73 protein-coding genes, 1 tRNA gene and 1 riboswitch (1 of these 75 only partly in view) are annotated in these 81623 nt (G+C 57.7%); of the genes, 44 read left to right on the top strand and 30 right to left on the bottom strand.

All coding sequences use genetic code 11. The features are described 5' to 3' along the window. Positions 1–169 precede the first annotated feature (169 nt). Complete coding sequence (locus tag AC13DE_RS10990) at positions 170–1597, bottom strand: IS1182 family transposase (protein WP_483047839.1); 1428 nt, start codon at positions 1595–1597, stop codon at positions 170–172. Between the two features lie 743 nt (positions 1598–2340). Between AC13DE_RS10990 and htpX the strand changes: the two genes are divergently transcribed. Beyond that, entirely contained in the window at positions 2341–3264 is a 924-nt protein-coding gene (gene htpX, locus AC13DE_RS10985; RefSeq protein ID WP_483047838.1) for a zinc metalloprotease HtpX, read from the top strand. A 402-nt stretch (positions 3265–3666) separates the two neighbouring features. On the opposite strand, the gene AC13DE_RS10980 is transcribed toward htpX, so the two are convergent. Beyond that, positions 3667–4386: a YetF domain-containing protein gene (locus AC13DE_RS10980; RefSeq protein WP_483047837.1), complete on the bottom strand. Its 720-nt coding sequence runs from the start codon at positions 4384–4386 to the stop codon at positions 3667–3669. Positions 4387–5102: 716 nt separating this feature from the next. On the opposite strand from AC13DE_RS10980, the gene AC13DE_RS10975 reads away from it, so the two are divergent. Then, positions 5103–5951, top strand: coding sequence for an SDR family oxidoreductase (locus AC13DE_RS10975; protein ID WP_483047836.1), 849 nt, complete (start codon positions 5103–5105; stop codon positions 5949–5951). A 63-nt stretch (positions 5952–6014) separates the two neighbouring features. Next, entirely contained in the window at positions 6015–6524 is a 510-nt protein-coding gene (locus tag AC13DE_RS10970; RefSeq protein ID WP_483047835.1) for a CinA family protein, read from the top strand. Positions 6525–6748: 224 nt separating this feature from the next. Here the strand turns inward: AC13DE_RS10970 and AC13DE_RS10965 are convergent, their stop codons facing one another. The 8 genes from AC13DE_RS10965 to AC13DE_RS10930 form a co-directional block, all read right to left on the bottom strand. After that, positions 6749–8263, bottom strand: a complete 1515-nt coding sequence (locus AC13DE_RS10965) for an amidase (RefSeq protein ID WP_483047834.1) — start codon at positions 8261–8263, stop codon at positions 6749–6751. A 43-nt stretch (positions 8264–8306) separates the two neighbouring features. Continuing rightward, positions 8307–8606 (bottom strand): putative quinol monooxygenase, encoded by a 300-nt coding sequence (locus AC13DE_RS10960; protein ID WP_446297431.1) that lies wholly within the window; start codon positions 8604–8606, stop codon positions 8307–8309. A gap of 32 nt (positions 8607–8638) precedes the next feature. Continuing rightward, a complete protein-coding gene (locus tag AC13DE_RS10955; RefSeq protein ID WP_446297430.1) occupies positions 8639–9340 on the bottom strand; it encodes an ABC transporter ATP-binding protein in 702 nt (233 codons plus the stop codon). Then, on the bottom strand, positions 9340–10074 hold the full coding sequence (locus tag AC13DE_RS10950; RefSeq protein WP_446297429.1) for an ATP-binding cassette domain-containing protein: 735 nt from the start codon (positions 10072–10074) through the stop codon (positions 9340–9342). Before AC13DE_RS10950 ends, AC13DE_RS10955 begins: the two co-directional genes overlap by 1 nt. Then, positions 10071–11144 carry a branched-chain amino acid ABC transporter permease gene (locus AC13DE_RS10945; protein WP_446297428.1) on the bottom strand — a complete coding sequence of 358 codons (1074 nt, stop codon included), beginning with the start codon at positions 11142–11144 and terminating at the stop codon, positions 10071–10073. Before AC13DE_RS10945 ends, AC13DE_RS10950 begins: the two co-directional genes overlap by 4 nt. A gap of 5 nt (positions 11145–11149) precedes the next feature. Continuing rightward, positions 11150–12010 (bottom strand): branched-chain amino acid ABC transporter permease, encoded by an 861-nt coding sequence (locus tag AC13DE_RS10940; RefSeq protein WP_446297427.1) that lies wholly within the window; start codon positions 12008–12010, stop codon positions 11150–11152. A 118-nt stretch (positions 12011–12128) separates the two neighbouring features. After that, positions 12129–13370, bottom strand: coding sequence for an ABC transporter substrate-binding protein (locus AC13DE_RS10935; RefSeq protein ID WP_446297426.1), 1242 nt, complete (start codon positions 13368–13370; stop codon positions 12129–12131). Between the two features lie 99 nt (positions 13371–13469). After that, positions 13470–14987 (bottom strand): amidase, encoded by a 1518-nt coding sequence (locus AC13DE_RS10930; RefSeq protein ID WP_483047833.1) that lies wholly within the window; start codon positions 14985–14987, stop codon positions 13470–13472. 404 nt (positions 14988–15391) lie between these two features. Here AC13DE_RS10930 and AC13DE_RS10925 point away from each other — a divergent pair, with 404 nt between their 5' ends. From AC13DE_RS10925 to AC13DE_RS10895, 7 genes are all read left to right on the top strand, one after another. Then, positions 15392–16618, top strand: coding sequence for a transporter substrate-binding domain-containing protein (locus AC13DE_RS10925; protein WP_483047832.1), 1227 nt, complete (start codon positions 15392–15394; stop codon positions 16616–16618). Positions 16619–16620: 2 nt separating this feature from the next. Continuing rightward, complete coding sequence (locus AC13DE_RS10920) at positions 16621–17235, top strand: ANTAR domain-containing response regulator (protein WP_483047831.1); 615 nt, start codon at positions 16621–16623, stop codon at positions 17233–17235. Positions 17236–17374: 139 nt separating this feature from the next. Further along, a complete protein-coding gene (locus AC13DE_RS10915) occupies positions 17375–17944 on the top strand; it encodes a carboxymuconolactone decarboxylase family protein (RefSeq protein WP_446297422.1) in 570 nt (189 codons plus the stop codon). A 114-nt stretch (positions 17945–18058) separates the two neighbouring features. Further along, positions 18059–18232, top strand: a complete 174-nt coding sequence (locus tag AC13DE_RS10910; protein WP_483047830.1) for a hypothetical protein — start codon at positions 18059–18061, stop codon at positions 18230–18232. A gap of 1 nt (position 18233) precedes the next feature. Next, positions 18234–18878: a DsbA family oxidoreductase gene (locus AC13DE_RS10905; protein ID WP_483047829.1), complete on the top strand. Its 645-nt coding sequence runs from the start codon at positions 18234–18236 to the stop codon at positions 18876–18878. Between the two features lie 3 nt (positions 18879–18881). Continuing rightward, positions 18882–19496 carry a TetR/AcrR family transcriptional regulator gene (locus tag AC13DE_RS10900; RefSeq protein WP_483047828.1) on the top strand — a complete coding sequence of 205 codons (615 nt, stop codon included), beginning with the start codon at positions 18882–18884 and terminating at the stop codon, positions 19494–19496. 219 nt (positions 19497–19715) lie between these two features. Continuing rightward, positions 19716–20840 carry an aminotransferase gene (locus AC13DE_RS10895; protein ID WP_483047827.1) on the top strand — a complete coding sequence of 375 codons (1125 nt, stop codon included), beginning with the start codon at positions 19716–19718 and terminating at the stop codon, positions 20838–20840. Positions 20841–20861: 21 nt separating this feature from the next. On the opposite strand, the gene AC13DE_RS10890 is transcribed toward AC13DE_RS10895, so the two are convergent. After that, entirely contained in the window at positions 20862–21620 is a 759-nt protein-coding gene (locus AC13DE_RS10890; protein WP_483047826.1) for an enoyl-CoA hydratase, read from the bottom strand. 213 nt (positions 21621–21833) lie between these two features. Between AC13DE_RS10890 and AC13DE_RS10885 the strand changes: the two genes are divergently transcribed. After that, positions 21834–22148 (top strand): putative quinol monooxygenase, encoded by a 315-nt coding sequence (locus AC13DE_RS10885; protein ID WP_483047825.1) that lies wholly within the window; start codon positions 21834–21836, stop codon positions 22146–22148. Here the strand turns inward: AC13DE_RS10885 and arsJ are convergent. The 3 genes from arsJ to AC13DE_RS10870 are packed head-to-tail and all read right to left on the bottom strand — an operon-like array spanning position 22145 to position 25256. Then, the gene (gene arsJ / locus AC13DE_RS10880) at positions 22145–23353 is read right to left on the bottom strand and encodes an organoarsenical effux MFS transporter ArsJ (protein WP_483047849.1); all 1209 of its coding nucleotides are present in this window, start codon (positions 23351–23353) and stop codon (positions 22145–22147) included. The genes AC13DE_RS10885 and arsJ overlap by 4 nt on opposite strands. A 56-nt stretch (positions 23354–23409) precedes the next feature. Next, positions 23410–24408, bottom strand: coding sequence for an ArsJ-associated glyceraldehyde-3-phosphate dehydrogenase (locus tag AC13DE_RS10875; protein WP_483047824.1), 999 nt, complete (start codon positions 24406–24408; stop codon positions 23410–23412). 2 nt (positions 24409–24410) lie between these two features. Next, positions 24411–25256, bottom strand: a complete 846-nt coding sequence (locus AC13DE_RS10870; protein ID WP_483047823.1) for an arsenate reductase/protein-tyrosine-phosphatase family protein — start codon at positions 25254–25256, stop codon at positions 24411–24413. A gap of 230 nt (positions 25257–25486) precedes the next feature. Here AC13DE_RS10870 and AC13DE_RS10865 point away from each other — a divergent pair, with 230 nt between their 5' ends. From AC13DE_RS10865 to AC13DE_RS10810, 12 genes are all read left to right on the top strand, one after another. After that, positions 25487–26329 (top strand): hypothetical protein, encoded by an 843-nt coding sequence (locus tag AC13DE_RS10865; protein WP_483047822.1) that lies wholly within the window; start codon positions 25487–25489, stop codon positions 26327–26329. Next, positions 26329–27288 carry an adenosylcobinamide-phosphate synthase CbiB gene (gene cbiB / locus AC13DE_RS10860; protein WP_483047848.1) on the top strand — a complete coding sequence of 320 codons (960 nt, stop codon included), beginning with the start codon at positions 26329–26331 and terminating at the stop codon, positions 27286–27288. Before AC13DE_RS10865 ends, cbiB begins: the two co-directional genes overlap by 1 nt. Continuing rightward, positions 27281–28258, top strand: a complete 978-nt coding sequence (cobD, locus tag AC13DE_RS10855) for a threonine-phosphate decarboxylase CobD (RefSeq protein WP_483047821.1) — start codon at positions 27281–27283, stop codon at positions 28256–28258. The genes cbiB and cobD overlap by 8 nt, the downstream gene beginning before the upstream one ends. Before the next feature lie 72 nt (positions 28259–28330). Further along, a riboswitch (cobalamin riboswitch) is annotated at positions 28331–28540 on the top strand. A 133-nt stretch (positions 28541–28673) separates the two neighbouring features. Continuing rightward, entirely contained in the window at positions 28674–30473 is a 1800-nt protein-coding gene (locus tag AC13DE_RS10850; RefSeq protein ID WP_483047820.1) for a TonB-dependent receptor plug domain-containing protein, read from the top strand. 85 nt (positions 30474–30558) lie between these two features. Then, entirely contained in the window at positions 30559–31311 is a 753-nt protein-coding gene (locus AC13DE_RS10845; protein WP_483047819.1) for an ABC transporter substrate-binding protein, read from the top strand. Next, complete coding sequence (gene cobO / locus AC13DE_RS10840) at positions 31308–31931, top strand: cob(I)yrinic acid a,c-diamide adenosyltransferase (RefSeq protein ID WP_446297409.1); 624 nt, start codon at positions 31308–31310, stop codon at positions 31929–31931. Before AC13DE_RS10845 ends, cobO begins: the two co-directional genes overlap by 4 nt. A gap of 77 nt (positions 31932–32008) precedes the next feature. After that, a complete protein-coding gene (gene cobU / locus AC13DE_RS10835; protein ID WP_483047818.1) occupies positions 32009–32518 on the top strand; it encodes a bifunctional adenosylcobinamide kinase/adenosylcobinamide-phosphate guanylyltransferase in 510 nt (169 codons plus the stop codon). Positions 32519–32595: 77 nt separating this feature from the next. Then, entirely contained in the window at positions 32596–33621 is a 1026-nt protein-coding gene (cobT, locus tag AC13DE_RS10830; RefSeq protein WP_483047817.1) for a nicotinate-nucleotide--dimethylbenzimidazole phosphoribosyltransferase, read from the top strand. Continuing rightward, complete coding sequence (locus AC13DE_RS10825; protein ID WP_483047816.1) at positions 33570–34370, top strand: adenosylcobinamide-GDP ribazoletransferase; 801 nt, start codon at positions 33570–33572, stop codon at positions 34368–34370. The genes cobT and AC13DE_RS10825 overlap by 52 nt, the downstream gene beginning before the upstream one ends. Before the next feature lie 69 nt (positions 34371–34439). Further along, on the top strand, positions 34440–35867 hold the full coding sequence (locus tag AC13DE_RS10820; protein WP_483047815.1) for a DUF6880 family protein: 1428 nt from the start codon (positions 34440–34442) through the stop codon (positions 35865–35867). 111 nt (positions 35868–35978) lie between these two features. Continuing rightward, complete coding sequence (locus AC13DE_RS10815) at positions 35979–36455, top strand: CreA family protein (RefSeq protein WP_446297404.1); 477 nt, start codon at positions 35979–35981, stop codon at positions 36453–36455. 91 nt (positions 36456–36546) lie between these two features. Beyond that, entirely contained in the window at positions 36547–37707 is a 1161-nt protein-coding gene (locus AC13DE_RS10810) for a lytic murein transglycosylase (protein ID WP_483047814.1), read from the top strand. Positions 37708–37719: 12 nt separating this feature from the next. Here the strand turns inward: AC13DE_RS10810 and AC13DE_RS10805 are convergent, their stop codons facing one another. The 3 genes from AC13DE_RS10805 to AC13DE_RS10795 all read right to left on the bottom strand — a co-directional run bounded on the left by AC13DE_RS10805 (position 37720) and on the right by AC13DE_RS10795 (position 40670). Beyond that, on the bottom strand, positions 37720–39063 hold the full coding sequence (locus AC13DE_RS10805; RefSeq protein WP_446313870.1) for a sensor histidine kinase: 1344 nt from the start codon (positions 39061–39063) through the stop codon (positions 37720–37722). Continuing rightward, positions 39060–39719 (bottom strand): response regulator, encoded by a 660-nt coding sequence (locus AC13DE_RS10800; protein ID WP_483047813.1) that lies wholly within the window; start codon positions 39717–39719, stop codon positions 39060–39062. Before AC13DE_RS10800 ends, AC13DE_RS10805 begins: the two co-directional genes overlap by 4 nt. 69 nt (positions 39720–39788) lie before the next feature. Further along, complete coding sequence (locus tag AC13DE_RS10795) at positions 39789–40670, bottom strand: hydrogen peroxide-inducible genes activator (RefSeq protein WP_446297400.1); 882 nt, start codon at positions 40668–40670, stop codon at positions 39789–39791. A 216-nt stretch (positions 40671–40886) separates the two neighbouring features. On the opposite strand from AC13DE_RS10795, the gene katG reads away from it, so the two are divergent. Continuing rightward, positions 40887–43103 carry a catalase/peroxidase HPI gene (katG, locus tag AC13DE_RS10790; protein WP_483047812.1) on the top strand — a complete coding sequence of 739 codons (2217 nt, stop codon included), beginning with the start codon at positions 40887–40889 and terminating at the stop codon, positions 43101–43103. 74 nt (positions 43104–43177) lie between these two features. On the opposite strand, the gene AC13DE_RS10785 is transcribed toward katG, so the two are convergent. Further along, a complete protein-coding gene (locus AC13DE_RS10785; protein ID WP_483047811.1) occupies positions 43178–44194 on the bottom strand; it encodes a glycosyltransferase family 2 protein in 1017 nt (338 codons plus the stop codon). 200 nt (positions 44195–44394) lie between these two features. Between AC13DE_RS10785 and AC13DE_RS10780 the strand changes: the two genes are divergently transcribed. Together AC13DE_RS10780 and AC13DE_RS10775 are read left to right on the top strand one after the other, a co-directional pair. Continuing rightward, on the top strand, positions 44395–45201 hold the full coding sequence (locus tag AC13DE_RS10780; protein ID WP_446297397.1) for a glycosyltransferase family 32 protein: 807 nt from the start codon (positions 44395–44397) through the stop codon (positions 45199–45201). Positions 45202–45276: 75 nt separating this feature from the next. Then, a complete protein-coding gene (locus AC13DE_RS10775; protein ID WP_483047810.1) occupies positions 45277–47028 on the top strand; it encodes a glycosyltransferase family 2 protein in 1752 nt (583 codons plus the stop codon). Here the strand turns inward: AC13DE_RS10775 and AC13DE_RS10770 are convergent. Beyond that, positions 47019–48026 carry a glycosyltransferase family 2 protein gene (locus tag AC13DE_RS10770; RefSeq protein ID WP_483047809.1) on the bottom strand — a complete coding sequence of 336 codons (1008 nt, stop codon included), beginning with the start codon at positions 48024–48026 and terminating at the stop codon, positions 47019–47021. The genes AC13DE_RS10775 and AC13DE_RS10770 overlap by 10 nt on opposite strands. Before the next feature lie 226 nt (positions 48027–48252). Between AC13DE_RS10770 and AC13DE_RS10765 the strand changes: the two genes are divergently transcribed. The 7 genes from AC13DE_RS10765 (at position 48253) to AC13DE_RS10735 (ending at position 57071) form a co-directional block, all read left to right on the top strand. Beyond that, positions 48253–49494, top strand: a complete 1242-nt coding sequence (locus AC13DE_RS10765; protein ID WP_483047808.1) for a glycosyl transferase family 90 — start codon at positions 48253–48255, stop codon at positions 49492–49494. Between the two features lie 42 nt (positions 49495–49536). Further along, positions 49537–50424, top strand: a complete 888-nt coding sequence (locus tag AC13DE_RS10760) for a hypothetical protein (protein WP_483047807.1) — start codon at positions 49537–49539, stop codon at positions 50422–50424. After that, on the top strand, positions 50417–51286 hold the full coding sequence (locus AC13DE_RS10755) for a hypothetical protein (protein ID WP_483047806.1): 870 nt from the start codon (positions 50417–50419) through the stop codon (positions 51284–51286). Before AC13DE_RS10760 ends, AC13DE_RS10755 begins: the two co-directional genes overlap by 8 nt. 90 nt (positions 51287–51376) lie before the next feature. Continuing rightward, a complete protein-coding gene (locus tag AC13DE_RS10750) occupies positions 51377–52816 on the top strand; it encodes a hypothetical protein (RefSeq protein ID WP_483047805.1) in 1440 nt (479 codons plus the stop codon). Continuing rightward, a complete protein-coding gene (locus tag AC13DE_RS10745) occupies positions 52783–53628 on the top strand; it encodes a hypothetical protein (protein WP_483047804.1) in 846 nt (281 codons plus the stop codon). Before AC13DE_RS10750 ends, AC13DE_RS10745 begins: the two co-directional genes overlap by 34 nt. After that, complete coding sequence (locus AC13DE_RS10740; RefSeq protein ID WP_483047803.1) at positions 53625–55922, top strand: sulfatase-like hydrolase/transferase; 2298 nt, start codon at positions 53625–53627, stop codon at positions 55920–55922. The genes AC13DE_RS10745 and AC13DE_RS10740 overlap by 4 nt, the downstream gene beginning before the upstream one ends. A gap of 36 nt (positions 55923–55958) precedes the next feature. Then, on the top strand, positions 55959–57071 hold the full coding sequence (locus tag AC13DE_RS10735; RefSeq protein WP_483047802.1) for a glycosyltransferase family 61 protein: 1113 nt from the start codon (positions 55959–55961) through the stop codon (positions 57069–57071). Positions 57072–57176: 105 nt separating this feature from the next. Here the strand turns inward: AC13DE_RS10735 and AC13DE_RS10730 are convergent, their stop codons facing one another. Genes AC13DE_RS10730 through pcaC form a run of 4 tightly spaced genes read right to left on the bottom strand, consistent with a single transcriptional unit; the run spans position 57177 to position 59719 of the window. Further along, on the bottom strand, positions 57177–58013 hold the full coding sequence (locus AC13DE_RS10730) for a 3-oxoadipate:acetyl-CoA acetyltransferase (protein ID WP_446297387.1): 837 nt from the start codon (positions 58011–58013) through the stop codon (positions 57177–57179). Next, complete coding sequence (gene pcaG, locus AC13DE_RS10725; RefSeq protein ID WP_446313883.1) at positions 58006–58611, bottom strand: protocatechuate 3,4-dioxygenase subunit alpha; 606 nt, start codon at positions 58609–58611, stop codon at positions 58006–58008. The genes AC13DE_RS10730 and pcaG overlap by 8 nt, the downstream gene beginning before the upstream one ends. Then, positions 58611–59342: a protocatechuate 3,4-dioxygenase subunit beta gene (gene pcaH / locus AC13DE_RS10720; RefSeq protein ID WP_446313884.1), complete on the bottom strand. Its 732-nt coding sequence runs from the start codon at positions 59340–59342 to the stop codon at positions 58611–58613. The genes pcaG and pcaH overlap by 1 nt, the downstream gene beginning before the upstream one ends. Further along, positions 59339–59719: a 4-carboxymuconolactone decarboxylase gene (pcaC, locus tag AC13DE_RS10715; RefSeq protein ID WP_446297384.1), complete on the bottom strand. Its 381-nt coding sequence runs from the start codon at positions 59717–59719 to the stop codon at positions 59339–59341. The genes pcaH and pcaC overlap by 4 nt, the downstream gene beginning before the upstream one ends. A gap of 49 nt (positions 59720–59768) precedes the next feature. Here pcaC and AC13DE_RS10710 point away from each other — a divergent pair, with 49 nt between their 5' ends. The 7 genes from AC13DE_RS10710 (at position 59769) to AC13DE_RS10680 (ending at position 67895) form a co-directional block, all read left to right on the top strand. After that, positions 59769–60755: a LysR substrate-binding domain-containing protein gene (locus tag AC13DE_RS10710; RefSeq protein ID WP_483047801.1), complete on the top strand. Its 987-nt coding sequence runs from the start codon at positions 59769–59771 to the stop codon at positions 60753–60755. A 166-nt stretch (positions 60756–60921) separates the two neighbouring features. After that, positions 60922–62034 carry an S-(hydroxymethyl)glutathione dehydrogenase/class III alcohol dehydrogenase gene (locus tag AC13DE_RS10705; protein ID WP_446313896.1) on the top strand — a complete coding sequence of 371 codons (1113 nt, stop codon included), beginning with the start codon at positions 60922–60924 and terminating at the stop codon, positions 62032–62034. 182 nt (positions 62035–62216) lie between these two features. Beyond that, a complete protein-coding gene (locus AC13DE_RS10700) occupies positions 62217–62675 on the top strand; it encodes a (2Fe-2S)-binding protein (RefSeq protein ID WP_483047800.1) in 459 nt (152 codons plus the stop codon). Between the two features lies 1 nt (position 62676). After that, the gene (locus tag AC13DE_RS10695; RefSeq protein WP_483047799.1) at positions 62677–64917 is read left to right on the top strand and encodes a xanthine dehydrogenase family protein molybdopterin-binding subunit; all 2241 of its coding nucleotides are present in this window, start codon (positions 62677–62679) and stop codon (positions 64915–64917) included. A 67-nt stretch (positions 64918–64984) separates the two neighbouring features. Further along, a complete protein-coding gene (locus AC13DE_RS10690) occupies positions 64985–66025 on the top strand; it encodes a pyridoxal-phosphate dependent enzyme (protein ID WP_483047798.1) in 1041 nt (346 codons plus the stop codon). Next, on the top strand, positions 66025–67170 hold the full coding sequence (locus AC13DE_RS10685; RefSeq protein WP_483047847.1) for a M24 family metallopeptidase: 1146 nt from the start codon (positions 66025–66027) through the stop codon (positions 67168–67170). The genes AC13DE_RS10690 and AC13DE_RS10685 overlap by 1 nt, the downstream gene beginning before the upstream one ends. Then, positions 67167–67895: a maleate cis-trans isomerase family protein gene (locus tag AC13DE_RS10680; RefSeq protein ID WP_446313888.1), complete on the top strand. Its 729-nt coding sequence runs from the start codon at positions 67167–67169 to the stop codon at positions 67893–67895. Before AC13DE_RS10685 ends, AC13DE_RS10680 begins: the two co-directional genes overlap by 4 nt. On the opposite strand, the gene AC13DE_RS10675 is transcribed toward AC13DE_RS10680, so the two are convergent. Continuing rightward, complete coding sequence (locus AC13DE_RS10675; protein ID WP_483047797.1) at positions 67892–69406, bottom strand: malonate--CoA ligase; 1515 nt, start codon at positions 69404–69406, stop codon at positions 67892–67894. The genes AC13DE_RS10680 and AC13DE_RS10675 overlap by 4 nt on opposite strands. A gap of 168 nt (positions 69407–69574) precedes the next feature. Between AC13DE_RS10675 and AC13DE_RS10670 the strand changes: the two genes are divergently transcribed. The 4 genes from AC13DE_RS10670 (at position 69575) to AC13DE_RS10655 (ending at position 74770) form a co-directional block, all read left to right on the top strand. Next, positions 69575–69648 (top strand) — tRNA-Gly (locus AC13DE_RS10670). Positions 69649–69832: 184 nt separating this feature from the next. Continuing rightward, positions 69833–71632 (top strand): ABC transporter transmembrane domain-containing protein, encoded by a 1800-nt coding sequence (locus AC13DE_RS10665; protein WP_483047796.1) that lies wholly within the window; start codon positions 69833–69835, stop codon positions 71630–71632. Between the two features lie 319 nt (positions 71633–71951). Continuing rightward, positions 71952–73829 carry an acyl-CoA synthetase gene (locus tag AC13DE_RS10660; RefSeq protein ID WP_446313891.1) on the top strand — a complete coding sequence of 626 codons (1878 nt, stop codon included), beginning with the start codon at positions 71952–71954 and terminating at the stop codon, positions 73827–73829. Continuing rightward, positions 73826–74770 (top strand): alpha/beta hydrolase, encoded by a 945-nt coding sequence (locus tag AC13DE_RS10655; RefSeq protein WP_483047795.1) that lies wholly within the window; start codon positions 73826–73828, stop codon positions 74768–74770. Before AC13DE_RS10660 ends, AC13DE_RS10655 begins: the two co-directional genes overlap by 4 nt. Here the strand turns inward: AC13DE_RS10655 and AC13DE_RS10650 are convergent. The 6 genes from AC13DE_RS10650 to AC13DE_RS10625 all read right to left on the bottom strand — a co-directional run. Continuing rightward, positions 74763–75599: an alkaline phosphatase family protein gene (locus AC13DE_RS10650; protein WP_446297374.1), complete on the bottom strand. Its 837-nt coding sequence runs from the start codon at positions 75597–75599 to the stop codon at positions 74763–74765. The genes AC13DE_RS10655 and AC13DE_RS10650 overlap by 8 nt on opposite strands. Positions 75600–75664: 65 nt before the next feature. Continuing rightward, positions 75665–77302 carry an ABC transporter ATP-binding protein gene (locus tag AC13DE_RS10645; protein WP_483047794.1) on the bottom strand — a complete coding sequence of 546 codons (1638 nt, stop codon included), beginning with the start codon at positions 77300–77302 and terminating at the stop codon, positions 75665–75667. Further along, positions 77299–78114, bottom strand: a complete 816-nt coding sequence (locus AC13DE_RS10640) for an ABC transporter permease (protein WP_446297372.1) — start codon at positions 78112–78114, stop codon at positions 77299–77301. The genes AC13DE_RS10645 and AC13DE_RS10640 overlap by 4 nt, the downstream gene beginning before the upstream one ends. Continuing rightward, the gene (locus tag AC13DE_RS10635) at positions 78111–79067 is read right to left on the bottom strand and encodes an ABC transporter permease (protein WP_446297464.1); all 957 of its coding nucleotides are present in this window, start codon (positions 79065–79067) and stop codon (positions 78111–78113) included. The genes AC13DE_RS10640 and AC13DE_RS10635 overlap by 4 nt, the downstream gene beginning before the upstream one ends. A 14-nt stretch (positions 79068–79081) precedes the next feature. Next, positions 79082–80686: an ABC transporter substrate-binding protein gene (locus AC13DE_RS10630; protein WP_446297371.1), complete on the bottom strand. Its 1605-nt coding sequence runs from the start codon at positions 80684–80686 to the stop codon at positions 79082–79084. 119 nt (positions 80687–80805) lie between these two features. After that, positions 80806–81623 carry the end of a CocE/NonD family hydrolase gene (locus AC13DE_RS10625; protein ID WP_483047793.1) on the bottom strand. The gene runs 1177 nt beyond the window's last position, so only the last 818 of its 1995 coding nucleotides appear in the window; its start codon lies beyond the right edge, outside the window — the gene reads right to left on this strand; the stop codon is at positions 80806–80808.

Raw genomic sequence — 81623 nt, 5'->3', positions numbered from 1 at the left:
GGCCGAGGCTGTGTGGAAACGCATTTGATTGCGTGTTTTGGACCTCTGTTTTTCCGCCCATGGCGTTTTTCTATTCCAGGAGCGCCATTTGTCCCATATGGGGTCCTATTTCATCGGGTCGGGGCTTTGATCGCGGGATCTGCCCGACAATTAGCGCTGTTTGGCTCAATTACACCCTCAACGCGGCCATCAAAGGGGCAATCCCGATGATCTTGAGGACCCGCTTGAAGTTATACGCCAAGACATGGAGGCTCATCTCTGCGGCGACCTTTTCGCGTGTTCGGGTCAGGAAATGAGTGTATCCCATCCAAGCCTTCAACGTTCCAAAGGGATGCTCAACGGTTGATCTACGGACCTGCATCGCGTCAGGTTTTTCTTCCAACCTGCGCTCGATATCATCCAGCACGTCTTCTTGATCCCAGCGTCGGATGCGGCGCAGTTTCTCGGTCGTGCAGCGCGGCTTGAGATGGCAACTGAAACAGGCCGACAGATGCCGGTAGAAGTTGATGTCGCTTTGACGATCTGACCGATGGGCACCTTTGGTCAGGCTCTGACCTGCCGGGCAGATATAAACATCGTTTTGTGCGTCGTAGATAAAGTCCTGCTTGATGAAGAACCCTCGTTTGAGACCACTCGATGTAAGCGGCTTGGGCACATAGGTTGTGATGCCAGTGTTGGCGCACTCAAGCAGTTGTTCGCCGCCGTAATATCCTCGATCTGCGACAACCGTGATCTCTTCGCCGCCAATTGCCAAGCGCGCTTGGTTGGCCATCTTCACCAATTGCCCTCGATCACTGCCCGATGATGTCACTTCGTGTGCCACAATCAGATGATGCTCAACATCAACGGCTGTTTGTACGTTGTAGCCGACAATGCCGCCGCCCCGATGCCGCATGGAGCGTGCGTCAGGATCAGTCAAAGATACCTGGGCATCTGGTGCGTTTTGAACCTTGATCTCGATGGCTTTCAATTCCTCCAGTTGTTCTTTGAGTTTGATGATGCGTTCGTGCAAATGAGCAATCTTGCCTGGCGGCAAAGCGGGCTCATTGCGGTCAGCCGCGTCCAGCTTGGAAAGGTAGCGCTCGATACTGGTTTCAATGTCCGACAGTCGCCGCCTCACCTTGGCAGGCGTGAAGTTCTTATCCCGGTTGTTCACCGCTTTGAACTTGCTGCCATCAATCGCAACACCGTCACCGTTCAACAGACCGACGTGACGACATAACATCACAAACTGACTGCACACCTTGCGGATTGCTTTGCTGTTATCGCGCCTGAAATCCGCAATTGCTTTGAAGTCGGGTGCAAGACGACCGGTCAACCACATCATCTCGACGTTGCGACCTGTCTCCAGCTCCAGTCGGCGGCTCGATTGAATGCGGTTGAGATATCCGTAAACATAGATCTTCAGTAAAACCGCCGGATGATAACCGGGCCTTCCTGTCGCGGCAGCGTCACTGAAACCCATATCGACCAGATCAAGTGCATCAACAAACGCGTCCACAGCACGAACCGGATTACTGTCGCCCACGAAGTCCTCAAGATGGTCGGGGAATAGAACCCCTTGCTCTCGATTATCACCTTCAATGAAACGCTTCATCCGACATCTCCTGATTACTCATTCAGAATAGTAGAAATATACGTTTCCACACAGCCTCGGCCCCAAGCCGCCGATCTTATTCCCAAACTCCTCCGCAAGGCCGACGTGCAGATCCCGCCATTGAACCAGTGACGCACGCACTGCGTCGCCGATTTGCGGATTGGACCAGCCCACCGCAATAAGCTCCTGAACAACGCGCACGTACCCGTCATCAAAATCGGCATCAAGAAAATCGCACGACTTCGCCCATTTCCGTGAGAGGGGACGGTAGGATCAGTAAATAGACGTGTCTGCCGTGCGAGCAACTGTTCGGTCATGTGCTGGTAGAGCGCAAGGGTCATGCCGGTTTTCGATCCGAAGTGGTACCTTATCTGAGTTATGTGCGTGTCTTCCGCATCCGCTACGGCCCGGGGTGGAAACGCCCCCAAATCAATTCGAGACCCGAAGGGACGACCTGTGAGGGCGGAGATCACAATCCAGTGGTGCAGCGTCGCGTTTCAGCGCTGATGCCGACCTGAAAATGCCAGCCCTTGGCGCACCGGAAAAATCGGAGTTGCTGCACGAAAGTCCCCGTGCTCCGAAAAGCTAAACAAGATACGAATGGGAAAGCAGACCAGGCCGCGACCGAAGCGGCACGCTCGCGAAACTCACTGGTTCCGTGTGGCAATCGCCCGTACTTGCACAGGTCAAATCCCTACCCATATGTCTGTTACGTTCGTAATACAGAAGTTCGGGAGAACAGGATGGGCTATGTAAAGACAGCGATGCTGATGGCGGCAATGACTGCGCTTTTCATGGGCGTAGGCTATCTGATCGGCGGTTCCGGTGGTGCCCTGATCGCGCTGGTTGTTGCGGCGGCAATGAATGCGTTTACGTGGTGGAATTCGGACCGCATGGTCCTGCGCATGCACAACGCACAGCCTCTGGCTCCCGGCGACCGGTTCGGTTTGCACGCCTTGACGGTAGAGCTCGCGCGGAACGCGGGCCTGCCGGATCCCAAGGTCTACCTGATCGATACGCCGCAACCCAATGCCTTTGCCACCGGGCGGAACCCTGCAAATGCGGCGGTGGCGGTGACATCGGGCCTGATACGCAGCCTCACGCGGGAAGAGCTGGCGGGTGTCATCGCGCATGAGCTGGCGCATATCCGCAATCACGACACCGCAATCATGACCGTCACAGCGACCTTCGCCGGTGCGATCTCGATGCTGGCGAACTTCGCGATCTTCTTTGGCGGATCGCGGGAGCGGCTGGGGCTGATCGGCACGCTGTTGATGATGTTCCTTGCGCCGATGGCGGCAGCATTGGTGCAGATGGCGATCAGCCGGACGCGGGAATATGCCGCTGACAAAGCGGGGGCCGAAATCTGTGGTCAGCCGCTTTGGCTGGCATCGGCGCTGGAGAAGATCGCAATGGGCGCGCCCCGCATCGACAATCACGCGGCAGAGCGCAATCCGGCGACGGCGCATATGTTTATCATCAACCCGCTACACGCCCATAAACACGATAGCCTTTTTGCGACCCATCCCGCGACCGAAAACCGCATAGCCGCCTTGCGTGCGATGTCCGCGCCAAGCGGGCGCTCGTCGGGCACTGTCGTCCCACCTGTGTCCCGCAGCCGGGTTCCGAAGGTGCGCAATGGCAAAAATTCCGGCCCATGGACCTGACAACCCCGTCATAGGTATGGGGGAACGCCTCCGTCGAGATTAGGCCAAAGGCCGTCCTTTGCCCAGTCTCGCGGGACCCCGAATAACGACCATCCCAAAGAGAACAGAAGGCCCATCCAGGGCCGCGACCGGGGGCACGATCATCACTGTCATCGCCCGGAGCGCGCGGGTCACATTCCCAACCCGAGGTTGTGTCGCCGATCCTCCATCTTGAGTTCAGGCACGGGATCCGCGGCCCATCAGATTTTGCAGTTTGGCAAGGTGGGTCTTGGCATCCGTAGGAGGTCCTGGTAATACAGCCAATCCTGTGTGCAATGGCCGCTGCCTCGGTACTTAGTAAGCGATGACGCTCATGATCCTCGCGATAGATGCGGAGACACAACTAGAGGTGGAGCTCGACAGTTACTGCACGTCGCGTTCAGGCAATCTTCCGGCCGTCCAGACTGTGGCACTGCAATGTGGGCAAACGTCTGGCGTATTGGCAGCCGCTTCGACGAGCGTTCCGCAATTGCGGCAGGCCAGCAACGTATTTTTCCCGGCCTCCGAGGTCCGGTCGCATATCTCGGGGGTGAAAACATCCCATGCAGGTTCAATTGGCAGTCCGGGTCGCGATGGTCTCGCCCGAAAGAAGCTGAAGCGGCCTGAGGACTCGAGATAGGCTTTTCTTACCTGGCCCAGATTGACATAGCCATGTTCACGCAAGTTTTCGAAAAGTTCACTTTTGCCGATTTTGTTATCTCGTAGGGTTTGCAAATTGATTACCCCATCCCGAATAACCTCGGTGGTTACGCCATCTATAAGCTTTTCGACCGATCGATAACGGAAGATCAAAAGATCGAGGATCTTATTTATCCCGACAACGCCGGTGATGACCAGAAACGCATGAAGAAGAGGCACTTCGGGGTAAAACATTGCGTCGCCGACGGCGGAACCCAGCGCGATGACGAGCAAGAATTCCACCGTTGACATCTGAGCGATGCTTCGCCCGCCGATCCACCGTATCAGCAGCAGCGCATAGGCATAGACCGCGCAAATCCGAAAAACTATCTCAAGATAGAACAGCGTGGGGTCTGTTCCGAAAAACATCCGTGTCAGGTCAAATGGAACGACTGGATCATTCATAAAGCTCAACGCTCCAAAATATCAAGCAAACGCAACGCGAGACGGTGCGGCCTTGACACCCCTCTACGTGAAAAGCACCGACTACACTCTCTTATCTGGCAGTTTGACTGCACGACGCCTAGTGACTTCACGCAGATCATACGTCCTGAATGATAAATTAGAGCTCAGCGCCCGACTGGATGGCCGCAATGACAGAGCCCGCGACCGCGGATCTCTGCTCGCTATCTGGATCGTCCGCCAAGAGAAATCGCACGGTCAGCACGTTGGACCCGCCCCCTCTGATGGCAGGGCTAAGAACGTCCGACGATTTTGCGGAAGCTTCGACAAACCAAGCCGGTATAAACCGAAGACGTCCTGACAATGATAGGACCCGTCGCACGGGCGGGCCGCCGCCGTGGCGCGTTAAAGCCACCTCGCGTTCGAACGCGGCGGGGCGGTATCAGCCCATTCAAACGCCGGTAATGCGCTGTTGAAGGGTTTGTCCTACACCATCCTTTGATGACATTATCGCCGGCACATTCCCAATTTTCAGTTGGTGTGTGTGATACTTCAATCCGCTCGAATCCGTGACAGGTCCAGGTGCTCGTGTCCGCGCTCGAAACCTTCGCCGCGAGAGGGTCAGCGCAATAATCCGCTGGCGGCTCCTTGCTACGGGAACCTCAAACGGTCCGCGTTGTTTTTTTCAAAATATAGGCAAATTGAAAGGAACGATTAGAATGTCTGGACAAATTGACCATAACGCCACAACGCGTCAGCCTGGCATCGAGAATGAGATGACCCCAAAGCCGGAGTACCACCCTCGGTATAAAGGATCTGACCGATTAAAGGGCAAAGTAGCTTTGATAACGGGCGGCGATTCCGGGATCGGTCGCGCGACAGCCGTACTCTATGCGCAAGAAGGCGCAAAAATAGCGATTGTTTACCGTGACGAGGACACGGATGCCGAAAAGACCAAGGACCTCATTGAGGCCGAAGGAAGCGAAGCAATTCTGCTAAGGGGGGATATCGGTCAAAAAGCGTTCTGCAAAGATGCGGTTCAGCAGACAGTCGATCAATTTGGTACCATAGACATTCTGGTTAACAACGCAGGAGAGCAACACGCGCAGGAAGATCCCGAGGATATCGACGAAGATCAGATAGAACGTACGTTTCGAACCAACATATTTGGCACGATCTTTATGACGCAACTGTCTTTGCCGCATCTGAAGGAAGGGGGGCGTATCATTTGCGTCACATCCGTTACTGCGTTTAAAGGTCAGGATCTGCTTATTGACTATGCGTCAACCAAGGGGGCCATTCTTGCCTTTGTGCGTGCGATGTCCAGTAAGCTTGCGCCGAAGGGTATCTTGGTGAACGGTGTCGCACCGGGTCCGATTTGGACCCCGTTGATACCGGCTTCGTTTCCGCCCGACAAAGTCGAGAGTTTTGGCGAAAACACACCTCTCGGCAGACCGGGACAACCTAATGAGGTCGCACCGGCGCTTTTGTTTCTGGCCTGTGAGGATTCGTCTTACATGACCGGCCAGGTCCTGCATCCCAACGGCGGAACATTGGTCGGAGGTTAAAGGACATGTCAGGGGCCCAATGTTGTTTTCCAGCGCTCTCTTGCGAAGCATCAGGAAATGAAAATGTTGAAAGACCTCTCATCAACGACCGAAGTCGCGGCACGTGCTACTGCAGTGATGCGAAACCTTACCGACCGAAATTGGTGCATCTCAACGGCAGAAAGCTGCACTGGCGGACTTGTCGCTGCGCTTTTTACTGATATCGAAGGCTGCTCTCATGCCTTTGACCGGGGGTTCGTCGTATACTCGGAAGAAGCGAAAGTGGCACTTTTGGGCGTCGATCCGAAGCTGTTGGAAGAAAAAGGTGCCGTCAGCAAAGAAGTGGCGCTGGCGATGGCCGAAGGCGCGGTAATGCGGTCAAACGCCGATATTGCCGTCGCCGTCACTGGTTTTGCCGGAGAAGCCGATACGGAAGATAAGGCAGGTCTGGTTCACATGGCACTTTGCCGACGCGGCGGTTCCACGGTTCACCAAGCCAAAAATTGGGGTGCGCAAGAGCGCGACAAGGTGCGGCAATTGAGCCTGCTGGCGTTGCTTGAAATGCTGGAAGGGGCCTTGGGCAGAAAACCATAGTCTTGCGCCGACCCCATGCCGACCATGCGGTGTACGCATCATTTGGGTTGAGGTGCCGAAGTTAGCGAAGGGCCGTTTCGTGAAAAAACCGACAAGCAAAATGCCCGCCTGTTTATCAAGGCGGGCATTTGAAGATTGTGGCTTACGATCGGCAATCTAACATGACCAGTCCGTTTTGCCGCTGCACTGGTGACCGAAAGAGGCTTGCCTGCTCCTGAGGGCGCTTACATCTTTTTCCAGTCGCCGAAACCCTCGAATGCGGATGCGGCCCGGTATATCGTGGCCTCGTCAAAGAATTTGCCCACCAGCATCATGCTTGCGGGAAGACCGCCCGACATGCCGCAAGGGATCGCCATTGCCGGGTGTCCGGTCACGTTGAAGGGGGCGGTATTGGGCAACATCTCGAACGCCCGCGACAGGATATCCTTGCGCGGACCACCCGCTTCGGGCAGCTTTGTCGCCTTCATCGGCAAGGTTGGCATCAGCAGCAGATCATAGCTGTCCAAGGCTTCGTCATAGGCTTCCTTCAGCTTGCGCGCCAGATTCTGTGCCTTGGCATAAAAGTGACCGCGATGATGGCGGATGCCGTATTCACCCACAAGCATCGAGATCTTCAACGTATCCGAAAGCTCGTCGGCCCGGTTTTGCCAACCCGCAAGGTGATCCAGCAGAGAAGTCGTATACAGGCCTTTCCAGTTCATTCCCAGACCGTTGCCGTTCATCATCTGAAATTGCAGACCTTCCAGAGCGATAGGTGACCAGATTGCCGGACCAAGCTTGTGCATCTCGACCGATACTTCCTCGACGGTGGCACCGTTCTTGCGCAAAAGGTCAGCCGCAGCGCGGACCTTTTCATCGACGTCTTTCTCGGAACTGTCGTGGCCGAAGCCTTCCTGCAGAATACCTATTTTGAGCCCCTTGACGTCCTTGTCCAGCGCATCGGTATATTTGGCCGTCTGCACGTTACACTGTCGTGGATCAAGCCCGTCGGCACCGGCCAGCACTTCCAGCATCAACGCGTTGTCCGCGACGTTGGCCGTCATCGGGCCGGTATGGTCGATGGTGGATTCGATAGGCATGATACCACTGTATGGCACCAGTCCATGGGTGCCTTTCATACCGTAAAGGCCCGAATAGGCGGCAGGTATCCGAATGGAACCCCCTTGGTCCCCGCCGATGGCCATGTCGACCTCGCCCGACCCGACAAGCGCCGCGCTTCCCGAGGACGAACCGCCTGCCGAATACCCTTTCTTGATCGGATTATGCACCGGACCGGGTTGCGACGTGTGGCTCCCGCCTGACAGGCAGAAGTATTCGCAAACCGCCTTGCCCTTGATCGTGGCACCAGCATCAAGAAGCCGGGTCACGATGGTTGCATCGATGTTCGGCACGTAGCCTTCAAGCAGGTTGGAGCCGTTGCGCATCGGGACGCCCGCAAGGCAGACGTTGTCCTTGAGCGCCACTGTCTTGCCTTTAAGCGGACCATCCGCCGCACCCTCGACGTCGACCTTCCATGCCCAGGCGTTGTGCTCGTTTTCGGAGGCGTCGGGGTGATAGCCGGTGACGCGCGGATATTTCACCGCAGGAAGATAGTCAGGCAGCGCATCGACCGCGTCATAGGCGGCCATGGTTGCATCAAGCTCCTCATGGAAAAAGTCGAGATCTTCGGGCGAAAAGTTCATTCCCATGCTCTCGGCCAATTCGTTGAGCTGTCTTTTGTTCGGGCGGGTTACCGGCATGTTTTATACTCCTGAGCTGTTGGTTGGCTTGTTTTTGTTGAAGTTACTTTCGGGCGACCTGAAGGCTCACAAGAACCTCTGGCGGGGCCGTGAGCTTGGTTTCGGCCACCTCGAAAAACCGAGCGACGGCGTCGGATTCGTTGTGCCGCTTCATCGCGGCTTCGTCTGAAAAGCATTCGACAGTCGTGAACAGCACCATTTCGCCTTCGTCACAACGCAAAACCATATAATCCAGGGTGTCGGGTTCGTGTTCACGGGCGTCATCTACCACGTCGGCAAGCGCCCTCTGGACCGACTCCGCGTTGCCGGTCATGCAGGTGATTTGAACTGTCTGAACGATCATCACACTTTCCTTGTTTCAACTGTCCGCATGAGTCATCCCATGCCTACAAATTCATTGACCACCTCGGGGTCATTAAGGTCGTTGGCAGTGAGGGTGCGGGTCACGTTGCCCCGATGGATAATCAGCACCCGATCAGATAGCGCCTGAATGAAATCGAGGTTTTGCTCCACCAACACGATTGACATGTTTGACCGTTTGCGTATCGCCAGAAGCAGGTCGGCAATCTCGTCGATGATCGACGGTTGGATGCCTTCCGTAGGCTCATCCAGCAACATCACCCGGGGCCGTCCGCACAGGCAGCGCGCAATCGCCAGAAGCTGCTGTTCGCCACCGCTCAGCGCGCCGCCGTTGCGGTCGAGAAGACGTTCAAGACGGGGGAAATCAGCCAGGACCTCCTCTACGATACCGCCGCGCTTTTCAGCACCGGAGAGCGCACCCATCATCAGGTTTTCGCGCACCGTAAGAGAGGGGAATATCTCGCGCCCCTGCGGCACATATCCGATCCGCATGCGCGCACGCTTGTGCGCACCTGCGTCAGTGATCGGTTCGCCGTCAAGCGAGATGCTTCCCGACATGGGCTTGATGTGACCGATCAGCGTACGCATCAAGGTGGTCTTGCCCATTCCATTGTGACCCAGGATGCCAACATATTCATTGTCATCCACCCGCAACGACAGGCCGTGCAGGATAGGCAGGGCACCGTAACCGGAAATAAGATTTTTTGCTTCGAGCATCAGACAACCTCCGTCCGGCCAAGGTAGACATTCCGCACTTCGGGATCCCTGAGCACGACATCGACATGCGCTTCGCGTAGGATCTTGCCCCGGTGAAAGACCGTGACGACATCTGCGATCCGCTTGATGAACTGCATATCGTGTTCAACCACCACGATCGTGGTCGTGGTGTTGAGCGCCTTGAGAAGCTCGGCTGTCCGTACCCGTTCTTCCTGATCCATACCGGCCGAAGGTTCGTCAAGCAGGATAAGACGGGGGCTGCGAGCCATCACCATGCCGATCTCGACCCATTGTCGTTGGCCGTGCGCCAGCTCGCCTACCAGCTTGTGGACGAACGCCCCGAGCTTGAGTTCATCGACAACCCTTTCGACACGCCGGTCCGCGGTCTTTTTATCGGTGTCGAATTGCGCGGCCAGCCAAAGGTTTTCCCGCGCTGACAGACCATCGAAGACATCGGGCTTCTGGTTCTTGATGCCGATGCCCTGGCGGGCGATCTCGAAGCTGGAAAGCCCGGTCACGTCATCGCCGTCGAACAGGATCTTTCCCGACGTTGGTGCAATTTGCCCGGTCAAGAGCTTGAAGAAGGTACTTTTTCCAGCCCCGTTCGGCCCGATCAGGCATCGCAGCTCGCCTTCCTTGAGGATGAAATCCACAGTGTCGGTGGCCCGGACCCCGCCAAAGCTCTTTACCAGTTGCCGCGTTTCGATCAGCGTTGTTCCTGCAACATCTTTCATAGGTCTGATCCTTTCTCAAGGTCGGACCCTTTCTTGATCCGGCTTTCGGGGCCGGCACCGACCAGCCTCAACAGCAGGTTACCAAGTGTTGGGACCAACCCGTCCTTGAAGGCCAGCACGAATACGATCAGGATCACGCCGAGCACCAGGGTGACCTGGCCGACACCCTGCATGCCAAGCCATGACGTGAGGTACTGGATAATACCGACGCCCACGATGGGGCCAATCAGCGTGGCCTTGCCGCCAACGATGACCCAGATGATGACTTCTGCCGCGCGGTCCAAGCCAAACATTTCCGGTGCCACGAAGTTTCCCCAGATCGCGAACATGGTGCCCGAAAGCCCTGCAAGCGCGCCGGACAGGATGAACGCAAGCAGTTTGTAACGGCGTGCGTCATAGCCCAGCAGTTCAATGCGCTGTTCGTTTTCGCGAATGCCGATCATGACGCGGCCGAAAGACGTCGTGAGAAGCAACCTTAGACCGATGTAGACAAGGATCAGCAACGCCGCAGCAAGGTAATAAACGTGGTCGATAAACAGGGTGACTTCGGGGTTCCAGGGCACTTGAAGCGGCGGAACTCCGGGGATACCGTTCTGACCATTTAGCCGAACATCGCCCACGACATATTGCGACCCCGATGTGGCCCGCATGGCCTTGTTCATAATCAGCGTGATCACCAGCGTCATTACCGAAAAGTAAATGTCGCTCAGCTTGCCATAGACCATAAAATATCCCAGCACCGCCGCGAGAAGCATCGGCAGTACGATCCCCAGCAAAAAGGGCAGGGTGGTACTGTCGAAGTTCATTGCGGCGACCGCATATACATAGCCGCCGGTGCCGAAAAAGGCCGTCTGGCCAAAGCTGAGAATACCGATGTAGCCCCACAGGAAGCTCATGCTGAGCGCCAGCAACGCCAGCACCAGCACAACCGATAGGTCAAGAAGTTGCGCTAGGCCAAGGGTTTGGGGCAGAAGGGCTAATATGAGACTGGCGATCACGACAAACGCCCACCATGCAGCACCGGGGCGCTCGCCCGAGGGACTTTGCAATCTTTGAAGAAACTTTGCCATCGTTGTCAGATCCCTTTCCGCATGCGGCCGGTGATCCCCTGGGGCAGCAGACGCAGCATGACCACAGCGACAAAGAGCACACAGATTTCAGCAAGCACGGGTGAAAGTTCATAAGACACCACCCCGTCAATCACGCCGTACAGACCGGAGGCCGAAACCGTGCCGATCAACGGCCACGGGCCACCCGAGATGACGGTGATGAAAGCCTTGGAGATGTAAAACGACCCCATCGTCGGCGATGCGCCGAACAATGGTACCAGTAATGCACCGGCGAGCCCGGTGATCGCGGAGCCAAAGCCGAAGGTGAACATGTAGATCATCGAGGTATTGGTTCCCAGGGCCCTTGCCATTTCCGGGTTCTGCATGGTGCCGCGCACCAGCAGGCCGAGATTGGTGAAGCGCCAGATCGCGTAGGTACCCGCGAGCATCAGCAGCGCCGCCACGATCATCACCAGGCTGTAGCCGGGTACGTTCAGTCCGCCAAAGTTGACCGGGCCCATGTTGGAGGGCACGGATTGCGACTGCGGACCCGCGATGGTGGTGACAATACCCATGAGAAACAGGCTGATGCCCCAGGTGGCAAGTAATGTGTCAAGCACCCGACCATAAAGAAACCGGATCACTGTGCGTTCAACGATGACCCCGACCAGGCCAACGCCCAGGCCCGCGGCGAACATTGCCAGCCACAGCGGCAGCCCCAGATTGGACCCTAGCACGCAGAAATAGGCCCCCAGCATCAGGAATTCACCCTGAGCCAGGTTGATGACCTTCATCATCCCGAAAATAAGTGCCAGCCCAAGGCTGATCAGGATCAGAATGCTGAATGAGAACGCAATCTGATAGACGTATACCATCAATGAATCCATTGGCTTCTCCCATGGAAAGCCCTGCTTGATACAGCAGAGTGGAAATTTAGTGCGGCCCTGCCGACGCAGGGGGACGAACGGGTGGCCGCCCGACAAGGGCCGGGCGGCCTATACCGTCTCAGTCGAGCTGAACCTCATACTGAGTTGTGTCGTTGGGATTTTCATTGAGATTGCACACCAGCTGCGTATCAATCGGGGGCATCTGGTCGAAGGTCCGGATCGCCTCGAATTCCTGCTTGTCGTCCTGCACGGCCACGTGGATGTTCATGACCGTGTGATTGGTCTGGCCGTCAATGGTATAAAGACCGCCGGCACCTTCCACCGACGTACCCCCGAGCGCATCCATCACCGCGTCCGGTTCAGCTGAACCCGCGCGGCGTACGGCTTCGGCCCACAGCGCCATGCCGCGATAGCCGCCTTCGCCATATTCGCCGATATAGTCGTTCTCGCCGGTGTATTCCTTGAAACGACGCACGAAGTCATTGGCTGCAGGGGTGTCGAGACCATCGTAGAAGGAGGTGGCAAGGATGATGCCTTTCCCTTCTTCCGGTGCCAGTTCGACATGTTCGCGGCCGATGCTGTAGGTCGTCGACGCCAGCATCATCTCGTCGGTGCCAATCGTGGCATGGAACTGACGGTAAAAGCTCATGTGCGCAGCGCCTACCAGAGCGGACCAGACCACATCGGGCTTTGCGTCCTGAATGCGGGCAATCACGGATGAGAAGTTTGAAACATCAAGCGGTATGAACTCGACCGCAAGGTCTTCACCGCCCAAGTCGCGGATATACTTCTGCAACCACTTCGATGTGATGTGGCCATAGTTGTAGTCTGCCGCAAGGATGTACCCTTTCTTGCCGCCCAATTCCTTGACCACATAGGGGCAGAGCGCATCAAGCTGTTGGCCGGGGACCATGCCGGTCGAGACATGGCGGCGGTCACAGACCCCGCCCTCATAAAGCGAGTTATAGACATAAAGGCCCTTGAAGCGGCCTACGATCGGGCGGATCACCTCGCGGGACGAACTGGTCACGCCGCCGTGGATAACATCGACTTCATCACGCAGCAGCGCTTGTGTGGCGTATTGCGAGTAGAGCTGGTTGCTGGATTGCGCATCATAGAAAATCAGTTCGAGCGGGCGACCGAGCAGGCCACCGGCCTTGTTGATCTCGTCAGTCGCCATGGCGACCGCCTTCATCTGTTTGAGCGAATAAATATTCAGTCCGCCGGTCTGATCAAGAATGTTTGCGATCTTGATCGGTTTCTCCTGGGCAAGACCTGCCGTGGAAAGGGTGCCTTGCAGGCTTGCAAAGGCAAGGCCGCCGCTTGCGAGGCGGGTAAACTGTCTACGTGAAAGTTTCATAATGATACTCCATTTTCCCTGTTGTTGTTCTTGCGCGCATTACGAGGCGCATTGAGAGGCCACTTTTACCCGGCCGTCACACCGGGGTCCGTGGTCCGATTATCTGTCTTTCCAGTCGCCCATGCCTTCAAACACATGGGCGGCGCGGATCAGTGTGGATTCGTCAAAGTGCCGGCCCACCATCATCATGCCCACCGGAAGGCCATCGATCATGCCGACCGGAATGGTGAAGGCCGGGTGGCCGGTCACGTCGAACGGACAGGTATTGGCCTGCATGTTCAGGGCAGACGTGACATAGTCCTCGAGGCCGCAATCGTCGGCCGGGATCTCGGTGGCGGTGAACGGGATGGTTGGCATCACGATCATGTCGTGGTCTTTCAGCAGCGCATCATAAGCCGCGCGTAGCCCCCAACGAAGGTTCTGTGCTTTGGCGTGATATGTGCCATGCGTGGTCTGATGCATGTATTCGCCCAACAGCATGACCATTTTCACCGTCGCGGCCACATCATTGATGCGGGTGTCATAGCCTTTTCCCATGTGCGAGATAAAACTGGTGGGATAATAGCCATGCACGTTCGAGCCAAAGCCGTTCCCGCGGATCATCATCTCGGCAGCCCCTTCGAGGATGATACCGTTCCAGATATGCGGGCCGTCATAATGTTGCGGGATGGATACTTCGGTTACCTCCGCACCGGCAGAACGCAGCGCATCCACGGCGTCGCGCACAGTCTTGCTTACACCGGGGTCGCTTTCTTCGTGTTCGAACCCCTCTTTGAGCACGGCAATCCTGAGCCCTTTCACACTGCCTCCCAACGCGTCCATATAAGGCTGCGTCTTGGCCCCCACGGTGCGGGCATCCCAGCCGTCGTCCCCGGCGATGACGCTCAGAAGTCTGGCAGTGTCCTCGACCGTGGCGCACATCGGGCCAAGGTGGTCCATTGAATAGGATATCGGCATGGCCCCCGATGTCGGCACTAGCCCCCAGGTCGGTTTGAGCCCGTAGACGCCAGACCATGCGGACGGGGTGCGGATTGAGCCGCCTTGATCGCCGCCGATCGCCATCGGAACATCCCCGGCCGCGACAACCGCCGCGCTTCCGCCCGACGAACCACCAGCGCTGTGGGTCGGTTTGTGCGGGTTGCGGATGGGGCCATAGGCGTTGGTGTGGCTCGCACCCGAAAAGCAAAGATCCTCGCAGGCGGCCTTGCCCGCGATCGTGCCTCCGGCTTCCAGGATGCGGGTCACCAGCGTTGCGTCAACATCGGGCACAAAGCCTTCGAGCAGCGCCGATCCATTCATCAACGGCACGCCCGCCACACAGATGTTATCCTTGATCGCGACGGACTTTCCGGCCAACAGGCCGTCATCCTTCAGCTTGATATCGGTTTTCCAGTACCACGCATTAAACGGGTTTTCTTTGGCATCAGGGCGATAGCCCGGATCGCGCGGCGCGACCACGGGAAGCTTGGCTTCCGGCAACGTATCCAGTCGTTTGTATGATGCAATGGTGCCTGCCATCAGCCCGCGATAAGACGCCGCTTCCTCGCTGGACAGCTCAAGCCCCTTGTCCTTGGCGATGGAAAGAAGCTGGTTGATGGAGGGCATCGAAACGGACATCGGAGGAGCCTTTCTGCGGGATGGCAATGGGTCGAAACAACAGAATAGAAACAAAAAAAGCCCCTTGTCCCGGATCGGGAGAAGAGGCGCACATGCCTTCGGATTAAATATCCGGTGGTGTCAGAAGTTAAAACGTAACCCAGCAAGATTCCGTCTGATCCTGCCCGATCGGCACGTTACAAAACATGTCCGCACAGGCGGCAAGATCAAAAAAACCGGTCTAGAAAGCGGGCTTTACCACCCTCACGATAGGTCTTGCATGGCGTAGCATCGTTGCTACCACTTAACGCTGCCTCATAAATATTAACTTGTCAACTGGGTTGAGTTCCGTGACGCTGACGAGGGTCACTGGGGGTCGTGGAACGCAGTTATGACCAGGTATATTTGGATTAGGTGTAAAAGATATGTCACTGAATAATATACATAATGGCGTTGCGGAAATACCGGTTGGCATTCTTTATTCCATCACCGGGCCTTACGGTGATGTTAACGCCAGTATGGTCAATGCAGCGATTCTCGGGCTCGAGGAAGCCAACGCCGAGCTTGACGGTTCCTTTAAGCTGAAGCCCGTGTTCAAGGACTGCCACGGCAAACTTTCTACCTACAGTAAAAACTGTGAGCGGATGATCTATGAGGACGGCTGCCAGCACATCATCGGGTGCTACACGTCTGCGGCGCGCAAGCAGATTTTGCCCCTTTTGGAGCGTACAAACACGTTGCTATGGCATTCGGCACGGTACGAGGGCTTCGAGGCGAGCGAAAATGTGCTCTACCTCGGCGCGTCGCCCAACCAGCATCTGATCCCGTTGGTGCGCTATATTCTTGCCGCGATGGTACCTGAAATTTACTGCGTCGGGTCCAACTATATCTGGACATGGGAATCGAACCGCCTGCTGCGCGAGCAGATAATTGAAGGGGGCGGCCGAATTATTGCCCAAAGATTGGTCACAATGGGGGATCTCCATATCGACCACATCGTTTCCGAGATCATTTCATTGAAGCCGCCGGTGGTGTTCAATACTCTCGTAGGAGAGGCGAGCTATCGTTTCTATCGTGCGCTCTGGCGGGCTGTGTCGGCGCACCCGGATCTGGAACCAGGGGATATTACCGTCGTAAGTTGCAGCTTGTGCGAGGAAGAGCTCCCCTTCATCGGTGAACCGGCTTCTATCGGTCATCTGACATCTGCAACCTATTTCCGCAGCCTGGAGCGACTCGAGAACGTCGATTTCCTGACACGCTATCGCGAAAGGTTCGGCGATGATACCGCGCCGTCGGTGGACGCGGAATCGGCATATGTCTGTGCGCGGATACTGGGACGCTCAATCGCTGCGTCCGGTACCGATGCGGTCAGCGCGGTCCGCGATGCTGCCAAGACGTTTTCGTTTGAAGCGCCAGAAGGCACGGTGCGCATCGACCGCACGACCAATCACAGTTTTCTTACGCCGCGACTGGCGGTTTCAAGGCGCGGGTTTTCGTTTCAGATCATTTGGGAGGCCGCCGAGCCAGTTGACCCCGACCCGTTCCTGGTATGGCAGGGCGAGGCCCAGGCGCGCCCCGAGACCGAATGGAAGGCGAAGGGGGCGTCTGCACAGGCGCGTCATGTGGTCGACACCGAGGCGAAGGAGTCTTGAGCATGACGCGAAAGAAGCCTCGCATGTTGTTTCGCGGACTGCGTGCAATGATTTGGCATGACTGTGATCCCAACCGGCAATTTCTTGAGCTGTATTTGCAGCGTTTGGGGCTTCGGGTGTCTTGCTGCGGCGTCGGCGGCAAGCTTTGCGAGCGCGGTGAGTTCGACCTGCTGTTTTTCGACAGCGATCAGGATTTGCCTATCGGGGAACTGGACCTTGAGGTGCCGATGATTGCGCTGGTGGGGTCCGAAGCACCGTCGCGATTGCAATGGGTGTTGGGTCACAACGCGGCTTCGCTGATTTTCAAGCCGGTGCGCTCGGCGGGCATCTATGGCTCAATCGTGTTCGCGATGAACCAATACGAAGAAAGGCTGTCCATCGCTGCGCAGCAGGAGCGGCTCAACTCCAAGATCCGTTACCGCAAGTTGGTGATCTTCGCGGTCCTGAAAACCATGCGGGAACAAGGGTGTGACGAGGAGCAGGCATTTTCAGGACTGCGTCGGCAAGCAATGGAGCGCCGGATCACCATAGAGATGCTTTGCGCCGATGTTCTTGCCAAAAATCTGCCTGCCGGACACCTGCGCGACACTTGGCCGCTGGCGCACGACCGCCCCTGAAATTTTCATATGACACGATGCTTGCGTAGAGGTGCTCAACTTTTTTGAGTGATCGCTCAAATTGTATGTTGAGTGATCACTCAAGATGCGCTATTCCAGAAACATCGAACATGAAAACCTCTCCTTGAAAGGAAACACCATGGCAACCTTCCAGATACACACAATCGAATCCGCCCCAGAGGACGCAAAGCCGCTTTTGGAAACCTCGTTCAAGAATAATGGCCGCATTCCGGGATTGCACGGCACGATGGCCGCCGCCCCGCCGTTGCTTGCCGCATATAACTTTGCCCACCAACAGTTCATGGCGACCACGTTGACCAATGAGGAAAAAACCGTTGTCTGGCAGACTGTTAATGTCGAAAATAACTGTCACTATTGTGTGCCGGCTCACACCGGTATTGCGAAGATGATGAAGGTGGATGACGCGATCACCGAAGCGCTGCGTAATGAAACGCCGCTCCCGACGCCCAAACTTGAAGCGCTGCGCACCTTCACATTGGCAATGGTTCGGGACCGCGGCTTTGTATCCGATACCGACACACAGGCTTTCTTGGACGCGGGTTTCACGCAGACCAATATTCTGGAAGTCATCCTGGGTGCAGCGCAAAAGCTAATGTCCAACTACACCAACCATTTCGCAAATACCCCGGTGGACAAAGTATTCGAAAAGTTTGCGTGGGAAAAGAAAACCGCCGTCGCCGCCGAGTGATAAGCTGGACGGTGAAGTGCCGGAGTGGGGGACCGCTCCGGCATTTTCCCGTCTGGTCAGGGATGGGTATCATGCGCAAGAACGGTGAACTCGCAAAAGTGGCGGCATCGTTCAGTGGCATCATTTTTCGCGCGGATCCTTACCGGCACGATGGCAAACGCGGGTCGCAGTACCTATATTGTTGTCCGGCTGATGGCAACCGCCGTGGCTGTCGCGTTCGGCGGCAAAGATTTACGTCTGTGGCTTGGGGATAATCGTCAGGTCATCGGCCATGACCGGAGAGTTTGAAATGACTGAACCTTTACGTATCGACATTGTATCTGATGTCATGTGCCCGTGGTGTGTTATCGGCTATCGCCAACTGTCAACGGCACTGGACGCAACCGGAACGCCTCATGAAATTCACTGGCATCCGTTTGAACTGAACCCGCAGATGCCCCCCGAGGGTCAGAACACCCGCGAGCACATCATGGAAAAGTACGGCAGCACGCCGGAACAGTCCGAGCAATCGCGCCAACAGATGAAAGCGCTCGGAGACAGTCTGGGATTTGAATTTGCCTGGGCCGAAGATTCGCGCATGCACAACACGTTCAACACCCATCAATTGTTGCATTGGGCGGGTACGCAAGGCCGGATGCACGACCTGAAGCAGGCGCTTTTCACCGCCCATTTCACAGAACGTCGCAACCTGTCCGACAATGATGTTCTTGCAGATATCGCGGCTGAAATCGGGTTGGACCGCACCGAGGCCGAAGCCGTGCTTGCAGATCAACGCTTTGCCAATGAGGTGCGCGGGGCGGAACAGTTCTGGCAGCAACAAGGTATTTCCGGCGTGCCGGCCATTGTTTTCGACCGCAAGCACCTTGTCACCGGGGCGCAGGGGGTCGAGAATTACACCAGCATTCTGAACCAACTTGCCGAGATGAGAGGCTGACCCATGCCCCGTACTGCCAATTACGATCGTGATGCCGCACTTGATGCGGCCATGGCTGTGTTTTGGCGTAAAGGGTACCATGCGACATCCTTGAAAGACTTGGAGTCCGCGTTGGAGATGAAACCGGGAAGCATTTATGCGGCCTTCGAAAGCAAGCAGAACCTCTATCTCTTGGCCCTCGAACGCTATTTCGAAACGTCCCGAAGGGCTTTTCGCGCACAAATGGCCAAGGCTGCAACGCCGCTTGCAGGCTTGGCCGCACAGTTCCGGAACTATGCGGAATTGGCGCAGGAAGATCCTTCGCGCCGGGCCTGCATGCTGATGAAAACAGTTATTGATACGGCATCCACCGATCCGAAAATTACCGAGGTATCGCAACGCTATCTTGATCGGATGTGCGCTGAATTCGCAGAAGGTTTCGAAGCCGCCCGTATCGCAGGCGAGCTGCCGGATGATGCGGACCCCATGCGGCTTGCGCGACGCTATCAAGCCAATGTCTCTGCATTGCGCGTTGAATTGCTGCGCGGCATTTCTCGGGAAGATGTCTCAAACCTTGCCGCTGATATGGCACAAGAGACTTTGGAACTGCGACGCCCGACCGATCACGCGCCCTATTGATCAAGCTGATGTAGCTGTCCGGACGCCATGAAGCGTGATGTGCGGCGCGCGCACAAGATTGTCGATCGGGCCCTTTGTTGATGCTTTCGGACGTTCACCCTGAAATATCGGCATAGATATCGACAAGCCAACGAATGTTTGGTCAAACTGCGCTGAAAACGTGGCACTGTTCGATGGCTTTCGACGACGACCACGCCTCTTACTCACAAGGACCCATTTATGTACATTGAACCCTTCGGCGTAGAAATCTGGATGAACGAATGGGAGACAAAATGTGCATTGAACCTGGCCGAAACCTGCGTGGAAAGCCTGACCATAAAAGAGCTTTTGCAGCTTACAGGTAAAAACGATACCGATCTGTCTGGCTTGCTGACGATGAGGATGACGTATGGTGCGATCGAAGGATCGGACAGGCTCAGGGATGCTATTGCGGGGATCTATGACACCCAGGCACGGCAAAACATTATCGTCACACACGGGACGATCGGGGCCAATATGTTGGTGCACAAGGCGCTGGTGGGGGCGGGTGACAGGGTTGTCGCAATCGTACCAACCTATCAGCAGCACTATTCCATTCCCGCAAGTATCGGGGCGGATGTGCAGCAGCTACAACTGCGCGAACACGACGGGTTTCTGCCCGATCTCGATGCGCTGCGCGACCTGGTTGTGCCCGGTACAAAGCTCATCGCGCTAACCAACCCGAACAATCCGACCGGAGCATTGATCGAACGGCCGATGCTTGAAGAGATCGTGCAGATCGCCCGCGCCGCAGGTGCCTGGATCTTGTGCGACGAAGTCTATCGTGGCACCGACCAGCATGGGGCAGGGATGACAACGTCTATCGCGGATCTTTACGAAAAGGGTATCAGCACAGCGGGCATGTCCAAGGCGTATTCGCTGGCCGGATTACGGCTGGGCTGGATCGCTGCCCCGCAAGAGGTAATCGAAGCGGTGTCGATCCATCGCGACTACGACACGATTTCGGTCGGGGTGATTGATGACTATTTCGCCGCATTGGCGCTAGAGCACCGGGAAAAGGTTTTGGCGCGCAGTCAAACCATCACCCGCGGCAATCTATCCCTGCTTGAGGATTGGGTGGAAAAGGAGCCTCGCATCAGCTGGGTCAAGCCACGCTCTGGCACCACGGCCTTGTTGAAATACGACCTGCCAGTATCATCAAAGGAATTCTGCGTCACGCTATTGAACGAAACCGGCGTGATGTTCACACCCGGGTCGGCGATGAACATGGAAGGCTATGTGCGCATCGGCTATGCCAACAATCCCGATATCTTGAAAAAAGGGTTGGCCTTGGTGTCTGACTTTCTTGCGCGACAGCCGGAATAGGGAGGGGCAAAGTCTGGCCGATCAATCAAACACCGGTACCCGCTTGAGCATCTTGGCCTGGACCACCTCGGCAAATTCCGACGATTTCAGTTGCGCCGCGAACAGGACGGATTCCTTGCGCATCTGCTCGAGCATCTGATCGCGACCCTGCCGGATAAGGCCCTTGGTTTGTTTCATTGAATTGGGCGCGGATGCCGCCACCTGGATGGCTGTGGCGTTGACCTCGCTCAAAAGCTCAGTGCCCGGAAATACACGTGATACCAAGCCAAAATTCCGTGCTTCGGTTGCATCGAGCACCCGGCCCGCAAGCAGCATGTCGTTAGCGACTGCCATACCGACAGCGGCGGGCAGCAGCATGGATGAACCGGCTTCCGGGACCAGCCCAAGCTGGACGAACGGTGTGCTGAAAGTTGCAGTTGTGGCGGCCATGACCAGATCACAATGCAGCAACATCGTTACCCCCACCCCGATGGCAGGGCCGTTCACAGCGGCAATTACCGGTTTGGGGCAGTGCGAAATTGCGGTCAGAAAGCGTAATACCGCTGGGGTTTCGTCACCCTGGTGGCCCATGGAGAAATCGCGGATATCATTGCCAGAGGTAAAATATTCGTCTGCTCCGGTAATGACAAAGGCCCGGGCATCGTCGCTGTTGGCGTAGTGTTCCAGCGCATCGGCCATAGCCCCATACATCGCCTGCGTGATCGCGTTTCGCTTTTCCGGTCTTGCAATCGTGAGCGTCGTCACGCGGTCGGCAGTGGTGATCTGGATATTTTCGGTCATGGGCTATCCCGTGGTTTCAAGGCTGCATCTGTCGGTGTCCCGGTCTCGTGTTCCGTAACCGGCGTGTCGTCCCATTTCATAAGCGAACCAGACCGGTGCGCAAACCGGTTTTACCAATTCCGTTGGGTCATCAAGGTGTAATGCGTCGTTGCCGCCTGCTGTCAGAGCCGCTAGCGTGACGCGAACCAGTTCAACGCAGATAGGATGCATTTTATGTCTAACGTTCATGTGGTCGCTGTGATTACCACCAAGCCCGGCCAACGCGACGCGGTACTGTCATTGTTCAATGCAAATGTTCCTGCGGTGTTGGCAGAAGACGGCTGCATCGCCTATGAAGCCACGATCGACACCCCGGATGCCGGTCCGATGCAGGCGTCGTTTGGTCCGGACACCTTTGTTGTCATCGAAAAATGGGCCAGCCTCGAGGCGCTAGGCGCACATGCGCGGTCTGACCATATGAAAGCCTATGCCAACAGCACAAAAGACATGCTGGCGGATCGCAAGATCCATATCCTGTCCCCGGCCTAAACGACATCCCTTGCTTGTACCGGTGCTTGCAGTTGCGTGGTTGCCCACCAGCTTAACCCGATCATGACAGCGGCGGTCGCAAGACACAGGGCCAGCCCGCCCAATTGATACATTGCGCCGGATAAAACTGTACCGGCCAACCGACCCGCCGCGTTTGCCATATAGTAAAATCCCACATCCATCGTCACTCTGGTGGCATCGGTGAAGCTGAGGATAAGATACGAGTGCAGCGATGACGTGACCGCGAAGATCGCCCCGAAGGTCAAAAGTCCGAACACAATAGCGCCGGTCAAGGTGACGGACGGGTGCGATGTGGCCCATACCAGCGCCGCCAATATCGTCGGAATCAGCATCAACGCGGCGGTCCATTGGCGCACCTGACTGTTCAGGCCAGTGTTCGACAGTGATTTTGCGTTGCCCAGAATACGCGGTGCCATGCTTTGGACAATGCCATACAAGATTGTCCAGATCGCCATGAACGTGCCGATCAGGAAAAACGCCTGCCGGTCTGCGGCGTCGCTGCCATCCGACAATACCGCATAGAAATAAATCGGGATCCCGACCACGAACCACACGTCGCGCGCGCCGAATAGAAACAACCGCGCCAGGCTCAGCCAGTTGATGTTGCGGTTGCCGGAGAGGACCTCTCGAAACTTCGCATCCTTGCGTCCGACAGGCAGGCCCCTGGGCATCCCGACAACCACCCCGATCAATATGATGAACAAGATCGCCGCCATCGTCAGGATCGACGGGACAAAGCCAAACAGCCCCAGAACCGCCGCCCCGATCAGGAAGCCGAATCCTTTGACGGCGTTCTTGGAACCCGTCAGGGCCGCGACCCAGCGAAACAACCCGGAGCCGTCGGCAGGAGCGAGCACCTTGACGGCGCTCTTTGCGCTCATCTTGGCAAGATCCTTGGCCACTCCGGATGCGCCCTGTACCAGCATCACAAACACCACAGATGCGGTAACACCCCACGCCGGATCCAGCTGTGCCAACGCCAACAACGCCGCGACTTGCAGCGCCAAGCCTGCGTAAAGCGTCGCCGTCAGCCCGTACCGCGCCGCGATCCAGCCTGCGGACAGGTTGGTCACAACGCCGGCAACTTCATAGAGAACAAACAGATAGGCAAGCTGGACCGGGGAAAAACCAATCGTATGAAAGTGCAGCAGCACCAACATGCGCAGTGCACCGTCCGTCAACATGAACGCCCAGTACGCCGCCGTGACCGTGATATAGGCGGCAAGCCCTGGCCGAGATGTCACAGCCCGTTACCTACCATCTGCGCCACATCAGCCAAACGATGTGCATAGCCGTATTCGTTGTCGTACCAGGCATAGACTTTGACCTGGGTGCCATTGACGACCATCGTCGACGGCGCATCAATGATGCTGCTGCGGGGATCATTGGTATAATCGCTCGACACCAGCGGCCGTGTTTCGTAGCCCAAGATACCCTTGAGCGGGCCTTCGGCCGCCGCCTGGAAAAGACTGTTGACCTCGTCCACTGTTGTGTCGCGTGACATCTCAAAAACACAATCGGTGATGGAAGCGTTCAACAAGGGTACACGGACAGCATGACCGTTCAACTTACCCTTGAGCTGCGGATAGATCAGCGTGATCGCGGTGGCCGAGCCCGTGGTCGTGGGTATAAGATTGGTCAGTGCTGAACGTGCGCGGCGCATGTCTTTTGCCGGACGGTCAACGATGGTCTGGGTATTGGTGACGTCGTGTATGGTCGTGATCGAACCGTGCCTGATCCCTATGCCGTCAAGCAAAACCTTGACAACCGGGGCCAGACAGTTGGTCGTGCAGCTTGCTGCCGTGACGATATGATGCGCGTGAGGGTCGTAGATTCCTTCGTTGACCCCATACACGATATTCGCCGTCGGCCCGTCCTTCACAGGGGCCGATACCACCACCTTTCTGACACCTGCACCAAAATAGGGGGCCAGCTTGGCCTCGGTCTTGAATGCGCCGGTGCAGTCAATCACCACGTCCACGCCCGCAAGCGGCAGATCCGCCAGACCGGGGTTGCTGGTGACGGGAATTCGGGTTCCGTCAATGGTGATCGATGTATTGTCCGCCGAAAAAACTGCCGGCCAACGACCGTGGACTGAATCAAATTCCAGCAGATGAGCGTGCATCGCGGGGTCGCCCGTCGTATCGTTGACGAAGGCTATCTTCTCATTGCGTTCCAGCAATGCGCGCAGCACAAGTTTGCCGATGCGGCCCAAGCCGTTGATTGCATATGTCGTCATTTTCAGTGATCCTGTCCTGAGGTTTTGCGGCCTATCTCATCCACGCTTTTTTGCAGAGAAACCCGGTCGAGCGCATGGAACGGCAATGAGGCGAAAGCGCTGATCCTGTTGTGGACTGCGCCGTACACCTGCTGAAACGCAAGCTGACGCTCCGCAACGTTTCCTTGAAACTTGGCCGGGTCCGGCAGGCCCCAATGCGCTGAAACCGGTTGCCCGGGCCAGGTCGGACATTCTTCGTTGGCTGCGCGATCACAGACGGTAAAGATAAAATCCATGCGGGGGGCCTGTGGGCTTTGAAATTCCCCGAGGGTCTTGGGGCGTAAAGTCGACACATCGTGCCCCTTGGCCACGAGCATTTCCAAAGCGAACGGGTGTAGGCCGGGCTGGGGCGACGTGCCAGCCGAATACACATCGAACCTGTCTGGCGCGAGGTCCCTCAGGATGGCTTCGGCAAAGATCGAACGGGCCGAATTGCCAGTGCAGATGAACAATGCATTGAATTTTCGGTCGACGGCCGGGCTGATGCCGCCGATAAGATCATAAAAGGACGGCGGGCAGAGATCGGCACGACCCTGGCAGCAGTCCTGAAAGAGCCCTCCAACGATCTCCCGGGCCGCATCCAGATTAACTGTATATCGCAACCACGTTGCCTCGCGACGTTGCGAAATCAGCCCGACCTGGGTGAGCGTCGCAAGATATGCCGAAGCGGTGCTGGGTTTCAGCGCGAGTACATCAGCGATTTCTCCGGCAGGCAACGCATCGGGAAAGCGCCGCATCAGCAGCCTGAAAACAGCCATGCGCTGAGTGTGGCTTAAGGCAGAAAGGCGCGTGATCAACATTGATTCCATATTTCACGAATTATGGAAATACAAAATCAGAGTCAATCCGGTTTTTGACCCGGCGAGCGAAACGCAGGTGTCGGGAACCGCGATGCTGGTATAGCCCCGGCCAAGAGAAGGCCTTGCCGAAAGCCAAAGATGTGGCCGAGGTAAAGAAACTTGGCCGCGATGTTGTAGATTGAAGTGCGATGGTGAATATGCGCAAAGATCCCCGCAGGCGCTTTTCAACAACGGTCCAGATGTACAAACAAGACGAAATCCTGCGTACCCTGCCGCCAGCGGGTAAGGCATACGGACATTTCGGCGAATGGCTTCAGGGGCGCTTGGGGGCTGAGGGTCCAGTGGTTCTTGTGACGCTGCGGTGCGACACGCTGTTTGCGCAAGCCTGGTATGAATCCGGCCCGAATTTGGAATTGAGCGTTTCTGGTCCGGCGGCGGTGTCCCGCCAGCATCTAAGCCGTTTGCTTTGCTGTCTTCAGCGCCCGCAGACAGGTCGGTTCGTGGTGTCCGCAAATGTGCCGCAAGGCGTGGGGGCGGGGGCGTCGACGGCGGCTTTGGTGGCTCTGGGTCGCGCGGTGGGTGCTGATGACGGACAGTTGGCAGCAGCCTGCCTGCATGTCGAAAAAGCCACCGACCCTTTGATGTTGGCACGCCCCGACGGCGTTGTTTGGGCATCGCGAAAGGCACGGATTTATCGCCACCTCAAAACGCCTCCGAAGGCTGAAATCCTCGGGGGCTATTTCGGGCCACCTATATGGACAGATGCCCAAGATGACCGGTTTGCCGATATATCAGACCTATTGGCAGCTTGGGGCGATGCCACGGACGCCGCCGACCTAGCCAAAATTGCGCAGCTCGCGACCGAAGCGGCGGACCGCACAACACAGTTGCGTGGACCATTGAATGATCCGTCGGCGGCACTTGCCCATAAGCTCGGGGCGCTAGGATACGTACGCGCGCACACGGGATCGGCGCGGGGCTTCATCTTCGCGCCGGGTTGCATACCTGTGAATGCGCAAAACGCCCTTCGGGATGCCGGGATGCAAGGGATCACAAGCTTTACCACGGGATCCGCGATATGATGTCCTTCGCAGCCGCGTTGTTGGCGGGCTTTCTGGTTGAAGCGACCGTAAGCTGGCCCATGGCGGTATTTCGCAAGATCGGCCACCCCGTGAGCTGGATCGGTCATCTGATCAGCAAGCTTGAAGCCTTCCTGAACCGACCGTCACATTCGCCCGTCAGACTGACGGCCTACGGGGCGATCACAGTGTTTCTAGTGCTTGTTGCCTGTGTGTATCCGGCTGTGGCAGTAAGCTCCGTCCTGCCAAACGGTTGGTCCGGTGTGTTGATTGGCGGGCTGCTGTCGTGGCCTTTTCTTGCCACCCGGAGCCTGTATGATCACGTGCAGGCGATAGCGCTGCCCTTGGCCCGGGGTCAAACCGATCAGGCCCGCGGGGCCGTGTCGTTGATCATTGGCCGAAACCCGGAAACCTTGGATGATAAGGCCATTGCGCGGGCTTCTCTGGAAAGCCTGGCCGAAAACAGTTCTGACGCGGTGATTGCGCCATTGTTCTGGGGGCTGGTGTTCGGGCTGCCCGGCTTGGTCGGATACAAGGTGATCAATACCTTCGATTCCATGATCGGCCACCGGTCGGCGCGCTACGTCCATTTCGGAATGGCGGCTGCCCGGCTCGACGATCTTGCCAATCTGATCCCGTCGCGGATCACAGGGGGGCTGTTCACAGTGGTTTCGGGTCGACTGCGACACGCTGGAAAAGTGATGTTCCGCGATGCAAACCAGCACCGGTCACCGAATGCCGGATGGCCCGAAGCGGCGATGGCCGCAGCGCTTGATATTCGCCTGTCAGGCCCCCGGGTATACGGGAACATGGTCGCGAACGAACCATGGCTGAACGGTGAGGCCGCTGATCCCGACGCTGGATCGGTGCGCCGGGGACTGGGGCTTTACCAACGCGTCATGCTGGTTGTCGCTTTGGGGTTGGGATTGATTGCGCTGCTCGAGAGGATGACGAATGCGTGACCACGGAGGAAATCTTGCTCGGGCGATTGCACGTTATGGTGGCCAACCGGACAGTTGGATCGACCTGTCGACTGGTATAAACACTGTGCCGTATCCGGTCGGCCAGATAACCGCCAGCGCCTGGCACCGTCTGCCCGAAACCGCAAGCCTGAAGCAGTTGGAACGCGCAGCGCAGCACGCGTACGGGACCACCGGCGAAGTCATTCCCGTTGCCGGCGCACAGGCGGCGATACAGATGATTCCGCATGTGCAAGGGGTCGGTACGGCTAGCGTCCTGTCCCCGACCTATAATGAACACGCAGCCGCGTTGCGTGCCGGTGGTTGGCAGGTGGAAGAAGTGGGTCTCTTTCAAGCACTGGAAGGCAGCGACCTTGCCGTTGTGGTGAACCCGAACAACCCTGACGGGCGCGTCTATGCACCGCACACCCTGATGGCGCTGGCGCAAACCGTCGGATTGCTGGTCGTCGACGAAAGCTTTGCCGACGCAGACCCGGATGCGTCGCTGGTGGGGCAGGGCGATGCTCTGGTCCTGCCCGACAACGTGGTGGTCTTGCGATCTTTCGGAAAATTCTACGGGCTTGCAGGCGTCCGGTTGGGGTTTGTGCTGTGTCGGCCTGAACTGGCGCAGAAATTCCGCGAAATGACCGGGCCTTGGCCCGTGTCGGGCATGGCAATAGAAATCGCGCAGCGGGCGCTACACGACGATACTTGGGCACAGGCCACGCGGGCGCGGCTTTGCGACGATGCGCAGCGACTGGATGCACTGGCTGTCGCCGCCGGTTGGACGGTGGTTGGCGGTACGTCACTGTTTCGTACCTACGCCACGAATGACGCCCTTCTGGCGCAGAAAATGCTCGCCAAGCGTCACATCTGGACACGGGTCTTCCCCTATTCCCCCAGTTGGATACGCATGGGTCTTCCCGGTACGGCGGCCGATTGGGAGCGACTGAAGATCGCGATGGAAACTTGACGAAATCGACGTTGTACCGTTTTCGTCTGAATTTCGCCGCTTTCCGCACTTGACAGAAATCTGGTCCAGTGATTTTTAGGGCAGGCTTTTGGTCTGGGCGCTCGGTGTTTTACGGGTGTCTGGTTAAAAGGGAATGTGGTGACCTGTCAAAAGGGAATCCATAACTGCCCCCGCAACTGTGAGCGACGTAACAGGTTGAAAATGCCCCCCGCATACCGGGTGGTTCCAGTCAGTCAAGGTACGATCCGCAAGTCAGGAACCTGCCAAAAGAGAACACCCGGTTTGGGCGCGGGGCGCGTTGAAACGGCGGATATTTCCGCAGTGGTGTCAGTCACCATCTGCGGGCGGATAATCCCTCCCCAGGTAAAATTGTTATGTACCGGTCACTGACCGGAATTTTGGCTTGGAAGTCGTTATGAAATACACCTTGAAACAGACCTTGTTGTGCACAGTCGCACTTGTCCCGACGCTGGCGTTCGCGCAGGCCGATGACACTATAGCCCTAAGCCCGATCATGGTCTACGGCGGGCTTTTGCCCACCACGCTGGCTGCAACCGGCGCGACGATCGAAGTGGTGGACGCAGAGGATCTGAAAAAATCCGGGCCCGGCGTCGCTGATGCGCTGGCGCGTCTGCCTGGCGTGTCGCTTAGCGCGAATGGTGGACTGGGAACGCGGTCGACCTTGCGGGTGCGCGGCTTGGGCAGCACATATATCGGCGTCCGTGTCGACGGGATCGAAGTCACTGATCCATCAAGTACGCAATCAAGCTTTAACTTCGGCACCCTGACTGCCGGTGCGGTGAACCGGGTTACGCTGATCAAGGGGACGCAAACCGCGATTTACGGATCGGATGCGATTGCCGGGGTCGTTGATGTCGAAACATGGCGCCCGGTTGTCGAAGGCGCATCAGGCCGCACCACACTGGAGTATGGCAGTTTCAACACCCGCACGGCAACCAGCAGCGTTGGTTTCATGGACGATCGGGTTGAACTGGCATTCACCCTGAGCCGTGTTCAAACCGACGGTTTTTCTGCCCGCAGCTCGGACACGGAAAAGGATGGTTTCAAGCAAAGCTCTGCCAACCTGTATGCCGCATACCAGGTCAGCGATGCATTGAAGGTGGGCGTTGCGGGGCTATGGTCTGACAGTACCGTCGAATTTGACCGCTCTACAACCGACAGTTCCGGTGTGTCAGACGAAACCCGTGCGGGCCTGCGCGCCTTTGCCGAATACACCCAAGGCGCTTGGGTGCACGAATTGTCGGTCTCGCAATTCCGCAATAATCGCTATGACGCGAAAGGCTTCACCAAAAGCTTTATCGGTGAACGTCTGAAAGCCGCCTATCTCGGACGGGTCGAGCTTTCGCCCGCGACAAACTTGGCATTTGGTCTGGACTGGACGAAAGAGCGCGCATCGCTTGACGGTACCGAATACGAAGCATCCAACAAGGCCGCTTTTGCAGAGGCACAGTTCACGCTTCGCGAGGATCTGGAGCTTTCCACCACGCTTCGTTACGACGACTATACCGATTTCAAAGGTCAGTTTTCCGGTCGTGCCGCATTGGCGTGGCACACGACGCAAGCAACAACAGTACGGGCATCAATCGGAACCGGCTACCGGGCGCCATCTCTCTATGAACGGTTCGGTCCCTTTGCGGGCGGAAATCTCGCACCGGAAACCAGCACCAGCCTTGATCTCGGTGTCGAACACCGAATTGGCGAAATGGCGACCTTGCGAGCCACCGCCTTTTACACGGAAATCACCGACCTGATCGACTTTGATTTTGCCACATTTGCCTATGCACAAGTTCCCGGTAAAACCGTCACCAAAGGTGTGGAGCTGTCGGGTGACTACCGCGTTACCGACCGTATATCGGTCAACGGCAATTACACATACACCTTTGGAGAAAGCGCCAATGCGCGTTTGACACGGGTCCCTACCCACGAACTGATCGTCGGGGCAGATTTCGACGTGACGGACCGGTTTACCACCGGCCTACAGATCACGCGGGTCGCTGGTGTCGTGGACGGGTTTGGCACAGCGACGCCGCTTGATGACTATACGGTCGTTGATCTTACGGCGCGCTATGACATCACGGACCGCGCGAACGCATATTTTACCGTGCGCAACCTTACGAACGAGAAATATGAAACGGTCCGGGGCTATAACACCTCGGAGAGGGCATTCTATGTCGGGGTTCAGGCTGATTTCTAATCTGCTTTGCCGCACTGCTTTGGCGGGGTGTCTGATGGGGGGTGCACTGTCGGCCCACGCTTCTGACGCTCCGCGAGTGGTATCGATGAATTTGTGTACGGATCAGCTTGTCATGCTGCTGGCTGATCCGGCTCAGATCGTGTCACTGAGCCGACTGGCAACAGACGCACGGTCTTCTTCACTGGCTGATCAGGCCAAAGGCTATCCACAAAACGCGGGCCATGCCGAAGAGATTTTTCTGTCGGCCCCTGATGTTGTGGTTGCCGGACAATACAGTGACAAGGCCACGCTCGATATGCTTCGGGTAATGGGCGTGCGGATTGAACAGTTCCCGCTGACCTCGAGACTGGATCAAATCCCTGATCAAATCAGGGAAATGGGCGATCTGCTGCATCAAACCGCCAAGGCGGAACGTCTTGCCGGGACCGTCGAAAGCTTTCTTGCAGCCGCACCGGTCGCGGACAGTGATGCGCCGGTCGCGGCCTTCTACTATCCCAACGGGTACTCGTTGGGGGTTAACACGCTTGGCCATGACATCGTTACCACCGGGGGGTTGCAGAATTTGTCCGAAAAGCTCGGGATGCTCACCAGTGGCCGGTTGGATCTTGAGCTTTTGGTGCTTGAAGATCCCGATGTGCTGATCACCGCGGAACCGTACACGGGTGGGTCGCGATCTGAGGAAATCGTTTTCCACCCAGCCCTGGCGCATTATGCAAAAATGGACCGTCTGCTTTACAGTTCGTCTGATTGGGTCTGCGGCACACCGATCACCCTGAGAGCCGTACAGCAGATTTCACGTGCCCGTGACACGCTTTTACAGCAGGAGACTACCAAATGACCGATGCCACGCCAGACGACAAGAAGCTCTATGCCGAAAAAATGGCCAAGGTCCAGACGGCGCGCAGCAAGATGATGGCCAAGAAGACGGTCAAGAAAGGGCTGATCATCGTGCATACCGGCAATGGCAAGGGCAAAAGCAGCTCTGGCTTCGGGATGATCCTGCGCGCGATCGGCCACGGGTTCCCTTGCGCCGTCGTTCAATTCATCAAAGGGTCGATGTTTTCGGCGGACAGGCAGGTCTTGCAAGACCGTTTCAGCGATATCTGTCAGGTTCATGTAATGGGCGAAGGCTTCACGTGGGACACCCAGGATCGCGACCGTGACATCGCCGCGGCGTCGCGCGCGTGGGAAAAGGCCAAGGAGCTAATTCGCGATCCGAACAACCGGATGGTTTTGCTGGATGAACTGAACATTGCGCTGCGCTATGATTACCTGAACGCCGATGACGTGGCCGAGTTTCTCTTGGCCGAGAAGCCTGAGATGACCCACGTCGTTATCACCGGCCGCAACGCACCAGAACGGTTGATTGAAATCGCTGATCTGGTGTCAGAGATGAAAGAGATCAAGCATCCGTTTCGCAAGCAGGGCATATCTGCGCAGGCCGGGGTTGAATATTAACGCAAATCACTTTGCGCCTGTCCCAAGGTGTACAGGATCAAACCGCCTTGGGACGACCGCAAGAAAAGGTGACCGTTATGCACAAAAGAGTTTTGGTTACCGGCGGGGCGAAATCCGGTAAAAGCCGATACGCGGAAATGATGGCCCGGGCGTTCGACCTACCGCTGATCTATATTGCGACCGCGCAACCACTGGACGACGAAATGCAAGACCGCATCCGTGCCCACCAAGAGCAACGCGGCCCCGACTGGCAAACCGAGCAAGAGCCATTGGACCTTGGCGGTGTCTTGCGCCGTACGGACGGTCAGGGTGTTCGGCTGGTCGATTGTCTGACCCTGTGGCTGTCGAACCTGATGATGGATGGCCGGGATTGGAACCAGGAAACGGACGCGCTTTGCCGCGTGTTGCTTGACCAGCAATCACCGGTGGTTCTGGTCACCAACGAAGTCGGCGGCGGCATCGTGCCCGTGTCGGCCCTGAGCCGACGATACCGCGACGCTTCAGGTGTGATGAACCAGAGGATCGCGGCACTTGCCGATAAGGTCGTTTTGGTAAGCTGCGGTCTGCCTCTGACCCTCAAGGAATAGCAGCAGGATTTTCGGCTATAACAATGCCCGAACGTGTCGGTTTCGGTCACCACTCACAGCGCATAAAGGTTTTTACCATGTCCCACGTCAACTTTCCCCTTAGCAGTCTGGATGACATCGCAACTTTGGTTAAGCACCTGCCCGAAACCGACGCCAAGAGCCAAGCGGCCGCGCGGGCGCGACAGGACTGTTTGACCAAGCCGGCGGGTTCTTTGGGCGGCCTCGAAGATCTCGCGGTGTTTTTTGCGGGGTGGCAGGCGGTAGAATTGCCTCGGATCGCACACGCGCAGGCAGTCGTATTCGCCGGAAACCACGGAGTCTGTGCGCAAAACGTCAACCCGTTTCCCCAAGAGGTAACCGCCCAGATGGTTTTGAACTTCAGGGCCGGTGGCGCGGCGATCAACCAGTTATGCCAGGTGAACGGAGCGGATTTGTCGGTGGTTGATCTGGACCTGGACAAACCGACGGCGGATTTCACCGCTGCTCCTGCGATGACCGCGGCAGAGTCTCTGGCAGCGTTGAATGCCGGTGCCGCCGCGGTGTCGCCGGATGCGAGCGTATTGATACTGGGCGAAATGGGCATCGGCAATTCGACCGTGGGGGCCGCCCTGGCAACTGCATCCTTCGGGGGCGAAGCGGCGGATTGGGTCGGGCGGGGAACCGGGTCGGACGACGCCGGCGTGCAGCGAAAAGTCGACGCGATCAACCGTGCGGTATCGCGCCATAGCGCCACGATCGGCGACGGGTGCGCGGTGTTGAAGGCCTTGGGTGGGCGCGAGCAGGCAGCGATTTGCGGGGCGGTGCTGGCAGCGCGACTGTGGCGTATTCCGGTGATCCTGGACGGGTTCATCTGCACGGCTTCCGTCGCACCTTTGTATACACTGGATCCTGCCTGCCTTGACCACTGCCTTGTCGGCCATCTGAGCGCGGAACCCGGTCACAAGCGATTGCTTGACGCAATGGGCAAGACAGCCGTTCTTGATTTCGACATGCGATTGGGCGAAGGGTCAGGGGCAGCGCTTGCCTTGGGTATCGTCCGTTCGGCGTTGGCGTGCCACGCGGGAATGGCAACCTTCGCGCAAGCTGGCGTGGCAGACGGGTGATGCTGCTCAGGCGGCTCGCCGAAGCCCGTCTGGCGATGTTGTTGCTGAGCCGAATACCTGCTGGGCGCATTGGTGACCCGATCCCTGCCATAGGGGCATCTGCCTGGGCTTGGCCCCTGGTCGGAGCAGTAATCGCAGCCCCTTCCGCACTGGTTTATCTGCTTTTTCACATGATTGGACTGGGTGCTCAGGCGGCGGCATTGGGCATGGTCGCCGCGATGGCTTTGCTGTCAGGGGCGATGCACGAAGACGGGTTGGCCGATATGGCTGACGGGTTTGGTGGCGGGCGTGATAAACTGCGAAAGCTGGAAATCATGCGCGATAGCCGGATCGGCAGCTATGGTGTTTTGGCGCTGATTTTTGCCGTGGCGTTTCAGATGTCGCTCATTGCAGAGCTTGCGGACCCGTCAAGGGTCATCCCGGTTGCTATCGGCATTGCCATGGCCAGCCGCAGCTTTTTGCCTCTCTGGCTGTGGGTATTGCCACCGGCCCGACCTGACGGGTTAGGTCAGTCTGCGGCGCAGGTATCACCCACGGCGGTCGTCATGGCACTGCTTTTTGGTCTGCTGGGGTTGCTTTCGCTGGGCCTCATGACCGCCCTGTGGGTGGGGGGCGCGATGCTACTGTGTACGACCTTGGTTGCCATGCTGGCTAAATCCCAAATAGGTGGCCAGACCGGCGACGTCATCGGCGCAATGCAGAAGATTGCCGAACTGACCGGCTGGGCAGTGGTAATCGCCTTGCAATAGCGTGCCTGTGTCAGGGCGAGGGCGATCTAGCATCTTTTCAACCGGCGCCGCCAATGCGACAAGGGAGTTATGTCGAAAAAGACCCTGAACAAAGCGAACCTTGCGAACCTTGGTGCGGACCGGCTGGCCGATCTGCTGATAGAGGTCAGCGCGGGCAGCGCCGACATGAAGCGACGGCTGAGGCTGGAGCTTAGTCACAATCTGGGTCCATCGGAACTGTCCGCGGACGTACGCAAACGGCTGGTGTCGATCCGGCGCGCAAAGACCTATGTGGGCTGGCGAAGGCGCAAGGCGCTGATTAAGGATCTGAACACGCAAGCCGACATGATCATTCTCAAGATCGCGCCGGCGGCACCGACCGAGGCATTCGAGTTGCTTTGGCAGTTTCTGGAACTTGCTCCTTCTGTGTACGATCGTGTGGATGACACCAAGGGCGACGTGGCCCAGGTTTTTGGCTATGCTATTTCCCACATCGACGAGATCGCAACGCGTGCAGGGCTGGATCCGACGGCCCTGGCTGAGCGGGTATGGGAGGCGGTCCAAGGCAATGAATGTGGCGAGTTTGACGGCATTATCGGGCATCTTGGTCCCGCTTTGGGGGACGCGGGCATGGAACACCTCAAGCGATTGATCCTGACCTTTGAAAAAGCGCCGCTTGAAGCCGACGGCGATCATGCGGCGCTCCGGTTTTTACGTGATCTGCGCAGTCGCAAAGGGAATTACGCTGCTGAACAGAAAAGCAGGATGATCAAGATGTGGCGGCAGGAACTGGCTGTCGCGCAGGGCGACACCTCTGCCTATATCGCGCAGTATTCAGCCGCGGATTTGAAGCGCCCGCCTATCGCCGTCGAAGTGGCCGCGCTGCGGTTGGAGCAGGGACAACCCGACCAGGCACTCGCTGTATTAACTGATGCGAGACCCGAACAAAACGCCCCGGATCGTGAGGGTTGGGACCTTATCTATATCGAAGCTTTGATAGCGTCAGAGCGTTTTGAAGATGCGCAAAAGCATCGCTGGGATGGTTTTCTAGCGACATTGAACCCGGTTTTGTTGCGCGCATATCTTCGGGTGTTGCCCGATTTTGAAGATATCGAGTTTGAAGAGGCGGCCAAGGCCCATGCGGCACGCTTTGGTGATGTAACCACGGCGCTTGGGTTTTTCCTTGCGTGGCCGGACCTGGGGCATGCCGCACGTCTGGTCGAGCAGCGGGCGACGGAGATTGACGGAAACCTTCATCACGTGCTTGGGCCCGCGGCCGAGGCGTTGCGCACCCGGTACCCGCTAGCAGCGGCGTTGCTTTGGCGTGCGATGGTAAATGAAACGCTCCGCAAGAACCGCAAGGATCAGTATGGTCCGGCCGCGGACTACCTGATGGATTGCGCCGCTGCTGACCTTGAGATCAACGATTATGGTACGTTTCAATCGCATGGCAGCTTTGTCGATGCGCTGCGCAAGCGGCACGGCCAAAAGGCAGCGTTCTGGACGCGGGTATCTTAGCGACACTGGCCTTGGGGTAGTTCCATACTGTCACGGAAAGCAACGTTCTTGTAAAAATGACGTTTTCGTCAAATCGGCAGGAACCAAAGCACGGGCAAAGCGTATGGTTGGATGAACACATTCAAACGAGCCGCCTCCGTATCAGTCACAGCCCTTGGGCTGATGGCAGTCTTGTCGTCAGCCAAAGCCGAGATCATCGGCAATGTCGATGTCGATTGGCTGGGCAATGACATCGTCGTCGAGGCGCTTTCAGACCCGAAAGTCAAAGGTGTGACCTGCCATCTGGCATATTTTGATCGCGGATTGATTGATCGGTTGCAGAAAGGAAACTGGTTCGAAGACCCTTCAAATTCTTCGATCTCCTGCCGTCAGACCGGCCCGATTGAAATTGGTGATATCGCCCGCGATGACGAAGGTGAAACGGTGTTCAGCGAACGTCGTTCGATCATTTTCAAGACGCTGAAGGTGAAACGCATCTTTGACCAGGAGAACAACACTCTGGTCTATATCAGTCACGCGCGTGACGTACAAAACGGGTCTGCAAAGATGTCGATGTCCACCGTCCCTCTCTATCGCGCGGACAAATAGGCGAAGCTTTGCCGTAGCGTAGGTGCCCCTTTGCCCGTGCCACGGCATCAGGTAATCTGCATCAAAGCGGCAGCAACAAGGGCGCGGGCAGATGAATATTACACGTAGAAACTTTACCATTGGGACGGCAGCCTTGGCGTTGTCGGCCTGTTCCGGTGCCGATAATTCGGCGTCATTCGCGGCGCGCGGCGACGGCGATCTGCCGTCCGACCTTCTGCCGCAGCCTAACGCTGGATACGATGCCTGGGTCGCTTCATTCAAATCGCGTGCGGGTGGTCAGGGGATTTCTCCGGGCATTCTGAACCAGGCATTTGCCACCACGGGATATTTGCCCGGGGTCGTAAAGCGTGACCGCAACCAAACCGAATTCAGCCGTTCTCTTGAGGATTATCTGGCGATCGCCGCATCGGACGAACGGGTCACCAAGGGTCGCGCGGCCTTTGCGCGCCACCGAAACACGCTGGCCCAGATCGAAGGGCGTTATGGTGTGCCCGCCGAAGTTGTCACGGCAGTTTGGGGATTGGAAAGCTTCTACGGCGAAAGGCGGGGAAATGTGCCGGTCATATCCGCCACCTCGACCCTCGCCTACGACGGTCGACGCGGTGAGTTCTTTGAAAAGCAACTTGTCGCTGCGCTCAAGATTCTGGAACGTGGCGATGTGTCGGTTTCCGGGCTGACCGGAAGCTGGGCCGGGGCCATGGGGCACACCCAGTTCATCCCCACATCATACCAAGCTTTCGCAGTCGATTTCAACGGAGACGGCAAGCGCGATATCTGGTCCGAGGACCCTACGGATTCTCTTGCCTCTACTGCTGCATACCTTGCGAAGTCGGGATGGAAGTCGGGCCAGAAATGGGGCGGCGAGGTCGGGACTGCCGCAGCCGGATCAGCGGCACCGGTTTCGATCTTGCAACCCGATGCCGGCGGGCCACGTTTTGCGGTGTTCAACAACTTCAGCGCGATCAAGCGATACAACAATTCCGATAACTACGCGATCGGGGTGGGGCACCTGTCGGACCGCATTGCAGGCGGTGGTCCGATCCAGGCACAGTTCGGCCCGGACAAGTACGGGATGACCATCGACGATCGCAAGGCGTTGCAGCAACGGTTGACAGCCAGAGGCTTTGACACGGATGGTACCGACGGTGTGATAGGACCAAATAGCCGCAAGGCAATCAGCGCCTATCAGCAAAGCAGGGGCATGACCGTGACAGGTGACCCATCGATAGAGTTGCTCGCGAGTTTGGGTTGATATCCAGACGGATCAGCGCATTGGGGCCGCAAAACGTGCCTCGAACCCGGCGGGCCGCCCTTGGGCGGGCGAATACAGTTCAAGCGAACTGCCGACCTGCCGGGAGATCGTGTCAATGATGTATAGCCCCAGTCCAAACCCGTCTGTCGCCACGGGCCCCTGATGCAGACGTTTGGTTAACTGTTTAAGCTCCTCTGGCGGGACAACGGCACCTTCGTTGACGACGCGCAATACGCCGTCTGGCGATAATGTGACCTCTATCTTCTGCCCCGGTGCCCCGTGTTGAAGGGCATTGTCGATCAGGTTTCCAGCGATGATGCCAAATGCGTCGGCGTCCATTCGCGCCACGACTGGTGCATCGGGAATGTCCAGTGTCATGCGTCCCGAGTTATCGGAACGTTTTTCGCTTTCGTTGACCACATAGCGCAGAATGCGACCTATGTCCGTCTGCTCGCTGGACATGCCGACCCCTGCGTCCGCCCGCGCCATCTGCAACAACCTTGCCACCCGCCGGGCCATCCGCTGCAATGCGTCTTCGACTTTGGTGATGGCCACAAGCGCCCCGGAACCGGACATTTCCACCTTGAGTCGCTGCACTTGCGCCAACGCGACCGCAATCGGTGTCCGAAGCTCGTGAGCGGCCACACTGGCAAACGCGCGTTCGGTCTCGAGCGATTTTGACAGGCGGATGATGAATCCGTTCAAGGATGTCGTAATGGCTGCTAGCTCGGGGGGCTGGCTACTGGCATCAATCGGATCAAGCCGCGCTTCGCCGCGGTTGGAGATTTCGCGGTGCAGCGCCTCCAAGGGGCGCAGCGCGGTATGCGCTATCCAATGGACCAATACGTACGCCAGCGGAATCATCGCGAGCATGGGAAGCAAGAACGCTATGAGGCTTGAATAAAATGCTTCCCTGCGCTCTTCCAAGGGGTCACCGACGCGTACCGCATAGCCTGCGTCGTTAAAATCGGTGGTATAGAAAGTGTGTGTCCCGGTTACTGAAAATCCTTCGGCTATCGCTCCCGTCGGCACATCAGCAAAACGGTAGAGGCGCGATTCGATGATCGGTCCTTCCGAGATGTGCAGGATCTGATACACCAAGGCTTCGTGGACATCGCTAAGTTCGTGCGACTGCAACGCGGCGTTGATGGTTGCGGCATCCAGGAAACCGCTGTTCAGCGCCTGGGTGACGATAGGGCGGAAGAGATGCGCAATCTGATCGATCTCTTCGTCGAACAGCTCTGTTTGTTCGCTGCGAAGTGCCAGCCCCGTGACGAACATTGACAGCAGCCAGATCGCCGCGAAACCCAGGCTGACCAGGAAAGCCAGCCGCCCGATAAGGCTGCGGCGTTTCATCCCTTGCCCATCCGGTACCCGAAGCCCCGTACGGTTTCTATGGCACCACGCCCAAGCTTCGATCGCAAACGGCTGACGTGGGCTTCTATGGTGTTGCTTTCGACCTCTTCGCCATACCCATATAGCGCGTCTTCCAGTTCTGCCTTGGGCACGGTAATCTCGGGGCGTCGGCTAAGCCGGTCGAGAATTGCCCATTCCTTGGGGGTGAGGGTCTTGGATTGACCATCCGCAAGCACGGTCTTTGTCGCAAGCTGAATGCACAGCGATCCGATCCGCCGTTCGGCTTGCCGGTCATTGTCAGTGCGACGCAAGATCGCGGCGATGCGGGCAACCATTTCATCCAGATGGAAGGGTTTGACCAGGTAGTCATCGGCCCCGGCATCCAGCCCTGCTATACGTTCCGTTATCCGGTCGCGGGCGGTCGCGATAAGCACGGGTACGTTGCTGCGCCGGCTCCGCAAGTTGCGCAGAACGTTCAAGCCGTCGCCGTCAGGAAGCGCCAGGTCCAGCAATACCAACGCATAGTCGGTCCCGCTCAGCGCGGCCTCTGCATCTTCGGCGCGGGCGGCAAGGTCAACCACATAGCCTGCTGACCGCAGGTGATCACACATTGCCTGCGCCAGGTCGGCTTCATCTTCAACAATTAGCAGACGCATGGATCCTCCGGTTATTGGATATTTCTACCACCACCGCGGTCGAAGCAGCAATCTATTAGGTCGTTTGTATCAGGCAGCCCGGATAAGATCGGCAATTCCCAGAAGCTTGGCGGACAGCGGATTGGTTTTGCGCCAGATCATACCTACGGTACGCGTCGGTTGGGGTTCGGGAAACGAACAGACCGCGACCCGCGCAGATTGAGTTTCGACAGCGACGGCGATTTCAGGGATCAAGGTCACGCCGATACCGGCACCCACCATTTGCACCAATGTCGATAGCGAACTGGCATCCAGCGCCTCGCGGGCCTTGTCCGACTGAATATCGCAAAATGACAGGGCCTGGTCACGAAAGCAGTGGCCTTCTTCCAGAAGCAGCAACTTCATTTCGGTCAGCCGAGCCCGGTCGGGCGTCGGTTTATCGCGATCCGCCTCTGGCCTTACCAGAACGAATTTCTCTTCGAACAAAGCCACTTCTGTGAAGGCGGGTTCAGACACGGGGAGCGCTACGATTGCGGCGTCAATGCGCCCGTCAGCCAGTTCATTGATCAAATGCGATGTCAACGTTTCCCGAACCTGGATGTCTATATCGGGGTTTGTCCGCATCAGCTTGGTGATGATATCGGGCAGAAGGTATGGGGCGATCGTGGGTATGATCCCGATACGCAACCTGCCCACGATGCCTTGCTTGGCAGCGCGCGCCATATCCTGAAGTTCGTCCACCCCCTGCAAGATCGCACGTGCGCGCGGCGCGAATTCGGCACCGAACGAGGTTAACGACGTGTTTCGCGTCCCGCGCTCAAACAGCGTCGTTTGCAGTATCTGCTCCAGCTCCTTGATCTGGACGGACAGGGCAGGTTGCGAGATTGCACAAGCTTCGGCGGCGTGACCGAAGTGCCGGTGCAAGGCGACCGCTTCAAAATAGCGCAGATGTTTGAGTGTGATCTTGGTCATAGGTTCATGTTATTGATCTGATAGGAAATGCTAACTTAAACTAATCAACCGGACCTGATAAGTCAGCCCCACAATGTACGGTGGGCCGAGAACCGCGCGGATGATAGATTGACACGTAGTCGCAATCGTTTCCGTTTCAGGCTGGACCCGCTGCATCAACGACTGGACGATACCCGTGGGGGCATCGGCCCAAACCCTAATTTTACGGAGACCACCATGGACGGAAACGACGTTGAAAACATCAGCAAATGCCCAGTTGTCGGCAGCCACGGCCGCATCTCGAAGCGCGGCGCGCGGTCTTTGAACGAATGGTGGCCAAACCAACTGAACCTCAAACTGCTGCATCAAAATTCAATCGACTCTAACCCGCTGGGCGCTGATTTTGACTATGCCGAAGAATTCAAAAAGCTTGATATTGATGCGGTAAAGCAAGACCTGCACGCACTGATGACGGATTCGCAAGATTGGTGGCCCGCAGATTACGGTCATTACGGCCCGTTCTTCATTCGCATGGCATGGCACGCAGCCGGCACATATCGCACCGCTGACGGGCGCGGTGGCTCGAGCACGGGGACGCAACGTTTCGCACCGCTCAACAGCTGGCCAGACAACGCCAACCTTGACAAGGCCCGCCGCCTGCTGTGGCCGGTCAAGCAGAAATATGGCAACCAGATTTCCTGGGGTGATTTGATTATCCTGTGCGGCAATATCGCACTGGAGTCGATGGGGCTGAAAACCTTTGGCTATGCCGGGGGGCGCGTCGATAACTGGGAACCAGAAGAAGACGTATACTGGGGGCCGGAAGACGAATGGCTGGGCAGTACACGCTACAGCGAAGAGCGTGCTTTGGAAAACCCGCTTGCCGCCGTGCAAATGGGCCTGATCTACGTCAATCCCGAAGGACCCGACGGCAACCCTGATCCATTGCAATCCGCGCGTGATATCCGCGAGACATTCGGTCGGATGGCGATGAACGATTACGAAACCGTCGCGCTGATTGCCGGGGGGCACACCTTTGGCAAGGCGCACGGTGCCGTGGGCGGCGAGAATGCCGGCCCCGATCCCGAAGCCTCGCCGCTGGAAGCACAGGGTTTTGGCTGGACCAACAAGCACGAAACCGGCCACGGCGTTCATGCGCTGACCAGCGGCCTCGAAGGCGCTTGGTCGCAGAACCCGATCAGCTGGGACATGACCTATTTCGACAACCTGCTGGGGCTCGACTGGGAAATGACCAAAAGCCCTGCCGGTGCCGTGCAGTGGACCCCAAAGAACGGCGACGCCGCAGGGACCGTGCCAGATGCACACGATCCGTCAAGGCGTCACGCGCCGATGATGTTCACATCCGATCTCGCGCTGCGCGAAGACCCCGAGTATTTCAAGATCGCCACGCGCTTTCATGAAAACCCCGAGGAATTCGCCGATGCATTCGCCCGCGCATGGTTCAAGCTGACCCACCGCGATATGGGGCCGATCACGCGCTATCTGGGCAAGGACGTCCCCGGCGAAGAGCTGATCTGGCAGGACCCGATCCCCGCCGTATCACACCCGTTGGTTGACGACGCTGATATCGCTTCTCTTAAGGAAAAGGTGCTTGCGTCAGGCCTGAGCACTCGCGAACTTATCGCGGTTGCTTGGGGGTCGGCTGCGACTTTCCGCGGGTCGGACAAGCGCGGCGGTGCCAATGGCGCGCGGATCCGGCTTGCTCCGCAGAAGGATTGGCCGGTAAACGAGCCTGCTCAGTTGGCCAAGGTTCTGGACGTTCTTGAGGGAATCCGCGCCGAATTCAACGGTGCGCAATCTGGTGGCAAGCAAATTTCGATCGCTGACATGATCGTGCTGGCGGGCGCTGCGGCAGTCGAAGAAGCCGCCAAAGACGCGGGGCATGATGTTACAGTACCGTTTACCCCGGGGCGCGGCGATGCAACGCTCGAACAGACCGAAGTCGATTCCGTTGCGTTCCTTGAACCGGTGACGGACGGGTTCCGCAACTTTGCCAAGAACAGGTTTTCGGTTTCCGCAGCTGAACTGTTGGTCGATCGTGCGCAGCTTCTGACGTTGACCGCGCCGGAAATGACTGTTCTGCTCGGTGGAATGCGCGCATTGGATGTAAATGTCGGCGGTGCCAAGCATGGTGTTTTCACGGATGCGCCTGGTACGTTGAACAACGATTTTTTCACCTCGCTTCTGGATATGGGGACAGTTTGGACGAAAGCCGAAGAAGGCGAAGTCGATGATATTTACGAAGGTCATGATCGCGCCACGGGCGATCTGAAGTGGACAGGTACGTCGGTTGACCTGCTGTTCGGATCAAATTCGCAGCTGCGCGCCATCGCCGAAGTTTATTCGGGCGATGTGGCTAAGGCGAAGTTTGTGAAAGACTTTGTTGCGGCATGGACCAAGGTTATGAACCTGGACCGGTTCGACCTGGCCTAAGCTCCGTCAACGACCCATGAAAAGGCGCGACCGCACTCCGGTCGCGCCTTTTCTACTTCAAACGGTCCAATGGGCTATCGTTTGGCGTGTCGTGCCAAATGGGCCTGGGCCTGTTCCGGTGTCGGGGGTGTACTGCCGCCCAGCAGGATCAGGTGCCAATAGAACTGGATCTGGTCTGGGTCGCTCATAAGCGCCGCAAAAGCATCCTGATGTTTCTGCACCGCGTTTTGGTGGGCCGTGTCGACACCCTGCAAGGCGCGAAGCCGGTTCATCTCGGCAATCGTATTACCCACCATCGGGTCGATTGTACGATCTTCGACCACATTGAAATTTCGCTCGGCCCAATAATGCAGGTCCAGTGTTTTGGTCGTCCGGTTGGGTAATCCGCGCCCGCGTTTGACCATGAACTCTGCCGCCGACCGCAACGAATAATGGTTCAGCCGCGCCAGCGGCGGGGACTGCACCAAACCGAACAGGTTTATGCGGTTATCATTTTCAGCAAAATCATCGGGGGCAGGGTGGATGCCAGCAAAGTTCCAGACAGCCTGGTGGCTGCCTTTGCCTTTCGGGCGATGCACGCCGATCTTCTGAAATGCCTTAGGGCGAAACAAGGTCTTAAAGAAGTGGCCCGCTGGCAAAAAGAACGGCTCGGGGGCCGCGCTGGTAAATCGCTTGACCGTGAGCTGGTCATCGAACACGTCGCGCCGGTTTGCCCCGAACAACCGCCAGGGAAGGGCAATGGCGTCGGTGGAGAGAGGGACCGAGGCCAGAAGATCGTCGAACGTGCGCAGGGGCGCTTGCAGGCAAAGGAATTCGTCGCAGTCGAAAAACAGCACCCAATCCGCTGCTTTCACCAGATCGTGTTGGTCCGCCAACCTCATCGCCTGCCACTGCACGGACTTATCCGCATTGGGGCGGAACGGCACATGGGTTACATCGGGTAACAGGTCCAGCAGCGCCGGCGTGCCATCGTCACAATCATGGGTATAGATCAAAAAGTCGCTGACCCCTGCGGCACGGTGATGTGCTATCCATTCCAGGCAATACGGCGCTTCGTTTCGCATGCAGGTTACGGCGAGAATGCGGGTCACGGTTTCAGGGTTACCTTGGGATCAGGGCGATTGCGTTACCTGAATGACTCTCATGGGGGCAGTATCAAGTCAATCTCGTGCGGTGAAGGGCACCCGGTATCACAACGACACTTTGCAATCGGGACCTTCCTAAGCTATCTTTTTTCAGAGCAGTAGAAATCGACACAGTCAAATTTGTGTCCTCGGAGAGATCAGATATCATGAATGACCGCCGCCCTGTTGCGTCACTGTGGATAGGTGAAAAGCTTCACTATCTAAACCAGCTTTGCCTGAAATCTCATGTTGTCGCCGGTCACAAGACGATCCTTTACTGCGCGGACAAGGTTGATAACGCGCCCGATGGCGTCGAGGTGCGGCCGGCGTCTGACGTTATGGAGATCGACCGCGCTTTGGTAGAAGCCACCAGTGCGTCTTTCCTGTCGAACGTGTTTCGCTATAAGATGATCCAGAAGACCGGAGCGATCTGGATCGACTGCGATGCTTTCTGCCACCAGCCGTTCCCCGAGGACCAAGAGTACATCTTTGGCCGCCACGGCATGTCCGGTGCCTTGAATTGCGGCGTTGTCGGTCTCCCGCAGGAATGCGAGCTGATGGACCAACTGCTTGATTACTACGACAATCTGCCGGACTACCCGGCTTGGTGGAACAAGAACCAGCGCAAGAAATACGACCGCCAAGACCCCAAACTGTCCCACGCGCACCGCATCTATAACGCCGAGCGTACGGCCTTTGGCCCGCAGGCGTTTACCTATTTCGCCAAGCAGACCGGCCAGTATGACAAGGCAAGCGAACGCGAGGTTCTTTATCCGGTCCCGTTCCAGTTGAATGACATCTTTTATGACCCCTACGGGCGCGTCGAAGGGCATTTCACCGACAAAACCCTGTCTGTGCACCTTTATACAAATGGCACGAAACCGTGGTGGGAAAAGAACGAACCTCTGCCCGGTTCCTATGCCGCGCGGATGTGCGAAAAGATCGGGATCGACCCGTCCAAAGCGCTGCGCTAAGCCGCGTTACGAAGGGCCTTTGCCATCAATCTGAAACCGCACACCAGCCCGCACGGCAAATTGCTGGCCATCTCGATGATGAAGGATGAGGCACCATTCCTGCTGGAATGGTACGCCCATCACCTCGCCGTGGGGTTCACCAAGATACTCGTTTACACAAACGATTGTTCCGATGGCACCGACGACATGCTGATCCGGCTTGAAGAGCTGGGTCTGGGCTACCACCGGCGCAACGACATCCCCGAAGGGGTGAAGCCGCAGCCATCTGCGATGAAATATGCGCAGGCCGAACCCAAAGTCGCCGAGGCCGACTGGATCTTGATGTTCGATGCCGATGAATTCCTGTGCATCAACTATGGCGACGGCACGCTGGACCCGATGCTGGACGCGGCAGGGGATGCCAATGGCATCGTGGTTACCTGGCGGATTTTCGGCTCTGGCAATGTGGTCGACTGGTCGCGCGATCCGGTGACCGAACAATACCTCTATGCGGCACCGCCAACGTGGAACAAGGGCTGGGGCGTCAAGACGCTGTTCAAGTTTGACCCTGACAAATGGAAAATCGGCATCCATCGCCCGTCGATCAAGAACAAGCATCTGGAAACCGGCTTTCCCGACACTGTGAAATGGCTCAACGGATCCGGCCAGCCGGTGGAGGATTACTTCAAGTTTCGCGGCTGGCGGTCAATCCGGCGCACTGTGGGCTATCAATGGGCGCAGATGAACCACTATGCGGTCAAATCGGTCGACAGCTATGCTATCCGCAAGTTCCGCGGCAACGTGAATAACAAGAAAGACAAGTATAACTCCGACTACTGGTCATTGCAGGACCGCAACGAGGTCTATGACGACAAGATCCTGCGCTATACCGAACGGCGCAAGCAGATCATGGACGAATTGCTGACCGATCCGGTTCTGTCGCGTCTCCACTATGCCGCCATCGAAAAGGTCGAGGCACGGCTCGAGGAATACCGCACGACCGACGCCTATGCAGAGCTGAAACAATCGCTGCTTGAGGCGTCTGAGGTGCCGATCACGCAGATCGTGGCCAAGCCGCCCAAGGCCCGCGACCCGGCCGAAATCGCCAAGCTGATGTCGCAAGTCGAAAAGAACAACGCCGACCGCCCCATCGAAGAACGTCGCAAAGCTCCGGAACCCGAATTTGCCGATGTGTCTGAGGGCGGTGATGGCTTTGTGCCCGGCGACATCGACGTATCGGCACAAACAGCGGTGGAGTGGGTGGTTAACCATGACATCGCATTGCCTGCGGATGTGCGTATCTTTGCGCAAAATACGCTGGAATTCGTGATGCGTGGAAAATACCAGCGCAAGTTGGCCAGGATGACGGGCCGAATGGTTGAGGATGGTCAAAGGGTGCTCGACCTCGGGGCTGGAATTGGCTTTCTGTCGATCCACGCCGCGAAACTGGTGCCGCAGGTTCGCGTTGTCGCACAGGAAGACAACGCCTCGCGGATGGCGATCATGCGCAAGGTGCTGGATCGCAACGAAATCAACCTTGGCGACCGACTACAGATGACCGGCAGGCAGGTGGTTTTTGAAGACGCGGCTGAAACGGTCAGGCGGATCAATCAATTGATCGCCGATGAAAAGCCTGATGTGCTGCGTATCAGCTATGCAGAGTTGGGGTCCAACCTGCTTGGGCAGATAAATCTTGGCTCGGTGCGTCGCACCGTCCTGTTTGGCCCCGCTGTTACCGCTTTTCACCAAGATGCGCGAAACAGCGGCGGCCCGTCGCTAACCGCCTCGGAAGAGCTTAGCGTGCCCGAGTTCGTGATTATCGAGCCGAAACGAGAAGTTCAGTCGTAATACCCGGTAATGCGCCCCAGTTCCTGACCGCTTTCTGTGGCCATGATCTCGGTAAAGCGGGCATGCCTTAGCTCAAGGCATTCATCATAGAGAGCCTTCAGCTTGGCATCAGCCATCAGGAAATCATATATCTCGCGCGCTGCCGCTGATAGTCCGACGCCGCGCGTATCCATGTTTCCCTGACGGTTGGCCGTGTTCCAATAGCGGGCGGATTCGCCGACGCGATCATTTTGCCCGCCATCTCCACGGTCGACCTTGAGAATGAATTCTTCGGCGCTTTTAATTGAATAGTGATTGATCTGCGCATAGTCGCGCGTGCCATTTGAAGCGATAGCCTTGTACGCGCTATCAGTGAATTCCGGTGGCATTGTCTGGCCCGAACCGTTGATCCATTTGAAACCTTGCTGTGAAAAGTCATGCGTGACCGGACGATGCGGGCGGCGTGCACCCTGAACCTTGTTACGATAGAGCGTTTTGACGGCGGTCAAGACTTCGCGGTTCTCGGCTGCGGCTGTCGCAAGATCTGCCGCCGTTTGGGTGTACATCTTGGTGACAAGCTCGTCTTTCGCATGCTTGTGGCCACCGCTGTTGAAAGCGATCGATGTAAATGACACCACATCGGCATCGCCGGTTTTGGCAAAAAAGTCGTCGAAGGTTTCAATGTCACCCGTGAAATTCAGAAACTCGTCCGGGTCGGTGGTGTACACCCAAGGCGCTGATTGATAGCGGCCGAAATGGCCGGCAAAGCGCAGTGCCATGATCAGCCATTTTCCCTGCTTGGGGAACATCACCTTGGGGTTGGGCTGGTGCTTTACCCGGTGGGGCCAGATCTCCTCGATCCGGTCCAGGATTTTGTCGGTGTTATCGGTGCAAAAGTTGGTAAAGACCAACAGATCGTCGATACCCAAGGCAAAGTGATGTGCCATCCATTCAATGATGTAGGGGCCTTCGTTGCGCATCACCGCAAGAAGCAAAGCTTTTTCGCCACCGATCGACATATATATTCGTCCCAATCTCTTGCGTGGCCCGAAGCGCCGGGCCGTTATTGACGCCAAGCCCTGATTGGGCCGACAGCTTGCTGGAGAAGGGACCGCATCATAAGGCAAGGCTGCCTGAGAGATTAAGAAGGTTGCCTCACCACGCGCGCCCAGCTTATAGTTTGAGCAATAATAGACAAGCCACATTCCCGATCACCAGCCTGTCTTCCCGAGCATCGAGAGTTTCATGGCCGTATCGCAGGAATTTGTCGAAAAATCCATTGCGCATCAACTGGGTACCCAAGGTGACGGGGTCTTTTCCTGCGACACTACTGCCAGACAGCTTGCCGAACAGGTATCAAGTGGCATGGCAGTGTCTTGGGACCATGCCGCGCAGGCACCAAAGCGGTACAATCGGTGGACGGCATCGGCTGATCGGGCGTGTCCTTGGCAGATCGAACATCCCAAGCACACCAATGCTGTGAAATCGACCCATGCCTTGCGCGATATTCTACAAGCTGGTGCCGATTATGATTTCATGATCGATATGCAGGACCACCGGGTGCGCAACATCGTCGCCGAAAACGGTCACATGATGCCGATGTTCTGTTTCAACCGATTGGTCGGGCGCGGGCAGGGCCGCGTCTTGTGGCCATTGCCGGGCTACCACGATATCGACAGCCCCGACTTTTTGGGCAATCTTGATCCTGCTCGCATTCCTTGGAACGATAAATCCGACCGCGTCGTATGGCGGGGGGGTGCCGGAAACCGGGGCCGCAAGGGCAAGAACGGGCGTGGCAATATGGTGCGCATGCACGCCCTGCTACGCAAGTACAAAAGCGGCGAATTCGACTATGACCAGACGCTGACCGTCCTTAAGACGATGCAGCGCTTTGGGTTTTTGCACCGTTACATAAATGACCCGCGATTTGATCTGGGATATACCAATTCAGACGGGTTCATCCTTGAAAATGAACCGTTTCTCGCCGAATACGAGCGTCCGCGCATTCAGCGTGAGGATTTTCAGACCTATAAATATATCGTCGTCCTTCCGGGAAATGACGTAGGGTCCAGTCTGTTCTGGACCCTGAATTCAGGCAGCGTCGCGCTGGTTATCGATTGTGCATTTGAAACCTTCGCGACACATCATTTCAAACCTTGGGAACATTTCGTGCCAATTCGCAAAGGCCACGGCGATGTCAAAAAACAACTGAAATGGTGCGACGATCACCAGGATGAATGCCAAGCCATGACCGCCCGTGCTGCCGAAACCTGCAAGTTGCTTGCTGATCCCGACCTGCGCAAAACCATCCTCACGGGGGTGGTTGACGGGCTTCGTCGGCGGCTTGATCGGACCGCCGCGCACTCCGCTCGGGCGGTCAGGGTCACCGCGTCGCCGGCCCCTTCAAATCGTAATACCACGCTGAAAAAAATGCCGTCCGATTCCGATGCCAAGGTGCCCAATCCGCGTGAAATATCCAATGGCTGATATTTTCGTCACGCCCGCGCCGAATATCGAAAGGCCCACCTCATGAGCACCCCTGACTTGTCGATGTTTTTTGTCGTGGACCCGCCACGGTATCAGGACATGGGATGCTATCTGGCGGCCTCGATCCGGACCCACCTTGACGAAGGCGTTGATTTAATTGGCTATTGCCCTGCCGACACCATCAAAGACATGGACCCTTACGCCTTGGCGATATTCAAAAAGCTGAAGGTCGATATTCGCCCGATGGACACTCAGGGGGCGTTCGACCCGCCTTACCCGCATGGAAACAAGATGATTGCCGCAGCGCAGCCGCGAAGGACTCCGTATTCCGCCTTTCTGGACAGCGACATCCTTTTCATCGGGGCGACCAGGGTGGCCGATCTTATCAAGCCGGGACATGTTTCGCTGACGCCCGCGGCATCGATGTACTGGTCGGGTCAGAAGATATGGAAAGACATATACGCCGCCTGTGAAATGCCGATGCCCGCTGACCGAATTTGGCTTGCCCGGCAACGCCGCCGCAAGCTCATGCCGTATTTCAGTGCCGGTTTCTTTGTGTTTCCAGAAGGCCCGGCAAATGACGCCAACGAAAGCTTTGTCGACGTTTGGATGCGGCTGGCGCGGATGATTGATAAGGTGGATATCATCAAGAAACGCCCCTATCTTGACCAGATGAGCCTGCCGCTGGCGATCCGTGCCGCAGGGTTGGACTGGAACATCCTGCCCGAAGAGCAACACTATATTCTGGGCGGTCAGATGCGTGGTGAACCGCTCCCTTCTGATATGAAAATCAAGGCGATCCACTATCGCAACATGAAAGTTCTGAAGGAAGTGTATATGCTACGCAAGGCCAAGGGGATGCTGGAACAACACGTAGGAGTGCGGCGGTTCGACCGGGTAGACCCCGCCAAATTGCTGGCAGATGACTGAAAACGCCGCGACATCGGTGGAAATCCCGCAAGGGTGGACCGCGCGTCAGGTGATCCACGAAAGTTCACGGTTGCGACTGGAATATACCGGCCCGGTCCTTGGGGCGACATCAAATGCTGTCGTGGCGTTTGCCCCGTTCGACTTTCCATTTCAATCTGACCGGGGCGGGTGGGGTAGTGCGTCGTTTTGCAAACGTCTTATGCCTCATGTCTGCGTTTTCCACCGCGACGAGGACTGGCACCAGCACGATGAGTTTTCGCAAGCCATGCGGACCTGCCGGAGCTTTTTCGGGCCGGTGCCGCGACTGACCTCTTACGGGTTCAGCATGGGGGGCTACGGGGCAATGCTCGGCGCGCAGGGTCTGAACGCCGCCCGTGCGGTCGCAGTATCCCCGCAAAGTTCGATCGACCCGACGGCAGTAAAATTTGAGCGTAGATACCATGCGCAATGGGCGGCCATGAACGGGTGGGTGCATGATTTGCACACCCATGTGGACGACCGGCGGGAATATGTCGTGCTTTACGACCCCTTGCACAGGCAGGACAGCCAGCACGAGCTGCGTCTACCCAAGCCCGCCGGATATCGGCGGGTCCTGTTGCACGGGGCAGGGCATGCCGGTATCCAGACCCTTGTCGAGATGGGACAGGCAGAGGCGTTATTTGCCCTGTTGCGCGGCGACACTACCCCCGCCCAACTGCGGCAGGCCTACAGGAAAAACCGTGCTGGTGCCTTTCGTTATCAGCGCAAGCTAGGCACCGTTCTGCACGACCGTCACAAACCGGCGGCTCGCATGTTTTTCGATATGGCCCAGCATAATGGCTTTCACCGCTTGATCAAGAAATGGACGCCCTACTACAAATGATGCAGGTTGACGACGATCACCTTTAGCACGACGGCGGTTCATGCCATAGCTTGGCGAATAAGCAACCCGGACCCACTGAGGACTGACCCTATGCAAGACAAAGAACCCCAGACACACGGTGTTCTTTTAAGAGCAAGAAACGGCGACGTAATCGGCTTTGACGAAACCGGGCTGCGGATAAATTTATCCGATAGCGTTATCGCCGATATACACCGTCGCTTGCCCGAAGCGGGTGACGTCACGCTTGACCCCGCCGTATTGGGGGATGTCGATGCATGGAATTTACGCCAGCACGGTGAATGGTACGTATTCAGTGCCAATCTGCCCGGCGCACAGGGCCCCCGCCAGTTTCGGCGCCGGGTGCAGGCCGATGCCGACGCAAGTGCGCCGGACATCATCGCTGATACCCCCGGTGCGGTCTATGCGCTGCTAGCACTTGGCGGGGCGCGCCGCGCGGTAACGGCCAATGAAAGGTTGTCGTTTCCTTATCATGTCGTGACGACCGGAGATGATCTGGGACCGGCCGGGGCGGCGGGTACCGAACGCAACGCGGCAACCGGCTTGATGCAGCGATTGACCGAACAAACCCGCGACAGCTTGATCGCGGATGAGATATTGCGCCGCAGACAGGCTCAGCATCGGGCGTTGCCGCTGATCTATGCCCGGTCCGAGACCGACGCCGCAGCCAGTGTCGCCGCACTTGCGGAGGGGGCGGCATTCACCAACTTCTCGCAAACGGTCGCCAACCTGTCCGCGGCCGGGCGATCTGTGGGGAAACCGGTCAAGGTGCTGGCGGTGAGCTTGGATTTCACCTTGGAGGACGTCATCAGCACCGGGCCGGAGTGGATGGTGGGAATGTACCGCCTGATGACGCGTATTACCGATCTATTTGCCGAGTACAGTATAAGAAAACCGCTTTTCACCGCTGTTTTTGACGCAGGTAGCTGCGATATCTCTGATACCGCGGTGTTGCGGGCCCAGTGGGAATTGGCCTGGAATAAAGGCGGGCATGATCATGTCTATACCGCGCCGGGCTATATGTTTGCACAAAACGAATTTGGCCGCCCGACCCCCGACGCCCGTATCGAGATGGCTGAAATGGACGCGCACGCTATCGAGGCATACAATAGCGACGCGCCGTGGTCCTGCCCTGTCTTGCTGCTGGCTGAACGTGAGGCGGATGGCAAGGTCATCCGGTGCCGTGGTCAGGCCATGGGCGCTTTGACAATTGATGCGGATGATCCTTTGAACGCCGGTGAAAGCTGTGGTTTCCGGTTCGCAGGCGATACGAGCGCCGCCCGGATATTGGATGTGCGGGTGGATACCAAAGACCGCAACGATCTGCTGATAACCTGCGACAAGCCTCCTCAAGGCAAAGACCTGACCTTATGCTACGCCCTCGGGCATCCGGCCTCGGATGACGGAATGCCGGCCAATCGCGGGGCGTTGCGGGACAGCTTCGGCTATGTCAGCGCCACCGGACGTATGTTGCACCGATGGGCGCTTCCAGCGGCATTGCCGGTGCATTGATGGAGATTTTCGAACCCGTCTTCATCGACGTCACGGTCCCCGATCAAGTGCTTTTGCGCACGGACCCGTTGTTGCCATCCGCGTCAAAGCCGTACTTGCCGGCCTGCCACCCCAACGACACCGACGCGATATGGTACTGCGGTCATGCGCCAGCGATGACGTTTGACAACCACGGGGCAATCCTGATTTGGCAGCCGGAAAACAATCTTGGCGGTCCCGCCCGCCAGGCCGACCCAAATACCGGTCACGCACGCCTCGGCGAAACCGGAGGTGTGGTTTATCACCGCGAGATCAACGGAGGTTTCGTAATCGATAGCGCGATCGTCGACGCCGAAAAATTCTGTTGTGCGTTGCGGGTGAAATCCGATCAGGGGCAGGCCCGGACATTGCTGACTGTGAACCCTGACCAGCACGGTAATTACCTGTTCGCCAGCGAAAAGGACGGCGTTCTGGAATGGCGCGACGATGGTGGCACGGTCAGTGTCTCGGTGCCGTCACCAGGGGGCGAGTTCTGGGTCGTTCTCGGCTATGACTGCGGCAGACTGCGGATAAGTACCGCCAAGAGTGGGGACGTTTTTCCGCCCCCTCGCTCCAGTACGGACCAAGCGGATGATCTGGCGCTGGCGCTTGGCGGGGCGAATGATCTGTTCATCGGTTGCCGGTCCCATCGCAAAGGTATCCTCAAGACATTGGGCGCGTCGACGATCCGTGATGTATTGATCTGGTTAGACCACGATGGCGGTGGTGCGGTTGACCAAAGCAAGATCATCCAGGCGTGCAGATTTGTCGAAAGCGGGGGGGACCGCGCATGAGCTTTACGAAATCAACAAGCAGCCAAGGCAACATATGTGTCATCTGGATCGATGACATGATCGACGTCTTTACGTGGCGCAATGCCTTTGGGCTGACGATAAGCACCCCCAATATCGACCGCTTCATGAGCGAGGGCTTTCGGTTCGCGAATGCCTACGCCACCGTGCCGCTATGCGCGCCGTGCCGTGCTGAACTGGCAACGGGGCTGTCGCCGTTTCGGACCGGACTGGTCGATCTCAATCGGTTCTGGCGCGATGTCCTGCCGCCGACCACCGGCTGGCAGTTTGATCTGCGCCGCGCCGGTTTTCGCACCTTTACCACGGGCAAGGTGGACAGCAACTACAAGCCCATGCCCTATGAATACGCACGCATTCTGTTTCACGAACAGCCAGAGGCAAAGGATGCTGGCAAGCGTTCCAAGGTGCGGAAATACCTGGATAAAGGGCCGGGGATCGCGGGCGTCAATCACCCCGATGATGACGGCAGTCAGGATGCGAAGTTCTATGATAACATGGTTGCGCAGAACGCCATCGACTATCTGGAGCGCGCGGACCCTGACCGTCGCCACCTGATTCAACTGGGTTTCAAGCACCCGCACTATAACCTGCAATGTCCTGATCGGTTTTATCAGCAATACGATGCCGACCAGATCACATGGCCGCAATCTGCGGCCCCCGAAGATTACTTTGGCCCGCAAGACGGTATGGCGGTGTATGAAGCCGCCTATATCACCAACGGCCCCTGGACGCCGGAAAAGGCTGGCGACCACGCATGGCGGCAGGTAGTCCGCGCCTATTTTGCGGCCATCAGCCATGTGGATAGCGAAATCGGGCGCTTCATGGATGCGCTGCGCGCATCGGATCTGGCGCAAAACACCACTGTGGTTCTGTTGTCCGACAACGGCTTTAACCTTGGCACCCACGACAGTTTCCACAAGATGAGCCAGTGGGACAGCGCCGCGCATGTTCCGCTTGGCATCTGGAATGCGGGGATGGAACAGGGGCGCGTGGTCGAGATGCCGGTGTCGCTGCACAACGTGCCCAAGACGATCATGGATCTGGCCGGGCTGCCCTATCGCCCGGATTGGACGTCGGGGCAAAGCCTGCTGCCTCTGGTGGATGACAGCTTTGGTCGGTATGACGCCACCAAATCCCCTGTGACCAGCGTGTTTGGTACGTTGTCGGTTCGATCGTCCGAACCTGACCTGAGCCGCTATCGGTATTTCCGCTATCCCAACGGCGAAGAACATATCTATGATCTGGTCGCAGACCCCGGCGAAACAAAAAATATCATAGCCGAAGGCCCCCTGGATGCCTTGCGGGCCGCAATGGTGGATAATGCGCTGGAACTCGGCCTTGACCTGCGCGGCTTTGAAAACCCTGAACGGGGCGTAAACGCTATGATGGCGCTTGATGGCTCCGTTGTTCTGGCCGGCGGCAATGCCGACAATGATTATTGGGCCTACGGGGCGAATGCCGAAAAGATCACCGAAGAGCCCGATGGCGGCAAGGACACCTTGTGGTACATGGCCGGACCGGATGACTACGTGCTGCACATGCCCGCCTATATTGAAAATATCCGCATCGCGACGGTGGTTTCGCGCAAGGAACAGGACGCGTCCCAAGGCAAGGAAATCGCCGTCGTCGCACACCCTGATACCCCGATGAACTTCGAGACATCCGAACGTGTCGCCGTCAATGTACACGGCAGCCGAGGCGAGGATGTGATGATCGGTGCTAAATACGCAGGGGCGACGTTCTATGGCGGCGCGGGCAATGATATGCTGATTGCCAAATCCGGACGCGGCAAGGACGTCCACCTGTTTTACGGCGGTGCGGGCAACGACACGCTGATCGGCGGGAACGGGCGCGACGTCTTGGATGGCGGCGCAGGTGATGACGTGATCCGCGGGGGCGAAGGGCGCAGCAAGATTTACGGCGGTCCGGGCAACGACGATATCTCGGACGGGACCGGAGGGTCGGAGATTCATACCGGGCCGGGGCGCAATGTCGTACGCTCTGCCGGGGGCAATGATCATATCTACGTGGGGAGCGGCCAGAACCTGATTGAGCCGGGCGAGGGGTGCGTGGTGTTTCACGTCGCCTATGGCGGCGTCACGCATATCAAAGGCTGGCATGATGATTACCGGCTGGATCTATCGGAATGGCCATTGGCTCCGGAAATCAACGTAACGCGGAAAGATCGTGCCGATATCCGCCTTGGCGTGTCGTTCATCCGTATTGACGGCCCCGTGTCTGACACGCAGTTGCGTGCGCAGATCAGTCAGGCGTAAAACCCTGAACCGGCAAATACCAGGAAAGATAACCACATGGCGCTGACCCTTGACCCTGAACGGCCCCTGTCACCGCAGATGCGGGTCATTGAAAACGCCATTCTCGTCCCGTGGGGGGACGGCGATTGGCAGGGTATGGCGCGTCCGGCGGGGGTGTTCACGGCCGACGGTGAATACTGCCATGATGCGCAGACCTTTCGGTCAGGTGGTAAGCCCACCACGGTGGAACCTCTGCCACCGGCCCCAGCCGAGATCGACAGCACAGTGAACGGCACGATGCTTTATGGTGGCATGGCATATGGGCACTTTGGTCACGCCTTATGCGAAAGCCTGTCGCGTCTATGGGCGCTGGATAGTTTCGATGAAACAATCGACGCGGTAGCGTACATTCCCAAACAAAAGCTGACCTGGCCTGAACGCAGCCTGAGCATGGTTCGAAACATTGCGGCCAGTCTAGGGGAAATACCCCGCCTTACCGCGTTCAACGAACCGACCCGTGTGGAACGTCTGATCGTGGCACCGCAAGGTTTCGGTACCGGCAACCTGATGGCCGGGTGCCCCGAGATGCGTGATTTCACCGACCGTCGCCTGCGCCAGCGGGTCGAACCCGCAGGGCCGGACAAGATATATATTTCGCGCAGCGGTCTGTTTCGCAAGCGCGGGCGGTTCTTGATGGAAGACTATATCGAGGCGAAGATGAAAGCCGAGGGCTATACCGTTTTTCACCCTCAAGACCACGATCTGGAAACCCAGCTGGCGTGGTACAAAGGCGCTTCCGCGATCGTTTCGACCGATAATTCGGCGCTGCATCTCGCGGCTTTTGTGATTAACCCTGACTGCAAAATCGGTATTTTGTTGCGCCGTCCCGGTGCCATCTTTGCTGATTTTGAAATGCAGCTGAGGTGGTTCGCGGGGGTCCGGCCCGATATCATAGACGCCTGTACGCGGTACTGGTTTCGTGCCGGCGAGAAGGTGCAATATAACGAGGTGTACGCCTTGATCGATTTTGAAAAAACCGCTCGGGCGCTCAAGTCGGCGGGCATCATAGAAAACGCGAACTGGGTGAACCCGTCCAATGCCGACGTGGACCGCGCGGTTCAGAAGCTTGAAGCGGATACCGAAACCCGTTTCGACGAGATATTCCTCTAGCATAACCGGACTTTCGCGCGCCGCGCCGGCGTTGGCGCAGCCCGTGGCCGAAACGTCACCCAGCCCGGATGACAAAATAGCCAGCCGGGCAAGGCAGGGTGGGGCCTAGAATGTGACGCTGCGCAGACCCAGAATTTCGCGTGCCTGCTGCCACGTCGCGACCGGGCGTTCATATTTCTCACACAGCTTGGCCGCCCGCGCGATCAGCGCAGCATTGGACGGGGCAAGCGTGTCACGATCCAGACGCACGTTATCCTCAAGCCCGGCGCGGGTGTGCCCGCCTGCCGCGATCGCCCATTCATTCACGACGATCTGATTGGGGCCGATACCTGCCGCGCACCACGCAGCGTCGGGCGCACGCGCCTTGACCTGTTCGACGTAAAAGTCGAACACCGCCTTGTCCGCGGGCATTGCATTCTTCACACCCATCACGAATTGCACATACAGTCTGCCATAAAGCTTGCCGTCTTGATGATGCTTTATCGCTTGCAAGATGTGGCTCAGGTCGAAGGCCTCTATTTCTGGAACAACTTCATGCTGGCGCATCTCGGACGCCAACCATTCCACCAAATCCGGCGGATTTTCATAGACTCGGGTCGGAAAATTGTTCGATCCAACTGATAACGAAGCCATATCGGGACGAAGCGACAACATCCCGCCTCGGGCCTTTCCCGCTCCTGACCGGCCTCCGGTTGAAAACTGGATAATCATACCGGGGCAATGCTTCTCCAACCCCTCCTTGAGAGCGGCGAATTTGTCTGGGTCGGACGACGGCGTTTCATCGTCGTTGCGTACATGCGCATGGCAGATGCTGGCCCCAGCCTCGAATGCCTCCTGGGTGCTCTCGATCTGCTCGGCGATCGAGATAGGGACATTTGGGTTCGCGGATTTGGTAGGGACGCTGCCGGTGATGGCAACACACAAGATACAAGGGTCAGACATCTAGGAATACCGTTTCTTTCTCGCCCTGAAGATATACGTCGAACCGATAAACGCCATCGGCCTCTTTTTCCGCGATCAGGGTCGGCACGCGGTTTTGATGTTCAATACGTGTCAACAGCGGGTCAGTACTGTTATCGGCATCGGGAAAATACATGCGGGTGTTAAGCCCGATATTGATACCACGCGCCACGATCCACAAGCTGATATGCGGTGCCATCATTCGCCCGTCGGGAAACGGCACCGAACCGGGGCGGATGGTCTCGAATACCCATTCGCCAGTGTCGTAATCTCCAGCCTTGCGGCCCCATCCGGTAAAGTTCGGATCCGCCGGGCCGCGTGGATCATTGTTTGGATAGATCCCATTCGCGTCGGCTTGCCAAATCTCGACCATTGCATCCCTAAGCGGGGTGCCGGTTCCGTCATACACCGTTCCCCTGACCGTGATACGGGCACCTTGGGTATCGGCATTGACCATGGTGTCACCCAGATCGTGCGGGTAAACGCCCGTGATGCCGCAGAAATTTGGCACACATCCGATATGCACGTAAGGCCCGGCGGTCTGCGACGGGCTTTCTTTGAGAATGTCCAGCGTTTGCATCAATTACCTTCCTTGCGGTTTTCAAACAGTGTCGACCGCCGCCCGCGCAACACTATATCAAACTTATAGGCGCGCGCATCCATTGGCACCGCGTTATCCATATCAAGCAAAGCGATTAACTGTTCGATCGCGTCGTGCGACGGGATGGTTTCGACGATAGGGCATTTCCAGATCATCGGGTCGCCTTCGAAATACATCTGCGTGATCAACCGTTGCGCAAAGCCGCTGCCGAATAACGAAAAGTGGATATGTGCCGGACGCCAGTCATTGGTCCGGTTGGGCCATGGATAGGCCCCGGGTTTGATCGTACGAAAGCTGTACCCACCGTTTTCGTCCGTTACCGTGCGACCGCAACCGCCAAAGTTCGGGTCCAGCGGCGCAAGATATCCCTCTTTCTTGTGGCGATAACGCCCGCCCGCATTGGCCTGCCAAAATTCCAGCAGAACGCCGGGTACGCCCTTGCCGTTCTGGTCCAGCACACGCCCGTGAACAATGATCCGCTGACCAATCGCCATTTCGCCGCTGGCCGCGTAGTTAAGGATCAGATCATTATCCAGATCACCCAAGACGCCGTGCCCGAATACCGGCCCGGTCTGTTCGCTCAGGGTCGTATTCATGGAAATCAACGCCTTTTGCGGGGATCTCGCGACAGAGGTTTTGTAACCGGGGGTCAGTCCGGGCGGATGCCAGCTCCGGTCGCGATGCAAAAATGCGCCCTTGCGGTCGGTCATAGGTCCACTCCCATCTCCTTATAGGTCTGCTTGGCAAGCTTGATTGCATGGTTCGCCTTCGGCACCCCCGCATAGATCGCCACATGTTGAAACACCTCGATCACATCGGATTGACTTGCCCCGGTGTTGGCGGTCGCTCTGATATGCATGGGAATTTCTTCGAAATTTCCTGTCGCGGCCAGCAGCGCCAAGGTCAGCATCGACCGTTCCCGCTTGCTGATCTTGTCGCTGGACCACACGGTACCCCAGGCAGCCTCGGTAATAAGTGCTTGAAACGGTTCGTCGAAACGCGTTTTGGATGTTTCGGCCTTGTCGACATGCGCATCTCCCAAAACCGCGCGACGGGTCGCCATGCCATTGGTGTAACTCTCAGACATCTGTAGGTTCCTGCTGTTTTCGGAGCATTATTCGCATAACTGATACTTCATGTATATTGAGATGTCGCGGATATCATATAACTTGATGGTTATGTTTATTGATCCAAGACTGCGTTTGCGGCATGTTTTGACCTTTTTGGAAATCGCACAGGCGGGGTCGATAGTCGCGGCCGCCGACCACCTGGGCGTGACCCAGCCGGCAGTTTCCAAAACCCTGCGCGAGCTCGAGGATATCCTCGGCCTACGTTTGTTCGACCGCACGGGCCGTCAATTGCGCTTGAACGCCGTCGGGCGGAGTTTCCAGAAATCGGCCGGGTCCGCGGTGACAACTCTGGCGCGCGCCCAAGCCAGCATCCAAGCGACAGGGCAGGTCGATACACGGTTGAGGATCGGTGCATTGCCCACGGCCGCAACGCGCCTGATGCCACGCGCGGCCATTCGGTTCCGCCAAACCAACCCCCACTGCCTGGTCCGCGTTTCCACAGGGCCGAACTGGTTGCTGTTATCGCAGCTGCGCGAAGGCCGATTGGATATGGTGGTGGGGCGCATGGCGGATGCCGACACGATGGACGGGCTGAACTTCACCCAGCTTTACACCGAAGATGTCGTGGCGGTGGTGCGGGCGGACCATCCGTTGAAAAATCGTTTCAACGCGACGGACGCGCAGCGGTTTCCGCTGATGCTTCCACCGCCAGGTGCCGTGATCGGCGCGCTGGTTCGATCCTATCTGCGCAGCATCGCGATGGATCACGTCACCCCGGCCTATGAAACGGTGTCCTTGGCCTTTGGCAGACGCATTCTGCTGGATAGTGATGCCATCTGGTTCATCTCCCGTGGTGTCATCGCCAGGGAACTTGCCGAAGGCAGCCTCAAAGCCTTGTCACTGAACGCGCCGATGATGGCAGGGCCGGTAGGGATCAGCCTGCGCGAAACCACCCACAGAAATTCAGAGCTCACCGCGATGGTAACCGCCCTGCAACAGGCCGCGTTGAACGAGGTTTATCACGAACTGCCCGGTGCCGCGCCGCGCCCCTGATCCAAATGGTAAAAATCCCGGGGGAGGGGCCGCAAAGCGGCACCGGGGGCAGCGCCCCCAAACCGCCGTCGCCGCCCGTGATCCGTCCGCCGCGGCATACCCGAAGCTTGACAATGCGCGCCGATTTCGGCCTTTTGCCTCAAATAGCAAAAGGATGCGTCCAATGATGAGAACCCGTGCTGCTGTCGCCGTCGCCGCAGGCAAACCGCTAGAAATCATGGAGGTCAATCTCGAAGGCCCACGCAAGGGTGAAGTGCTCGTCGAGATCAAGGCCACGGGCCTTTGCCATACCGACGAATTCACCCGCTCCGGTGACGACCCCGAAGGCATCTTTCCCGCGATCCTGGGGCATGAAGGCGCGGGAGTGGTCGTCGAGATCGGCGAAGGCGTCACGACGCTGGAAGTCGGTGATCATGTTATCCCGCTCTACACACCCGAATGCCGCGAATGCGAATATTGCCTCTCGGGCAAGACCAACCTGTGCCAAGCGATCCGTGTAACGCAGGGCCAGGGGTTGCTGCCCGACGGCACCACCCGTTTCTCGATGCTCGACGGGACACCGATCCATCACTACATGGGGTGTTCTACCTTTGCCAACCACACGGTAATCCCCGAGATCGCGCTGGCCAAGGTGCGCAAGGATGCGCCGTTCGACAAGATATGCTACATCGGATGCGGTGTCACAACCGGCATCGGCGCGGTGATTAACACCGCCAAGGTCGAGATCGGCGCGCGTTGCGTGGTATTCGGCCTCGGCGGTATCGGCCTCAACGTCATCCAGGGTTTGCGTCTTGCCGGGGCCGACCAGATCGTCGGTGTCGACCTCAATGACGACAAGGAAGAAACCGGCCGCTATTTTGGCATGACCGATTTCGTCAATCCCACCCAGGTCGAGGGGGACATGGTCGCGCATCTGGTCGAACTGACCAAGGGCGGGGCCGACTATACCTTCGATGCGACGGGCAATACCAAGGTCATGCGGACAGCTCTCGAGGCTGCGCATAAGGGGTGGGGCGAAAGCATCATCATCGGCGTTGCCCCCGCGGGCGCGGAAATTTCGACCCGTCCATTCCAGTTGGTCACTGGCCGTGTCTGGAAAGGCACCGCCTTCGGGGGGGCGAAGGGCCGTACAGACGTGCCCAGGATCGTCGACTGGTACATGGATGGCAAGATCGAGATCGATCCGATGATCACCCATAAGCTGACCCTTGACCAGATCAACGAAGGTTTTGAACTGATGCATCAGGGCAAATCGATCCGGGCGGTTGTCGAATACTAAGCCGGGGCCCCTGTGTTACCGATATGACAATCGCCGTCCCGAAGGGCGGCGTTTTTGCTTGATTGCGGGGCGCATATCTCAATAGCGTGACCCAAGGATATGGGTGTTATTGCCAACGTCGAGGTTTACTCTGCACGTATGAGTGGTACTTTAACCGGAGGCTGGAAACGGGGACGCGGCACATGAAACTGACGGTAGACGGCACCAAGCACGAGGTTGATGTCGAAGAGGACATGCCGCTGTTGTGGGTCCTGCGCGACGAGCTGGGCATCACCGGGCCGAAATACGGCTGTGGGATCGCACAATGCGGTGCCTGCACCGTACATGTTGACGGCGTAGCAGTGCGGTCATGTCAGTTGGCCGCCGGTGACGTCGATGGCGCGGTTACCACGATCAACGGGTTGGGTACACCGGCTGTGCGCCATGCGGTGCAGGACGCGTGGATTGAAATGCAGGTGGCGCAATGCGGTTATTGCCAGTCGGGGCAGATCATGCAGGCAGCCGCCTTTCTCGACGTAAATCCTTCTCCGACGGATGCAGAAATCGACGCGGCGATGAGCGGGAACCTCTGCCGCTGCGGAACATATCCGCGTATCCGCGAAGCCGTAAAATCGGCGGCGCTCAAATTAAAGGCAACGTGAAATGGGACGCGTGAAAACCATCGCCCGGCGCCGTTTTCTGATCGGCTCCGCCGCTGTTGCCGGGGGCGTGATTTTTGGCGTTTACCAATATAGGCGCGAAGGCGAAAACCCTTTGCTGGCGGCTTTGAAACCCGGCGAAACGGCGATCACCCCCTATGTCAAGATCGACGCCCAGGGTATCACTCTGATCACGCCGCGTGCCGATGTCGGCCAGGGGGCTTGGTCAATGCAGGCGCATCTGATCGCCGAAGAGCTGGATATCGACCCTGCCACAGCCACGCTGTCGCCTGGCCCCGCCGACCCGATATATTACAACGGAGTCGTCGGTGCCGAAGCGATGCCGATCGCGGCCACATCAGAGACCATACTGGCGCGAACCGGTCGCGGTGCCGCCGACGTCATGGGAAAGTTCCTGGGTCTGCACATCACCGGCGGGTCCTCGACCGTGCCGGATATGTATGATCGGTTGCGCATGGCCGGGGCGGTGGCCCGTGAGACCCTGATCAAGGCCGCGATGAAACAGACCGGCTTGCCCCGCGACCAGCTGTCTACAGAAAACGGCTGTGTCGTTTTGCCTGACGGGCTCAAGATCGAATACATAGATCTTGCAACCATTGCTGCCGAAATCCCGCCTGTGCAGACTGCCACCCTGCGCGATCCGTCACAATGGCGTTATCTCACCAAGCCGCAGCAGCGCACCGATATGGTCGCTAAGTCGACCGGTACCCAGGATTATGGCATCGATATGCAGATGCCCGGCATGGTGATTGCCACGACCCGTACCAATCCCGCCATCGGCGGCGGACTGATCGGGTTTGACGCTGAAATCGCCCGCAAGATGCGCGGCGTTCAAGCGATCTTGCCAATTACCGGCGGAATTGCAGTAGTTGCCGACAACACCTGGAGAGCCTTTCAGGCTGCTCAGGCAGTCGAATGTGATTGGGGACCGGCACCTTACCCCGCAAACAGCGCCGACCAGTTCGAAACCGTAGCAAATTCGTTTACCGACGGCCACCAGGACAGTCGGCTTAAAGATCAAGGTAACGTGGCCGATGCATTGCTCCACGGCCCCCTGATCAAAGCGGAATACCGTATTCCCTATCTTGCTCACGCGCCTCTCGAACCGATGAGCGTGGTGGTCCATCTGTCCAGGCAACGGCTCGACATCTGGACCGGTACGCAGATCCCCCGGTTTGTCCAGGCAAACATGGCCCGGTTGACCGAACTGGATACCGAAAATGTACATGTGCATGTCTTGATGTCCGGCGGCAGCTTCGGTCGCCGTCTGGAAGACGACTACATTGCGCAAGCGGTAGAAATCGCCATGCAGCTTCCCGACACGCCGATCAAGATGATCTGGCAGCGAGAAGAAGATTTCACCCATGATTTCCCCCGGCCGCTAGCGATAGCGCACGCGCGCGGCACAGTGAAAAGCGGCGCGGTTGATGCGTTCGACCTCTCTATCGCGGCCCCGTCCGTCGCGGAATCTTCGCTGGCCCGGTTGCGGCAGCCTGCGATAGGCCCCGACGTGGCGATCGTTGCCGGTGCCTGGGACCAGCCGTATTCGATCCCCCACTATCGGGTGACGGGTTACCGTGTGCCTGCGATGGTTCCGATAAGCTCTTGGCGGTCGGTCGGGGCCTCTGGAAACAGCTTTATGCATGAAAGCTTTTTCGACGAACTCTGCCACGCCGCCGGTACGGACCCGTTGGCCGAACGACTGCGCGTGTGTTGGCACATGCCATCGCAAAAGGTGCTCGAGGCCGTTGCCGAGATGTCGAACTGGGGCAGCGATCCGGGGCCGGGGCGCGGTCGAGGCGTCGCTTTCACGCTGTCGTTCGGCGTCCCGGTCGCTGAGGTGATCGAGGTGACGCAAACCGATCAGGGTATTCGCATAGACCGCGCGTTTGTCGCCGCAGACGTCGGCCGGGTTCTGGACCCGAAGAATTTCGAGGCACAGGTGCAAGGCGGGGTGATCTTTGGTCTGGGGCACGCGATGAATTGCGAGCTTACCTATGAAAACGGAGTCCCCCAGCAGGACAATTATCACGTCTATGAGGGCATGCGCATGCACCAAACCCCAGAGATAATCGTCCGGGGTTTGGAAAACGGTGCCAAGATCAGGGGGATCGGCGAACCGGCGGTGCCACCCGCGGCCCCGGCACTGGCCAACGCGATCTTTGCCGCGACGGGCAAGCGTATCCGCGAATTGCCCTTATCGAAATCAATCGACTTTGTGTAAATGCGCCGCTGACCACAGCGGCAATTTAAATCCTTGACCCGTGGCCGTGTGTCTTGTTCGGTAAATCATGGATATTTTGCACAGCAACCGCCCCGCAGACGTGTCAGGCCTGGATGCAGTTCCGCTGCCCTCGACAAATGCGCAGGCGGCGCAGACGCTGGTGGCCCGGTGCCCCGTTGCCGCGCAAACACCGTTGCTTCAGGCCGAAGCGATTGCAGTCGAGGCGGGGGTGGCCGAGGTCTGGGTCAAGGATGAACGTGGGCGCATGGGTTTGGGCAGCTTCAAGGCCCTGGGTGCTGCGTATGTCATCGCGTGCGACAAGGAACGCGGCGACCACCGCGGCCGCACCTATGTTACGGCGAGCGCGGGCAACCACGGCATGTCGGTCGCAGCGGGTGCACAGGCGTTTGGTGCGGCGTCCGTGGTCTATATCGCGCAGTCCGTTCCCGAAAGCTTTGCCGCCCGGTTGGCAGAGCAGGGGGCGGAAGTCATTCGCGAAGGCGCGACCTACGAAGACAGCATGGCCGCCGCTCAGGCCGCTGCCGACCTTAACGGGTGGGCGCTGCTATCAGACAGTTCCTGGCCCGGTTACGTTGAACGCCCCCACCGGTTGATGGAAGGCTATCTGGTGCTGATGGCCGAAGCGATTGCCCAGATGCCAAGCCCGCCCACCCATATCTTTTTGCAGGCGGGGGTCGGTGGATTGGCTGGGGCCTGTGCGGCATTGGCGCGGCAGGCTTGGGGCGATGCGCCAACCATTATCGTCGTCGAACCAACGGTTGCCGCGGCACTGCATGGATCGGTTAAAGCGGGCGAACCCATCGAAAGCCAGGGGCCGGTCAGTGAGATGGGAAGGCTTGATTGCAAGATGCCATCGCTTATCGCACTGAAAGGTCTGGCGCGTGACGCCGATGCCTTTGCCCTGATTTCCGAAGCTGAGGGGCAAGCGGGCGCAGGGGCCGCCATGGTGGCCGGGCTTGGATCAAGCACCTCCGGAGCAGCAGGCATCGCAGCGCTGTTGGCCTTGTCGGATGCACAAAAGGAAACACTGGACATATCGGCGCGATCAGTCGTGCTGACAGTGCTGAGCGAAGGGCCCGCCGCGTGATGCGGGGCTTTGCGGTATCAGAGTACGAGACCCGGCTGGCACGGGCACAAAGCATGATGGCCGCGCAGGACCTGGCGGCGCTGTTGCTAACAACCGAGGCCGAGATACGCTATTTCACCGGATTTCTGACACGTTTCTGGGAAAGCCCTTCACGTCCGTGGTTTCTGGTGGTGCCGGCAGCAGGAAAGCCGGTGGCCGTGATACCACGGATCGGGGCGGCGCTTATGGCGCAAACCTGGGTGAGCGATATCCGGACCTGGTCTTCGCCGGACCCCGTTGATGACGGGGTTACACTGCTTTCGGACACCTTGAACGAAGCCGCGCCCCATGGCCGTATTGGCATTCCGGCGGGGCCGGAAACCTATCTGCGGATCCCGCAAGCCGATTGGGAGCGGGTCAAGGCGTCAGTGACCGGAACGTTCGTTGCAGACGGTGCGATCACGGCACGCTTGCGGGCGATCAAATCCGAGACCGAGGTAGAAAAGATCGAGATGGCCTGCGCGATCGCAGGCCGGGCCTTTGCCCGAGTGCCCGAAATCGCGACGGAGCAAAGGCCGTTGTCATCGGTTTTCCGCGATTTCCAACGGCTGCTGCTGGAGGAGGGGGCCGATTGGGTACCTTATCTGGCCGGCGGGGCGGGCCCCAATGGATACGGCGATGTAATTTCCCCGGCGACCGACGCGCCCTTGCAGCGAGGAGACATCCTGATGTTGGATACAGGTGCGGTATACGACGGATATTTCTGCGATTTCGACCGTAACTTCGCGATAACAAACGCGACAACGACCGCCATGGAGTCGCACCAATGCTTGATCGATGCCGTGGATGCTGCGGCTGAGCGCGCGCAGCCGGGGACAACCGCCGCTGAACTGTTCCATGTCATGGACACGATCGTGACCGGGGGTGTCGGCGGCCCCGATACCGGGCGGCTGGGGCACGGTCTTGGCATGCAGTTAACCGAAGGTCTGTCGTTGATCCCCCAGGACCACACAGCGCTGGTGCCCGGTATGGTCATCACACTTGAACCGGGAATTGAAACCGTCGGGGGCAGGATCATGGTTCACGAAGAGAACATCGTGATAACCGAGACAGGAAACCGGTTTCTCTCGCCCCGTGCAGACCGTGACCTGACCGTGCTTCAATGACCTATCGTTACACATCGGTGCCCGATCTGGATGCCGCGCTTGGCATGATCGTCTTGCAGGCGGACGAAACGCTGGAAGGCGATATGAGGGCGATCTTGCCTACGGATGTGATGCTTTACGTGAGCCGCATCCAAAGCGGTGACAACGTGACGCCGGACTCCTTGGCCGCGATGGAAAATCATCTGGCGACGTCGGCCGGATTATTGCCGAAAGCCGCCAGCTTTGCCAGTATCGGGTATGGGTGCACGTCGGGTGCCGCTGAAATAGGCTCTGACAGGGTGGCGGACTGTATTCGTCACGCTGCCTCAAGCCCGCATGTCACCAACCCGCTGGCTGCCCTGATCAAAGCCTGCGACGCTTTGGGGGCGACGCGGTTGGCGCTTCTGTCGCCATACGTCGCTGAAGTATCCGCCAAGCTGCGCACGGCCCTAGACGACGTCGGCATCGCCACCCCGGTTTTCGGCAGCTTCGACGAAGCCGAAGAAGCAAAGGTCGTGCGGATCGACGCCCAGTCAATCACCGACGCGGCCCTCGACCTTGCCCGGCAGGGCAAAGTCGACGCCGTGTTTTTGAGTTGTACGAACCTGCGCACGCTCGACGTGATCGATAAGATAGAGACGGCCGCGGGCATCCCATGCCTTTCAAGCAACCAGGTCTTGGGGTGGGACATGGCGCGGGCGGCGGGCACTAAGGCGAACGTACCTGGAAGGCTCGGCAAGATCTAGAGAGCGAAAACATCCGCATACTGCGCGCGCAGCAGGTTTTTCTGGACTTTTCCCATCGCGTTGCGCGGCAGTTCGTCGATGACAACAAGAGCGCGCGGGCACTTGAACCTTGCGAGCTTGCCAGCAAGGGCGGTATTTATCGCTTCGATATCCAACGCTGCATCGGGCTGCGCCACCAGTACACCGACAGGTGCTTCGCCTAAATCGGCATGCGGCGCGCCAATCACGGCACTTTCCATGACGCCGGGTTGATCGTCCAGCAACAGCTCTATTTCCTTGGGATAGATATTGTAACCACCAGAAATGATAAGGTCCTTGCTGCGACCGACGATGCTCAGATACCCCTGATCATCCATCACTCCCAGATCGCCAGTAATAAAGAAACCATCGGCGCGCAGTTCGGCCGCCGTCTTTTCTGGCATACGCCAATAGCCTTGGAAGACATTCGGCCCCCGGACTTCGACAACACCGATATCCCCATCCGGCAATGTTTCCCCGGTCTCTGGGTCGCAAACCTTGACCTCTATCCCTGGCAGGGGCAATCCCACAGTGCCGGCGCGACGCGGTCCGTCATAGGGGTTGGAGGTGTTCATGTTGGTTTCTGTCATGCCATAGCGTTCCAGGATGCGGTGACCCGTCCGCTCTTCGAACTCGGTATGGGTATCGGCCAGCAAGGGGGCGGAACCCGAGATGAACAGGCGCATGTGGGCGGTTAAACATGCGGTGAAATCATCATGTGCCAACAGACGGGTGTAAAACGTCGGTACTCCCATCAATGTCGTCGCCCTTGGCATGAAACGGATCAACTGATCCGCATCCAGCTTGGGCAGAAACACCATCGCACCGCCCGACAACAGCATGACGTTTGTCGCAACGAAAAGACCATGGGTGTGAAAGATCGGCAAGGCATGCAACAGCACATCGGTTTTGGAGAATTGCCAGGCCTTGGTTAATGCTTCGGCATTGCTCAGCAGGTTCTTCTGGCTCAGCATCGCACCTTTTGATCGGCCCGTGGTGCCGGATGTATACAGAAGTGCAGCCAGATCATTTTCGGTGCGTTCGGCTGTGGCAAACCGATGCCCATGCTCGGCCGCAAGGTCGCGCAATGTGCCGCGACCCGTGATATCCATTGTCTCAAGCTCGGCTTGGTTATTGGCGGCGACGTCGACCAGATCCCCGATACTCCCAGGATCACAGATCAGGAGGCTGGCACTGGCGTCGAAAACAAAATATTCAACCTCTGCGGGTGTATACGCCGGGTTCAGCGGCAAGAACACCAGCCCGGCCTGCACGCACGCCGCATAAAGCGCCAGCGCATCAGGGGACTTGCCAACCTGCACCGCGACCCGGTCGCCGGGGGCCAACCCCTTGGAGGTAAGGGCATTGGCATAGCGCGAAGCCGTGTCTATGAACTGACCGTGGGTCATTGTGCTCCCGTCGGGAAGGTGCAGGAACGGGGTGTCCTGGTCCGCATGGCGGGCGAACAGAGCATCATAAAGCGGGTTGGGCATATCGCGGTCTCTTTGCATCGGTTTCGCAACGGCTTCGCACAGGAACTTGCGTCATCGCGCGACACAGGTAAAGAGCCGCGATTTCTGTTTGTTTTGATTTCCCCGACCGATTACCCGCGATCAACCACTTGACGCCCCCCAGCGTATGTCATACCTGAACAGCGTAGCGCGGGCGTTGTGTAATGGTAAGACCTCTGCCTTCCACGCAGAAGACGCGGGTTCGATTCCCGCCGCCCGCTCCATACCCATCCCGCAAACCGTTCACCTGTTGAAACCGCCGACGTGGAGCGGCCCGAGTTCTCCTTTCGGACCGGCTCAGCTATGATTTTTTGAATATGACGTGTTCTCGTGCGGCATGGGCACCTGTGCAGGTCTTGACGCCGTGGGGTGTGCGGGCGATGACACGGTAGCTGAAGAGGATCTGAAATGGCACGCACCCCCACGCCCGGCCCGACACAAGAAGAACGCAAGAAATCGCGCAAACTGGGGGCGCTGCGGGCACTGGTGCCGTTCGTCCACCCTTATCGTCCACTGATGATTGCCGCCATCTTGGCGTTGATGATCACCGCGATGATATCGCTGACGCTTCCTTTGGCGGTTCGCAGGGTCATTGATAACTTTGGCAGCGGCGAAACCGAATTGCTTGACCAGTATTTCGTCGCAGCGTTGGTAATCGCCGCGCTCCTGGCCCTGGGCACCGGGCTTAGGTATGCATTGGTGACGCGTTTCGGCGAACGGGTGGTGGCAGATATCCGCAAGGCGGTATTCGACCGGGTGATCGGGATGAGCCCCGAATTTTACGAAAAGATCATGACGGGGGAAGTCCTGAGCCGTATCACCACGGACACGACCGTGATCCTGTCGGTTATCGGGTCTTCGGTGTCCATCGCCTTGCGAAATCTCCTGATCGTTACAGGGGGGCTGGCCTTCATGCTGCTGACCTCGGCCAAGCTGGCCGCGATGGTGCTGTTGATCGTTCCTGTGGTGATCGTACCCATTCTGGTACTTGGGCACCGGTTGCGGGTGATGAGCCGGGAAAACCAGGATTGGATCGCGGCAAGTTCCGGCAATGCGTCGGAAAGCCTTGGTGCGGTGCAAACCGTACAGGCATTCACCAACGAGACCGCCAGCCGCGCCCAGTTCGCCCGCTTGACTGAATCGTCGTATGACGCGGCTCAAAGACGGATCAAGACACGGGCCGTCATGACTGTCATCGTGATCTTTCTGGTCTTTGCAGGTGTGGTGGGTGTGCTTTGGATGGGTGCACGCGATGTCCGCGCCGGGGACATGACCCCGGGTGCGTTGGTGCAGTTTGTGATCTATGCAGTAATGGTCGCAGGCGGCGTCGCTGCCTTGTCCGAAATCTGGGGCGAATTACAACGCGCCGCCGGTGCAACCGAACGTCTGGTCGAACTGCTGAACACCACGGATTCGGTCAAGGATCCCGTCGATTCCGCGGCCTTGCCTGCACCGGTCGCGGGACGGATCGCATTCGAAAATGTGCAGTTTGCCTACCCGGCACGCCCTGCGGCCCCTGCGCTGAACGGGATCAACCTGGTGATCAACCCTGGCGAAACCATTGCATTTGTCGGCCCGTCGGGGGCGGGGAAAACGACGATCATTCAGCTTATCTTGCGCTTTTATGACCCCAGTTCGGGTCGCATCACACTGGACGGCGTGGATCTGCGCGAGGTCGCACGCGATGTTTTCCGCCGATCAGTTGCTCTTGTGCCGCAAGATCCGGTGATATTTGCAACATCGGCACGTGAAAACATCCGGTTCGGGCGACCAGATGCAACCGACGCGGAAATCGTCATTGCCGCCAAGGCTGCTGCTGCGGATACTTTTATCAGCGAGCTTCCCGACGGGTACGACAGCTATCTGGGCGAGCGCGGCGTGATGCTATCGGGTGGTCAGAAACAGCGTATCGCTATCGCGCGGGCGATCTTGCGCGACGCGCCGGTGCTGCTGTTGGACGAAGCGACAAGTGCGCTGGATGCCGAAAGCGAACGCGCGGTGCAGGCTGCTGTCGACAAGTTAAGCGCCGACCGGACAACCCTGATTGTGGCACATCGCTTGGCCACGGTGAAGAAAGCGGACCGCATCGTTGTAATGGAAGCAGGCCAGATCATCGACACCGGCACCCATGACGAACTGGTATCCAAGGGTGGGCTTTATGCACGATTGGCGCGTTTGCAGTTCACGGACGGAATGGCCGCCGAATGACGCCAAGATAGTCCGAAGGATCAAAGCGCACCAAAACAGTGTTGGTTCGCATGGGGTCTGGTTATCGGTGACGGCGTCAGCGGCCGGGCCAGGGACGGGTGAACCGGCTCACCTCGTTGAGAAAGCACTATATATTACATTCCCGCAAAAAGGGTGCTGTGAACATCGCCGTCGTGATGTTTTCCTCCATTCCGTTGGGTCAAATGGCCGCCTAGACGCTTGTTTGACGACGCAAATGCTTGCGCAAGGTTCCATTTGCCATCATCTTTGATCGTAGGGAATGAGGATGCAGGCAAACTGCACCGACAGGGAGGAATATATGACATTTGCCGGGATTGAAGACCGTAATGCTATCGAGGCTGAGATGCCGTGGGAAGATCGCGACGTCCCCAAGACGCTATGGAGCCTGCTGAGCGGAACGGCAGGAAAGTTTCCCAGCCATGATGCCATCAGCTTTCAACTGTTATCGGGCCCGAAAGACCATGCCGAAACCTTGAGTTGGGCGCAGCTTCGGGGGCAGGTGGGGCGCGCGGCCAACCTGTTCCGCTCGCTTGGGGTAGGGCCGTCGGATGTGGTCGCATACGTGCTGCCCAACTGCAACGAGACAGTGATAACCTTGCTGGGCGGCGCCGTCGCGGGTATCGCCAACCCGATCAACCCGCTGCTGGATGCCGAACAGATCGGGTCGATCCTTCGCGAAACAAACGCCAAGGTGGTTGTCACCCTGCGGCCTTTCCCCAAAACAGATGTCGCCGAAAAAACCGCCGAAGCCGTCAAACTGGCCCCCAACGTGACCACCGTGCTCGAGGTGGATCTTTGCCGTTATCTGACCGCACCGAAATCATGGATCGTGCCCTTGATCCGGCCAAAGCTGGGCGTGACAAATCAGGCCAACTACAAGAATTTCAATGCCGAAATCGCGAAACAGCCGACGGATCTGACCTTTGACGATCCTCAGCAGGATCGGGTGGCGTTTTACTTCCATACCGGCGGAACGACCGGTATGCCAAAGGTGGCGCAGCACAAGTATTCCGGCATGGTCTATAATGGATGGCTGGGCCACACCCTGCTGTATACGGAAGAGGACAACATCATGTGTCCGCTGCCGTTGTTCCATGTTTTCGCGTGTCACGTGATCTTGATGGCGGCTGTCACTTCGGGCGCGCATGTGGTGTTCCCCACCCCGCAGGGCTATCGCGGTGACGGGGTTTTCGACAATTTCTGGAAGTTGGTGGAGCGTTGGAAAATCACCTTCATCATCACTGTCCCGACTGCGATCTCGGCCACGATGCAGCGGCCGATCAATGCTGATATTTCCACCGTCAAGACTGCGTTTTCGGGGTCTGCACCGCTCCCTCTTGAGCTGTTTCGCCGCTTTGAGAAAGCGACCGGCATAACGCTGGTCGAAGGTTACGGGCTGACCGAAGCGACCTGCCTTGTGTCGTGTAACCCGACCGATGGGGTAAAGAAGGTCGGGAGTATCGGGATTACGTTTCCTTATACAGACGTCAAGATCATCAAGAGCACCGAGGCAGGCTTGGTCGAGGCTGGCGTGGACGAGATCGGAGAGATATGCATCTCGAACCCCGGTGTCTTTGTCGGTAATACCTATACCGAAGCCGACAAGAATAAAGACCTGTATTACAAGGACGAATATCTGCGCACTGGCGATCTGGGACGCATTGATGCGGATCAATACCTGTGGATCACTGGCCGCGCCAAAGATTTGATCATCCGGGGGGGGCACAACATCGACCCTGCCGAGATCGAAGAGGCGCTGTTGGGCCATGAGGCTGTCGCTTTCGCCGGTGCGATAGGCCAGCCCGACGCACATGCAGGAGAGGTCCCCTGTGCTTTCGTGGAATTGGTGGGCGGGGCTTCGGTGTCCGAACAGGAGCTGATGGATTTCTGCAAGGAAAAGGTACACGAACGTGCCGCTCAGCCCAAGCATCTGGTCATCATGGACGAATTGCCAAAGACCGCTGTAGGTAAGATATTCAAGCCCGACCTGCGTAAAAGCGCCATCACGCGGGTGTATAATGAAACCCTTGAAAGCGCCGGTTCGTCTGCGCGTGTGGTGTCAGTGATCGATGACAAGAAGCGTGGGTTGGTCGCCCAGGTCAAGATGAACGGAGCATCCGAAACCGAGGTCGGCGCGGCGTTGGATGTGTTCATTTGCAAATGGGAGCCTGCATGACACGACCCGACTACCGCGTTTTGCTGGATGAAGAAGTCTGGGCTTATATGGATAGGTCAAACGAATTTTATCCGCCCGACGCAACCGGATTGACGATCGAACAGCAGCGCGCGGTCTATGACGATATGTGCGCTGCCTTTCATCAGCCTCATCCTGACGGCGTGGTGACGTCCGATGTGCAGTTCGGCGGAGTTCCCTGTCGGGTTTACGAAATCGGCGCGATGGCTGCCACGGTGGTGTACTATCACGGCGGCGGCTTTGTCGTGGGCGGGCTGGAAAGTCACGACGACATCTGTGCCGAGATTTGCGCCACCACGGGGTACCGGGTCGTTTCGGTCGATTACGGACTGGCACCCGAAGTGGTTTTCCCAGGCTGTTTCAATGATGCGTGGACGGCTTTTGGTGCCATAGCGGCTGCCTTCCCGGGGCGCATCGTTCTGGCCGGAGACAGCGCCGGTGGGAACCTGGCCGCGGCCGTGGCACATTACGCCCGAGGGCGGATAGACGGGCGTATAACCGGGCAGGTGCTGATATATCCCGGCCTGGGCGGCGATCGCGGGCAGGGCAGCTACGTGACCCACGCCACCGCGCCGCAGCTGACGGTCGCCGATATGGAATTCTATCAGCAAGTCAGGTCCGGAGGCACGCCCCCCGAGAGAGACCCGCGCTATGCTCCGCTGCACGACACCGACTTCTCTGGCTTGCCGCCTACTGCGATCCTGACTGTGGAATGTGACCCGTTGTCAAGCGACGGAGAAGCGTACCGGGACGCCATACAGGCCGCGGGCGGCCAAGCGGTATGGATCGAGACCAAGGGGTTGGTACACGGTTGTTTGCGAGCCAGAACCATGTCGCGTCGCGCGGCTGCGTTCTTTGATACGGTCACATCCGCGATCAAGGACATGGGTGCCGGCGACCAGGCGACCAAAGCCGCTACTTGAGAAACGACTTGGCCTTCATCGTATCAGCGACAGGTGCACCCAGACGCTTCAGGATCGTCGGGGCCAGTTGCAACTGGTCTATCACCGTATCCTCGGACGGCCCCTCGGCATCGCCGAAATAATACAGCGCCGTTTCTTGCTGCAATGCACCGCGCCCGCCATGATGGCCGCGCTCGTCTTGGCCGTGGTCAGCCGTGACAATCACCTCGTACCCCATGGCGCGCCATTTCGGGATAAAGGGGGCCAGCATCTCGTCCATGACCGCACAGGCGTGGTCCATTTCCTGACAGTCGTGGAAAAAGCGATGGCCCATGCTGTCGAGCGTACAGGTGTGCAGAATCCCGTAATTCAGCCCAAACCGCGCCGCCAGATTGGTGAGCGTACCGAAAAGATCGACATCAGAGGGCGTCATCTGGTTGATCAGCCCATAACCCGTCATGGTGTGAAACCGCCCATGGTTGATCGTGTCGCTTTCAGGTTCGTCGTATTCGATATCGCGCACATAGTCGAACGGGTGGCGGTTAAAGAACTCTGACCAAAACGAATGGGTCACGGCACCGGTGACGCCACCCGCTGCACGCACCTGGGCAAATACATCCTTGTGCTTTAATCGAAAGACGTTCCCATTGCCCGTGCACCCATGTTCTGCGGGCGCAACGCCCGTATGGATTGATGCATAGCAGGACGCCGAAATGGACGGCAGGACCGCGCGCTGCGTCCACACGCGGGCATCGCCGCTGTCGACCCAGCCTTCCAGATTGCCAAACAGGCGACGAAAGTTTCGATGGGGCACACCATCGAGAATGATCAGCAGGAGTTTATTCTTCATCACTTACCTCGGCGATGCTTGGTTAAACTGTCAGTCTTGTGTGTACGATGCCAAACCGGATGTCGCTAGTTGCCTGCACTTTCCATGCGCCGATGTTCAATGGTTTCTTCCAGCCAACCGATTTTCATCTCCGGCACAGAGCTGAGAAGCAGGTCGGTGTAGTCGTCAAACGGCGGTGATAGAACCTGGCTCTTCGAGCCATAGCGCACGACTTCTCCTTGATACATCACCGCGATGCTGTCGGCGATGGCTTTTACTGTCGCCAGGTCATGGGTGATGAACAGATAGGCGACGTCTTCTATTTTCTGAAGGTTCAGCAATAGCTTGAGAATACCGTCAGCAACCAGCGGGTCCAGTGCCGAAGTCACCTCGTCGCAGATGATCAACTTGGGTTTGGCGGCTAGCGCGCGGGCGATGCAGACGCGTTGTTTTTGCCCGCCTGACAGCTCTGCCGGGTAGCGATCCTGAAATCCGTCCCCCAGTTCGATCTCATCCAGTAATTCCTGGATGCGCTTTTGCTTGGCTTTGCCTTTCAGACCAAAGTAAAATTCCAGTGGTCGTCCGATGATAGTCCCCACGGTCTGGCGCGGATTCATTGCGGTGTCCGCCATTTGATAGATCATCTGCATTTCGCGCAGGTCATCAATGGGGCGCGATGCCAGGGCAGGGGCCAATTGGCGTCCGTCAAAAGTGATCTGCCCGTCGCTTGGCGGCAACAGGCCGGTAATCACCCGCGCAAGCGTGGATTTGCCGGATCCCGATTCACCTACAACGGCGAGCGTCTGGCCGGGGTGAATATCGACGTTGATTTTCTTGAGAACGTCAAAGGTCGTACCGGAATAGCGGGCGGTGATGTTTTCTACCCTCAGCACCGGCGTATCGGTCGGCGTCTTTTCCTCGTGTCGGATCGACCGAACCGAAACAAGCGCTTTGGTATATTCTTCTTGCGGGGCGTTGATGATTTGATCGGTGGTCCCGTATTCTACCATTTTGCCTTGTTGCAGCACCATGATGTGGTCGCTGACCTGTGCGACCACGGCGAGGTCATGCGTGATATACAAGGCTGCGACGCCGGTTGCCGCGATGGCTTCCTTGATGGCGGCCAGCACATCAATCTGAGTGGTCACGTCCAGCGCTGTGGTTGGTTCGTCAAAGACCACCAGATCGGGTTCAGGGCACAGTGCGAGCGCGGTCATGCAGCGTTGTAACTGGCCGCCGGATACCTGGTGAGGATAGCGGTTGCCGATATTTTCCGGGTCGGGCAGGCCGAGTTTGCGAAACAGCTCGACCGCGCGCTCTTCTGCCTCGGATTTGGAAAACTTGTTTTGATAGATCGCCGCTTCGGTCACCTGGTCCATGATCTTTTTGGCCGGGTTGAACGATGCCGCGGCGGACTGCGACACATATGTTACTTCGGCTCCGCGAAGGCGGCGCAGGCTTCGCAGATTTTCCTGTAGGATATCGCGGCCATTGACCCAGACCTCGCCGCCGGTGATTTCGACCCCGCCGCGACCATAGGCCATCGCCGAAAGCCCGATCGTGGATTTTCCTGCGCCGGATTCACCGATGAGGCCGAGCACCTTGCCGGCTTCCAGGTCGAAATCGACGCCGTGCACGATCTTGATCGCGACCGGGCGTTCGCCGGGCGGGTAAGCTGTTGCCCCGATCTTGAGGCCGCGTACCTTGAGAAGTGGCTCGGTCATCCCCGGCCCCCTTTCAGCGATGTGGTGCGGTTCAAGATCCAATCCGCAACAAGGTTGATCGAGATGCACAACGTGGCAATGGCGTAGGCAGGGTAAAGCGCCGCTTGAATGCCGTAGTTGATACCCTCTTTATTCTCTTTCACGATGCCGCCCCAATCGGCCTGCGGGGGTTGCACGCCAAGGCCCAGGAACGACAGGGTCGAAACGAACAACACCGCAAAGATAAACCGCAGACCCATTTCGGCGACCAGCGGGGAGAGGGCATTGGGAAGCGTTTCCCGGAAAATGATCCAGCCGATTTTTTCGCCCCGCAGACGCGCGGCCTCTACATAGTCCATCACCGTGATATCCACGGCAACGGCGCGGGCCAAGCGGTAGACCCGCGTACTGTCAAGCAGGCCCATCAGCAAGATGAGGATCGGGACAGTCGTCGGCATCACCGACAACACCACCAGCGCGAAAATCAGCGATGGGATCGACATGATCAGATCGACAAACCGCGAGATCACCTGATCTACCCAGCCGCCGGACACCGCGGCGAAAAACCCCAGCACAGACCCCAGCGTAAAGCTGAGGATCGTTGCGGCAGTGGCGATAAAGATCGTTGTACGCCCGCCATAGATCATCCGGCTCAGAAGGTCGCGCCCGATACTGTCCGTCCCCAACAGAAATTGCGACGATGAAGGCTCCCACACGTCGCCGACGATTTCCGCCATGCCGTAGGGGGCTAACAGGGGCGCAAAAATCGCCATCAAAAAGTAAAGCCCGGTGAAAAACAGGCCGATCATCGCTGAAATGGGGATATTCTTCATTTCGGGTGCCTCAGCCTCGGGTTGGCAAGGATGGAAACGATATCGGCAACCAAGTTCAGCCCGATATATACCGCGGCAAAGATCAGGCCCGAAGCCTGCACAACCGGAACATCACGTTTGCTGACGTGATCGACCAGATATTGCCCCATGCCCGGATAGGCGAACACCACCTCGACCACAACGACACCGACCACCAGATACGCGAGGTTCAGCATCACCACATTGACGATCGGGGCAATGGCGTTGGGGAAAGCATGTTTGCGGATGATTTTCAGCATGCCCAAGCCCTTGAGCTCGGCAGTTTCGATATAGGCCGATTGCATCACATTCAGGATCGCGGCCCGGGTCATCCGCATCATATGCGCCAGTACGACCAGCGTCAGCACCATCACCGGAATTGCGATGGCGTTCAGCTTTTCACCGAGGCTCATGCTGTCGTTGATGATCGCGACCGACGGAAACAGCCGCCATTTGATCGCGATCCAATAGATCAGTACGTAGCCGATCATGAATTCGGGAATAGAGATTGTAGTCAGGGTTACCGCGGAAATGAGTTTATCCGGCCACCGATCCTTGTAGCGAACCGCCAGAAGTCCAAGGAAAATTGCCAGCGGCACCGAAATCGCGGCCGCCCAGAAGGCAAGAAACAGGGTATTTTTAAGTCGACCGCCAAGGCTTTCCGCGATGTCGCGGCCGTTGGTCAATGCCGTGCCCAGGTCGCCCTGCAACACACCACCGAGCCAGGCGAAATATCGGGTGAGGGCCGGGTCGTTCAGGCCAAGTTCGCGACGCATGTTCGCCAGCGCTTCAGGCGTGGCGGACTGCCCTAATATGGATTGTGCCACGTCGCCGGGCAAAATCGAAGTCCCTGCGAAGATCAAGACCGACGCGGCAAAGAGCAGGAGAAGGCCCAACGCTAAGCGTTGGGCGATCAGTTTCAGTACGGGGTGCATAAGCATATGTTACCTTATGCGTCTTTGACCCAGCATTTGATCGGGGCTTTGTTGTTCATCAGCTCCGAATTAGGGTCTTCGATCCAGCCGCCGACGTTGTTGGCCACACCATCAACAAAATCGTTGAACATCGGCAGGATGACTCCGCCTTCGTCATGCAGCATCATGCCCATCTTCGAATAGATTGCCTTGCGCTTGGCTTGGTCCAGCTCGGCGCGTGCTTCCAGCAGCATGGCATCGAATTCAGGGCGTTTCCAACGGGTATCGTTCCAGTCGGCGGTCGATAGGTAGGCTGTGGAATACATCTGGTCCTGCACCGGACGACCACCCCAGTAAGAGGCGCAGAACGGCTTCACATTCCAGACTTCCGACCAATAACCGTCATTAGGCTCGCGCTTGATTTCCAGCGGAATACCGGCGGCTTTGGCCGATTCCTGGAACAGCGAAGCGGCATCCACGGCGCCGGGGAAAGCTCCATCCGACACGCGCAGGATGATCGGGCTGCCGTCGTGACCGGATTTTGCGTAATGCTCTTTTGCCTTCTCGATCGAGTGTTCGCGCTGTGGGATCGATTCGTCAAACAGCGGATACGATGCGTTGATCGGCATGTCGTTCCCGATAGATCCATAGCCACGCAGGATCTTATCGACCATTTCTTCGCGGTTGATCGCATATTTCAGAGCCAGGCGCAGATCATTGTTATCGAAGGGTGCCGTATCGATATGGGCGATAAACACATAGTGGCCCCGTCCAGAGACAGATTTGACGCTCAGGTTCGGCGCGCGGTCCAGCAGGGCCGCGACCTTGGGGTCAACGCGGTTGATCATGTTGACCTGACCGGATTGCAGCGCCGCAGTACGGGCCGTCGCATCGTTCAGCACCAGAACTTCGTTATAGTCGGTAAAGCCGCGGTTGTCGGCGTCCCAGTAGTTTTCGTTGCGCTTGAAGCCGTGGCGCACGCCGGGTTCATCGACTTCCAGCGTATAGGGACCTGTACCGATACCGGCACCGGGGTTATCCATGCCGCCATCGGGCTGGATCATCAGGTGATAATCGGCCATGAGGTAGGGAAGGTCAGCGTTGCCCACGCCCAGTTCGACGATCAAGTTGTCGCCGTCGACCTTCATGTTTTCGATGCCGCGCATGATGCCCAACGCACCTGACTGGCTGTTTTCGTCCGAGTGACGCTGCATGGTTTTCAGCACGTCTTCGGGGGTCATGTCCTTGCCGTTATGGAACTGGATCCCTTTGCGGATTTTGAAAGCCCATGTTTTCGCGTCGGCAGAAGCCTCAAAACTTTCGGCCATGCGTGGTTCAACTTCGCCCGCCGGGTTCACCTCGACCAGTGTTTCGTAGAGGTGGCGCAGGTTATCAAGCGGCACTTCCGATGCTGTCAAAGCCGGATCAAGCGTGTTGGTCGACTCTCCGCCAGATGATCCGACCTTGAGAGTGCCACCGCGAACCGGTGCCTCGTGGGCGGCGGCTTTGGCATTGTTGGCAAGCATGGAATTCGCGACAGCGGCGGTTACACCCAGGGCCGCAGCCCGGCCAACGAATTCCCGGCGGGTCATCGTGCCTTTGGCAACTTGACCGGTCATATATTCCAGTTGATCATTCATGTATTGTTCTCCCTGATTTGGTGATTTTTACACGGGTTTTTTTATTGATTGATGACACAACGTTAAGCATTTCCCCGAGTGTCGCAAGAGTTAATAGCGTGGTGTATGTGACGGTTTTGTTACATAAAGTGCCGCTCAATGCTATCCGCTACGTCGCGTTCATAGATCAAGATATCGTTCTCATACGCTTCCACGCGCGCGGTAAGATGAAATAACGTCGCGTCTGACCACATTTTCGAATGGGTTTCGGTGCGCAGCCGAATGTCGTCCCGCTCCAGCTCTTCGGTCCAGTGACACACGCCTGTCGCCGATAGCGGATCGTCTGGTTTGATCGACCAACGTTCCCGGGCAATTGACCCTGCTATCAGCCCATGGTCGCAATCGCGAACCTTGCCGAAATCATCCTCGATGATCAATGAAACCTCGCCGGTGACCATATCGGTTTCCTGACGCCGCACATGATTTTCGGCGCGCAGGGTTTCCGTAGCCCAGGCAGGGGCGGTGACCGGCGGGGGGAAGACATATTCGTCGCCCCCCGTGGTCGGACGGTGCGGCAACACCAACTGGCCCGACGCCAGCCTCAGGCTCGATATTTCGGGCGATGGCCAGATCAGTGGCCAATAAGCGTTGGATACAGACACCCGCAGCCGGTGACCGGCGGGCACGCGATAGGCGATGTGGTCAAGGTCGAAACTTACTGTAAATACATCGCCGCAGGGGACCGTAGCCGGGGTTTCCGGGCTATCGCGGTGACACAGATTAAGCACGCCATAGGTGATCCGAGCGCTGGCTCCGTCCGGGTGCACATGATTCAGGCGCACTGCGATTTGGCCCTGCGGTCTGTCGCTGGTAAGATCAAGAGAGATACGCGGTGCACCCACGATATCGAAATCAGCCGCCAGAGGCGCGGTGTCAAACGTCGTCGATAACGCGTCGT

The organism is Sulfitobacter sp. L-8, from assembly GCF_056859255.1.
The sequence above is the reverse complement of the archived record's forward strand: the minus strand, read 5'-3'. Positions and strand labels throughout refer to the sequence as shown.

Coding starts and splice junctions, on each gene's coding strand:
- AC13DE_RS10990 (WP_483047839.1), bottom strand. CDS start 1,597: ATGAAGCGTTTCATTGAAGGTGATAATCGAGAGCAAGGGGTTCTATTC.
- htpX (WP_483047838.1), top strand. CDS start 2,341: ATGGGCTATGTAAAGACAGCGATGCTGATGGCGGCAATGACTGCGCTT.
- AC13DE_RS10980 (WP_483047837.1), bottom strand. CDS start 4,386: ATGAATGATCCAGTCGTTCCATTTGACCTGACACGGATGTTTTTCGGA.
- AC13DE_RS10975 (WP_483047836.1), top strand. CDS start 5,103: ATGTCTGGACAAATTGACCATAACGCCACAACGCGTCAGCCTGGCATC.
- AC13DE_RS10970 (WP_483047835.1), top strand. CDS start 6,015: ATGTTGAAAGACCTCTCATCAACGACCGAAGTCGCGGCACGTGCTACT.
- AC13DE_RS10965 (WP_483047834.1), bottom strand. CDS start 8,263: ATGCCGGTAACCCGCCCGAACAAAAGACAGCTCAACGAATTGGCCGAG.
- AC13DE_RS10960 (WP_446297431.1), bottom strand. CDS start 8,606: ATGATCGTTCAGACAGTTCAAATCACCTGCATGACCGGCAACGCGGAG.
- AC13DE_RS10955 (WP_446297430.1), bottom strand. CDS start 9,340: ATGCTCGAAGCAAAAAATCTTATTTCCGGTTACGGTGCCCTGCCTATC.
- AC13DE_RS10950 (WP_446297429.1), bottom strand. CDS start 10,074: ATGAAAGATGTTGCAGGAACAACGCTGATCGAAACGCGGCAACTGGTA.
- AC13DE_RS10945 (WP_446297428.1), bottom strand. CDS start 11,144: ATGGCAAAGTTTCTTCAAAGATTGCAAAGTCCCTCGGGCGAGCGCCCC.
- AC13DE_RS10940 (WP_446297427.1), bottom strand. CDS start 12,010: ATGGATTCATTGATGGTATACGTCTATCAGATTGCGTTCTCATTCAGC.
- AC13DE_RS10935 (WP_446297426.1), bottom strand. CDS start 13,370: ATGAAACTTTCACGTAGACAGTTTACCCGCCTCGCAAGCGGCGGCCTT.
- AC13DE_RS10930 (WP_483047833.1), bottom strand. CDS start 14,987: ATGTCCGTTTCGATGCCCTCCATCAACCAGCTTCTTTCCATCGCCAAG.
- AC13DE_RS10925 (WP_483047832.1), top strand. CDS start 15,392: ATGTCACTGAATAATATACATAATGGCGTTGCGGAAATACCGGTTGGC.
- AC13DE_RS10920 (WP_483047831.1), top strand. CDS start 16,621: ATGACGCGAAAGAAGCCTCGCATGTTGTTTCGCGGACTGCGTGCAATG.
- AC13DE_RS10915 (WP_446297422.1), top strand. CDS start 17,375: ATGGCAACCTTCCAGATACACACAATCGAATCCGCCCCAGAGGACGCA.
- AC13DE_RS10905 (WP_483047829.1), top strand. CDS start 18,234: ATGACTGAACCTTTACGTATCGACATTGTATCTGATGTCATGTGCCCG.
- AC13DE_RS10900 (WP_483047828.1), top strand. CDS start 18,882: ATGCCCCGTACTGCCAATTACGATCGTGATGCCGCACTTGATGCGGCC.
- AC13DE_RS10895 (WP_483047827.1), top strand. CDS start 19,716: ATGTACATTGAACCCTTCGGCGTAGAAATCTGGATGAACGAATGGGAG.
- AC13DE_RS10890 (WP_483047826.1), bottom strand. CDS start 21,620: ATGACCGAAAATATCCAGATCACCACTGCCGACCGCGTGACGACGCTC.
- AC13DE_RS10885 (WP_483047825.1), top strand. CDS start 21,834: ATGTCTAACGTTCATGTGGTCGCTGTGATTACCACCAAGCCCGGCCAA.
- arsJ (WP_483047849.1), bottom strand. CDS start 23,353: ATGTTGACGGACGGTGCACTGCGCATGTTGGTGCTGCTGCACTTTCAT.
- AC13DE_RS10875 (WP_483047824.1), bottom strand. CDS start 24,408: ATGACGACATATGCAATCAACGGCTTGGGCCGCATCGGCAAACTTGTG.
- AC13DE_RS10870 (WP_483047823.1), bottom strand. CDS start 25,256: ATGGAATCAATGTTGATCACGCGCCTTTCTGCCTTAAGCCACACTCAG.
- AC13DE_RS10865 (WP_483047822.1), top strand. CDS start 25,487: ATGTACAAACAAGACGAAATCCTGCGTACCCTGCCGCCAGCGGGTAAG.
- cbiB (WP_483047848.1), top strand. CDS start 26,329: ATGTCCTTCGCAGCCGCGTTGTTGGCGGGCTTTCTGGTTGAAGCGACC.
- cobD (WP_483047821.1), top strand. CDS start 27,281: ATGCGTGACCACGGAGGAAATCTTGCTCGGGCGATTGCACGTTATGGT.
- AC13DE_RS10850 (WP_483047820.1), top strand. CDS start 28,674: ATGAAATACACCTTGAAACAGACCTTGTTGTGCACAGTCGCACTTGTC.
- AC13DE_RS10845 (WP_483047819.1), top strand. CDS start 30,559: ATGAATTTGTGTACGGATCAGCTTGTCATGCTGCTGGCTGATCCGGCT.
- cobO (WP_446297409.1), top strand. CDS start 31,308: ATGACCGATGCCACGCCAGACGACAAGAAGCTCTATGCCGAAAAAATG.
- cobU (WP_483047818.1), top strand. CDS start 32,009: ATGCACAAAAGAGTTTTGGTTACCGGCGGGGCGAAATCCGGTAAAAGC.
- cobT (WP_483047817.1), top strand. CDS start 32,596: ATGTCCCACGTCAACTTTCCCCTTAGCAGTCTGGATGACATCGCAACT.
- AC13DE_RS10820 (WP_483047815.1), top strand. CDS start 34,440: ATGTCGAAAAAGACCCTGAACAAAGCGAACCTTGCGAACCTTGGTGCG.
- AC13DE_RS10815 (WP_446297404.1), top strand. CDS start 35,979: ATGAACACATTCAAACGAGCCGCCTCCGTATCAGTCACAGCCCTTGGG.
- AC13DE_RS10810 (WP_483047814.1), top strand. CDS start 36,547: ATGAATATTACACGTAGAAACTTTACCATTGGGACGGCAGCCTTGGCG.
- AC13DE_RS10805 (WP_446313870.1), bottom strand. CDS start 39,063: ATGAAACGCCGCAGCCTTATCGGGCGGCTGGCTTTCCTGGTCAGCCTG.
- AC13DE_RS10800 (WP_483047813.1), bottom strand. CDS start 39,719: ATGCGTCTGCTAATTGTTGAAGATGAAGCCGACCTGGCGCAGGCAATG.
- AC13DE_RS10795 (WP_446297400.1), bottom strand. CDS start 40,670: ATGACCAAGATCACACTCAAACATCTGCGCTATTTTGAAGCGGTCGCC.
- katG (WP_483047812.1), top strand. CDS start 40,887: ATGGACGGAAACGACGTTGAAAACATCAGCAAATGCCCAGTTGTCGGC.
- AC13DE_RS10780 (WP_446297397.1), top strand. CDS start 44,395: ATGAATGACCGCCGCCCTGTTGCGTCACTGTGGATAGGTGAAAAGCTT.
- AC13DE_RS10775 (WP_483047810.1), top strand. CDS start 45,277: ATGATGAAGGATGAGGCACCATTCCTGCTGGAATGGTACGCCCATCAC.
- AC13DE_RS10770 (WP_483047809.1), bottom strand. CDS start 48,026: ATGTCGATCGGTGGCGAAAAAGCTTTGCTTCTTGCGGTGATGCGCAAC.
- AC13DE_RS10765 (WP_483047808.1), top strand. CDS start 48,253: ATGGCCGTATCGCAGGAATTTGTCGAAAAATCCATTGCGCATCAACTG.
- AC13DE_RS10760 (WP_483047807.1), top strand. CDS start 49,537: ATGAGCACCCCTGACTTGTCGATGTTTTTTGTCGTGGACCCGCCACGG.
- AC13DE_RS10755 (WP_483047806.1), top strand. CDS start 50,417: ATGACTGAAAACGCCGCGACATCGGTGGAAATCCCGCAAGGGTGGACC.
- AC13DE_RS10750 (WP_483047805.1), top strand. CDS start 51,377: ATGCAAGACAAAGAACCCCAGACACACGGTGTTCTTTTAAGAGCAAGA.
- AC13DE_RS10745 (WP_483047804.1), top strand. CDS start 52,783: ATGGGCGCTTCCAGCGGCATTGCCGGTGCATTGATGGAGATTTTCGAA.
- AC13DE_RS10740 (WP_483047803.1), top strand. CDS start 53,625: ATGAGCTTTACGAAATCAACAAGCAGCCAAGGCAACATATGTGTCATC.
- AC13DE_RS10735 (WP_483047802.1), top strand. CDS start 55,959: ATGGCGCTGACCCTTGACCCTGAACGGCCCCTGTCACCGCAGATGCGG.
- AC13DE_RS10730 (WP_446297387.1), bottom strand. CDS start 58,013: ATGTCTGACCCTTGTATCTTGTGTGTTGCCATCACCGGCAGCGTCCCT.
- pcaG (WP_446313883.1), bottom strand. CDS start 58,611: ATGCAAACGCTGGACATTCTCAAAGAAAGCCCGTCGCAGACCGCCGGG.
- pcaH (WP_446313884.1), bottom strand. CDS start 59,342: ATGACCGACCGCAAGGGCGCATTTTTGCATCGCGACCGGAGCTGGCAT.
- pcaC (WP_446297384.1), bottom strand. CDS start 59,719: ATGTCTGAGAGTTACACCAATGGCATGGCGACCCGTCGCGCGGTTTTG.
- AC13DE_RS10710 (WP_483047801.1), top strand. CDS start 59,769: ATGTATATTGAGATGTCGCGGATATCATATAACTTGATGGTTATGTTT.
- AC13DE_RS10705 (WP_446313896.1), top strand. CDS start 60,922: ATGAGAACCCGTGCTGCTGTCGCCGTCGCCGCAGGCAAACCGCTAGAA.
- AC13DE_RS10700 (WP_483047800.1), top strand. CDS start 62,217: ATGAAACTGACGGTAGACGGCACCAAGCACGAGGTTGATGTCGAAGAG.
- AC13DE_RS10695 (WP_483047799.1), top strand. CDS start 62,677: ATGGGACGCGTGAAAACCATCGCCCGGCGCCGTTTTCTGATCGGCTCC.
- AC13DE_RS10690 (WP_483047798.1), top strand. CDS start 64,985: ATGGATATTTTGCACAGCAACCGCCCCGCAGACGTGTCAGGCCTGGAT.
- AC13DE_RS10685 (WP_483047847.1), top strand. CDS start 66,025: ATGCGGGGCTTTGCGGTATCAGAGTACGAGACCCGGCTGGCACGGGCA.
- AC13DE_RS10680 (WP_446313888.1), top strand. CDS start 67,167: ATGACCTATCGTTACACATCGGTGCCCGATCTGGATGCCGCGCTTGGC.
- AC13DE_RS10675 (WP_483047797.1), bottom strand. CDS start 69,406: ATGCCCAACCCGCTTTATGATGCTCTGTTCGCCCGCCATGCGGACCAG.
- AC13DE_RS10665 (WP_483047796.1), top strand. CDS start 69,833: ATGGCACGCACCCCCACGCCCGGCCCGACACAAGAAGAACGCAAGAAA.
- AC13DE_RS10660 (WP_446313891.1), top strand. CDS start 71,952: ATGACATTTGCCGGGATTGAAGACCGTAATGCTATCGAGGCTGAGATG.
- AC13DE_RS10655 (WP_483047795.1), top strand. CDS start 73,826: ATGACACGACCCGACTACCGCGTTTTGCTGGATGAAGAAGTCTGGGCT.
- AC13DE_RS10650 (WP_446297374.1), bottom strand. CDS start 75,599: ATGAAGAATAAACTCCTGCTGATCATTCTCGATGGTGTGCCCCATCGA.
- AC13DE_RS10645 (WP_483047794.1), bottom strand. CDS start 77,302: ATGACCGAGCCACTTCTCAAGGTACGCGGCCTCAAGATCGGGGCAACA.
- AC13DE_RS10640 (WP_446297372.1), bottom strand. CDS start 78,114: ATGAAGAATATCCCCATTTCAGCGATGATCGGCCTGTTTTTCACCGGG.
- AC13DE_RS10635 (WP_446297464.1), bottom strand. CDS start 79,067: ATGCACCCCGTACTGAAACTGATCGCCCAACGCTTAGCGTTGGGCCTT.
- AC13DE_RS10630 (WP_446297371.1), bottom strand. CDS start 80,686: ATGAATGATCAACTGGAATATATGACCGGTCAAGTTGCCAAAGGCACG.